Origin of the sequence: Colwellia sp. M166, from assembly GCF_024585285.1 — a bacterium.
Classification (GTDB): Bacteria; Pseudomonadota; Gammaproteobacteria; order Enterobacterales; family Alteromonadaceae; genus Cognaticolwellia.
In genome coordinates this window covers 1,730,141-1,845,483 of sequence record NZ_CP040755.1, presented here as the reverse complement: position 1 = coordinate 1,845,483, position 115,343 = coordinate 1,730,141, and the positions used below count along the sequence as shown (strand labels likewise).

The window sequence follows — 115,343 nt, the reverse complement described above, 5'->3', positions numbered from 1 at the left end:
TTAAATGTTAGCTACAACTGTATTGATCGTCACTTAGTGACTAAAGCTAATGACACTGCCATTATCTGGGAAGGTGATGATCCCAGTGAAGATAAAAAAATTACTTATCAAGAGCTACACGATCATGTTTGTCGCTTTGCAAATTTATTAAAAGCACGTGGCGTAAAAAAAGGTGATCGTGTTTGTATTTATATGCCAATGATCCCTGAAATTGGTTATGCCATGTTAGCCTGTGCTCGCATAGGTGCGGTGCATTCGGTCGTTTTTGGTGGTTTCTCTACTGAAGCTATTCGTTCACGAATTATAGATGCTGACTGCCAAGTTGTGATCACCTCGGATGAAAGTCTTCGTGGTGGACGCGTTATTCCAATTAAATCTAATGTTGATGCTGCGATTGTTGATTGCCCAAATGTTCACTCGGTAATTGTTGTGGAAAGAACCGCGGGTGATATTGCTTGGAATGATAAAGTTGATGTCAATTATCAACAAGAAGTTGCTAAGCTTCCTGCCGCTTGTGACCCTGAAGTGATGGACGCTGAAGACCCATTATTTATTTTATATACCTCGGGTTCAACAGGCACACCTAAAGGTGTACTTCATACTTGTGGTGGCTATTTACTTTATGCTGCTATGACCCATAAATATGTCTTTGATTATAAAGATGGCGAAATTTATTGGTGTACAGCTGATGCCGGTTGGATCACTGGACACTCTTATATTTTTTACGGACCATTAGCCAATGGCGCGACCACCTTAGTTTTTGAAGGAGTGCCAACTTACCCAGATGCTGGCCGTTTTTGGGAAGTATGTGATAAGCATCAGGTTAATATTTTCTATACTGCCCCAACGGCTATTCGCGCATTAATGAGTGTTGGCGATAGCTTTGTTGAAAAAGCTGATTTATCGTCACTACGTATTTTAGGTACCGTTGGCGAGCCCATTAACCCTGAAGCATGGCATTGGTACTATGAAGTTGTGGGTAAAAATAATTGCCCTATCGTTGACACGTGGTGGCAAACTGAAACTGGTGGTATTTTAATAACTTCACTGCCCGGTGCTGTTGATATGAAACCAGGTGCTGCAGGTAAACCATTTTTCGGTGTTAAACCGGCACTGTTTGATAAAGACGGCAATACTCTAGAAGGCGAAAACCAAGGCTTGCTAATGATGACGGGCAGCTGGCCAGGCCAATTACGTAGTGTTTATGGCGATCACGAGCGCTTTTATCAAACCTATTTAAGTCAATACCCAGGAAATTACTTTACTGGTGATGGTGCAAAACGGGATGAAGATGGCTTTTACTGGATCACTGGCCGTGTTGATGATGTCTTAAATGTTTCTGGTCACCGACTAGGCACTGCAGAAATCGAAAGTGCACTTGTACTACATCCTGCAGTTGCTGAAGCGGCTGTTGTAGGTTACCCACATGAAATCAAAGGCCAAGGGGTATATGCCTATGTGACCTTGATGAGTAATGCAACAGAATCAGATGCCTTGTTAGCAGAGTTAACTGAATTTGTTGCCAAAGAGTTAGGTCGTTTTGCTAAGCCTGATTATATTCAATATGCTCCAGGCTTACCTAAAACACGTTCGGGTAAAATTATGCGCCGTATTTTACGTAAAATTGCTGAAAACGATCTTGATACCTTAGGTGATACATCAACGTTAGCTGAGCCTGCTGTTGTTGAGCACTTAGTTAGTAACCGGATTGTTCATAGTTAAATGATTAATAGATAATCTTTATTAATTATATTGAGATAAAAGCGCCAATAGGCGCTTTTTTTAACTAAAAAATTTATTAATAAGGCTGTACCTAAGTAAATTATAGTGTAATATAATCAATACAAATAAAGTAAACTTTAATTTACACCGAGATTTTCAATAAAATGTATAATCCGCACTATCGATATTATTACCTCCCATACTTTAGCTAGTCATACATCTAGCGTCATAGTTAATTGCTAAATTAACTAGAAATACTTTACTTAACCCTATATTTATTGCTCTATATTCAGGAAAGTCCTATGTCAGAATCTACTTCTACTACGTCTGCCGCAAGCACAATGCCGAAAAGCAGATTAAATGATATACATGTTAATGCCGAAGATGTCTTAATTACTCCTAATGCCTTACGAGAAGAGTTGCCACTGCCAGAAGCTGGTCGTGTGTTTGTTAAAAATGCTCGTCAAATCATTGCGAATATTATCCATAAACAAGATCATCGCTTATTAGTGATCACTGGGCCTTGTTCGGTGCATGATGTCGATGCGGCGAAAGCTTATGCCAGAAAACTAAAAGTACTACATGATAAATACCAAGATAGTTTATATATTGTTATGCGGGTTTACTTTGAAAAACCCCGTACAACCGTGGGCTGGAAAGGCTTAATTAATGATCCGCATATGGATGGTTCATTTGATGTTGAAAGTGGCCTGCGCAAAGCACGTGAATTATTAATTTACTTAACGGAATTAGGTTTACCTTTAGCTACCGAAGCGCTTGATCCTATTAGCCCACAATATTTAGCTGAGCTATTTAGTTGGTCTGCGATTGGCGCACGTACCACAGAATCGCAAACCCATCGTGAAATGGCCAGTGGTTTGTCTATGCCTATCGGCTTTAAAAATGGCACTAATGGTGGCCTTGGCGTGGCAATTAATGCTTTGCAGTCAGCAGCGCATTCGCACCGTTTTATGGGCATTAATCGTCAAGGACAAGTTGCACTAATTAAAACCTCAGGTAACCCCGACGGCCATGTTATTTTACGTGGTGGCAAACAACCGAATTATGATTCAGTGAATGTCCAGTTATGTGAGCAAGAGTTGGCTAAACAGGATTTAGAGCCAGGCATTGTGGTTGATTGTTCGCATGGCAATTCTAATAAAGATTACCGCCGTCAACCGTTAGTGGCAGAGAATGTTTTTAATCAAATTTGTGACGGCAATAAGTCGATCATTGGTATTATGTTAGAGAGTAATATCAATCCAGGTAATCAGAGTTCAGATCTACCATTTAAAGCACTTGAATACGGTGTCTCTGTTACTGATGCTTGCATTGATTTTACTACCACAGAACAGCTTATTTTAGGTGCTAGTACCAAGCTTGAAACCATTTTAAAGCAAAGAATTAATGCTACGAGTTAAAAAAGGATTAAAGGTTAGCAATGAGTAACACAGCTACATTTGAGCAGCAACTGACTGCACTGCGCGATGAAATTGATGATATCGATGGTCAACTGGTTGCGTTATTGGCTAAGCGACGCGCTGTAACGACAAAAGTTGGTTTATTAAAAAGTGAAGTCGGTATGCCTATTTTTGCTCCTGAACGTGAAGCGAGCTTATTAAAAGCTCGGCGCCAACAAGCGATAGCCGCCGGAATTTCTCCGGAATTAATCGAAGATATTTTGCGTCGCTTGATGCAAGACTCTTATATTAGCCAAGATGCCAGCGGCTATCGCTGTGTTAATCCGGATTGCAAAAAAATCGTTATTATTGGTGGTGATGGTCAATTAGGGCGAATTTTTGGCGACTTATTTACCCGCTCTCATTATCAAGTGCAAACTTTGGAACAAGCCGATTGGCCCAATAGTACTGACATTTTAGCGGATGCGAATTTAGTGATTGTAGCTGTGCCGATCAGATTGACCGCTATGATTATTCAAAAACTAAGTAGCTTGCCTGAAAGTTGTATTTTAGCGGATGTTACCAGTATTAAAGAAGCACCGCTGTACGAAATGATGAAAGTACATAATGGTCCTGTTATCGGTTTGCATCCTATGTTTGGTCCTGATGTTACCGGTTTAGTTAAACAAACCATTATTGCTTGTGAAGGGCGCTTGCCAGAACAATATCATTGGTTATTGGAGCAGTTTCAAGTTTGGGGAGCAAAAGTTTACCCAGTTGAAGCACACGCTCATGACCAAGCAATGTCGATGGTGCAAGTGATGCGACATTTTTCCACTATTGCTTATGGTTATCATTTAATGACTGAAGGCGCTGATATCGCACAATTAGTAGAGATGAGCTCGCCCATTTATCGTTTAGAGCTGATTATGGTCGGACGCTTATTTGCTCAAGATCCCGTGCTATACACAGATATTATTTTTGCCAACCAAGATAATATTGCTATGATGAAGCGCTTTGCCTATCGATTTTTAGAATTACTTGAAGATGTGCAGTTAGATGACAAACAAGCTTTTACCGCTATGTTTTCACAAGTTGCGGATTGGTTTGGAGATTATGCTAATATTTTCTTACAGGAAAGTAAGGCGATGTTGATAAAAGCCGATCAACTCAAGAAACATTAAATCGCAAGGCGACTATACCAACAAGGAATGAAATGAAAACAGTTTCCAGTATTTTACTAATTATCACGATTTTTTTTACCATAACCGCCTGCGCTAACGGTGATGTAGAAAAAAACACTATGGCCATTGGTGAGATTAGTCAACAGCAATTAATCCGTGATCATAACTCTTTTCAACAAAGTTATCAGGCCTTTGAATTATCTGAACGGGAAGTTACAGCGATTAAACGTTGGCCAAGTAATTTACATATAGATGTTTATTTTGGCTCTTGGTGTCATGATAGCCAACGTGAAGTCCCTCGGTTTTTGAAAGTATTGGCAGAAAATAACACACTTTCTTACCGCTTAATTGGCCTTGATTATGATAAATCAGAGCCGAATGGCTTAGCAAAAAGTCATGATATTCATTACACGCCAACTTTTATAGTTTATCAAAATAGTAAGGAATTAGGACGTATTATTGAGCGACCACAAGTGTCATTAACCGCTGATATATCGGCAATGTTATAGTTTCTTATTAAAAATCACCGAATAGCTTTAAAAGTCGCACAGCAATAATAGGCTATGCGACTTTTTTAATTTCGATAAACGCTAAAGGTGTATGGCTTTAGCTTAGCCACATTTTGAATCGCCACAGTTTAAACAGGTAGCGCAACCGTCAAGTAAAACCACCGATTTTTGGTGACACTTTTTACAGCTACTTGCGGTGGCTGGAAAATTAAGTTGATTTTCACCGTCAGTCTGGTTTGTATTCTCTGCCATAACGGCTTGCTGTTTTTGCTTTAAATAAGCTTGTTGGTGAGCATCTATTTCACTTTTAGGTAACATATCTAAGGTTTTTAAATGAGTTTCAATAACATGACCAATGTCAGCAACAACCGACGGCATAAAAATTCCTGTGCCAGGTTGATAGTAACCGCCTTTCGGATCAAATACAGCTTTGAGTTCTTCAACTAAAAATGTGCAATCACCGCCTTTACGAAATACTGCAGAAATCACCCGTGTCAAAGCAACCACCCATGAATAAAATTCCATATTTTTTGAATTAACAAATATTTCAAATGGCCGTCTAACTTCTTGCGCAGTCCCTTGGTTCAATAAAATGTCATTGACGGTGATATATAAGGCATGGTCTGAAATAGGTGGCTTTATTTTGTAGGTTGAACCGACTAACATTTCAGGTCGTTTGGTCTTCTCGGTTAAGTTTACCATTGCCTTATTTTTATCATTTTCTGTTGCTAACGTAACGTCTGTGTCAGGCAGCTTTACCTTGGCAGCGCAGATATTCTGTGTAATTTCTTTCATCATTATCACTCTGGTTATTATTTATACCCATGACACTGCAATAGGCAGAATTTCAGCTTGAAGTATTATGGGTATATAAGCTTAAAGTTTGCCGTAATAGCCTTCTTTTAAAGCATCATGTAAATTGGCTGCAGTATGAACTTCACCGTCGTAGCGGATTTCTTCATTACCTTTTGCTGTTATTTTTGCGCCATCAGCTAGGGTGAATTCATATTCGACTTTTTCTAGATCAGTTTCTTTCACGAGTACACCTTGATGAACTTCAGGATTAAATCGGAAGGTAGTACAACCTTTTAATCCTTTATCATAGGCATAGAGATAAATATTCTTAAACTGCTCGTAAGCAAAATCAGTTGGAATATTAATGGTTTTTGAAATTGAAGAGTCTATCCAATATTGGGCTGCTGCTTGAATATCAACATGCGCTTCTGGGCTAATGCTGTCACTCGCCGTGAAATAATTTGGTAGTTGCTCATCACCTTGAGTAGCATAGGCTTGTGCATTAGGGTTAATCATTGCTCGATAGGCTAAAAGTTCGTAGCTTGATACCGCTACGGATTCTTTCGACTTTTTACCTTGGCGAATAATATTTCGATGATATTCATGGGCAAAACTTGGCTCTATGCCGTTTGAAACATTATTACCTAAGCTGAGTGCGAGTGTGCCGGTTGGGGCAATAGAAGTATGGTGAGTAAAGCGTGCGCCTACTTCAGCAAGTTGTGCGATTAGTTCGGGCTGCTCCTGAGCAATTCTTTGCATATAACGACTATATTTAGCATGTAATACTGCTCCGGTAATACGATCGCCAACTTTAATACCATCTTTTATCATTTCGGGACGTTTATTCAGCATAGCTTGGTCAACGGTAAAGCTTTGTTTGAGGATCGGGGCAGGGCCTTTCTCTTTTGCAAGTTTAAGCGCTTCTTGCCAACCCGTAATGGCGAGAATTTTTGATACCTCTTCGGTAAATGCAACGGCTTCTGGGCTATTATAAGGTATTTTAAGTAAGGTTAAAGCTGAGCCTAACCCGAGATAACCCATGCCATGTCGGCGTTTGCTTTCAATCTCTAGTCGTTGCTCAGCCAGTGGCAAACCATTTATTTCTACAACATTATCTAGCATACGAGTAAATATGCGGATGACTTTTTTAAATTTCTGCCAATTAAATTCTGCCTTATTAGAAAATGCTTGCTCGACAAACTTCACTAAATTGATTGAACCAAGCAAACATGCTCCATGTGGTGGTAATATTTGTTCACCGCAAGGATTACTCGCACGCAGTTGTTCACAAAACCAGTTGTTATTCATCTCATTGGCATGGTCAATTAGGATAAAGCCGGGCTCAGCATAATCAAAAGTATTACTCATGATCATATCCCACAGACGTTGTGCTGGAATATGTTGATAAATTCGACAGGCAATTTGCCCTTGTTCGTTTAGAATGTAATCGTGCTGTTTAATAAAGTCGGCATGATAGTGATTTTCTTTAAAAAGCACGGTTGAGCTATCATTGAGCTCTATATTATCTGCGAGGACTTCTTTATAAGTTAATGGAAAGTTTAATGGCCAATCGCTATTATTTTTTACCGCACTGATAAAATCATCACTGATCAATAAAGATAAGTTAAATTGGCGTAAACGGCCATCTTCGCGTTTGGCGAGAATAAAGTCTTTGACATCAGGGTGAGAGATATCAAATACACCCATTTGAGCACCGCGCCTGCCGCCAGCTGAGCTTACGGTGAAACACATTTTGTCGTATATATCCATAAACGACAAAGGACCGGATGTTGTTGCACCAGCACCTGCGACATAAGCGCCACTAGGTCTTAAAGTCGAGAATTCATACCCGATACCACAACCGGCTTTTAGCGTTAAACCCGCCTGATGTACTTGTTGTAAAATACCAGTCATTGAATCTTCGATGGTGCCCGATACCGTACAATTGATGGTAGATGTTGCGGGTTTAAATTTTGCTGCACCGGCATTAGAAATAATACGACCTGCTGGGTAAGCGCCAGATTGCATAGCCCAAAGAAATTTTTCTTGCCATTGTGTTTGATCTTTAACTTCGATATCAGCTAAAGCTTTGGCAATGCGTATGAATGTTTCATTTACGCAGGCTTCTTGGTTGTTACCGTGTTTATCTTTTAGTCGATACTTTTTATCCCATATATCGAGTGAAGCCGCTTGTAGTTCAGGTTGTTTGTCAGCTTTATCTTGTGATGAATTTGCTTTAGCTGCAATTTTTTTATCGCTATCAGTTTTAGGTACAATCATGGCTAATAATTTTTATTATCGAGTTACTTGGTTTATTTATGATAAATAAAATTATGTTACGCACAAGTTAGAAATACATATATGTGCATCTTGATCAATGTTTAGCACAATATGTAGTGTTTTTGTATTTTATAACTTGTAAGTGATCTTGATCAAATACAGTGACTAAAATTGCTTCTTGATAGGTGGGAGACGTAAAGTAAAGTTACTTAAGTCGGTATTTAAATGTCTTTTAAATGATTTTTGATAGTGATTTTATAAGTGCTTTATATTGCGCTAATGAATTTTAATCTGGTTATTATATCGGTGTGAAATATGAACAGGAGTCAACAACGGTTGCTCAATGTACGGTAAATTAATCTCGTAAAAGATGACATTGAACGCGACAGCTTGTGCATTTAAAGTTTTAATGCTTACCCGTAATCACCTCAACTTGCGGCTCGCAAGTTGAGGTGATTAAACAATCTGCTTGCATAGCACAGCTTATTTGTGCATTTTTACTATTTACTTGGCGGAACAAAGGTGCTGGCAACATTAGTAATATTGTCAACGCTAGCTGATAGCATGAGCATTTCATCGGTAACAATATCGGTTTGCTGCCAAGTGCGCTCGATGGCTTGTTGCACGTCGATAACATATTCATTGATAGTAACTGAGGTAACGCTTTGTTGTTCAGTTGCTGTTGCTATTTGATTCGCAACATCAGCAACTTTTTGCACACGGTCAACAACATCAGCAATTTTTTGATTGGAGCCTTCAGCTATTTCAACGCATAACTGTGCTTCCTCTTTATTTTTCAGCATCAATGCCACCCATTGCTCTATGGTTTCTAGCATGACAGATAAACGTTGATGGATCTTCATTGCTGAATCTTGCGTTCGTGATGATAAATTTCGAACCTCGTCAGCAACAACGGCAAAGCCTCGACCATGCTCGCCGGCACGTGCTGCTTCAATAGCAGCATTTAAGGCTAATAAATTGGTTTGGTCGGCAATAGATTGTATTTCTTCCATTAAACCACCAACGTTGTTGGCTGATTGCGTTAAACTGTCGGCTGAAGAGGAGGCTTGATCAATATCATTGGCAAGTGACTTAATTTTGTCTGTGGTAGAGAAAATACCTTGTTGCGCTTGCTCACAATGCCGAAAAGTTTCATCTAAATCACTGGCTGCTGTGGCAACATTTGCTGATATTTCTGTAGTTGCGGTTTGCATTTCGAGCATGGCTTGGCTTAACTGTTCAATGGTGCCTTGCTGCGTCGTTAAGTTTTCACGGGTTTGGCTAATGCCAGCACTGACATTATTCATCACCGCATTCATTGGTTTTGCCGTATCTAAGGTACGCTCAATAATAGCTCGAAGTTTTGCTTTTAACATCGAGAAATTAAATTCAAATATACTTGCAGTACCGGTGCCGAAATAAACCTTACGTGAAGGTGAATCAAACATTGATTGCATCCGTTGCGCGTTGATTGCGGTCGGAATGATATCTTGCCAAAATATGGCAATAGGTGTTGCAGCACATAAGGCCGCAAAAATAGAGTGATATAAGCCAAAGTGGCTGAAAATAAAATATTGGGCAATAGCACTAACAAGCAATAAAAAAGCGAATTTATGATTTTTTGAAATTTCTAAATTAGCCCACTTATTACGTTTGTTAATTGCTGAATATACACGAATTGCACGTTCAATTAATGCCGGTTTTGCTAAGGTTGCAATGGATTGATAGCCAATAATTTTGCCATCATGGTATTGTGGAGTCATAAAAGTATCGAGCCAAACATCTTGATTACTTTTGTTTTTGTACCTAATAACCCCTTGCCATGAAAAGCCTTTTTCTAAGGTTTTGGCAATTTCATCAAGAATACACTTAGGCATCTGTTGATGAAAATAATTACCTTGGATTTCTTCAGATTCCAGTGTCGATTCTAATCCTAATGCCGCAGCAAAAGCTGGATTAACGTAGTTATATTTACCTTTAATATCAGTAATACAAATAAGTTGTTGTCCTGACGAAGCCATAACTTTCCTCGATTTAACATGTTGAGCAGAATGTTATCCTCCAAGCTTGCCCTAAACTAATACTGGAGGATGAATTAAGTGTACGGTGAGCTAATATTTAATTGCGATACCGACAGTAATAGAGCTATCCATCCAAAGTGAATTATCAAAGTTAGCACTGCAACTCTCTTGTTGGCAAAATATGGCGTCATCCTTATCAATGAGTGTTGCATAAGCACGCAGCTCTGTCACCATTGCTATGTTGTTAGATAACTCATAGCGAGTACCAAAGGCAATACTTACCGAAGGATAAAGCTCTTTATTGCCGGCTTTAGCATCTACATATGCACCGCCTACGCCTAGACTCATGGTAGTGACGTAGTTTTGTTGGCGAAATAGTGCCACACCATTAAAGTGTGCGTAAACAATATTTAGTGAATTATTGACGTTATTTTCATTACTAAAATTATGATTCACACGATTTAAGAGTATTTGACCTTGACCATTGACACTTTCTTGCCAAGCGATACCAATCGCAATATTACTAGCAGAGTCGACATCGATATTACTACCACTTGCTGCCGTTAGATCTGAACTGTACATTTGACCAAACATAGCACTGACTTCGAGTTGTTCTGCTAAAACGCTACCTGATAATAAGGTGCAGATAATGATCAAGGAGCTCAACTTTTTCTTCATTACTATAGGTCCTTCGCTAATTGGCAGCATTTTAGAAAGCCTGAAATTAACCAAATAAATCAGTTAATTTTTTCTTGGCTTTTTCTTTTAATTTATCTTTCGCATTATCGATTAGTTTTTTCTTCTGTGTTGCTTTGGCTTGCTGCCAAATAGTAGATAATGCTTGCTTGACAATTTCACTGCCTAATTGACTAGCGGGTAAGCCGGCATCACCACCAACATTATTTAATGTGATATCAGGCAATGTTGCATTGTGTTCTTTATTGCCAAAAGCACTTAAATCAAGTGTTAATGCAGTACCCGCAAGGATGATTTTACTCACTTTGACTTTTGGCTCTTTACTATCACTTGCTGGTGCTTCTACGGTAGTCTCAGTTTTTGGCGTGTTACGCTCTATAGCGTCTAAAATATCCTGAATATTAGAGCCACCTGTTTGAGTAAACTGTACAAAAGCCTCTGGCGATTTAATGACAATGGCATCAATAATAATGGGTGATGAGGTTAAGCTTTCTAAATTAATGTCGAGTGTCATTTCAGCTAAAGAAAAGGCATTAGGTTGGCTATAGGTTTCTGGGTTTGCAAGATTGATCCCTAAAATACTGCCAGCACCACTGGTGAGTTTAATATCAACAGCTTTTACGGTCACAGCCTGTTCAGTAACTTGTGTACCGACAGTTTCTATTTGGCTTTTAATATATTCATTGAGTGAGCCATTAGCCAAAAACCAAAGAGCACCACCACTGAGTAATAATAAAACGACAATAATTGAGGCTATAATTTTCACGAATTCAATCCTTAAAATGTAATGTATAAAGTAATACCGAACAGCTAGTCTGTATCATTTGGTATGTGTATAAATAAATTATATCTTAATAATCACAAAGTTAATTTTTTTTCTAATTTGCGACCAAAGCCTTGGATTCTACGCTAAGTTGTATCGAGCGCTTTCAGTATCTAAGATATAGTTATAGTATTATAATTTTTATAAAATTTAGAGAGTTTTTATGTCTGCTGTTAGTCGTCGCCTCCCTTTGTTATTACTTGTTACCATGTTAGTCGCGTTAGCGGTTTATTTACAATGGCCTAAAACTACGATCACACAAGAAAAACATCAGCGTGTAGTTTCAGTAAAAACGGTGAACATAGCTTTAGCTGATTTTAAAGATGCGGTAGAAGCTATCGGTACTTCAAGAGCAAATGAGCAGGTATTAATTACCAGTAAATATTCAGATTTGGTTGATGATATTTCATTCCAAGACGGTGATACGGTAAGTAAGGGCGATATTTTGGTGCGTCTTAATAGTCAAGAAGAAGCCGCGAAGGTTAAAGAACTAGAAGCTAATCTGGCTGAGTCTGTTGCCCAGCTTAATCGCTTTCAAGACTTGTTTGCTAAAAAAGCGACCTCGAAGTCTTTGGTTGATCAGCAAGAAGCAAAAACTAAAGCGATTGCTGCTCAACTACTTAGTGCTAAAATTAAGCTCGATGATTTAACCATAAAAGCACCATTTTCAGGCATCTTGGGCTTTCGAGAAATTAGCCTTGGTGCTTTAGTTGATGTGGGTGATGTTATCACTAGCTTAGATGATTTAAGTATTATTAAAGTTGATTTTTCAATTCCTGAACGTTACTTAAATACCGTTGCTGTTGGTCAACGTATTGAAGCGACTAATACGGCTTATCAATCACAAGTATTTATTGGTAAAGTTACCTCATTAGATTCTCGTATCGATCCCGTTACGCGTACTTTAAAAGTACGTGCTGAAATTTCCAATGCCGATCAGAAATTACGTGCTGGTATGTTGTTAAATTTACAAGTGGTCCGTAAAGTTGAAAAAGTACTGCAATTACCTGAAAGTGCTGTTATTCCTATTGAAGATGAACATTTTGTTTTTGTGGTTGAAGACGGTAAAGCGATAAAAAAATCATTCCAAATTGGTCGCCGCTATCTTGGTTTTGTTGAAGTGCTTAATGGGCTAGATAATAACTCAGAAGTGGTGATTGAAGGCGCTTTAAAGTTAAGTGATGGTACAGCGGTTAATGTTTTAGGGAGTAAATCGTGATTTTATCTGACCTCTCGGTTAAACGTCCGGTTTTTGCCACCGTCATCAATTTATTGTTAATTACCTTTGGTATTGTGGCATTTTTAACTTTGCCGCTGCGTGAATACCCTGATATTGATCCTCCAGTGGTCAGTATAAACACTTCATATCCTGGCGCATCGGCAGCAATCGTTGAAAGTAAAGTCACGCAACTTCTCGAAGATAGAATTAGTGGTATTGAAGGTGTTAAATCAATTAACTCGAATAGCCGCGTCGGTCGTTCGAATATCTCTATTGAGTTTGAACTTGATCGAGATATCGATGCTGCGACCAATGATGTTCGTGATAGGGTTTCACGGGCATTAAATAATTTGCCTGAGCAAGCAGATCCACCCGAAGTTTTTAAGGCTAATGATGATGAAAGCGCCATAGTTTGGTTTGTTTTACAAAGTGAAACTATGAGTACTCTTCAGTTAACCGATTATGCCGAGCGTTATATTGTTGACCGATTCTCTGTCGTTGATGGTGTGGCGCGAGTACGTGTTGGTGGTGGCAGAACTTATGCTATGAAAGTGCTGTTAAATCGCAAAGCCATGGCCGCTAGAGGTGTTACTGTCAATGATATTGAACAAACGTTACGAGCGGAAAATGTTGAGTTGCCTGCTGGTAAAGTTGAATCAATAGATCGTGATTTTTCGATTCGTGTTGAGCGTAGTTATTTAACCGAAAATGATTTTGCTACTATGGTTGTGGCACGCAATGATGATAAATCATTAGTTTATCTTGGTGATGTCGCAAAAATAGGTATGGCAGCAGAAGATGAAGAAAACTTGTTTCGAGGTAATGGTAAAAATATGGTTGGCTTAGGCATCATTAAGCAATCAAAAGCTAATACCTTGGAAGTGGTTAAGTCGGCTCGAAAAGAGATGATGTTGATCCGAGGTGGTTTGCCACAAGGAACAACGATCACCAATAGTTATGACTCATCAGTGTTTATTCAAGGCTCTATTGATGAGGTCTATAGTACCCTCGGCATTGCTATGTTAATGGTAGTGTTAGTGATATTTTTATTTTTAGGTAATGTTAGAGCAACCCTTATCCCAGCGGTTACCGTTCCTGTCGCGCTAATTGGTTCAATGATGGTGTTGTCTTGGTTTGGTTTTTCCATCAACTTATTGACTTTACTAGCCTTAGTTTTGGCCATTGGTTTGGTTGTCGATGATGCGATTGTGGTATTGGAAAATATTTATCGCCGTATTGAAGGCGGACAAACACCCTTACTCGCGGCCTATGAAGGAGGACGAGAAGTTGCCTTTGCGGTTATTGCCACAACATTAGTTTTAGTTGCCGTGTTTGTCCCCTTAATTTTCTTATCGGGTAATGTTGGGCGATTATTCACCGAGTTCGCTATTGCCATAGCAGCAGCGGTGATTTTCTCGAGTTTAACTGCATTATCGCTAACGCCAATGATGTGCTCAAAAATGTTAAAACATAAAGAGCGTAGTTCGTCTTTTGGTCAAAAACTGGATAACGGTTTTGCTAAACTTGAAGCCGCTTATGCTCGTGCCCTAAAAAATAGTGTTCATCAGCCAATGATGATACTTTTTGTCATCATTTTGTCGTTGTTTTCTGTTTATAGTTTATTCTATCAATTACCTTCGGAATATACCCCAAAAGAAGATCGAGGAAATTTTTTCGTGATGATGAATGGTGCTGAAGGGGCAAGTTATGAAAATAACGTCAAAAATATGCAAGCAATAGAAAGCAAATTGTTGGTTCATCAAGACAGTGGCGAGCTCGATCGTGTGCTTGTGCGTGTGCCTGGTTTTGGTGGTGCTGGCGGTATTGCTATTGTCGGTATGCCGGCTTGGAAAGACCGGGTAATTGATACTTTTGACTTTATTGATAAAATTAATGGCGATCTGGCTAAAGTTACTGATGTTAGAGCGTTTGCCATGATGAGAAGAGGCTTGAGTGGTGGAGGTTCTACATCGCCTGTCGCTTTTGTATTACAAGGGAATACTTATGCCGAATTAGCTAAATGGCGCGATATTATTATTGAAAAAGCACAAGAAAACCCGAATCTGCACAGTATTGATAGCGACTATAAAGAAACCTACCCACAATTATTGGTGAAAATAGATCACACCAGAGCCTTTGATTTAGGCGTTTCTGTGGGGGATATTGGTCGAACACTTGAAACTATGCTAGGGCAGCGTCGAGTTACCAACTTTGTTGAGCGTGGTGAAGAGTACTATGTGGTTATTCGAGGCGAAAAAACTGACTTCTCAAACCCTAAAGATATCGACAATATTTTTGTTCGCTCTACGGTCAGTGAGCAATTAATACCGCTGTCAAACTTGATCACCATTGAAGAGAATGCCACATCATCACAATTAAATCGCTTTAATCGCTTACGCAGTGTCACTATTAGTGCCAGCTTAGCTAATGGTTATGCGCTAGGTGATGCTTTAGATTTTTTAAACAATGCTGTGGCTGAAAGCTTACCTGAAGAAGCGCAGGTGGCTTATAAAGGCCAGTCGCAATTATTGCAAGAGTCAGGTAACTCTATCGCTTTTATTTTTGTCTTAGCCTTAGTGATCACTTATTTAGTGCTGTCAGCACAATTTGAAAGTTTTATTCATCCTTTCGTTATTATGTTGACTGTACCATTAGCACTAGTAGGTGCCTTAGCCGGTCTTAAATTAATGGGCATGAGTCTGAATATCTATAGCCAAATAGGTATTGTTATGTTGATAGGCTTGGCAGCGAAAAATGGTATTTTGATTGTTGAGTTTGCCAACCAGTTGCGCGACAAAGGCATTGCTTTTGAGGAAGCATTAATTTCTGCCGCGACACAACGTTTAAGACCTATTGTGATGACAACATTTACCACGGTAACAAGTGCTATTCCATTAGTATTAGCCGTGGGTCCAGGCGCAGAAAGTAGAATGGTCATCGGTGTAGTGATCTTCGCGGGGGTTTCATTAGCGAGTATTTTTACCTTGTTTGTTGTGCCAGGAGCTTATTATTGGTTATGTCGAAATACCGGTTCACCGCTAGAGATAAGCCAAGAAATTGCAAGGCAGCAAGCAGAGGTTAAGCTAGATAAAGCTTAACTACACATGCAATATCTGCAGGGAAAGGTCCATATGGCAGCCATGCTATATGGGCCTTTTTATCTTTAAGTCTTCAATTTTAATGAAGCTGTCGAAAGTTGATTTTTAAAGGCTTACAGGCCGTGTTATTGATTTCGATAAGGTTCTCACAGGGATGTAGTCATTAGAACAAGGCAGGAGCAGTTGTCGAGAATAACCATTATCTTCAATCAATACCTTGCCTGCATGGATGTAGGTACTTAGGTTCAGTCTGGAACTATGAACCTGTGCCGCTAAAGCTTTTAAATTTCACTGAGTGGGAAGAAACTTAGTAGAATTGGTATAACTAAAAGCACTAACTTGCTAGTTTAGGTTGATATTTGTACATCTTGATTAAAAAGCACCCTTGCGCTATAAGGGAGAGAAATAATAATAATAAGTTTGATAAATACTATGTTTAACGTGAACAAAAAGCTATGGTCGTTCAATTTTGGTTGTTTACTCGCAGGTTCATTAGTTTGGTTGGTGCATCTTGGCAATTTAGCTTCTGTACCGAGGATATTACACCCTCATACTGATTTTATTCTTGATTATTATCCCGGCTCAATTACAGCGATAACGGCAAGTATCTTCAGTTTTTGTCTGTTAGCTTTTATGCATAAAGCTTTTAAACTTTGCGTGAGCGAACATACATTTTGGCTCTTATTACCTATGCTGTGTTTTATCGGCTTAACATTGTTGATAGCCCCTCTTAGGGTTTTAACTTTGATGTTTGCTGCTATGCCTATTTTCGTGGTTTTAACATTAAGCGCAGTTATATTTCGCTTAAAAAATCAAAAATTATCGGCTATTTCAAATTGAGCATTTTAAAATTTAGTTAACCAAGAGTAATAGTTTAAATGATGATCTGAAATAAGGCGCAACGTGGCTGAATTTGTTTTACTTGTTATATACAGCATTTTTACACTCATTTGGATTTAAAGTGGTATGAATAAATACACTAAAATTATTTCATTAGCATTCGCGTGTTTATTTTTATTTATCGGTATCAAGAGTACGATAGATACTAAACCTTACGCAGAATTAAACGATATACAAACTTTTGATGGCATGATTTTAAAATTACATTGTCCACATAAAGGCGCTGCCGCCTTATCGTTAGAAAACTCAGATTTCACCTTTAATCTCAGTGTTAGGTTTCGTGCTGATTATTGTCAAGATGATGAGTCACAGACGCTTTTAGGCAAGGTGGTTAGTTTAAAGGCGCGACAAGTTAATGGTGACTTTTATCAAGCTTACGAAATAAAAACGCCAGAGCAGGTTATTTTAACCCCTGAAGAAATTGAAGCAGATCAAGGCAGTTCAACCTTTGGTATGTTCTTCTTAGCTTTCTTAATCTTGGCATTCGTTGGATATAAAAGTCGCAAGAAAAAGTAATTATTGGCACAAGTATTCATAACGAACAAGGGCAGTATATCTGCCCTTGTTCACATCTGGTATTACATAAAGTATTGTGCCTATATCAAAGCACTACTTGGCACATTGGTTGGGCTAATATGTTCGATTGGGTAGCAACCCAAAATCTTAATGAAGTTTGTTTGTTCGGTAATTTCACTGATTGCTTCTTGTAAAGTCAAATGCTTTAAATTTGCCTCTACATCGATATAAAACATTTCTTCCCAAGGCCTTCCTTGAATTGGCCGTGATTCAAGTTTACACATGTTAATACCTTTGTTTTTCAGCACCATTAAACATTCAACCAGTGCCCCCGGTTTTTGTCCTGTAGCAATTACTAGTGTTGTTTTTGCTGGAATTTGCTCGGCAACATCAATAGGTTTGCGAGCAACTAAAATAAAACGACTGTGATTTTCTGCTTGGTTGGCAATAGATTTTTCTAAGGCCTGCAATTGGTATAAGTTACCGCCTTCTTCACTACCAATAACCGCGACACTGTCGTCCTGCAATTGATAGACTTTCGCCATAGCATCGGCGGTGCTTTCACAATATTCAATGCGAATATTGCTTTGCTTGTCAAGAAAGTTACTGCACTGGGCGAAAGGCTGACCATGTGCATAAATAGTTCTAATATTAGCTAGTTGGCTATTAACTGCCGTGAGTAAACAATGTTCAATCGGCTGGGTGATTTCGCCAACAATGGATAAGTTTGTATGTTGTAGTACGTCATAAACTTCGTTAATACTACCGGAGCTAGTGTTTTCTATCGGTAGCATACCGTAATCAACCATGCCAGATTCTACTTGTTGCATGATCTCGGCAAAACTTTGACAGCCGTGTTCGATAATTTTTTCTGCCCGGCGAGAAAAGTAACGATGACTGGCTAAATAACTATATGAGCCTTTATCGCCGAGAAACGCTACGCTTACCGCCGGCTCTTGCATATTGGGATTAGCTAATGTTTGTAAATAAGCTTGCTGATTGAGTACTGAGTCTTCAATAATTGTTTGAAAAATGCTGGTCACGTAATGGGCGTCTAAGCCGAGTTCCTTGCCTTTGATGATCAAGCGGATAAGTAACTCCTGCTCGCGCTGCTGGTCTCGTACCGGACGTACTTGATGAGCTTTGCTTTTCGCAACATTTAAAGTTAGGGCGCGACGCTCAGCGAATAATGTTAATAGTTGCTGATCAAGGTGAGTAATTTTTTCACGTATTTTATTTAAATCTAATGTTTCGTTCACCACGTTTTCCTAATAAGTTGTTATGAGTTTATGCGTTGCATTTATCGTGTTTGAGTCCAATCGTTATTCATTGTATTTTTCGTTGGTACTAAAACTAAAAAACCCCCATTAAGGAGGTTTTTTATTGATGCCAAAACCTAAAGCACGCTCAGAAAACTGAGAGAAAAAAAGCGTTAAAGAAAAAAGTCGGTTTGGTCATTTGCATAGCTTTACTTTAGCTAGCCTCAGGCAAGACTTCAACTGTTTCTTTAGCTCTATTTTTAGCTAAGCTAAAAGAAAATGCTTATAGAACGAGTTTCTTGGCAACGTTAGATACAGAGAAAGATAATTGTTAGTGCGCTGAACATTCCAATAGCCCATATGATTGAACGAATAGTTGATATATTCATTAAGTAGGCAAGATTATAAAATATCCGTGCGACAACATGTGCAATGGCGAGTTGCTCGATAACAGCGCCAGTGTTTTTTGTCGTTATCGCCAATAAGACTGCTGGAGCAAATATAATAAGTGCTTCAAAGGCATTTTGATGTGCTGCCAAGGCACGGGCGCCAAAGCCAGTTAATTCTGCTTGCTGTGCTCGCGGATGATTATTATTGTAACGTCCCAATTTATGCATTGCAAAAGCTACGGGGATTTTTGCAATTAGGGGTAACAGTGCTGCGATAAATAAACAAATGATTAACGTGGTCATATTTTTCCTAATAACTGAGGAGTGTGAGTTTGTATTTACTTGGGCCCGGTAAGAAATTTGTAGCTTGACCTTTTACCCAACTTTCATGTCCGGCGCCATAATATGGGCTCCAAGGGTGTCCTGATTGGCTGGTCGGCATATGAAAAATGCCGCTTGCTTCGTGTCCAGGAGAAACCACCATACGTTGTGATGCGCCAAATGACCTACCTTGTACTCTTGGCATATAACTATCGCCAGGCAATTCGACTTCAGGCATATCTAACCATCGGCCAATAAAAGGAATGGCACGGCTTAAAGGATGTTGCACTTTACTGAGGTTCTGTTTACCCCAAGTAGCGTTGGCAAGTGTCGTTGATTCAGTCATTTGGATTAATGTCTTTTCAAGGCTGGCTTCAAATAATGCTTGCCAACTTTCGTGTTGACGCCAAAGAAAGTTTTCCGGTTGTTGGTTCACTAACTGCCATAACGGCGTTTCTATTTGATGGCGAATGGTATCGAAACTATAAGCTTTATCAAGTTTTGTCATATTTTCATTAAAAATTTCGAAGACTTGCTCTCTAACGTTTAAACGAAAATTTCTCACCAAACGATAGGCAACAGAATCGGTACTAGCAGATAAGTTGTCAATATCAATGATGCTTTTTACTTCCTGCCAATCGCTGTGTTTAGCTAACATTTTTTCAGTGAGTACCTCAGATAAAATAAAAGCTTGCCAAGGCAATAAAAACTTGGCGCTGTCATCTAAGGCTATATTGAGTAATGCTTGTTCATCAAATGAATCTTTAGCGGCAAGGTTTTGCTTGATCTGTGATGAGCGTGCGCCAATGGCATAACCACCGTTACCTATTTTATTTAGCATATTACCACCAATAACCCGTGAATTTGCGGTCCATAAACGAGCATTTTTAGGATTGATAAGTTTAGGGTAATCTTCAGGCGGTAGTAGTCGCACCCATTTGTTTTCACCATTAGCCCAAGAAGTAGGTGTTTCACCAAACGAAGTGCTACGTTGTGGTATAGGTCCGATAATTGTCCAACCAATATTACCTTGTTCGTCTCCAACTATTAAGTTTTGTGCAGGCATTCCCGTTCGAGCTGCTATAGCAATAGCTTGCTCTACATTATTGGCAGTTTCTAAGTCAGTAATTGCTAGGTTTACGGCCGCGTTGTCATGTGCGATCCAACGATACGCCAATAAGTCTCCTTTGGCGGTTTCACCTATCACTGGTCCCCAAATGGTATCTGTTACTGTGATGTTCACCGCTTCTTGGCCTTTTACGGCGATAATTTGTTTATGTTTGATAAAGTCTTGGTAGCCATCAGGCGTCAAATATTGGCTTTTGTCAGCGGTTGTTTCAAGTACGATAATATCGCTCCAATCACCGTAACTGTTGGTAAAGCCCCAAGCAATATGACCATTACTTCCAATAATCATGTTTGGGGTGCCTGGTAATGTTGCGCCGGTTACTTGCACTGAACTATTATCGGCAGCTTTATATTCAAAAGAAGCTCTAAACCAAATATTAGGTACTCTAATACTCAAGTGCATATCGTTAGCAACAATGGCACTGCCAGTTGCACTTATAGCACCGCCAACCGCCCAGTTATTTGAACCTGGGAATTCTTCATTTTGAAGGTTTTTTTCTCTGGCAAGCTTCGCAGGTAGCGGGGGAGCTAAAGGAGCCTTTAGCTGTTGATGTTCGAGTAAATTGGCTATGTCTTCGCTAGATGCGGAAGGCCAAGGTGCTGTCGGTAGTGGTGATGAAGGCAATTTAGTGCCATCTATCGCGGCATCCCAACGGCTGCCTTTAGGATTAAGAAAGGCAAATACCTCAGGACTTAATATCGAATGTAATAAACCTAACGTTCTTTCACGTTTACCGTCTTGATATTGTAAGTCAATGTACATGCTGAGTACGGTTAAAATAGTATCTTCTTCTTGCCACTCTACGGGCTCTTGGCGCAGCAATAGGTATTCAAAGGGGACAGCTTTAAGGTATTTTAAACCTTGATTTACCCCACGGGTATAAGCTTTGAGTAGTGCTAAATCAGCGGTGGATAATTGTGCTACTATCGCGCTAGCACGCTCTCGAAAGCGATGACGGCGAATGTCACTATCATAGGCGATTGCTGCCTCGCCAAATAAACTTGACAGTTCGCCGGCTGAATTTCTACGTAATAAGTCCATTTGAAAAAAGCGCTCTTGGGCATGGATAAACCCCGTTGCTACTGCCAAATCTAGGCGGTTGTTGGCTTTAATCGTCGCGATACCATGCTTGTCTCGTTCTATGGTCGCGCTAGTTGATAAACCATAGAGTGTTCGTTTTCCGTCTAATTGTGGTAATGCACTGTCGATTTGGCTATATAGCCAAGTACTTAAAGTGGCAAAGATTAAAAGCAGAATAAAAAATATGCCGAGTAGGGTGTTTTTTAAATGTTTCATCAATTGTTAGTAAAGTGACAGTAGCGATAGCGTAGAGTACCTGAAACTTATTAAGGTTTGAATCACGCTGTGCAGATTAATTTGGCTTAACTATTCATTTTTATTTACATTTATCTCGTTGAAATTTAAAAGTGCTCTGCTTAACTTGGCTTGATATTCGTGGCAATATTAGTAACTATGCAGTCATTAGATTGCCGGCAATGAGAATATGGAGTCGATAGTGTTTATTTATGAACTAGTTCAATTGTTGCCTATAGAGGGTATTGAGTGACGGTACTCGTAAAGTCACCAAGTGACTGTTTTGCCGTTATAGTGCTAGCGGCAGGGCAATCTACTCGTTTAGGTCAGATGAAGCAATTGCTGCCTATTAATGATAAAAGTTTACTTGAAATTCAACTAGAGCAGGCGCTAGCAGTATCGAATGATGTTTATTGTGTCTTAGGTTTTAATGCTGTGCATGTGCAATCACATATTGATCATTTACCAATCAATACTATTATTAATAGCCAATGGTCGGACGGTATGGCGTCATCAATTGCTGCGGGGGTGAAAGCGCTAACGCCTGAGATTAAAGCGGTTATGATAGTCTTAGTAGATCAATGGCAATTAACATCTGCTGATTTGATGCGACACAAAGGCTATTGGCAAAAGCAGCATCATGCTATCGTTGTTGCACAATCGGTTAGTTCTGAAGAAGCAAAGGTCAATGAAAATCTTGGCCCGCCAGTCGTATTTCCACAAAGTTATTTTGCCGAATTGATTCAATTAGTTGGGCAGCAAGGTGCAAAGCCATTATTAAAAAAATACCAAAAGCAATTATTAAAGGTACCGCTAGCTCATGCCTTTGTTGATCTAGACACACCTGAGCAATTAGCTCATATGAAGATAAAAATTGGCGTTAAACCATAGCGTCGCTAAAAATTACGTCTAACAAAATTGCGTTAAATAAACTAAGAAGGAAGCGATTGCATGATCACTTTGACTATCAATGGTAAAGAGCATCAATTTAATGATGATGGCGATATGCCGTTGTTATGGGCATTAAGAGATATTTTAAAATATACCGGCACTAAATATGGTTGCGGGAAAGGCTTATGTGGTGCTTGTACTGTCCATGTTGATGGCCAACCTGTTCGTTCCTGCATAACGCCGGTCTCGGCTATTGCGAAGCAAAAAATCACCACCATTGAGGGCCTTTCCGAGCAAGGTCAACATGTAGTACAACAAGCATGGCAAGCGTTAAATGTACCACAATGTGGTTATTGCCAATCAGGACAAATTATGTCGGCTGTGGCATTACTTGAGCGTAATGCAAAACCTAATGATCAAGATATTGAGCTTGCCATGAGTGGCAATATTTGTCGCTGCGGAACTTACCAACGTATCAAACAAGCGATCTATCATGCTGCAGATTTAGCCACCGAAGTGAAAGGAAGCTAGCGATGAAACAGATTGAAAATGTTAGCCGTCGAGGCTTCTTAAAAAAACTTGGCATTAGCTCTACAGCCTTAGTGTTAGGTGTACAGCTGCCGGCAATGCTCACTATTCCAAAAGCACTGGCTGGTGTTAATGCTACTGATAAGTTTTCCCCTAGTGTTTATGTACAAATTGGCGCTGATAACATCGTCAGCATAGTGGTTCATCGCTCAGAAATGGGTCAGGGTATCAGAACCAGTATTCCGATGATAGTCGCTGATGAACTGGGTGCTGATTGGCAAAAAATAGCGGTTGTTCAAGGCTTAGGTGATAAAAAATACGGTAGTCAAAACACCGACGGTTCTCGTTCGGTTAGACGTTTTTATCAACCGCTGCGTGAAGCTGGAGCTTCTGCTCGTATGATGTTACAGCAAGCGGCCGCCAATCAATGGCAAGTTGATGTCAGTGAAACCTCAGCGGTAAACAATACGATTGTTCATGAAAAAACTGGCCGAGAGTTAACTTTTGGTAGTTTAGTTGCCGCGGCAAGTGTGTTGACATTACCTGAGCCGTCGGCATTGAAATTAAAAGCTAAAAAAGATTTTAATTTCATTGGTAAATCTGATGTAGCACTTGTTGATGGTGAAAAAATCGTTACCGGTACCGCGACTTACGGGTTTGATGTTGAACTAGCCAATATGCAGTACGCGGTTATCGCGAGACCTCCAGTATTAGGTTCGAAAGTTAAATCATTTAATGCTAAAGCGGCAAAAGCTATTGCGGGCGTTATTGACGTTGTGCAACTACCTGACTTAGAAGAGCCAGCGGTATTTAAACCTTTAGGCGGTGTTGCGGTTATTGCTAAAAATACTTGGGCGGCGATTAAAGGTCGAGAAGCGTTAGCAATGCAATGGCATGAAAGCGAGCATAAAAGTTATAACAGTGATGAGTATAAAAAAGCCTTAGCAAAAAGTTGTGATAACCCGGCAAAAATTTTGCGCAGTAAAGGCGATACGATTAAAGCGTTAGCGACTGCAAAAAAAGTGATTGAAGCATCATATTATGTGCCAGAGTTAATCCATGTACCGATGGAGCCACCTGCGGCAACCGCGCATTATCATGATGGTATTTTTGACATTTGGGCCTGTTCACAAACACCACAATCAGCACAAGCTACGGTTGCACAAATTACCGGTGTGGCCCCTGAAAAAGTCAATATCAATGTGACGTTACTCGGTGGTGGCTTTGGTCGTAAATCTAAACCAGACTTTGTCGTTGAAGCTGCTATATTGTCGAAACAGCTTAATGTCCCCATTAAAGTATTGTGGACTCGCGAAGATGAGATCCAAAATGGTTATTATCATGCCGTAAGCTATCAAAAACTTGCTGCCGGTATCGATGCTCAAGGTAATGTTAGTGCTTGGCAACATCATGTGGCAGAGCCACCAATTGGCTCTACATTCAGTAAAGGGGCGGATTTAATTGGTACAGAAGCTAACTTAGGTTTGATTGACATGCCATTTGATATTGCTAATGTTAGTTGTGCTGCCGGCAAAGCGCCTGCGCATACTCGTATAGGTTGGATGCGCTCGGTTACTAATATCAACCATGCCTTTGCTATAGGCTCATTTGTTGATGAACTTGCGCATGCGAAAGGGCTAGATAGCAAAGATCATTTATTAGCCATGTTAGGTAAAGATCGAAAAATAGATTTTGCTCTTGAAAATGCCGAGTATGGAAATTACGGCGAAACACTTGAAAAATTCCCTGTTGATACTGCGCGTATGAAAGCGGTGATTGAAAAAGTTAGTGCTATGGCAAAGTGGGGCAGAAAATTACCTAAAGGGCATGGTTTAGGTATTGCTATGCACCGCAGTTTCGTCAGTTATGTCGCTTGTATTGTTGAAGTATCAGAAAACAGTGATGGAAAAATTAGCGTTATTGATGTTTGGATGGCGGTTGACTGTGGTTTAGCAGTAAACCCTGAGCGTATTCGTTCGCAAATGGAAGGCGCTGCTATTTTTGCCTTATCGTATAGTTTTTATAGTGAACTCACCGCGAAAAATGGTGTGATTGAACAAAGTAACTTTGATAATTATCAAATTGCGCGACTTGCCGATGCGCCAACCACACATGTTGAAATTATCGACAGTGATGCGCCTCCGGGTGGTGTTGGAGAGCCAGGTGTGCCACCAATAGCTCCCGCTATTTGTAATGCTATTTTTAATGCCACAGGTAAGCGCTATAGAGAATTACCATTAAAACAATATGGCATTGTTTAATCAGTAGCGTGTAACTGGTATCTTTTACCTATACCATGAGTAGCGGCGTAAATTTTAAGGAAAGCAGCAATTTATGCTGCTTTTTTATTGAATGCTGTAATATCGCAAATGACCTGATAAAATAGCACAATATAGAACCTCATCCCATAGGATAAAAGATGGCATCGTTACAAGAGCAGTTGCTAAAAGCAGGTTTAACCACCAAGCAAAAAGCACGACAAGCAAATAGTGATAAGCGTAAAAAAGGCAAGCAAAAACGTAGTGGCGTTAACGTTGAAAGCAGTTTACAAGAACAAGTAAAGCAAGATCTTGAACTAGCAAGAAAAGAAAAGTTAGCGCGTGATATCGCTTTAAACAATGAAAAGAAACAAGTGCTTTTGGCCAAAGAGCAACAGTTAAGAATTTTACAGATTTTGCAACATCATCAAGTCACAAATGTTAATGGCGAAGCAGAGTATAATTATACTTTTAACAATAAAATTAAAAAATTATTTGTTGATGCCATCACACATAAAGCTTTGGTTAATGGCCGATTAGCTTTGTGTGGTGTTGAAGACAACACTTATATTGTGACAAGCGAAACCGCTGAAAAAGTTGCCAGTTTAGACAAAGACGTTATTTTGGTACAAAACACTAAAGTTATTGATGAAATGGTTTCTGATGATGACCCTTATGCAGAGTTTCAAATTCCTGATGATTTAATGTGGTAACGTCCGCATTATATTTTAATTTATTTACCTAACAGTGAGCACAAGTATTACTATGTTTTTAATCCGTTGGCCGATTGGCCGTTTAATATTGTTATTAAATTTTATCTTTTCTCCAAGTGCGCCAAAGCGCTCATCGCAACAGCAGAAAGATATTGATGCTAGCACCGCACATTTAAGTTTATATCAATTGCCTGCGTGCCCATTTTGTGTGAAAACTCGTCGTGCAATAAAGCGATTTGGTTTAAATATTGAATTACGTAATATAAATCAACATGAAGAATACCGAGAAGAATTGCTTCGTGAGGGAGGTAAAAGAACCGTGCCTTGCTTGAGAATTATCAATGAAGATCAGTCGGTTACTTGGTTATATGAATCTGGTGATATTATTCAGTATTTAGAAAAGTTTGCCGATTAGTTACTGCTGTTTATTAACTCAGCAGCTTTTATTAAGAATTTTTTTGCCTCTTCTTGGGTCTATTTATCAAAGGTAATTAGCTCGATTAGAGGTAAAATGTTAATTAAAACTAAAAATAGTTATCAACTATCAGAACAACAAGTCACCGATGAAGCGGTTTATCATGCTAGACGTAAAGTTTTAAAGCAGCTTGGTTTCTTAGGTGCGGGTAGTTTACTAGCCCAATCAGCTAACGCAAGCCCTTTAGATTTTTTCAGCAGTAAAAGTAAAGAGGTATTTCAACGCCAAGCTTTAAACTTTCAACATGCTGAAAAATCTACAGAAATATTAACCCCTGAAGCTAAAGTGACTTCTCATAACAATTTTTATGAATTTGGCACAGCTAAGGGGGATCCTGTTGAAAATGCACAAAACTTTAAAGTTGATCCTTGGCAATTAAGTATTTCTGGCGAAGTTGATAAACCCTATAGCTTAGGCTACGACGATTTATTTAAAAGTTTCTCACTCGAAGAGCGTATTTATCGCCTACGCTGTGTTGAGGCGTGGTCGATGGTGGTGCCTTGGATTGGCTTTTCATTAGCTGACTTAATTAAAAAGGCGGCGCCCAATTCGCGAGCAAAATATGTTGCTTTTGAAACCTTATATGATCCACAGCAGATGCCGGGTCAAAAGAGTCGTCGTATTGGTGGCGGTGTACAATACCCTTATGTCGAAGGTTTACGTATTGATGAAGCAATGAATCCGTTGACCTTAATGAGTGTTGGTTTGTATGGTAAGACATTACCGGCACAAAACGGTGCACCTATTCGGTTAGTTGTACCGTGGAAATATGGTTTTAAGAGTATTAAATCTATTGTTAGTATCAAGTTAGTTGAGCAGCAACCACCAACAACCTGGAATAGACTCGCTGATAATGAATATGGTTTTTATGCCAATGTTAACCCTGCTGTTGATCATCCGCGTTGGAGCCAAGCGAGTGAAAGGCGTATTACTACCGGTGGCTTGTTTGCCCGTAATCGTATTGAAACTCTGCCATTTAATGGTTATGGCGAAGAAGTGGCTGATATGTATAAAAATATGGATTTAAGGAAGTATTATTAGTGCAAGCAAATGTTTTGGCGGTCAATAAAGTGTCTTTGAAAACAGTATTTTTAGTTAATCGAGTGTTGTTACTTAAGATAACTATTCACCTGATGTCTTTTTTACCTTTATTAGCACTTTATGTTTTGGCCTTTAGTGATCAGCTTGGTGCTGATCCCGTTAAAGAAGTTATTCACTTTACTGGCATTGGTGCCTTTAATTTATTGCTGCTTTCTTTGGTGGTAATGCCTTTGGCAAAAAAATATCGCCAAGCATATTTTTTACAAGTAAGGCGTCTACTTGGCTTATACAGTTTTACTTATGCATTATTTCATTTACTGAGCTTTCTAGCTTTTGAAGTGCAGTTTGATCTAACATTATTTTTTAATGAAATTATTGATAGACCTTATATTACCGTGGGTATGGCAGCCTTAATTATACTACTTTCTTTGACGGTTACATCACTCAGTTCATTGAAGCGTAAAATGGGCAAAAATTGGCAAAAGTTACACAATGGGGTTTATCTTGCCTTGTTATTAATAACGCTGCATTTTTTTTGGTCAGTAAAGTCTGACATTGTTGAGCCAGTGATATATTTTATTATCGCATTATTCTTGTTAAGCCAACGAAAAGATAAATTTAAGCGTTGGTTTAAATAATAGCAATGCTACTAAGTTTCTTCCCACTCAGTGAAATTTAGAAGGTCTAGCGGCACAGGTTCATAGTTCCAGACTGAACCTAAGTACCTACATGCAGGCAAGGCATTGCTTGAAGATAATGGTTATTCTCGACAACTGCTCCTGCCTTGTTCTAATGACTCACATCCCTGTGAGAACCTTATAGAAGTCAATAATACGGCCTAAAAGCCTTTTAAAATCACCCTTCAGAGTTGGTATAACCCATATTGGGCTAGGCAACAATACAGAAACAAAAAAGCGAAGGCAGAAGCCTTCGCTTTTTGCTCATTATAAGCAATATTTTGTAGTTACTTAGCGGCAAAACCTAGCTTTTATTCGCTGCGAGCTGTTACTTCTAATAAATGGTAGCCAAACTGAGTTTTAACTGGGCCTTGTACTTGGTTTAATGCAGCAGAAAAAACAACTTCATCAAACTCTTGTACCATTTGTCCGCGACCAAAAGAGCCTAGTGCGCCACCTTGTGCTTTAGAAGGGCAGTTTGAATGCTCTTTTGCTACGGTTGAGAAATCTTCACCGGCTTCTATTTGTTGCTTTAATGTTAGACATTGCTCTTCAGTGTCTACCAAGATATGGCGTGCAGATGCTGTTACCATTATATTTCCTATTCGCTGTTAGATTTAATGAGGACTGTAGCGTATTTTTTTTAATAATAAAATAGTCTGAAAGTAAATTATGTTACTGAAAATTTCATTACTAGAAGTGAATCGGAAATATCAGCCAGTAAGAAGTGCAATATTGAGGCTATATTGCTCTAGGTTACTCAATCTTAACGTCAACAACGCGCCTTAATAAGCCTTTATTTTGGCTAAGCTCAATTGTGAATTGAGCAATGTGCCCTAAATATTCGCGATATAGTTAACCTATAAGGCTAAGTTTTATAATAGTTACGGCTCGAGTGCTTCAAAATTTTCGAGTATGAATCTGCTTATAAAAAATAATTTAAAATTTTAAAACTTTTTTCAAACCCAACACTACTTTTAATATATAAGAGTAAGTTAACTTAATAAAATAGGATGCCGAGTGTTTGAACGAAGCGATGAAACGCTAGTAAAGCAAGCGCTGAAAGGGAAAAAATCAGCTTGGGTTACCTTAGTGAAACGATATGAAAAAAACTTGTATAACTATACCTTGCGTATGGTGAGTAACCCTGATGATGCTTTAGATTTAATGCAAGATGTATTTATGGCTGTTTTTCGTAATTTGGCCTCATTTCGTGGCGATAGTCCTTTTAAAGGTTGGCTATTTAAAATTGCACATTATCGTTGTATTGAGTTTTATCGTCGAAAAAAGCCAACCCAGTCATTAGATGATGTACCCGAACAAGAAGAGTACACGAATGATGGTTGCCCAGAGGCTCAGCTATTTTCTGGCCAACAAGCGAATATATTAGTTCAAGCGTTGCAGATATTACCTATTAATCAAAAGTTAGTCGTGGAGTTAAAATTTTTTCAGCATTGCACTTTTGATGACATAGCACAGCAATTGGGGATTTCAGTAAATACAGTAAAATCTCGTTTGTATAGCGCTTTAGATAAATTAAAAGATCATTTGGAGTTAGACCATGTCAAATAAAGATGAGCTCAGCCAAGAGCAAGCATTTGCTAACTGGCTTGATGGCAAGTCAGATGATTGCCAATTCGATGATGGCGATTTAGCACATGAAACCCTATGGCAACAGCGTAAAAACACTGTTAATGCCATTGAACAGCAAGTGAGTATGTCAGGTGAACAATCGGTACCCGCATGGGATCGTGCGAGTGCTTTTAGCAATGACAAAGTCACTTTCTGGCAATGGCGTGGTTTGCCTGTATTGTCAATGGCATTTTCCATCCTTGCAGTTGCATTAGTGTTATTTAACGTTGAATTAGTGATACAGGATAAAGCTATTGTATTAAGTTTTGCCGGGGCTAATAGCCAGTTGCAAGATGAAGAAATAGCGAAGTTGGTTGATATGAAGTTACAAGGTTTTGCGCTACAGCAACAAGTGTTGTTAGCCAACTATGCCGCTGATATCAAGGTAAAGCAGCAAGATAATAACTTACAACTGGCCAGTTATATTATGGGGGTTTCTCGGCAAGAGCGTAAAGAAGATATTAGCGACTTTATTCAATATATTAATGCTGAACGAAAAGATGAGCTACTTGAGCAAAAGATTAAATATCAAGCGCTTGAACAAGCGATTAAGTACCATAAAACCTATCAACGAAATGATGTTAAAGGTTATGGATTAAAACCGGGTGATATAAAAAGTACACCTGCTGATTGGACTGCTGAGGAGTAGAGTATGAAAAAATTAAGCTTATTATCATCAACGCTAGCTATACCTTGTTTACTGATGTCAGGGGCTATGTTTGCTGTTGAGCAGAATACAGAGCAGAATACAGAGCAGAATACAGAGCAGAATACAGAGCAGTATGCAGGTATACATAAGCAACTATCCATTATGAGTGATATTATTAAATCGTCAGTAAAGGATAAGTCATCACGTCAGTCTTCTAAAATTAATAGTATTCAAAGCACATATTTACGTGGTCAAGGTGTGGTGTTTACTATTAGTTCGGCAGCAAGTGATCGCCAATGGGGACATTATAACTTTAACTTTTCTATGCCTGAGCTGCCTGAAATGCCGGTAGCTCCGATTGCTCCTGAAGTGAATCAAGACTTCCATGAAAAATATGATATTGATGTTAATAAAACGGTAACGCAAGCACTAGAGTCTGCTGCAGTTGGCTATGAAAGAGTAGTGGAAGTTTTTGAAAGTAATCGCGATAAAACCCGTGAATTAAGGGAAGAGCAGCGAGAACTCGCTTATAACTTGAGAGATATTGAGCGCGAAAAGCGTGATGTAAATTATCAACTATCAAGAGCGAGTGATGAACGTAAAGTTGAGCTGAAACAGGAACTAAGCAAACTAGCAGAGCAAGAAAAAAAGTTACAAGCCAATCAGCGTAAAGTGACGCAATTAACCAATGAAGTTGTTGCCAAGCAGCAGGCTGAGCAGGCGCAGAGAAGTAAAGAGCGCTCGCAGTACTATCAGCAATTAGCCGTCACATTGACAGAAACTTTATGTTTATATGGTAATGGATTGAAAGCGTTACCTAAAAATGAACATGTTAGCCTTATTTTACAGTCAGCAGGTGCCAAGTCAGCCGGCCGATATAAAGACAGTATTTTAGTCTTTAGTAAAGAAGATATTGCTGACTGTTCTGCTGATAAAATGACTGCTGAAAGGTTGATGAATAAAGGCCAAGCTTATCAGTTCTAATATTTATACTTAACCCGACTAGAGGGTATTTAGAAAGAAAAGCCGCAGCAAGCGGCTTTTCTTATGAGAAAAAATACCCGTCCAGCACTTAGCTTTTACGAGTGTTACAGTCTTGCTTTAATGGCATTTGCAACTGCAAAATACTGTTTTCATTACTTAAGTGAATTTTTCTTTTGGCTTGTTCAGTATTGATTGCTTCACTATCTCGTACAGCACTTTGGGCTGTAAAATCAAAATAAGCTAAAATTTGCTGTAATTTGTCGTTAAATTTAGCGGCAAACTCAAAGAAAGTATTTTTCTTTTCAAACTTATTAGGTACTAAGTTTGTAAAGTCAGCAACTTGAATGCCAAGTAATGGTTGTTGTGAGCTTGGTGCAAATGAATGCTGGTTAAGTTTATTGTTTTTGTTGAATATTTTACCGTTCAAGCTGGTGGGGTTATAGCTGACGTTAATATTCTTTGCCATAACACTTATGTGGTTTACAGCACTATGTATAACTAAAGTATATTGTGGCTTTGCTTTTACTGCCGCATTGGCGTGGGTAATTGAGCTAACTAAGCTCAAGATAACAAAAATAGAGCCAACTAAGTTGAGTTTAGTAGGTCCGGTCATTTTGTATTCCTCATCAAATATCCAGATTATATCATTCCATGATATAGCTATTGTATCATTGTGTTACAAAGCAATATAGGTTGGAATTTGACTTTACGCGACTGCAATAAGACCAGCGGTGTATTTTATCAGATAAATAACGATATTATGGTCAGAACTCGTCTTAATTCAAGAGTATTTAATGAGCGGAAGGTGGATTTTACATTATATATTGGCTGTAAATCTTGCTGCGGAAACACCAGCAAATTATTGCGAGTTTTACTATTTGAAATAAGGCGAAAGTACGACCAGCAAATATGTCTATACTCATAAAAATTTATGAGTATAGACATTTACTTTGTTATTTAGCTTGTGCTTTAAATAGAAGTCTATTCTTGTGCAGTAAAGGCTCAGTGTAACCGTTAGGTTGCTGGTGGCCTTGAAACACTAAGGCTAATGCGGTTTGAAAAGCGATATTATTATCAAAGTTATCAGACATCGCATGATATTGGGCATCATTTTGGTTTTGTTGATCAACAATGCTTGCCATTTTTTTCATGCTCGCTAGTACTTGCTCTGCAGTACAGATATTATGTTGTAACCAGTTCGCCATATGCTGACTTGATATCCGCAGCGTTGCACGATCTTCCATTAAGCCGACATCGTTAATATCAGGTACTTTTGAGCAACCAACTCCCTGATCAATCCAACGTACCACATAACCTAAAATACCTTGTGAATTATTGTCTAACTCATCAGAAATTTCTTGCTCAGACCATTGGGTATGTTCTGCTAGTGGTATTGTGAGAATATCATCGACATTTGCGGGGATACGGTTTTTAAGTTGCTGCTGCAATTGCAAAACATTAACTTTATGATAATGTAACGCGTGCAGTGTTGCGGCGGTAGGTGATGGTACCCATGCGGTATTTGCGCCAGCTTCTACATGGTTAATTTTTGTCGCCAACATATTAGCCATTTGATCAGGTATTGGCCACATGCCTTTACCTATCTGTGCCTTTCCACTGAAGCCACAAGCGAGTCCGATATCAACGTTATTATCTTCATAAGCAGAGATCCACTTAGTTAACTTGATATCTGCTTTTCTTGCCATAACGCCGGCAGACATTGAGGTATGAATCTCGTCACCTGTTCTATCAAGAAAACCGGTGTTGATAAATACTACACGCTCTTTTGCTGCATAAATACAGGCTTTTAAGTTAACACTGGTGCGACGCTCTTCATCCATTATGCCCATTTTTAGGGTGTTACGTGGTAATGATAATAGCTCCTCGACACGATCAAATAATTCATTGGCGAAAGCAACTTCTTCAGGGCCATGCATTTTAGGTTTGACAATATAGACCGAACCCGTATCACTGTTGCGCAAGGTATTGTGCTGATTGACATCATATGTTGATATTAATGAGGTGATGACAGCATCCATAATACCTTCAGGCACTTCATTGTTGTGCTGGTCAAGAATAGCGTTATTGGTCATTAGGTGACCAACATTACGCACGAACATTAAGCTACGACCTTTAAGCTTGCCTGCTGTACCATCAAGTTTTTGATAGTTTTTATCTTGATGCATCAAGCGTGTTTGTTGTTTACCTGATTTTTCAAAGGTTTCTGATAAAGTGCCTTGGTTTAACCCTAACCAGTTTTGATAAGCAATTATTTTATCTTCTGCGTCAACAGCGGCAACGGAGTCTTCACAATCCATGATGGTGGTTAGTGCTGATTCCATCGCGATATCACTAATACCGGCCATATCACTCTGGGCAATTGGGTTACTTGCATCAAATTGCACGATAAAATGCAAGTCGTTATGTTTAAAAACAAGTTCACTTGGTTTAGCTGCTTCGCCATTAAAGCCAATAAAGGATGCTGATTCTGCCAAGCCCGTGCTGTCGCCATTATCTAGCTTAATCACAAGCGCGTTATCTAGAATTTGATAGGATTGAGCATTTTGGTGTGAGCCAACAATTAACGGAATGGCTTGATCTAAAAAGTCACGAGAAAATGCGACAACCTTAGCACCGCGAGCAGGGTTATAGGCTGTGGTTTTTTCTGCACCGTCGGTCTCAGAAATAACATCTGAGCCATATAAGGCATCATATAAACTGCCCCAGCGCGCGTTGACAGCATTTAAAGCAAAGCGAGCATTCATTACTGGAACTACTAGCTGCGGTCCGGCCATAGTGGCTAATTCAGCGTCAACATTTTCTGTTGATATGGCAAAATCAGCAACTGGTGCTGCCAGGTAACCGATATCGGTTAAAAAGCGTTTATAATCACTAAATTCAAAGCTTTCAGCTTGATGGGCTTGATGATAAGCAGTAATTTTTTGCTGTAATACCGTACGCTTTAGCAATAGCGCTTTATTTTTAGGACTTAAATCGGTAATTAATTTTGCAAAACCTGCCCAAAATGCTTCCACAGCTAGGCTTGTGCCAGGAAGGACTTGCTTATTAACAAAGTTATATAATGTTTCCGCAACCTGTAAATTTGCGATTGAAATTCTTTTTGTCATGTGGCACCTATTTTAAAAGTTGGGAACAGCGTTTGCTTGATTTTATATCTTATCGAAAAGCTAATACCTGCAATGTAAAAATATTGGCTGCCAGATGCAATAGCCGTGATTGGGCAATCAATATTATTTTAATATAATCACTAATGCGATAAATTTCCTTTGCAATTTAACCTATTGTTAATTAAGCTTTAATTTTTTATTTTATTTACATTATCCTACTTTTATTCATGTTATTGTTTGTTTTTATCTTTGGTATTCATCTTGTGAATTTTATTGTCTGATATCTTTCAAATTGACTGATATTGAAAAAGTTATCTTTTATTTTCTGGGGCTATTTCATTTACTATAACAATGCAGCCAAAAAGCTAATGATAAACGGGCTGGTGAGCGCTGTTATTACCGCTGAAACAATTAAGGCTAAAGAGCCAAAAGCGGCATGTTCGTAGCTAATGTTACTAACAGTAGCAGTACCAATAGCGTGGCTTGCTGCGCCAATAGCTAAACCTTGGGCTTTTGGCGATCTAACCTTGATATATGTTAGCCACCGTGGTCCTATTAAAGCACCAAAAATACCAGCAAGCATAACTGCAAAAGCAGTAATGGCGGTATTGCCATCTAATTGACCTGCAATAGCAATGGCGATTGGTGTGGTAATAGATTTAAGTGATAGTGCTACGGCAATGGTATAATCACCGATGATTAACATGGTAATTATAAAGCTGCTGATAATGGCAATAAGTGCACCTATTGATAAAATTAACAGAATACTTTTCCACTGCTTAGTAATGGTTTCTAAATGTTGATAAAGTGGAAAACCTAAGATAACAACGGCTGGTTCAAGTAGGGCATTGAGCAACCAAGAGCTTGAGAAGTAGCTATCGAAACTAATGTCTTGCCATAGGATGAGAGCAATAATGACTAAAATACTAAGCAGCATGGGCTGCAGCCAAATAACATTGAATTTTCGTTGCAGCATCGTAATAAACTGAAACAGTACAACGGTGGCAACAACAGCAATGATAGAAGAAAGTAGGTGGGAGCCTAATAGTTCGGTTAGTATCATTTTATTCACTCCTCGCCAGCGAGACAATGCTGATAATATAGCCCAACCAGGGTAAGGAGTATAAAGGTTGTTGCAAAGGTAATGAGGATGATTGCGATGCCAAATTGTTTGATCAAATCAAAGTGATTGATAATACCAACACCAGCAGGAACAAAGCATACACCCATATGCTTTAAGCACCAAACAACGGTACTTTTTATATGCTCAGCATCGAAAATGCGAAAATGCAATGATAAAGTAAAGAACATTAGTCCGTATAAACTACTGGGTAATGCTGGAGCAACATACGAACACAGTTTCCCCAGTGCAAGGCAACTAAAAATTGCAAAAACACTATACAGCACATTAAATGCCTTTTTATTAAATGCTATCGGCACGGCTAAACTTTCCTTACGGACCTTCGTTGGCAGCTTCAATCACTAGCTGTCTAAACCAAATATGACTGGCATCATGATGTAACAGTGGGCTCCAAATCATTTTCAGTTCAATATCAGGAATATCAAATGGCGGTTTAAGTATGGTGTAGTTACTGTCATTTTTATGAATTAACGCTGCTCGAGTCGGTAATGTTGCGACAAGTTCATCTTCAAATGCTAGTTGCATAGCAACATGATAATTACGGGTGAAAACCTTAATATCACGCTTTTTACCTAAGCGTGCTAACGCTTCATCAACCCAACCTAGCTTTTGAACATCTTGCGGGTCCATACCAACACCAACACCAAAGCCGGTTTTAGATACCCAAACATGTTTGGCACTAAGGTAAGTGTTAAGGTTGAATTTTGAAACCACGGAGTTATCGGCGCTCAATAAGCAGGAAAATGAATCTCGCCAAATGGTTTTTTGATGAAAAGATTGTGGCAACTCGTCAAAACGATTGATAGCCATATCAATTTTTCCGGCCTCAACATCATGAAAAGTGACATCACTAGGCGTCATAATATCTATGGTGACGTTAGGGGCTATTTGATTAATACGTTTTAATAACTTTGGTAATAAAGTTGACGCGGCATAGTCACTGGCCATCAGGCGAAAAACACGGTGACTGTTTTTTTCATTAAATTCTTCTTCACCTTGTAACGCTTCTTCAAGTTCTAGCAAAATTTTACGAATAGCAGGAGCTAAGGCCCTAGCACGTTCGGTTGGCACCATACCATCAGAAGTGCGAACAAGTATTGGGTCATTAAATAATGTCCGTAAGCGCTTTAAGCCATTGCTCATGGCAGGTTGAGTAATATTTAGTTGGCCTGCAGCACGGGTAACATTTTTCTCTCTAAGTAAAACATCAAGATAAATCAGCAGGTTTAAATCGATTTTTGAGATATTCATAAAATTAATAATCTTGAACAAAAATATAACCTAGATATATGTCATGGCTTATAGTGATAATCAAGTAAATTTAACAAATAAATAAAAAAATTAGACTAATATTATAATAAGTTTTTAAAACAAAAAATTATTAACTACTGAATTAGCTTAATAATTCCCTTAACTTGTTTAGAGTTAATACACCATTATTTTTCTGGTGAATGGTAAGGATATTGATTATATATTTTATTTATTTGTAGCTACTGGTTTAGTATTTGTGTTGCTCGGTGTGACAGCTTTCATAAGCAGTTACATCACCAAAATTATAAATACTGTCAGTTAAGACTTTTGGAGAAAGTAATATGTCTAATTATCAAAGTGCAATAGAAGCGGTTAAAGCAATTAAAGAGAAAGCTGGCAGTTCATGGGATGTGATTAATCCTGAATCAGTAGCCCGTATGCGAGTGCAAAACAAATTCAAAACTGGATTAGAAATTGCTCAATATACCGCAGACATTATGCGTAAAGATATGGCGGCTTTTGACGCAGATAAAACCAAATATACTCAATCTTTAGGTTGTTGGCATGGTTTTGTTGGTCAACAAAAAATGATCTCTATTAAGAAACATTTTAATGGTCAAACTGATCGTCGCTATTTATACCTTTCTGGTTGGATGGTAGCAGCACTGCGCAGTGAATTTGGTCCACTTCCTGATCAATCTATGCATGAAAAAACTAGTGTAGCCTCTTTAGTTGCAGAGCTTTATACTTTCCTTCGCCAAGCGGATGCTCGTGAATTAGGTGGCCTTTTCCGTGAATTAGATGCAGCAACTACAGAGCGTGAAAAAGCAGCAATTCAAGAGCAAATTGATAACCATGTAACACATGTTGTACCTATTGTTGCTGATATCGATGCCGGTTTTGGTAATGCAGAAGCAACTTACATCATGGCTAAGCAAATGATTGAAGCCGGTGCTTGTGCTCTGCAAATCGAAAACCAAGTAGCGGATGAAAAACAATGTGGTCACCAAGATGGTAAAGTAACCGTACCTCACGCAGACTTCCATGCGAAAATTCGTGCTTTACGCCATGCTTTCCTCGAATTAGGTATTGATAACGGTTTAATCGTGGCACGTACTGACTCTGAAGGTGCAGGTCTAACGAAAGAAATCGCGGTTGTTAAAGAGCCTGGTGATTCTGGCGATATCTATAACTCTTATTTAGACGTTGAAGAAATTGACGTAACAGACATGGCTGAAGGTGATGTATGTTTCAACCGTGATGGTAAACTGGTTCGTCCTAAGCGTTTACCTTCTGGTTTATATCAATTCCGCCAAGGCACTGGTCATGAGCGTTGTGTATTTGATTGTATCGGTGCACTTAATGCGGGTGCAGATCTACTTTGGATTGAAACTGCAGTTCCTACCGTACACGAAATCGCTGGCATGATGAACGACGTTCGTAAAGTTCATCCAGACGCTAAACTTGTTTATAACAACTCACCATCTTTTAACTGGACGTTAAACTTCCGTCAACAAGTGTTTGATGCCATGGTTGAAGAGGGGAAAGATGTTTCGGCCTATGATCGCGATAACTTAATGAGTGCAGAGTATGACGAAACAGAACTATCTGCTGTAGCGGATGAACGTACGCGTACTTTCCAAGCTGATACTGCACGTGAAGCAAACGTATTCCATCACTTGATTACACTGCCTACTTACCATACTACGGCATTGTCGGTAGATAATTTAGCGAAAGAATACTTCGGTGAACAAGGCATGCTTGGTTACGTTAAAAATGTTCAACGTGAAGAGATTCGTCAAGGTATTGCCTGTGTTAAGCATCAAAACATGTCAGGCTCTGATATGGGTGATGATCATAAAGAGTACTTTGCCGGTGAAAATGCACTTAAAGCGGGTGGTGCGAAAAACACGTCTAACCAGTTTGGCTAAAAATTTATGATAAATTTATAATTTATCAGTAAATCCCAACCAAAGTAAAAGGCTCTACTTCTAAAGTAGGGCTTTTTTATAGTTCTAGGATAAGTCACTTTGTACTGTTAATGCTTTAATTGCATATCAACTATGCTTGGTTGGGTATTTAATTTAGCGCGAGTGTTCGTGATATATTCACTTTTCTAAACTATACAATAACAGATTATTTTCATGATATTACGCGTAGAAGTGCGATGCAATGTAATCTAATACTAAACTTAATAAACTTGGTCTTAGTTAACCCCAGTTCGGGTTAAGCTACTTTACCCAACAATGCTATTTAAACGCCCAATAGCTCGCTATTGGTTTGTAAAAATTCCTTGCTAAGCGCCTAAATTCCATTATTGCGCTTTTTTTAATCTTTTACTTAAAAGATATCGTGTATAATTTAGCCAATAACACTATGAATTAACAGGTTATAAAGTCCATTAACCCGAACTGAGATTAGTTAAATTTTAGCGAGGATTATGCTGTGATATAAAGTATTTCTAGATAAGAACTCAAGCTATTCTTATTGTCGACTTAGTCTTAATCGTTAGTACTATGATTTTATAATGATAATCACTGGCACTATTGACATCAATAGTGCCAGTGATTTTGTCATATGAATTATTTAAAAGGTAAATAGTTCAACGGTATTTTTTTCTTTCCAAAGTTTTTTTGCTTTTAAATCGTTATTTAACTTTGTAGCAGTGTATTGCCAATGTTTACTAGCTTTTGCTACTTTGTCGTCGTCTCGTTCGTTCCAAGCGTTTTTTGCATTGTTATCAAGAAAGAAATATAAGTTTCCTTGATCAACTACATATACAGATGGGTTACCAGCTATCATTTTTTGGTGTGATGCTGAATGTGCACAAAGACCGTCAAATTTAGGTAAATATTTTTCAGGATTTTTTGCAAATAAAAGTTGGTTTTCTTTCTTTGTAAATATATACCTTTTTCCTTTATAGATTGCTTGAAAGTTATTGTTGCCTTTCTGAACAATATCATTATTATAATAACTAATAATATCATGGCCATGAATAGCTAATGGAACTGCTTCAATATTACTTCTAGTTATTGTCTCTTGAGCTGATACAAAAAATGTAGCAGCTAAATAAATAAAAATAACAGATATATTTTGAAGCCAAAAATTTGATTTTGTTTTCATTATTCTTCCTTTCAATTCATTCGTTTTAGTAAAGATATGCATTATGCCCACTCAGCAATGCTACTACTGATATTAGAGAAATCACATCGTATTTAAAAGCTGTAAACCAAAGTCATTGCGGTTTCGGTATTTAAGTTCTCTTTATCTTCATCAACTTCTGTATTGTAGTCTAAGGTAATACTAAACTTAAGTTGTAGTGTTTCAATCAACTTAGTTGAAATTGAGGTTTGAGCTTTGTAGGTGCTATTTTCATCACTTTTTGGCGAGTATTTTGCAACTAATAACTGTTTAAACAACACATGTTCATTAATTTGACGTGTGTACAATGCTTGTGCCTGCACGATAAAAGCTGATTTAGTTTCTTCATCTTGGGTATCTGTTTGACGAATCACATCGCGCTTAAAGCCTGGACCAATATCAGCATCTAAGGTTGCTTTTTCAGTTTCGAACCAACGACGACCCCAACCTGTTGATATTGAGCTCTGATTTTCAAAGCTGCTAAAGCGGTTATCTTCATATGAAACATTAGCATAAATGTAGTTTGGACTGGCTTTATCAAGTGTATAGTTAGTTTGACCTACGAGTGTAAATTTTTGATCACTGGTATTAAAATGCTCTTCACCGTCTTCATCTTCTTCTTCACTTTTCTTGATCAACAGATCTAGCCGCACGGTTGATTTCCAAGCCGCCTTTTCGTGAGCAAAATCAAAGCCTGCTTTAACATCTGCGCTGTTGGTATCACCGGTTTTGAAAAGCATACCTAATTCTGCAGAAGCAGTATAAGGTGATTTTTCTTTTGGTGTGGTTGCTTCTTCTGCTACCGTTGTTAGTGAAACACAACATAACGCGGTGGATATTAACTTAAGACTCATTTTTTTCCTCTTTATTCATATGAACAGATAATTGTGGGAATGGGATTTCGATACCTTCGTTGTCCAATTCAGTTTTAATTTTTTCCAGTAAATCGAAGTAAGTTGGCCAGTAATCTGAAGATTTAACCCAAGGTCTTACCACGAAATTAACACTGCTATCAGCTAGTTCAGAAACACCAACAGTGATTGCTTGATCTTTTAATACACGCTGATCGGCACTGACTAACTTAAGCAAAAGTGCTTTGGTTTTCGCGAGGTCGGCATCATAACTCACGCCGATAATCAAATCTATTCTTCTTGTTGGTTTTGTTGAGTAATTGGTGATAGTGCCACTGGTAATAGAGCCATTTGGAATAATGACGGTCTTATTATCACCGGTTCTTAATTCAGTTGAAAAAATTAAAATTTTCTCAACAATTCCAGCGACACCCGATACTTCAATAAAGTCACCGGACTTGAATGGCTTGAAAACAATCAGCAATACCCCTGATGCAAAGTTCGATAATGAACCTTGTAGCGCTAAGCCTATAGCTAAGCCAGCAGCACCAACGATTGCCACTAACGAAGTGGTGTTAAAACCTAAATGCGATATTGCAGCAACAATAACGATAAAAAATAACATGCCATATAATAGGCTACTGATGAATGAAATGATCGCATCATCCATGCCCTTATGACGCATTACTTTTACTACGCCTCGACGTACCATGTTAGCTATAAATTTACCGATGAAAACTATCGCTATAGCAACGATTAATTTAATTGCGAAATCTATTAACATTTGCTGATTATCTACAAGCCAGTTTTGAGCTATATCCATTATTTACCTTAAAAGCTGTTACAAAGCCCGAATTATAATCAACATGAAAATAAATGACATTAAATTGTTAATAGCTTAATTAAATTATTAACATATGTTGCAGAATAGCGTTGGTAGGGATTTTGAAAATAAAAAGGCAACCTAAGGTCGCCTGGTAAATATGCTCGTTTACTATCTAAGTTAAATAGTTATAAGTAACTGTTAATTAATATTACTTAATTATCGCGTCTAACTTACCGCTAGCATACTGCATAAACATATTATCTAAAGAAATAGGTTTGATTTTTGCTGCTTGACCAACAGTACCAAAAGCTTCGTAGCGAGCCTTACAAATATCAGACATTGCTTGAGTTGATGCTTTTAGGAACTTACGGGGATCAAATTCACTCGGATTTTCAGCTAAGAAGCGACGTACAGCCCCCGTTGATGCTAAACGTAAATCGGTGTCGATATTGATTTTACGCACACCATTTTTAATGCCTTCTTGAATTTGCTCAACAGGTACACCGTAAGTTTCAGGGATTTTTCCACCAAACTCGTTAATTATCGCTAACCAGTCTTGTGGTACAGAAGATGAACCATGCATAACCAAGTGTGTGTTAGGAATACGGTTATGAATGGCTTTAATACGATCAATCGCTAATATATCGCCTGTTGGTGGACGAGTAAATTTATAAGCGCCGTGTGAAGTACCACAAGCAATAGCTAGGGCATCAACTTGAGTTTTTTGTACAAAATCAGCCGCTTCTTCTGGATCAGTAAGCATTTGCTCCATAGTTAACTTACCAACAGCGCCAATGCCATCTTCTTCACCGGCTTCACCCGTTTCAAGTGAGCCTAAACAACCTAATTCACCTTCAACTGAAACACCACAAGCATGTGCCATCTCAACGGTACGACGCGTAACATCAACATTATATTCATAGCTTGATGGTGTTTTGCCATCATCCATTAATGAACCGTCCATCATTACTGATGAAAAGCCTAATTGGATTGAGCGCTGACAAACACTCGGTGATGTACCGTGATCTTGATGCATCACTACAGGAATATGAGGAAATTCTTCGATTGCTGCTAAAATTAAGTGACGTAAAAATGGTGCACCTGCATATGCTCTAGCGCCTGCTGAACCCTGAAGTATTACAGGGCTATTAGTCTCGTCAGCAGCAAGCATGATAGCTCTAACTTGTTCTAAATTGTTAACGTTAAAGGCAGGGATACCGTATCCATTTTCGGCGGCATGATCTAACATTTGGCGCATAGAAACTAAAGCCATGAACTAACTCCTGTGATTATAAATAGTAGCAAAATTGATTTGCATAAGTTTCAGTGTGAAACTTAACGCTTTCGTATCGTAATTGTATCAGATGGTTTTAGTAATTTGCACTAGAATAAATACCAAATCGCTCTGACTTACATAATTTTTAAATTAGGCTTTAATTTAGTTTGCCAATTAGGTAAATAATAACAATTTAATCAAAGCCTAAGTGCTATCCAAAACAGTCAGCTAACTGATGTTAATGGTAGCTTCTAGCTCAAACGGTAAATTATCCTTTAGCTCGAGCTTCCAAAATCTCAACTGCAGGTAGCTTTTTGCCTTCTAAAAATTCAAGAAAAGCACCACCACCAGTTGAAATATAAGATACTTTATCGGCAATATTGTATTTATCAACAGCGGCTAATGTGTCACCACCACCGGCGATAGAAAACGCCTTACTATCAGCAATAGCGCGGGCGATGACTTCAGTGCCTTTACCAAACTGATCAAATTCAAATACACCAACAGGGCCATTCCATACTACGGTACCGGCCTTGGCAATAATCTCTGCTAATACCTTCGCGCTTTCTGGCCCAATATCAAAAATCATATCGTCATCAGCAACGTCGTTAACATTTTTAAGTGTAGCCGGTGCCGTTTCAGAAAATTCTTGGCCGACAATGACATCAGTCGGTACTGGAATAGAACCGTTATTATCGTTGGCTTGTTTAGTTAAGCGTTTTGCTTCATCAACTAAATCAGCTTCGAATAACGACTTACCAACATTATGGCCTTGCGAAGCAATAAAGGTATTAGCAATGCCGCCGCCAACAACTAATTGGTCAACAATACCGGCTAGAGAATCTAGTACGGTTAGCTTAGTTGACACTTTAGAGCCACCAACAATCGCAACTAACGGGCGGGCAGGGTTATCAAGTGCTTTTGATAAGGCCGCCAACTCACCGGCTAATAATGGCCCTGCGCAGGCTGTCGGTGCATATTTTGCTACGCCATGGGTACTCGCTTGAGCGCGGTGAGCGGTGCCAAATGCGTCCATAACGAAAATATCACAAAGGGCCGCGAGTTTCTTTGATAAGCCGTCGTTATTATTTTTTTCACCGTCGTTAAAACGAATATTTTCAAATAACACTAACTCGCCAACATTGACTTCTACACCATCTAAGTAGCTTTTCGCTAAACGAACAGGTACGTTCAACGCCGCGGCAAGATAATCAGCTACCGGCTGTAAAGAAAATTCAGGATTATATTCGCCTTCAATTGGACGGCCTAAATGTGACATCACCATGACTTTTGCACCAGCTTCTAAAGCCAATTTAAGTGTTGGTAAAGCTGCTCTTAAACGAGCGTCTGAGGTGATTTTACCAGCTTTAACTGGCACATTTAAGTCTTGACGAATGAGCACACGCTGATTGTTTAATGCTAAATCGGTCATTTTGATTACTGACATGTTTATTCCCTGTTGGTAGAAGTTTAACTGTTAAGTCAATTATTAAATAATATAATAGTTTGACGATATCGTATCGAATTATTTTACCTTCGCCATCGTAAAGGCGGTATCGAGTATACGGTTAGCAAAACCCCATTCGTTATCACACCAAATAAGGAGTTTAACTAAACGCTTGTGACTAACACGCGTTTGATTGCCATCAACAATACACGAGTGTGGGTCATGGTTAAAATCGATAGAAACTAACGGCTCAGTGGTATAGCCTAAAATACCCGCTAGGCCATTGTTTTGTGCATCGACTATTGCTTGATTAATATCAGCAATAGTCGCGTCGCTTGATAAATTTAAGCTTAAGTCCATAGCGGTGACATTGATAGTAGGTACGCGTACGGCTATGGCTTCAAAGCGACCGGCAAATTTTGGTAATATACGCTCAATACCCGCAGCAAGCTTAGTATCAACAGGTATTATCGATTGGCTAGCGGCACGAGAACGGCGTAAATCAGGATGATAGGCATCGATCACCTGTTGATCATGCATGGAAGAGTGAATTGTTGTAATGGCACCACTTTCAACACCAAAGGCTTTATCTAAAACCTCAATAACAGGTACCACACAGTTGGTGGTGCAAGAGCCGTTCGATACTATTTTTTCAGCAGAGGTAAGTCGTTGATGGTTGATACCATAGATAATGGTCGCGTCTAAATCTTGTGAGCCAGGATGGGAAAAAAGCACCTTTTTTGCCCCTTGCTCAATATGCTGTTGGCCATCAGCTTGACTGCCATATTTTCCGGTGCAATCAATGACGATGTCGACATTATGCTGCTGCCAAGGCAGGTTAGTAATATCAGCTTCATGACTGAGTGCTATCTCGTCACCAGCAATAAATAATTTAGCGCCACTTTGTTGCACCGCAAATGAAAAGCGGCCATGTGTAGAGTCATATTTTAATAAGTGAGCTATACCTTCTGGTTCGGCAAGTTCATTAATGGCGACTAAGTTGAATTCGTTGGTTCTGCCATTTTCATAAAGTGCACGAACCACATTTCTGCCGATCCTACCAAAGCCGTTTATTGCAATATTAATTGACATATATTTCTGATTTATAGCGCTCTATGTTGAATACAGTGCGGATTTAATGTGAGTTAAGCGAAATGTACTCGACATGAGTGGTGATTTTATTAATCATTTAATAGCCAGTTAAGTAATACTTAACTGGCTACAACTTCATGATTATTTTATTAAGACTTAAAGGCTATTGACTGTTTTTACAATGTTTTCAACAGTAAAACCAAAGTACTCAAGTAATACGTTACCTGGTGCTGACTCACCAAAAGTCGTCATGCCGACAACTTTGCCGTTCAAGCCAACATACTTATACCAAAAATCAGTATGAGCAGCTTCAATAGCAACACGTTGAGTCACTGATGAAGGTAATACTGACTCTTTGTATTCGCTATCTTGAGCATCAAAAATATTGGTTGATGGCATAGATACAACACGCACACTATCACCTAATGCTTCAGCTGCTTTTAGTGCCAATGACACTTCCGAGCCTGTCGCAATGAGAATAACGGCTGGTGTACCAACACTATCTTTTAAGATGTAACCACCTTTTGCAATATCTGCAACTTGTGCGCTAGTACGGCTTAAAGCAGGTAAACCCTGACGAGAGAAAATTAGCGATGTTGGCGCATTTTGGCGTTCAATAGCATTTTTCCATGATACGGCAGATTCAGTTGCATCTGCTGGACGCCATGTCACCATGTTCGGGGTAGTACGCAGGTTGGTTAATTGCTCAATTGGCTGATGTGTTGGACCATCTTCACCTTGGCCAATTGAATCATGGGTATAAACAAAAACGTTTTGAATACCCATTAATGCTGACATACGTACTGCGTTACGTGCATATTCCATAAACATCATGAACGTCGCGCCGTAGTTAATAAAGCCGCCATGTAACGAAATACCGTTCATGATACCGCTCATACCAAACTCACGTACACCGTAGAAAATATAGTTACCTGCGGCATCTTCTTGAATACCTTTTGAACCAGACCAAAGGGTTAAGTTTGAACCGGCTAAATCAGCTGAGCCACCTAATAATTCAGGTAACATCGCACCAAATACTTCAATGGTATTTTGTGATGCTTTACGTGAGGCAACATTTTCAGCTTTTTCTTGGCATGCTAAAATATAGGCATTAGCTTTATCTTCAAATTCTGCTGGTAAATCACCTTTAATAACACGACGCTCATATTCAGCGGCTAATTCAGGATGTGCTGCTTGGTAAGCGGCAAATTTATCATTCCAGCTGGTTTGCTCTGCAGTGCCTTTTTCTTTTTGATCCCAATCTGCATAAATGTCTGCTGGAATTTCAAAAGGTGCATGTGGCCAATTTAATTTTTCACGTGTCGCTGCAATTTCATCATCGCCTAAAGGTGCGCCATGACAATCGTGCGTGCCTTCTTTGTTTGGAGAACCAAAACCAATAATGGTTTTACAACAAATCATTGAAGGTTTGTCAGTCACTGACTTAGCTTCAACGATAGCGGCAGCGATAGCTTCTGGATCATGACCGTCAACGCTGACTACATGCCAACCGTAAGCAGCAAAACGTGCAGGCGTATCATCAGTAAACCAGCCTTCAACATGGCCATCAATTGAAATACCGTTGTCGTCCCAAAAAGCGACTAATTTACCTAACCCTAAGGTACCGGCTAATGAACAGGCTTCATGAGAAATGCCTTCCATTAAGCAACCATCACCTAAAAATACATAGGTATTGTGATCAACAATGTTATGACCTTCACGGTTAAATTGTGCCGCTAAGGTTTTTTCAGCAATCGCCATACCAACAGCATTTGACACGCCAGCACCTAGCGGACCTGTGGTAGTTTCTACGCCAGGGGTGTAACCGTACTCAGGATGACCTGGTGTTTTAGAGTGCAGCTGGCGGAAATTTTTCAATTCACTGATCGGTAAATCATAACCGGTTAAATGCAATAGTGAGTAAATCAACATTGAACCGTGACCATTAGACAAAATAAAGCGGTCACGATCGGCCCAATTTGGATCAGTTGGGTTATGCTTTAGAAAATCACGCCATAAAACTTCAGCGATATCTGCCATGCCCATTGGGGCTCCAGGGTGTCCTGATTTAGCTTTTTGCACGGCATCCATGCTTAAAGCTCGAATTGCATTGGCCAGTTGTTGACGCGACGGCATAATTGCTCCAATTATTGTAAAGTTTGATAGGATATAAATTGCGCTTATTTTCGCCTAGAGTACCCCTGTACTGCAAATTTAATTGACACTTTTCTGTGATTATTTTTAACTTAAGCTTAACTCTGCACATTTCTGTAATTTTACTGGAATATTATTGCTTTTTTAGCCTGTGAATATGCTAATGATGATTAAACTTTAAATTAAGCATTAAATTGCAAGTAAGCTATTGAAATAAAAATGAAGATCCTATAGGGTGAATTGGTTGTATGTACAAATAATAATAAAAAGATATAACCTGACATAGGATTGAGTAATGAACAGGTCGTCGTCACGCGGAATTAAGCTGACTACAGTAATATTAGCAGTAGCGATATTAGCAGTGTCAGCCCTGTTGAGCAGCGGCTCATCAGCAGACGACAAGGATGTTGTAATAGAGCAAACAAGCACAGAGCTAGTTAAATAGTTCGCTATTAAATAAAAACCTCGCAATTGCGGGGTTTTTTATCGCTTTATGAAAGTAGCGGGGTGACTTTATTTTATTTGCTGGCGTCCTCACCAGGACTCGAACCTGGAGCAGCGGCTTAGGAGGCCGCAGTTTTATCCTGTTAAACTATGAGGACTAATACACACCGGCGCTATTTTATAAACTATCTGTAAAAAATCAATATAAAAGATCATCCTGTGCCTTAGTTTGATGATCTTTTATTGGCAGCGTCGTACTGATATAGTGTTAATGATGTTTATCTTATTTAAATAAAGCTAATTATAATACTTATGGCAAATAGCTTTAGTACCTAACCGCTAAGTCGTTAATTTGGATATTATCTAATATATGTTGCTCTGTTGTCGTTGCGTGTGCGCTGTCTTGGCTAACAGAATTGATAATGATTTTGTAAGGACTGATATGTAAACTAGGATAAGTACGCTTGTCATCACTGATAAAATTATTTAAATGTAGCAGTGAAAATTCGTCACCAACTTTTACACCGTGCCTTTTCCCTAAATTAAGTGTTAGAGAATTCCCTTGAACCTGCACAATCCTGCCTTGGGTTGGTTGACACATCATATTCTCATCAATGTCACTAACGATACTGTCTAATGTCATATTAATTTTTTTGCCATATTCGCTTTGCCAAAAATTTTGACTTGTTACATCAACTTGTGCGCGTTTATCAAAGCCCCAAGGTGCTGAGCTTTGATAGTGTTTATTTAAAATTCGCTCGCCGGTTGTGCCATCATGAACATAAAGTGCAATGTTAAATTGACGTTGATAAATGTTTTTTTGCCAAAACTGCCAATTATTATTTTCATCGTTGGCTATAGAAAGGTCTTGAATCTCTGAGAATAAAACATATTGACTGTTGGTCATATTCGCTAATGACATGGTTAAGTTTTTTAAGTTTTGTATTTGTAGGCTTTGATTTAGGCGTGAAAATTCTGTTTTAGATTTCAAGGCTAATTTTGTATCTAAATAGATACCTTGGCGTTGTATTTTTTTGGCAAGCTGATCAACTAATACTTTATCAAGAGAGTAAATGCTACCGACATTCGCTTGTTCACGGTGCAGTATATTACTACGGGTTAATAACATTGATTTCTTGTAATCCGCAGCAAAACACTTTTTTTCTTGTGAGAAAATATCTGCACGTATGGTAACCGTCACAAGATTATCACTGTAATTCTCGCTGATTAATTCTAAAGAATTAACACTACCACTGGCTCGAATGTTAATTTCGTCTTGAGTCAATAAACCGTTCACTACCTGACGAACACTTGACACTGATGCGCCTGCTACTAATAGGGCTTTTTTTAATGCGTTTTGTATAGCTTGGTGTTTTGCTGTTTTATTATCGTCATTTTTTATAGCCGCTACGCCTTGTGACTCATACCATTGTCCAAAACTTGAGCCGCTATATATCGCAAAGCAAAGGCATAATAAACTTAAGCGCATAAATATCTCTTTTTAAAATAGGTTCGATCTATATTTTCAAATATGCAGTTTCTGTGCCTACTTATTAAGTAACCCCAGTTCGAGTTAAGCTACTTTACGCAACCATGCTATTTACGCCTAATAACTCGCTATTGAATTGTAGAAATGCCTTGCCCAACCCTAAATTTCATCATTGAGGTGTTTGTTACCCTAGGCTCAGGATTACAGCAAATAAAGCAATGATTTTATAAGCTCTGCTAATAAAGCAAGTGTATTATCAATATAGCCAAAGCGTTGTTAACTCGAGTTGTTGAGGTGAGCAATTGACCTAGATATGCATAACACGGTTACCAGTATGAAAGTGAAGCAAGGTTAGTTATTCAAACGTATATTTAACACGATAAAAGTTAGTTGCTTTATTTTAGGGCTGAATAGTGGGCGGATAAAATAGAATTACAGGGTGAATGTTGGCGTGAATCCTGCTTTAGTATTTCCATATGACTTTATGATATTTGCACTAATTGAGGGGAGCTCAATGAAAAATTGGCTTATAGCAATACTAATACCGGTAGTGATGTCTTGCTCTACAGGATCTAATGATGATTTCTATCGCTCTTCTTATGATGACAAGCAAGAAATTGATAGTTTTAAGTTACCTCGTCATGCCATTAATGACGTAGTAAAGGGACTTGCTTATCAAATGTTGGAAAGTAGCTCGTTTGTGAGCCCTAAAACGCCTATCGCGATTGCGTCATTTGTTGATTTAAAAAATTTAGAATCAACCAATTGGTTAGGTAATCAACTTTCTGAAAGCTTTGTTCATGAAATGCAACGTCATGGCCTAGTTGTTATTGACTTTAAAACCACCGGACACATTCGAGTAACGGCAGATGGTGATTATGTTTTTAGCCGTGATTGGAAAGAACTTCCTGAGCGTCAGATAATTGACTATGTCGTTACTGGCACTATGATGCAACAAGAGGAAGGTATTTTAGTTAATGCCCGTATGATTGGTATGCAATCTCGGGTTGTGGTTGCTACTGCACAATCTTTTATCCCTGCCTGGGTTGTTGGCGATGACTTCAATCATCATGAAAATGTTAAAATGAAAGATGGTATGATTTTACGTGATAGTGCGATGTTAGTTGATGACGCTCGTGCTATTGAAATACAGCAATAGTATTACCCATAAGAGTATTGAAAATGAAGATTTTATCTAATTGTATTGGGGTTTTATTCAGTACTATAGTGTTAAGTGCATGTTCTTCAGTATTTGATAAACATGTTGAGTGGCAAACGGTTAAGCCTGAAAGTTTTCCGGTATTAACGGCGATAGGCCAAGCGCCAATTAGCCTGCAAAAATCTGAGCATAAAACTCAACGTATGTTGATGGCGATAAACGCTTCAAAAATTGCTGCCTATGCTGAATTAGCAGAACAGGTTTATGGCCAAAGTATTGATGGTAAAACCACCATGTCTAATTTACTTATCGATAATCAGCAATTAAAGGCAACGGTACAAGGGATAATTCGTGGTGCAAAAGTGGTTAAAAGCTATCCAGTAGGTGATAGTTACACTACCGAGTTGAGCTTGGACTTTAAAGATGTTTATGATATCTATAGTGCGTCTTCAAACCGCCAAGAGATCAAGAAAATTTCATATTACTAAGCTAATTATTATGTGACTAATAAAACCAGCTGTTGCTGGTTTTTTTATGTTCAGGATGAACGGTATGTCATAGTGCCATGGATGGCATAGAGTGACGATGTTCAGGATGAACGGTATGTCATAGTGCCATGGATGGCATAGAGTGACGATGTTCAGGATGAACGGTATGTCATAGTGCTATGGATGACATAGAGTGACGATATTCAGGATGAACGGTGTATCGTTATGTTACCGGTGGAAAACAATGATATGCCTTAACACTTAAGTTAAGCTTTTATGCCTAAACTGCTGAGACCGCCTGAGGTTTTCCCTTTATTATCATAGGTCATTGATGATTTATTATGATTGACTAGTAACGAAGTTTTCATTCTTTCAACAGCTATTTGAGATTGGTGAATAATTAAACCATTAACTTGGTTTTGTTTTTTACTGCGCTCTAAGCTAGCCTTAATTTCCGCTAATTCGTTACTAAAGTTACCCGCTAACTTTTCTTGCTTAAATTCAAAACTTTGGCCAATAGCATTATCAACAGTTTGTATTGCTAAAAGTAAGGTGTTTTTATCTGCGGTGATCTTGATCAGTGCGTCGGGGTTTTGTTGCTGGAGTATTTCTTTTTCCGTGCTTAATAATGCCTCTAATTGCGTCAATTGTGACAATTGCTGAGAAACTAATTGTTGTGGCGTTATTTTTTCAGACATGTATTTACTCCACTATAGCGATAGCGGCAAGTTAGCCGAGTTCAAATTCAAAACTGGCGATACTTGCCGCTAGTTTTTCTGGGTTAATTTTATAATCACCCGAAGTAATAGCACTTTTTAGCTCATCAATTTTTTTCTGATTAAGTGCTGGCGAAGAATCTGTTGCTTTTTTTTGTAGCTCATTCATCTGCTTTGCTTGTGGAGTAATTGATACTGAATCACGAGTTGCAAATTTAGCTTGTTGTGAAGTCTCAGTATTTTGCGTGACTTGCTGTTTTGTTTGCACTTGTTGTTCAAATTTTTGCTTTACTTGATTGACGTTATTCAAGTTATTGATATTTATAGCCATTATCATGTCCTATTTACAACAGTAATTGGTTTCTAACCTTATATCGGCAAAACAGCGGGAAACTTAAGCAAATATTATAGATTAATTACTACTTGGTTAATAGCGCTAACTTGTCCTTGAACCACACGACCAGATTTCTTATTTTCAACAGGAATTAGCTCACCTAAACTACCATCTTTAAGTGCAATACCAAAGGATTTAATTTCAAAACTAGCTGATTTTGCGATGATGTTTACCGGTTGTCCTTTACAAACAAAGCAGGTGTTTCTATTGGTGATAGCACTGCCTTGAGATAAGTTTCGCTTAGTCCTGGCACCAGTAACGATTTTCGGATCAGTTAATACAGTCCCGCGTATCTGGCCGCTATCTTTAAAAATAACTTCAATATTAGAGTTATCGAGTAAGGTACCTTTAGCTATCCGCATCCGAGTTACCAATATCGGCACGATAGTTTGGATCTTTACAGGAATAAATAGTTGCCAAGGTTCCTCGTCTGGGCAAACAATTTTAACATTTACGTTTCTACCGTTATGTTTTTCAGGTATATTTGCCGATAATGGCGATAAGCAAGGCTGTAATGAAATTCTTGGATCTATTGGAGATACTTCAACGTTTAGTTTTCCCTGGGCAGGTATGCTCACATTGCTTTCAACATAAGATTTGATGAAATTATAAAGATAATCGCGATCGAATGTCATGGCTGTACTCGGATTAAGTACCGCTAAGTAAATAACGGTAAACGTTATTAAAATCTTTAATTTACTCATAATTTTTTGATCTGGCTGCTAGGGAAATAAAAATACTCGTCTATGCTTACTGAATACAATTTAACATAAATAACGTCAAAACATTTACGTTATTGCTTAATTGGGAATACAATCAAGAATTGTGCCTTTGTTATATTTTCATTGGCATAGCTAAAGAGGTTTTTATGGCAGGTATATTAGATTCAGTTAATCAGCGTACGCAATTAGTCGGTCAAAATCGATTGGAGTTGCTACTATTTAAGCTTGTTGGTAGACAGCGCTTTGGCATAAACGTCTTTAAAGTACGTGAAGTTATGCCTTGCCCTCGGCTGACATCGTTACCCAAACAAGATAAATTCATTAAGGGTGTGGCCCATATTCGTGGTCAAACTATTTCTGTTATTGATTTAAGTAAAGCTACAGGGGGTCCTGAAATTGTACAAACAGAAAGTAGCTTCGTTATTATTGCGGAGTACAATCGTAGCGTGCAAGGGTTCCTTGTTTCGGGTGTCGAACGCATTGTTACCTTAAGCTGGAAAGATATTATGCCACCGCCAGAAGGAGCCGGTAAATCAAGTTACCTTACCGCCGTTACTGAGATTGACAATGAAATGGTATCGATCCTGGATGTGGAAAAAATTCTTAATGAAATTAGCCCTATTTCAACGGAATTAAGTGAAGGTGTTGCCGATGTCACTGTTGGTGAAGATATTGGTGACCGCGTTATTATGATCGCAGATGACTCAACAGTTGCTCGAAATCAAGTTAAGCGAGCACTTGAGCCACTAGGTCTGAATATGTTGTTAGCTAAAAATGGTCAAGATGCACTGAATCAGTTACAAGATATTGCTGAGGGCTGTCAAAATAGCATCACTGAAAAAGTTGCCTTGTTAATTTCTGATATTGAAATGCCTGAAATGGATGGCTACACCCTGACGGCAGAGATTAAGCAAGATGAACGGATGAAAGATATCCCGGTAATTTTACACACTTCTTTAAGTGGTGTATTTAATAATGCCATGGTAGAGAAAGTGGGTGCAGAAGATTTTATTCCTAAATTTCATCCTGATGAGCTGGCTACGGCCGTTAAGAAGTGGCTAAAGCATGATGAAGTTTCTTAATATTTGTTACGTTAATTAAATAAGGTGGATTATAGCTAGTGTTAACTAAGCAACTTGATGATAAGAGTTATCATCAGTTTAGAACTTTTCTAGAGCAACAATGCGGCATTGTTTTAGGTGAAAGTAAGCAGTATTTGGTGAAAAGTCGTTTAGCGCCATTGATGATAAAATTTGATGTGCCATCATTATCTGATTTAGTTGCGCAAACGCTTAATCCGGTTAAGCGGCAATTACGAGCGGCAGTTATTGATGCCATGACAACAAATGAAACACTATGGTTTCGCGATGAGTATCCATTTGAGCTGTTGAAAAAGCGTTTACTACCTGAGTTTAAGGGCCAGCGAACACCATTAAAAATTTGGTCAGCGGCAAGTTCTTCAGGGCAGGAGCCTTATTCAATTGCTATGGCAATTTATGAGTATCAACAAAGTAATCCTGGCGCATTTGCTGCTGGTGTTCAAATTATTGGCACTGATATCTCTAATACTATGTTGGAGCATTGCAAATATGCGCATTATGACAGTTTATCGTTATCAAGAGGCTTATCTTTAGAGCGCAAAAAAAAGTTTTTCGAAGCGGGTGATAATGGCATGTTAAAAGTCAAAGATGTTATCAAAAAAATGGTCAGTTTCCGACAATTAAACTTACTGAACAGTTACAGTTTAATGGGACGTTTTGATTTGGTATTTTGCCGTAACGTCTTGATTTACTTCTCTCCTGAGATTAAGAAACAAATTATTTCCCAAATTCACGGTACACTAAATAACGATCGCTATTTATTTCTGGGCGCTTCGGAATCTCTGGCCGGAATTAGCCAAGATTTTAATATGATCCGCTGCAATCCTGGCATTGTTTACCAAAAAAAATAACATCCACCTAATACCTCTGGCATAAATCTTGAATAAATACCTTCATTCACTTGGAGGTATTTTTTTATGGCTATTAGTTTTGAAAAAGCATTTGGTATTTATCCACAAGGTTTGCAAATACGTGCTCAGCGCGCAGAGCTTATTGCCAGTAACATTGCTAATGCCGATACGCCAGGCTATAAAGCTCGAGGAATGGACTTCAAAGCTGCACTAGCGCAAGCAAGTTCCAAACAACAAACCGGTATGACTCGTACCAATGAAAAACATTTCGATGTCCGTATGGAGCTGAACAATGGCGTTGGCTTTAGACAATCTGATCAACCTGATACTGGTGACGGTAATAATGTAGATGTACAAGTGGAACGAAACTTGTATCTAAAAAACTCTATGGAATACCAAGCAAGCCTACAATTTCTAAACGGTAGTATTAAGGGCTTGCGAAAAGCCATCACTGGAGGGCAGTAATAATGAGCCTATTTAATGTATTTTCTGTTTCTGGTTCGGGAATGAGCGCGCAATCAGTGCGCTTAAACACAACGGCCAGTAATATAGCTAACGCCGATAGTGTTAGCAGCAGTGTCGATAAAACCTATCGTGCACGCCACCCAGTTTTTGCCGCGGAGATGCAAAAAGCTGCCGGCGGACAAAATGAGTCGGTAGGTGTTCAGGTTTTAGGTGTTGTTGAAAGTGACAAGCCACTTAATGTTGAATATGCGCCGGATCATCCAATGGCAGATGGTGACGGTTATATTTATAAGCCGAATGTTAATGTTATTGAAGAAATGACCAATATGATTTCGGCTTCACGCTCATATCAAACTAATGTGCAAATAGCGGAGTCGGCAAAAAGCATGCTGACTAAAACACTAACACTTGGTCAACGCTAAGGCTATATAGGAATTTAATATGGAAACTGTATCGGGTTCTAATCCATTAGACAATATTCGTTGGCAGCAAGAAACACCAACTCCTGAAGCGGATGCAAATCGCGGCATGCTAACGCAAGAAGATTTTTTCGCGTTACTCACCCAAGAGCTTTCGAATCAAGACCCGACTAAGCCGGTTGAAAATAACGAAATGATCTCTCAAATGACAGCATTTTCGACCACCGATGGCGTGTCAAATTTAAATGATCAATTCACTAACTTTGCCGCTTCTATGTCGTCTAGCCAAGCATTACAAGCATCGTCTTTAGTTGGGCGAAGTGTTTTAGTTGATGATAATGTTTTTGGTATGGAGGAAGGTGAGGAAGTCAAAGGCAAGCTCGTTACTGATAAACCGGCATCAAACGTTAATATTTATGTTGAGAACGTTGCCGGAGAAATTATACAAACCGTTCCTGTCGGTAGTGTTAAGGCAGGAGACTTCACTTTTACTTGGGATGGACAAGGCGCTGACGGTAAACCAGCACCTGAAGGTGCTTATCGTTTTCGAGTTGCCGGACTGGTTGACGGTGAAGCGAATGAATTACAAGCCATGACCTATCGAAAAGTCGATAGCGTCACTCTAGCAGGTGCCGGTGGCAGCATATTATTAAATCTTAATGGTGGCAGTTCGATGAAACTATCGGATGTTATTGAAGTAACACAAGGTTAAATTAACAGAATTTTTTACGAGGTGAACTATGTCATTTAATGTCGCATTAAGCGGTCTAAACGCTGCTCAAAAAGATTTGGATGTTACATCCAATAACATTGCAAACGTAAACACAACTGGCTTTAAAGAGTCGCGCGCAGAGTTTGTAGATGTTTATGCTGCGTCTTTATTATCATCAGGCAAAACCAAAGTCGGTGACGGTGTTTTGACGGCTGATGTTGCTCAACAATTTTCTCAAGGTAGTATTCAGTTTACTAACAACTCCTTAGATTTAGCGATTACCGGTAATGGTTTCTTTGCTACAGTGCCTGAGCTTGGTAGCTTGGAAACTTCTTATACCCGAGCAGGGCAATTTAAATTAAATCAAGATAACTTTATTGTTAACTCACAAGGTGGCCATTTATTAGGCTTTCCGGTTAACCCTGATGGTACGTCTGCTTCAGTAAGTTTAAGTACTGCGGAACCGATTCGTATTCCAACGGCTTCTGGTGCGCCTCAGGAGTCTTCAGAGGTTGATATTCGGATGAACTTACCGGCGGGAGATTCCTATATATCTAGTGCTCCTGATAATTTTGATCCAACAGATCCATTAACTTTTAACCACTCGACCTCTATTACGATTTTTGATTCTTTAGGCGATAGTCATATTATGACTTATTACTTTGTGAAAGATGACCCAACAACCGCGCCTAATCAGTGGATGATGTTCGCCGCAGTTGACGGTAAAGTAATTGACTTAGACGATGATCCAGCTGTTCAAGCTACGGCTGATGCTAATGAAGCAACAGCAAGAACAAATGCCACTAACGCTCAAACAACTTATGATGCAATAGTCTCACCGACTTCCGCTGATTTAGCAACCTTAAATGCAGCAAAAACAGCGCATGCTAATGCTATTGCTGCGACAACACCTGAAGGTGGTACTGGTAGTGGTGGTTTAGCACCGGGCGGAGTAAAAGGAGCTAGATTAACTTACAATTCTTCGGGTGACTTTATTAGTCAATCTCCATCTCCAAGTAATGGTGGTATTAGAACCGTAGCATTTACCGATCACTTACCTAACGGCGCAGATCCAGATCAAGTGGTAAAAATAAATTTCAATTTAGATCCCCTAGCACCAAACCCTAATGAACCAACACAATTTGCTTCTAATTTTGAAGTAACATCATTACAACAAGATGGTTTAGCGGTTGGTCGATTAACTGGCATTGATATCGGTACTGATGGTTTAGTGCGGGCAACATACAGTAATGGTACCTCAGAGCCATTATCACGTATTGCTATGGTAAATTTTGCTAATGAGCAAGGTTTAACACAAGTGGGCAGTACCGGCTGGAAAGAGAGTATCACTTCAGGGGAAGCACTTGCAGGCGAAGGCGGATCGGGTACCTTTGGTACCATCAACTCATCGGCCTTAGAGCAATCTAATGTTAACTTAACTACAGAGTTGATTGATTTAATTTCAGCTCAACGTAACTTCCAGGCTAACTCTAGGGCGTTAGAGGTTGATAATCAGTTGAACCAGACTATTTTACAAATTCGTTAATTTAATTGACGAATAACCACTAAAAAACCAGATTCTCAACCAGAGATATCTGGTTTTTTTTTAATTTTATTATCTCGCCCACTGTTCATCATACGGTTAATTTTTCTGCTTGATTTTTTTGGCATCGTACTTGCAGTAGTTCAACTATGACTTATTTTATTGGGGAAGTTCATTATGGATAAGATGCTTTATATCGCTATGAGCGGTGCCAAGCAAAACATGCAAGCCTTATCAGTGAATGCTAATAACCTCGCTAACGCCAAAACTACTGGCTTTAAGGCTGATCTAGCGAATGCTAGAGCAATGCAAGCTTTTGGTGAAGGCTTACCTACTCGGGTGTTCTCTATGACCGAGCGAGCAGGCCAAAATTTTGACAGTGGCGCTTTACTTACAACTGGACGCGATCTGGATATTGCGATTCAAGGTCAGGGTTGGTTAACCGTGCAGACTGAAGATGGTAGTGAAGCTTTCACTCGTAATGGTCAGTTAAAGTTAAGTGATAATGGTGCCCTTGAAACGTCAAGTGGTGACTTAGTTATCGGTGAAAATGGTCCTATCTTTTTACCATTACCGGTTAATAATATTAATATTTCTGCTGATGGCACCATTATGGTACAGCCAGAAGGAGCGCCAAGTTCAGTACAAGAAGAAGTTGGACGTATTAAGTTTGTTAACCCAGATAATCGCTTTTTAGAGAAAGGTAACGACGGCTTATTTCGTCGTAAAGATGGCAATATTGAACCGGCTGATGTCTCGGTACAAGTGGCAAGTGGTGCTTTAGAGTCAAGTAATGTCAATCCTATCGGTGAGATGACTGATATGATCGCGCTGCAGCGACAATTTGAAATGCAGCTAAAAATGATGAAAACCGCAGAAGAAATTGATTCAAGTGCATCTTCATTATTACGTGCGTTCTAAATAAATTATTTCGAGGTGATATATGAACCCAGCATTATGGATCAGTAAAACAGGCTTAGATGCGCAAACGAAAGAGATTGCGGTTATTTCTAACAATTTAGCCAATGCGAGTACCGTTGGCTTTAAGAAAAGTCGTGCGGTATTTGAAGATTTACTTTATCAAACAATTAACCAGCCTGGTGGGCGCTCAGCACAAGATACTGAAATGCCATCGGGCTTAATGCTCGGTGCTGGTACTAAAGTGGTGGCAACGCAAAAAATTCATACGCAAGGTGACATGCTTAATACTGATAATGCCTTGGATTTGATGATTCAAGGTGAAGGCATGTTTGAAATTTTAATGCCTGATGGTTCATCTGCTTATTCCCGTAATGGTCAATTTACCATGGACGACGAAGGCAATATAGTAACGCCAGGTGCTGGCTATTTGATGCAGCCACAAATAACCATACCAGAAGACGCTTTAAGCATTATTGTTTCTCAAGATGGTGAAGTTTCTGTGACCTTACAGGGGCAAGCAGAGCCCGCTGTTGTTGGACAAATAAATACCATCAACTTTGTTAACCCGACAGGTTTGCAGCCAATAGGGCAGAACTTATATGTTGAGACCGCAGTCAGTGGTGCGCCACAAGAGGGCGTACCAGGGCTAGAAGGTTATGGCATGATAGTGCAAGGAGCGCTAGAAACGTCGAATGTGAATACCACTGAAGAGCTAGTTAACTTAATTGAAAGTCAGCGGGTGTATGAAATGAATTCAAAAGTTATTTCAGCTGTCGATCAAATGCTTAGCTATATCAATCAACAATTATAAGATTGAGGAGCATATCATGAAAGGCCAACAATCTTCGCTAATATCGACCCTCGTTACTTTGAGCATTGTTACTATGCTGTTCACTGGCTGTGCGAGTGTCGAACAAGCTAAAACATTACCCAATGATCCTGATTTTGCGCCAATTTTACCTGAAATGGAAGATGAACCTTTAGTGCCTACGGGCTCGCTATTTAAAGTAAATTACATTAATAACATTTATTCAGACTCTAAAGCTCATCGCGTCGGCGATATTATCTCCGTCATTTTAAGTGAAAGTACTCAAGCGCAAAAAAATGCTAAAACTGAATTAACGAAAGAAAATAGTGCCACGCTTAGCCCCGTTACTGGTTTTGGTGGTGACACACTGAATTTTAAAAATAAAGCACTGCAATTTGGCTACGACCAATCGTCAGACTTTTCAGGTGACTCAAAGGCTAACCAAGGTAATAGTTTGTCGGGCAATATTTCTGTTCATGTTTTAAGAGTACTACCTAATGGTAACTTGATGATCCGTGGTGAGAAGTGGATGTCATTAAATAATGGTGACGAATATATTCGTTTAACCGGTATTGTACGCTCACAAGATATTAGTTCAGAAAATACCGTCACCTCAAGCAAAGTGGCAAATGCACGCATTCAATATGCGGGTACTGGTACCTTTGCCGATGTACAAGAACAAGGCTGGTTATCTAAATTTTTCAGTAGTTCATGGTGGCCTCTTTAGCGGAATAATATGATGAAAAAATACTTATATAGCTTTTTATGTTTAATGACTTTAGCCGTTATGCCAGAAGTAAATGCACAACGTATTAAAGATTTAGCGGATGTTGCTGGTGTTCGCAGTAACCAGTTAATTGGCTACGGTTTAGTGGTGGGTTTACCGGGCACGGGTGAGCAAAGTCCTTTCACTGAGCAAAGCTTTAAAACCATGCTGAGTAATTTTGGTATCCAAATGCCGGCAAACTTAAAGCCTAAAATTAAAAATGTTGCCGCCGTTGCTGTCCATGCAGAATTGCCCGCGTTTTCAAAACCAGGACAAAAAATTGATGTGACGGTTTCTTCTATGGGCAGTGCACAAAGTTTACGTGGTGGTACCTTAATCCAAACGATATTAATGGGGCTTGATGGTAATGCTTATGCCGTTGCCCAAGGTAGTTTAATTGTCAGTGGTTTAGGTGCAGAAGGATTAGATGGCTCAAAAGTAATTGCTAATACGCCAACGGTTGGTCGGATCGCTAATGGCGCTATGGTGGAACGGGAAGTATTGTCGCCATTTACTTCTGGTGACCATATTACTTTTAATTTACATAATGCCGACTTTACCACGGCAAAGCGCCTGTCAGATACCATTAACAATTTGATTGCCGGATCTGCACGTGCCATTGATGCTGCATCGGTGAAAGTGACAGCACCGAGAGATGCTGCAGATCGTGTTAGCTTTTTATCAACCTTAGAAAATCTAGAGTTTGAACCCGGCTCTCCGGCAGCAAAAATTATTGTTAACTCTCGTACTGGCACTATTGTTATCGGTGCTGATGTTCGTTTACTGCCGGCGGCAATTACCCATGGTGGTATTACGGTAACAATTAATGAACTTGAAAATGTTTCTCAGCCTAATGCCTTCGCAGAAGGAGAGACTGTAGCGACTAACCAATCGATTATTGATGTTAAACAAGATGATTCGCGGATGTTTGTTTTTGATCCCGGAGTTACTTTAGATGCGTTAGTGCGGGCGATTAATCAAGTCGGCGCAGGTCCAGGCGATGTGATGGCGATTTTAGAAGCGCTAGATCAAGCCGGAGCATTACGTGGAGATTTGATCATTATTTAATGATCCTATACTGCTTATGACCACACGTATTGCTGACGCACAAAACTTTTTAGATATTAACGGCTTAAACTCAATTCGCCAAGATGCGAAGTCGGGTGATAAGGCCAGTAAAGAAGCCGCACTAGACCAAGCTGCAAAGCAGTTTGAGGCTATCTTTGTACAAATGTTAATGAAAAGTATGCGTAAAGCACAAGATGTGTTGGAGTCTGATAGTCCGCTAAACTCAGAATCGACAAAATTTTATCGTGATATGCACGATCAGCAAATGTCGCTAGAGCTTTCTAATAATGGCGCACTAGGTCTTTCTGAGCTTATTGTTCGTCAACTTGGTGGTGATAGCGAAAATTTCACCCCTCATTCTATTTTGCGTTCAGATGGTAACCTTGATAGCCGAGCAAATGTTCGTGTTAGTGACTCACCAGCAATTAACAATATTAGTTTAGCCAATAATTCGACAGCAGAGCAGGATGCTAACAACGATCGTCAAACAAATGGCTCAATTGTCGCTCAAACGGCGGCAAACTTGCTCCAAGCCCCCGTTTTTGAACAACCTAAAGATTTTGTGACTGCCTTAATACCAGAGGCAAAACGTGTGCAAGATAAAATTAATGTGCCATTTGAAGTGGTTATTGCTCAAGCAGCATTGGAAACCGGCTGGGGTCAAAAAATTATTAAAACCGATAGCGGTGAAAGCTCTAATAATTTATTTAACATCAAAGCTGATAGTCGCTGGGATGGTGAGCAAACACATAAAGAAACGCTTGAGTTTGAAAATGGCGCAATGGTCAAGAAGCGCGAACCTTTCAGGGTCTATGAATCACTGTCAGAAAGTGTCAATGACTACTTAAAATTATTAACCGGTAGTGAAAGATATCAAGGAGCTTTAGAAAAGTCGACAGATGTGGAGCAATTTTTGCATAACCTACAAAGTGCTGGTTATGCAACCGATCCCAATTACGCTAAAAAGATAATGGGAACCCTTCGGACAGTAACCAGTTTAATAAATAAATAAATTTATCGGTAATTTCACCGTTGAAATTAAGGTTACTGCGGGAGTTTAGGTCATGTCGATTAGTCTATATCAAACTGGTGTTAGTGGTTTATTAGCCGCACAGCAGCAGTTAGCGACAGTTGGTAACAATATAGCCAATGTAAACACTGAAGGTTACAATCGCCAGAGAGCAGAGCAAGGTGCTTCTCAAGGGCTTGTAAATGGTGGCAACTATATTGGCGGAGGAACCTATGTTCAAGATATTACTCGCATTTATGATCAATTCTCTCATAAAGAACAGCTACTGAGCCAAAGTAACCTCGGTAATTCTGACGCCCTTAGTATTAATTTAAACCAGCTCAATGAAATCATGACCTTTTCCGGTGATGCCATCGGTGGTTCAATTGATCGATTTTATCAGGCAATGAATGGCATTGCTGATAATCCAAGTGATTTAGGCTTGCGTAATATCGCGTTAAGTCAAGCTGAAATTCTTGCCAGTGACTTCAATACGTTGAATGCTAATTTTGATCAGTTAGAGAAATCTACTAACGGTGAAATTGAGCAAATGGCCAGTAAAATTTCACAAATATCGCAAGAAATAGCGAAAATCAACGAACAAATTCTACAAAATAGTGATTTAACGGTAGCGGGCCAACCAAACGACTTATTAGATAAGCGCGATCAGCTTGTTGGCCAGCTTGGTGAATACACTTCTGTTAATACCATTCAAGATACCAATGGTGTTATGACAGTGATGATAGGTAATGGTGCCACGCTTGTTGCTGGTATTACTCCTTTAACCATCAGTGTGCAAGCGGGTAATCCAGATCCGCTGCAAACACAATTACAGATAAATAGCCGTAATGGTAGCGTTGCTATTGACGGCGGCAAGCTTGGTGGCGCTATTGCTGCGAAAATGGAATATCGTGATGAACATTTACTCGATACACGTAACGAAATCAATCGCTTGGCTATGGTTATTTCAGAAACATTGAACCAAGCGCAGTCGCAAGGCCTTGACTTAGAGGCACAGCAAGGGCGTGAGATATTTACCGATATAAATAGTGCAGGCTTACAAGCTGGACGAGTGTTAAACCATACCACAAACTCGGGAGGTCTAAGTGCGGCTGTTAATATTACCGATGTTTCTTTAGTGCCAGCAGATGAATTTGAAATTAAGTTTGATGGTAGCGACTACCTTATGACTAATAAAACGAGTGGCTCGGTAACTAACTTAGGTGCTGCCGGATCTGGTACTTATAGTACGGGCTTAGGTTTTGAATTTAATGAAGTATCAGGGGCACCAGCTACCGACGATAAATTTACTATTCGTCCGACGGAAAATAGTGCTGCATTAATGAAGGTGACATTAACTGATGGTAAAGGGCTTGCGGCAAGCTCAGCGGTAGGTGCCAATCCCGATGCTAATAATGTTAGTGATGGTGCTGTTAGCATCATCAATGTTACCGATCCGGTAACGGCAAGAGCATACACCGAAGGCAGCAATGCTAAGTTAACTGTTGATGTTTATAAAAATTCATCGGGCACATTCGACTATCGTGTTTATGATGCTGCTAACCCACCACCAGCACCGGTAATAACTTCAGGAAACTTCGCAGCTGGAGCTTCTGTGATAATTGATATGCCACCAGCACCTGCTAGTGCTGCTTTTCAAATTGAAATTTCAGGTGCGCCAGTGGGACAAGGTTCATTAGCTCGTGAAAAATTTACTATTTCCGATGTTTTTGGTCCAGGTAATGGCAGCAATGCTAGTTTTATTTCTGCCACACAAGAACAAGCAATTGTGGGTAACAGTACACAAACATTTAGCCAGAGTTTAGCGATAACCACTGCAGATATTGGCTCTAAAGCCAGTTCAGCAGAGCTTGTTGCTAATACTGCGCAAGCGTTATTTACTCAAGCCTATAACCGCAATCAATCTACTTCAGGGGTCAATTTAGATGAAGAAGCAGCAAATATGATTAAGTTTCAACAAGCTTATCAAGCTTCATCTCGAATTATATCGGTAGCCAATACCATTTTTGATACCTTATTAGCCGCGGTTTAAGAGGAAATATTATGAGAGTTTCAACAGCACAGTTTTATTTCCAGAATAGCCAGCAGTTGACTAATAAGCAATCTAGTGTCAATGAACAAGTCAATTATTTGTCTAGTGGCAAAAGGGTACTTACTGCTAAAGATGACGCTGTAGCTTACGGCACACTTGCCGGTTATAAAAATGAATTGGCCAATATTGATAAATATCAACGCAACATAACCCAAGCAGAAAACCGTAACTCGTTACAAGACATCTCATTTGCAAATGCTGAAGATCTGATGCAAGAGTTAAAACAAGTTTTTATTCAAGCAAATAACGGTACTTTGTCTGATGCTGATCTATCCTCTTTGGCAGATCAAGCAACAAATACTTTGTCGCAATTACTCGATATCGCCAATAGTAAAGATGAAACTGGTGGTTATATTTTTGCTGGTTATCAAACCAATATCGAACCTTTTGCACTTCAAGCTGATAAGAGTGTTAATTATCTGGGAGACAGTGGTGTTAGAGAGCTACAAATAGCAAAAAATGTTTCTGTTGCAACCAATCAACCAGGTGATGTGGCATTTTTTAATATTCCAAATGAAATTGGCGACTTTAGTACCAAGTATGTGACTAACCTTTCAGGATTTAGCGTCAATAATGCGACGATTACCGATCCTAGTAATTATGATCCGGCAACGAACCCTCCCGATTATAAATTTGCTTTTAGCCTACCTAATGATTTAACCGTCACTGATGGTAACGGCACTGTTGTAGTACCAACAACTCCTTATACCGCAGGGCAAACCATTGCCTTTAATGGAATAGAAGTTCAATTAAGTGGCAACCCATTGCCGGGCGATGAGGTTGATATCACACCAGAGCAAAATATTAGTATTTTTGAAAGCATTAAAAATGCTATTAACTGGATGGAAGTCGGCACTGCCCCAACGGATGCAGTTAAACACGGGGTAGAATATGCCGATACGCTAGCGCAGCTTGATCAAGCACTCAATCATATGACTACACGCCGCAGTGATGCTGGCATTCGGTTACAACTGATCGATAGCCAAGAAAGTAATCATGCGGATGCCCAGTTGAACCTCGCGTCTGGAAAATCAAATATTGAAGATTTAGACTTTTCCAAAGCAGTAGCGACCTTTGAACAATCTAAAGTTGCATTACAAGCGGCTCAACAAAGTTTTATTCAAGTAAAAGACTTGAGTTTATTCAATTATATTTAATTAATTTAAAATAAAATAACTTTTGGCACGAGATATGCTTTTATTTGTATGTGTCAAAAAATTTGAATTGTGGTTCCGAAGAAGTGTTGTTATCAGCAATAGAGCCACACCCTAACCTTAGGAGATGATAGCAATGGCTTTAGTCGTAAATAGTAATATCGCATCTTTAAACTCTCAGCGCCAATTGACCCGAGCAACTGACGATCTGAGTACATCATATCAACGCCTGTCCTCAGGTAAACGTATCAATAGTGCAAAAGATGATGCTGCTGGCTTGCAAATTTCAAGTCGACTGACATCACAAGTTAACGGTCTAAATCAAGCGGCACGAAATGCCAATGATGGTATATCATTAGCGCAAACTGCTGAAGGTTCGTTAGATGAATATACTAATATTCTCCAGCGTATGCGAACATTGGCTGTACAATCGTCAAATGGATCAAATACCACTGCAGATAGAGCAGCATTGAATGCTGAAGTAACTGAACTCACTGATGAGCTAGATAGGATAGCAACTGACTCATCTTTTGGTGGCGTATCATTATTAGATGGTAGCTATGCTGTTGGCTTTCAAGTGGGAGCTGATGCCGGTCAAGTTATTTCTATGACCATATCGCAAAACTTTTCATCTACCGTTATTGGCGCAGACGTCACAGTAAGTACTTTTGCCAACGCACAAACAGCAATCACTAATTTAGACTCAGTATTGTCGACGGTGAATAGTACCCGTGCCGATCTCGGTGCGAAACAAAACCGCTTTAGTTCGGTTATTCGAAGTAATACTAATACTGCGGAAAATGTTTCAGCATCGCGCTCACGCATTGAAGATACCGACTATGCTGCTGAATCTGCAAAACTAGCGCGTAGTAGTGTTTTACAACAAGCAGCGAGCTCTATGCTCTCACAGGCGAATCAGCAACCGCAAATAGCTTTATCGTTATTACAATAATCGCGGTAATAAATGCTTATCCTTTAAAAGCCTCTTCGGAGGTTTTTTTTATATGAAAATATAACCATGAGATGATAAAAAACATTTAATGGTATTTTTATATTAATTACATGTACTTATGTGTTTTTTGGGTTGAATTAAGAAAAAAAGTAAAAAAAGATTAAAGTAAATAACCAAGCTACCGATAAAGTTTACAAGAAGCACTTATCGAAACTGAATAATCGCTTCGTAAATTAATAACTTTGACGGGCAATTTGACCCAGGAGCATTATCATGGCTTTAGTCGTAAATAGTAATATCGCATCATTGAATTCACAACGTCAACTTAGTCGTTCTACTGAAGAACTTTCGACTAGTTACCAAAGACTTTCATCTGGTAAACGTATTAACAGCGCGAAAGATGATGCTGCTGGTCTACAAATATCGAGTCGTTTAGCTTCACAAATAAACGGTCTAAATCAAGCAAGTCGTAACTCTAACGATGCTATCTCGCTGGCACAAACTGCTGAGGGTGCGTTAGACGAGTATACTAACACTTTACAACGTATGCGTACCTTAGCGGTACAATCATCAAACGGCTCTAACACTACAGCTGATAGAACGGCACTAAATACTGAGGTTCTTGAATTAACGGATGAATTAACGCGTATTTCTGAGCAAACCTCATTTGGTGGTGTAAACTTACTTGATGGTGATTACAGTGAGCGATTCCAAGTAGGCGCTGATGCTACACAAGTAATTTCTATCACCATTGGTACAAGCTTCTCTGCGACCGATATTGGAGCGGATGTAACAGTAAGTACGTTTGCTAATGCACAATCGGCAATCACAGACTTAGATTCAGTATTAAAAACAGTGAATACAACCCGTGCTGATTTAGGTGCAAAACAAAACCGTTTTAGTTCAGTTATTCGCAGTAACGATAATACGGTAGAAAACTTGTCAGCGTCACGCTCACGTATTGAAGATACTGACTTTGCTTCTGAGTCTGCAAAATTAGCTCGAAACAGTGTATTGCAACAAGCATCAAGCTCTATGTTGGCACAAGCTAACCAACAACCACAAATAGCGTTGTCATTATTATAAGATCTACTATCATTGGTTGAGTTAATACTATAAATAATGAGCGCTCAGTATTGAGGGCTCATTTTTTATTAACACATTTGAAATGTGGTGACTTTAAGGAGAGTTAAGATGTCGTCAAATATGTTCTCATCTGCGAGTATATCATCCGGCTTTGATATTGAACGAACACGCCAAATTAGTAATGATAATACTACCGAAGTTAAGAAAAAAATTGAAAATAATCAATCGTCTTCCGTCGACAATGACGGTGCCTCGGTGCTGTCGCAAGATATCTTACTGAAAAAAATTGAAGAAAGTGCAGAGACAGCAAAAAACGAAAATGCCCCTGAAAGTGCCGAGCAATTAGAGCAAGCGATTGCAATAGTTTCTGATTTTATTAATCAACCACCACGCAATGTTAATTTTACCAAAGATAATGATTCAGGAAAAACTGTCATTAAAGTGATTGATAACGAAAGCAAAGAACTTATTAAGCAGTTTCCATCGGAAGAGTTAATATCTATTGCGCAGAAAATACAAGCATTGCATCAGGAAGTGGGTGAAAAGGCTGGCATACTTCTTGATAAAAGAGTTTAAGCAGTAACGTACAACGTCTCAACAAAAATCTTAGCATTTACCGTGTAAAATACAGTATATTGCTGTTATTAGTTATTAATTATTGGGGAATATTATGAATCTTACATCGTTAGGAGTAGGGTCAGGAATAGATTTAGAGTCTATCGTTACGGCTTTTATCGATGCTGAGGCAGTTCCTCGAGAAATACGTCTGCAAACTAAAGAAGAAGAACTAACCCTGGAGTTATCCGGTGTCGGTAGTTTTAAATCGGCTTTATCCTCTTTCGATAGTATTTTAAATAAACTTGCTAATGCGGACGCATTTAACAAACAAATCCTTTCCAGCAGTACGGAAGCGATTGAGCTAACCAGTAATGGTTTTGCCAGTAACGGTAGTTTTTCTGTTGAAGTAGAAGCCTTAGCGTTGGGAACGCGTCTACAATCGGAAACTTTTACAAGTTCTGCCGATACCGTGGGCACAGGTACCCTAACTTTTGGTGCAGGTGTCGATAGCTTTGATGTTACGGTTGACGCTGCTGACGATCTTTCAGCCATCCGCGATAAAATTAATGAGCAAAGTACTAACTTTGGTGTAACTGCTAATATTATTAATGGTGATAGTGGTTCTTTTTTGGTGTTTAATTCTCAAGTTACTGGCCTAGCCAATAATTTGACAGTAACAACATCGGATGCATCACTGGACGCCATTTCAACAAACAACAGCGTTGAACAGGTAGCACAAGATGCGGTTATTTACATTGACGGCAATAAGGCAACCAGTAGTAGTAATGAATTTAAAAATGTTATCGAAGACGTTACCATTACCGCTAAAACCGTAAATTTAGGTACACCAGCAACGATTAACATCGCGCAAGATGAAGAAAATGGTACGACATTAATTAATGAATTTGTAGATGGTTTTAATGCGCTAATGACCAATATTACGGGTCTAGGTGCACCACAGCAAGGGCGTTTAGCTTTTGACCCAAACTTACGCCAGGTAAAGCAACAATTAACCGATATGGTGATTAATAATGTTGCTGGCTTAACGGGTGGTATTGATTCTTTAAGTGATATTGGTATAGATATTACTAAATATGGTACGTTGGAAATTTCTGCCTCTAGCGGTAACTCATTACCAAGCGGCCAAGAACGCTTAGCTAGCGCCTTAGAGAGTAATTTGGCAGAGGTTGGCGCGATATTTGCTTCTACTAATGGTGTTGCGACGAAAATGTCAGAATCTATCAATAATTATATTGGTACTAATGGCACTTTAATTGAGCGCGAAAAATCATTAAACGAGCAACTTAGCGGTATTGAAGGTGAGTACGAAGCGTTAGAGGATTATCTAAGAAATTATGAAGAGACCTTGAGAAAGCGCTTTACCTTTTTAGACAATACCGTAGCGCAATATAATGCAACAGGTTCATTCCTAGATTCAGCTTTAGCGGGGTTAAGCAAAAGTAGTGACTAGCTAGTCATTATTCCCGCTTTTAATCATAGGTAATATTATTAATTGTAACTGGGGGTTAGCCCGATGAGAAAAAATTTACAAACTTATAGAAAAGTTAACATTGAAAGTGGCGTTTTATCTTCAGATCCACATCAACTTATTTTAATGATGTTTGACGGCGCATTAAGGGCAATTGCTGAAGCAAAAGGTGCGATTGAACGAAAAGATTTGGCCAGTAAATCGATCGCTATCACCAAAGCTATTAATATTTTTAGCGCCTTGCGAGAATCTTTGGATAAAGAGTCTGAGCCAAAAATATCGGAAAATTTTGATAATTTATATACCTACTGTATTACGAAGCTAATTGATTTAAGTATTTCTCTAAAAGTAGAGGGTTTAGATGAAATATCAGCCTTTATTAGACCTATCAGAGATGCCTGGTCTCAAATGCCAGAATCGTCTAAGCAAGAAGGTATTAGCTTAATTAAAAATAAAGAGCACAGCCAAGCGCAGTTAGCTGCAGGACGTTAGTGTGCAATATCTGGCACTTTTTCAGTCGATATACGCTTTAACTAAGCAAGCCAGTTTACTGGCTAAGCAAGAAAAGTTAGCATTATGTTTTGAAAAAATAACAGAGCGGCAAGCTTTGTTAGAGAAGTTACAGCGTGTTTTAGAGCAAGAAGGGCTGCTGCTTAGCGACGGTGAGATAAAAAATAACTATATTGAATTAATTAACTTTATTCAATTAGAAGATAATCAGGCCGTGGCCGCATTAGCTGTTCAGCGCAATGAATTAATGGGGCGTGTTAAAAAGCAATCGACGATAAAAAAAGCCATGAATGCCTATCATAATGTCTTGCTTTCCAAATAGAACAGCCGCTTTAGCCTTAGTATTTATTACCTGGCAGTAGAGGCGGTGTATAAATCGGCTGAGTAATGCTAAAGTCGTATTAATTTAGTTATTGGAGCTTATTTTGCCTAATAGTAACGAAGAAAGTAATGATTTATCACATCATGTCAATAGTCTGAAGCAACAACAAGACTTCCTACAAAAAAAACTTGATGCTAAGCAAGCAGTAGAAAATAAACTCCAAGCAATTGCTGATAATTTATCACTGCTAGTCGATGATGAAACAGCCCTAAAATCACGATTTAGCAGTAATATGCAGGCATTTCAAACGCATTTTCCTGATATTTATCAATTTTTCAGTAATTATTCTGTAAAGAAAATTGAAGTTGCTATTCATGAAGGTTTTGCTAATTTGCTCGATACTGAATCTGGCGATGTGATGTATGAATATCCCGCTTATCTTATGACATTAGCGCAAGTACAGGCATATCAAAAATCACCATTATCCTCGAGCTCTAAATTTTATCAGCATGATGAAAAGTTAGGTGACTTCCTGCATTCAAGAAAATTGAACCCTATCGTTGAATTATTACAAAGCCGTGTTGATAGTGATGTTGATAAAACTCAGGAATTACCTAAACACTTAAATGCTTTAGTTATGTTTGGTGTCGGCTTAGGTTATCAACTAGAGCTATTGTTTGACCAACATAGCGTGGGCTCAGTCTATTTGATTGAACCTTGTTTAGATACTTTTTATGCTTCATTACATACCGCAAATTGGCAATATATTCTTGATAGTATGGCTGTTAAAGACGTTAATCTTCATATTTCTCTAGGGCCACAGGAAGAAGAGTTTTTTGATCAACTGTTAAAAGAAACCTATATCAATGGTCGCTATGAAGTAGCGAAGACGCATTTATATATTCATCAAAATTCGGCGGAAATTACGGCCCTGGTTGGACAATACAAAGCGCGATTTTTTGAACTCATTCAAGGTTGGGGATTTTTTGATGATGGCATCATGGCGATGTCTCATTTTCTGAAAAGTTTAGAGAATGGTATTCCAGTACTTAAAAAGAAAGTGCCTTTTGATGTTGATATTGCAACAACACCGGTGATCATTGTCGGTAATGGCCCATCGCTTGACCAACATATTGATTTTATTAAAAAATATAGTGACAAGGCGGTTATTATTAGCTGTGCTTCAGCATTAAGCGCGCTTTATAAGTGCGGTATAGATGTTGATATTCACTGCGAGCAAGAAAGAATTTTCGCGGTGGCAGAAAAAGTTGAGTACTATGCCCCTGCAGACTATATCAAACAATTGACTTTACTGGCTCCGGCTACTCTCCACCCAGCAGTACATGATAAATTCGCACGTAGTATCATGGCACCAAAAGCGAGCGAGCCATCAACATCACTGTTGTTACAAGATCCAATCGCCTGTGAGTTATTTGAAGAAGCCAAACATATAACGCCAACCGTGGCCAATACCGCCCTTGTCATGGCGACCAAGCTTGGCTTTCGACAGTTTTATTTTGTTGGTGTCGACTTAGGCCGAAAAAAAGCCGGTGCGCATCATAGTCAACATAGTTTTTACTATGATGACGAAGGTAAGGATATAAATTTATATCCTGAAATGAATAACGAGTTTATCAATCCCGGTAATTTTTCTGGTGAATTTATTTCAGATCCAATCTTTAACATGTCTAAGTTGAGCTTAGAGCGTTTTATTGCTGAAAATGAGCAGATACGATGTTTTAATCTCAGTGATGGTGTCTTAGTTAACGGAAGTATACCAACGCTACAAAATACGCTTGCTGAAAAGTTAACTATAGCTGCAAATTTAGATAAAAAGTTATTAGTAGATAGAGCCTATAACTTAGCGTCATATCATGATGATGGTGAGCTATATCAACGTTTAGTCGCTGCAGCAGATCTAGATGACTTTGAAGAGCTTTGTCATTGGCTTATTGATGATATCAGTGATGATATTAGTACTATGGCTGAGGCTATTGCGAAAGTGAGAGCGCAATCCCATATTGTTAGAGAAGTGGAAATATCAGGTAAGCGGCACTTGTCATTATTGATCAATGGCAGTATTTTGCATATGCAGGCGACGCTAACTCGCTTATTGTATGAGGCAAAAAGTGAAGATATTGCTTTAAGTGACTTTAACGCAGCATTACAATACTACTTGGAGTTTCTCAATGAAGCTCCTGAGGTGTATCGTCAGCATTATAAAGAGCCGCTTAGCCGTGAAACAGAGCACATGAAAGCCTTACGAAAAGCAAAATAATTGTCTGATAAAGCCCCTCATTAAGGGGCTTTTTATTTAAAGGTAATACAATGAAAGAAACAGTTTTAGTCACAGGTGCTGATGGTTTTATTGGTTCGCATCTAGTCGAAATGCTGGTAAAAAAAGGTTACAAGGTTAAGGCCTTATCACTTTATAACTCGTTTAATTATTGGGGCTGGCTTGAAGATATAAACTGTTTAGATGATATTGAAGTGCTCAATGGTGATATTCGTGACCCTTATTTTTGTCGTCATATCACAAAAAATATCGATACTATTTATCATTTAGCCGCTTTGATCGCCATACCTTATTCATATGTGGCTCCTGAAAGTTATGTTGCCACTAATGTTACCGGCACCTTAAATATCTGTCAGGCGGCAAGAGATAATGGTGTTAGCCGAGTTATTCATACCTCAACCAGTGAGGTTTATGGCACCGCGCAATATGTGCCGATTGATGAAAAGCATCCGTTGCAAGCGCAGTCACCCTATAGCGCATCTAAAATAGGTGCTGATGCAATGGCGATGAGCTATTACAATGCCTTTGAATTACCCTTATCAATTGCTCGACCTTTTAATACTTATGGACCACGTCAATCGGCTCGCGCTATTATTCCAACGATAATTAGTCAAATTGCTAATGGTGAAAAACAAATTAAGTTAGGCGATTTATCACCAACGCGCGATTTCAATTATGTCAGCGATACTTGTGAAGGTTTTATTGCGATAGCAAACTGTAAACAGGCTTTTGGTGAAGTCATCAATATTGGTTCTAATTATGAAATTAGCATGGCTGACACCTTAAATTTAATAAAAAATATTATGGCTAGCGATGTTGAGTTTATCAGCGACCAACAACGTCTCCGACCAGAAAAATCTGAAGTATTTCGACTTTGGTGTGACAATAAAAAAATGACTCGCTTAACAAATTTCACGCCAAAATTATCTCTTGAAGAAGGCTTAAGTAAAACGGTGCAATGGTTTACGCAACCAGAAAATTTAAGTAAATATAAACACAATATTTACAACGTATAACAAGGCTAGGCTGATGAAAAAAATTGCTGTATTTACCGGCACTAGAGCAGAGTACGGTATACTTTTCCCATTGCTAAAAGCCATTAAGGCGCATAGCGAACTTAATTTACAGTTAATGGTAGCTGGCATGCATTTGTCGCCAGAATTTGGTAATTCGGTGACAGACATTGTTAATGATGGTTTTGTCGTTGATGAAAAAATTGAAATGCTGTTATCGTCCAATACCCCGGTTGGTTGCGCGAAAAGCGTCGGCATAGGCATTATTGGTTTCGCTGATAGTTTACAACGATTAACCCCGGATGTTTTAGTGGTGCTAGGTGACCGTTTTGAGGCCCTAGCCGTAGTGCAAACTGCTATGTTACTCAATATACCCGTTGCTCATATTCATGGCGGTGAAATTACTCAGGGAGCAAAAGATGATGCCATTCGTCATGCTATAACAAAACTCTCTACTGTGCATTTTACGGCGAATCAAGCGTATCGTCAGCGTGTTATTCAATTAGGTGAAGCGCCTGACACTGTGCATTGTGTTGGCTCGTTAGGGTTAGAAAATATTACCAAGCACCATACCTTTTTATCAAAAACTGAGCTGCAAGCACAACTAGGTTTTGACCTAGGGGAAAAATATTTTCTGTTAACTTATCACAGTGCGACGTTAGCCGATGAACCGCCCTTAGCTAGCTTTAACGCAATTATTGCGGCGCTCGAAAAATATCCGCATCATCAACTTATTATTACCTATCCAAATGCTGATGATGGTGGCCGTGAAATTATTAAGCAAATTGAGTGTTTAGCAGGACAATTTCCTGAGCGCATTTTAGCCATTCCGACGTTAGGTTTTTTGAAATATTTCTCGGCTGTTAAATATGCAGCGGCCGTCATCGGCAATTCTTCAAGCGGCATTATTGAAGTGCCAGCTTTTAATGTTCCGTCAATTAATATCGGCCAAAGGCAAGCCGGACGTATGGCAGCTAACTCTATTATTCATTGTACTGTACAGCAAAGTGACATTGAACAGGCACTAAAGCGCGTTGATCAAGGGCAAGTTAACTTAAGTGGCGATAACCCTTATGCATTAACAGGTAATAATAACCAACCAGAGCTAACGACTAGCGAGCGCATTGTGCAAGTGCTTGTCGAAGGCACATTCTCGACTCAGAAGTCATTTTACGATTTAGCGCCGTATACCGACAATGCATAGTGAACTATTAAGGTAAACCATGGATAACAAAGTCTTAATTATTGCTGAAGCAGGGGTTAATCATAATGGCGACGAGAGTAAAGCCTTAGCTTTGGTTGATGCTGCAGTATTGGCCGGTGTAGATGTAGTTAAGTTTCAAACGTTTAAAGCTGAGAACTTAGTTACTGCTACCGCAAAGCAGGCAAGCTATCAAAGCAAAAATATCGGTAAAGTTGAATCGCAGTTGCAGATGCTTAAGCGGCTAGAGTTAAGCTTTGGGGCTCATCAGCGAGTTAAAGCCTATTGTGATGCTTGCGGTATCGCTTACCTATCGACGGCATTTGACGATGAAAGCTTAGCTTTCTTGGTTGAAGAATTGAACTTAAAGCAGTTAAAAATACCGTCCGGCGAGCTGACTAATGCGCCTTTTGTCTTGGCGCATGCACTGACCGGATGTCAGCTAATTTTATCCACTGGCATGGCGACATTGAGCGAAGTAAAAAAAGCCCTTGAGGTGATTGCCTTTGGTTTATTACAGTCTCGAGGGAAAATGCTAGCAAGCGCACCAAACAGTGCCGCTTTTAGTCAGGCATTTCATTCTGAACTAGGTCAAAGGTTGCTGCAAGAACAGGTAACTTTACTCCATTGTAGTACGGAATATCCGACTCCAGCGCATCATGTCAATATGCTCGCAATGGATAGTCTCAAAAACGAATTTTTATTAGCGGTGGGGTACTCTGATCATAGTCAAGGGATTACTATTCCTATAGCGACCGTAGCTCGTGGTGCAAAAGTGATTGAAAAACATTTTACTTTAGATCGAAATTTGCCTGGGCCTGATCATCGTGCTTCATTAGAGCCAGATGAACTAAGCGCTATGGTTAAGGCTATTCGAGAGGTAGAAAGTGCCTTTGGCGATGGTATTAAGCAACCAACAGCAACAGAGTGCCAGAACATGGTCGCGGCACGAAAAAGTTTAGTGGCAGCAAGTGATATTAAACAAGGAGACGTGTTTACGAAAGAAAATTTAGCGATAAAACGGCCGGGTAATGGCATGTCGCCGGATAAATACTGGGCTTTGTTGGGCAAGTCGTCAGTAAGGGATTATCAAGCAGGAGATTTACTAACCGAGTGATTGACACTTTTTTTGATTGTCATTTACTCGATAACACTATAAATAGCGCGATAATATGATCATTATCTCGCTATTTCCGTCGTTGAAAGCAGTATGTATAAACGTTAATAGCGCAACTTTAGGCCGCTATTTTACGAAGATTTCTTCAAACATTTTCACTACTCTTTCTACTACATCAGTTTTGACATGTCGATGATCATCACACCATGCGTCTTCTGCACACTGTGTCACCAGTTCATAGCTAGGTAAATAATACATATCGTCATTGTTTTCCACTAGCTGATGAGCTGCAACGAGTAATACCGCTTTTGAATGACTATTAGCGGTGATGATATGATGCTCATCAGCTCGACCCGTGGCTAAAAATGGCACAGGTGAAACGCTGATAATCAGTTTAAAGTCAGGATTATGTTGTTTGATAATGTCAAAAAATGCTTGAATGTTTGCGACATTTTCTTCAACACTGAGTACTTTATGTTGAACGAGCTGAAACATATTCTCTCGTGGATTTCGTGACATAACCGTTCCGTCGTGAAGCTGCCAACATTCGTTTAAGCCTAAGGTCACGACAAAAATTTTACAGCTTAAAAACGATTGTTTAACCGCATCGAGATGTGATTGATAATCGTTTAAATAGGCCTGCTGAGAGCGAAAAAAAACATTTTCTCTATAAGGGTCTAGATAGATTCCATGCTCCGATTCAATCAAAATTTTATCAAAGCTTTTAACGGCGAAAGCTTTTTCAGCCAATTGCTTGAAACTTGGACTATTGAATAAAATGCCATAATTTGCACAAAACTTAGCAATGGAGTCGCCTGGTGTATAACCATCAATCACTAAACCAGACTCAGGGTTATCATTTCTCTCGGTGATGACATAGTTATATCCGTGCTGTTGAAAGTATTTCGATATTTCAAAGGCAAAACAGCTACCGGCCGAGCCGATGGGGGTTTGCATATCCATAATGGGATATTTCTTAACAAATGGCGCTTGTTGGAATCGGCTGCTAGGGTGTTTTTCGTGTATTGGATTTGGCCAAAAAATAGCATGTGGATTCGGTTTGTTTACCGGACTATATTTATCATAACTGGCGACTAAATTTTCTTGATAATGAGCAAGATCCATTAATGCTTGTACTATATTTTTATTAATTTTTACGCTGGGATCGGGATTAAGCTGCGCTTGAATTATTTTTTTACATAGGTGTAGCAGGTCAGTAGCAGTTGCACAGTTAATTAACTTAGCATCTTTTTGATAAATATAATCGTATAGCGCTTGTACAATATCAGGGTTTGAAAATATGCTATTAAGTAGTAATTTAACATGGGTTAATGATTTTATTTCGTTATTTTTCGGAATTTCAATCAGCTCATTTTCATGCGTGTCGGCCTTGAATTTTAATATCGTATTAGCAAACCCTTGGAATTGTTTTGCACCATAACTGGCGACATAATCATTTTCGGCAACTGTTTGCCAGTTTTGTTCACTTTGTAGTACGCAGAAACTTAGCACATAACGAGGGATTTTATTTTTACTGGGTCTAGCTTGATGTGCTACTTGGTTGGGGTTGAAAATAATACTATCGCCAGTATGGGGCTGAACATATTTTGGCGCAAAACTAATGTCAAAATGTTGGCACAACTCACTGAGGTCGGTTACGCGATTTTCTATATTATTTAATATGTAGCCAACGGTTTTTAACTTATCTGTTGTGGCAACATCTAAATATGCTGTATCGCTGCCGTGCTCATCATAATCATTAAGATAGGTCAGTACCTTTAAATGTTTACGTGGACCACCATCTGCATGCCATCTTGTGGAATAGTCTTGCTCTGTTATTTCATCACCTATTTTATATATTGCCCACCAAAAAACACAATACTCACTGTTAAAATAGGAAATGAGTTGTTGATCTAAATCGTCATTGAAAATTTGTGGTAGCAATACTGATAATACGCTGGGATGTTTGATGCCTTCAGGGTTTTGTTCAAATTCTTCGATTAAGCTCTGGCAAAGTTCTTTTGGTAAATGATTTTCAAGTAGATGTATTTGTTCGCTTTTTAATGGTGTTTTAATACATTGCTGTTGACGGGAAAAACTGGCCATGGCCATTTGATCTAATTTTGCATAGTTGTGCTCAACTTCTAAGTGCTGAGCGATCTCAAGGTAAACATTGGGCTGCAAAATATAAGCATTGTTATTGATTAACGTAGGTTTTATTTGTGAGCTATCAAAAATCGACATAAGCTACCTTAGGTTTTAAAATTAGTACAGAACCAAAAATTAGATTGTTGCTATAGCAAATGAAAGCAACTTCTAAGCCAATTGCAATAAGCGTTGGGCAAAGGGCATTACTTGCGAGTAAAAGTAGACTAATAAGGTGATTAGCTTAGGCTGCGCTATAGTAAAGTCAATTTATCGACAGGAATTTGGCATATTTTGTGCAAATGAATAACACTTGCGGTCTTTCGTGAATAAATACCTCAAGCATTTAAGGTTCTTGCTAGTGTTAATAGTGTCTGCAAGGTATGCTTATTGATGTAAAAGCTAATAAATTCATCGTTGTAAGGGCTGAGTTATGAGTTCGAATTGGAAAAATGTCATTTTAGAGCAATCCGCAACTATGGGCCAGGCCATTGAAGCTATAAATGCTGAAGGCTTACGTGTGGCCCTAGTGGTAGACAAAAACTTCTGCTTAGTGGGGGTGATCACCGACGGTGATGTGCGCCGAGCATTGTTAGCCCATAAAGCATTAGATACGCCAGTCACTGAAATAATGAACGCTTCACCAAAAACCGCGCAAGCCAGCAGCACTCGAGCGCAGTTATTGTCAATTATGAAGCGGGCACAAATATTATCGCTGCCAATTGTCGACGCAAAGGGTGTATTGATAAATTTAGAAACCTTACATCATGTAATTGATACGCGCCGACATCAAACCCCTGTTTTTTTAATGGCAGGCGGTTTTGGCAAACGCTTACAGCCGCTAACCGATGCCTGTCCAAAACCCTTACTTAAAGTGGGCGGTAAACCCATTTTAGAAACTATTTTAGAAAGCTTTATTGCCGCCGGTTTTTATGATTTTTACATTTCTACACACTTTATGCCCGATATGATAAAGCAATATTTTGGAGATGGTAGTCAATGGGATGTAAGTATTCAATACATACATGAAAGCTCTCCACTGGGCACCGGTGGCGCATTAAGTTTACTACCGGATAACTTACCTGATATTCCCATTATTATGATGAATGGTGATATTTTAACCAAGGTCGACTTTGAAAACCTCTTAGCTTACCATCAAAAACAAGATGCCATTTGTACTATGTGCGGCACAGAATATGAATTTCAAGTGCCTTATGGCGTCATTGAAAGTGACGGCGAACGTGTCACGTCTATGGTGGAAAAGCCTTGGCAAAAATACTTCATCAATGCCGGCATTTATGTCATTGAGCCAAAATTGATCAAAACCTTAGTGAAAAATACCCGTGTTGATATGCCTAGCTTATTAGAAGCGCAAATGTCAGCGGGTGAAGATGTTGCCATTTTCCCATTACATGAATACTGGTTAGATATCGGTAAGATGAATGATTTTGAACGCGCGCAAAATGATTATGAGCGGGATTTTTAATGATCGACAACAAGCGTATTCTTGCTGTGATTACGGCGCGTGGCGGCAGTAAAGGCTTAAAAGGCAAAAATATTATGCCGTTTGCAGGCAAACCTTTAATTGCTTGGCCAATCGCGGCGGCGCAAGCCTCACAATATGTCGACGAAATTATTGTTTCGACAGACGACCATGCTATAGCAGAGGTGGCGCGCGAGTATAATGCCAATGTACCGTTTATTCGGCCAGCGTATTTAGCTTCAGATCACGCTAGCTCGTTTGATGTAGTTGCTCATTGTCTTGATTACTATACACAGCGTCAGCAAAATTTCGATTATGTCTTATTACTAGAGCCAACCTCACCATTTACCACTGGCAATGATATAGATAAAGCGATTGAACGTTTAGTTTCTGAACATTCGGCCAGCGCAATTGTGGGTATTTGTAAAAATGAAGATGGCCATCCGTCTTTTAACGTCACTATGGCGAAAAATGGCCTGATTGCCGCTTATGAAGATAAGTTCAGTAGCACTCGTCGTCAAGACTTAGCTACTTGTTATCGCTATGAAGGTTCTTTGTATCTTTCTGAAATACCAACGTTATTAAAAGAAAAAAGTTTTTATCACCAAGCCACACTTGGTTATGTTGTGCCTAAATGGCAAGCCATCGAAATTGATGATTTAACCGACTTTATTTGTGCACAAGCGATTATGCACAATTTAGATAAAATAAAAGCTGTTAGAGAGGAATAAAATGTCAGCTAAAAACTTTACTGAGCGCTTACTTAAGGTGATCCCTGGTGGTGCGCATACTTATTCTCGTGGCTTCGATCAATTCCCCGCTAATGCGCCGCAAATTCTACGGAATGGCCAAGGGGCTTATACTTATGATGAACAAGGTAATAAATTTTTAGATTATGGTATGGCGTTAAGAGCGGTGCATTTAGGTTATGCAAACCCTGATATTAATCAAGCGGCGATAGCGCAAATCAATAATGGTAATAATTTAACTCGTGCGTCGTTAATTGAGCTAGAAGCTGCAGAGATACTGGTAGATTTAATTGATTCGGTTGATATGGTTAAATTTACCAAAAATGGCTCTACCGCTGTATCTGCGGCAATAAAACTGGCACGTGCTTATACTGGACGTGAAATGATTGCTCGTTGCGTAGATCATCCTTTTTTCTCCTATGATGACTGGTTTATAGCGTCTACTCCGATAACACGAGGTATACCGGCTAGTACGATCGAGCAAACAAAAACCTTTGAATATAATAATATTACCTCACTGATTGAGTTGATTGATGAATACCCAGAGCGCTTTGCCTGTGTAGTGTTAGAACCAAGTACCATTACTCACCCTTGTGCCTCTAAAACCCATGCAGGTGAAAACTATTTACATGATGTAAAACGCGTATGCCAAAAGCATGGCATAGTTTTTATCCTCGATGAAATGATCACAGGTTTTCGATGGCACCTAAAGGGCGCGCAACATTATTACAATATTGAGGCTGATTTATCTACTTTTGGCAAAGCGATGGCAAATGGTTTTTCGGTGGCGGCTGTTGGTGGTAAGAAAGACATCATGTCTTTGGGCTCAATTGAAGAAGCGGGTAGCGAACGTTTATTTTTGTTATCGACAACGCATGGCGCTGAAATGTCAGGTCTTGGTGCATTTGTCGCAACCATGAAGTATATGAATCAACATCCCGTTATTGAGCATCTTTGGTCATTTGGTCAACAGCTCATCGATTTATTTAATCAGCTAGCTAAATCGTTTGCTATTAACGATTATATTTACTGTTCAGGTATTGCCTGCTCCCCCAGTTATACGACCCTCGATAGCAAAGGACAGCCTTGTTTAGCCATGCGTACGTTGTTTTCACAAGAGATGATCAAAGGCGGTGTATTAATGCCTTGGATCGCATTATCGTATCAGCATGGTGACACCGAGCTGGCGCTAACTAAACAAGCATTAACTTCAGCTTTTAGTGTTTATAAAAAAGCGCTAGAACAAGGTGTTGATAGCTATTTAATTGGTGATGCTATTAAACCTGTTTTTCGCCGTATCAATTAGTTGAATTAGTAGAAGGAGTAAGTCATTTGTTATCAAATAAAGTCATTGTGATCACCGGCGCATGTGGCTATTTAGGCCAGCATTTTTCCCGTGCTGTTGTTGCCAATAATGGTCATGTCATTTTGGCCGATATTAATGCCGACACAGGTCATGAATTTGCACAAGAACTCAATGATATAGCTAAAGCTAGTGACTTAACAGCAAGTGCCGAATTCCAATCAGTCGATATTACCGATATCGAGTCGTTAAAAGCATTAATAAACACATTAACTGACAAATACCAGCGTATTGATGCGATTGTTAACAATGCTTATCCACGTAATAAAAACTACGGCGCTAAATTCTTTGACGTGCAATATGAAGATTTTTGTCAGAATCTTAACATGAACTTGGGTGGTTATTTTTTAGCTGCCCAGCAATTTGCGCAATACTTTCAAAGCCAAGGTCACGGCAATATTATAAATATAGCGTCAATATACGGCGTAGTTGCCCCCAAGTTTGATATTTATCAAGATACCCAGATGACCATGCCGGTTGAATATGCCGCCATAAAATCAGGTCTTATTCATTTAACTAAATATATGGCGAGTTTACTTAAAGGCAATAATATTCGTGTTAATGCTCTTAGCCCTGGCGGTATTCTCGATGGGCAACCGGCACCATTTCTAAAAAAATATAAAGAAAACAGCTTGAATAAAGGTATGCTGCTACCGGAAGATGTTTGTGGTTCATTGCTATATTTACTTAGCGATGCTTCGGAATTTGTTAATGGCCAAAATATCATCGTTGATGATGGTTTTACGCTTTAATATACAAGGTTAAAACAGCATGAAAATGTCACTAACAGAACAAGAACTCAGTCGCTATGTTGCAATTCAGTTAAGTAATTTCTTCCCTGATCAGCAGCAACACTCGATTGATATTGACGATATTATGAATCAGGCACTACAACGCATAAGTTATTGCTTTGGACATATTCATCGTAAGTATTACCAGTCGTTAGATGATAACGGTAAAAGCCAGACATTGTTTAACCACTTAAACAGTGATCATTATGCAAGTTTTTTGTATGTGCTGAGTAATCAAGCATGGCGTGAAAATAAAATAACGCTTGCTGAAAAGTTGTTTTATTTAAACAAAGCGCTGAACGGTTTTGATTGTTTTTATAGTGTTGAATTACCTGAGATATTTATGCTGGTACATCCGGTAGGCACTGTATTAGGCAATGCAAAATACCAAGACTATTTAGTGGTTTATCAAAATGTCACCGTCGGCTCTACGTTAGCAGGAGTCTATCCTGAGTTTGGTAAAGGCTGTATTTTGTATTCAAAAGCGTCAGTGATTGGTAACTGTAATATTGGTGAAAATGTGGTATTTGGGGCTAATTCATTACTGATAAATAGCACTGTTTTACTAAATCAATCCGTTGTAGGACAATACCCCAGACATCGACTTATGGCATCCCAAGTTAATGTCATTAGTGATATCTTTAATGAAGGTAATAGCAGTGAATAAAAATTCTGAAAATATTATCGAAGCTATTAATGAGACTGTTACTTTCATCAGACAAGGGCAGACTGGTTATACTGGCGCAACGTTAAACAAGACTTTTAGGTTATTAGAAGCATTAGCTCAATCATTGCCACAAGGTAAAATTGCAGAATTGGCACCGATACTTGCAGTGATGCATGACGCTCAGCAACGTAAAGACATGGTTTATATTGCAGATATTTTACAATACGAAATAGTTAAAATTATAACGGTTTAGTTTTTTTAATAGAGATACAAATGACAAATGAAGTTTTATCCAAAAATCTGACTATAGTAGGGCGGCGCTTTCCAAAAGTTCGAAAAAAAATAGCAAGTGCAAACCTTGCTTCTATCAATGTGGAAGTTGAGCAAAATACCATCCTAGTCAACGGTATTCAACTCACCAGTAATTACGATCGAATTGATGAGGCAAATTTACAAGCAGAACTTATACCAGAAGAGAGTGCAACGGCGTTTGTTTATGGTGTAGGTTTAGGTGATTTATGTGATGTATTGCTGAAAAGAAAGCAGTTGGGGAAGCTGTATGTCTGTATATTAAATATTGATTTATTTGTTCATGTACTTAACGTCATCGACCATACGCATTGGTTGTCGGATGAACGGGTTATATTACTGTTATCAGAACAGTTGAAAGAGGTATATCAACCGTTTGCTGCCGTGCCTGCTGAACTAGTGCTTGCTGATGAAGAGTCGGCACAAATTAGAGACAGAGTCATTTTAGAGTTAGATCGCGATTTTGTTGGTCGGTTACATCGTAATGACCATCTATGGTTTAAAGAAAGCATCGAAGAAAACAGCGAATATATAGAGAAAGATCCTAGTCTTGATGAATTATCGGTTCCTGTGATTAATGGGGTTTACATAGCAGCAGCAGGTCCAACACTTTCAGAGCATTTTGAATTGTTGCAGAAAAATCAACTTTCAAACACACGTAAAACTTTAATTGCTGTCGACGCTGCTGTTAAACCATTACTAAATAATAATATTATTCCTGATATTGTCGTTAGTGCCGATCGTTCTTCGCGATTAACATTGACAGACGTTGATTTCACGAAATTGAAGCAAACGTCGTTAGTATACTTTCCTCGGATTTCGTTGGAGCTAATAGAGAATTGGCCAAGTGATCGTTATTGCGTATATTCTTTTGGGGAGTTATATAATAATTTGGATAAAAAATATCCTAAAGAAAAGCTTTATATTTCAGGTAGTGTTATCCATCCAGCAATAGATTTAGCTGTTCAAAAGGGGGCAGAAGAAATCATATTATTGGGAGCTGATTTCGGCTTTCCTGATAACCAAACCTATGCCTCGGGACAAGGAATCCAAAACACAGAGCATTATAGCACTTCTTCTGACTGGGTGCTAAACGGTAAAGGTGAGCGAATAGCCACTATGCTAAATTATCGCGGTTACTTAAGAGATTTAGAGCGATATATTATGTCAAAACCGGACGTTAAGTTTGTAAATGGTAGTTTAAAAGGTGCAAAAATAGCGGGAACGGCTTCACTATCAATACCTTAGTCGCAACATTATTAAATACATTTTAAGAGATATGGATTAAGCAATATGATAAATCGAGAGTATTTAAGATCAACTAAACCTGTTTATATATCAAAGTATATCTATCGATTTTTTGTTTTTCAATGGCAGTTACTTGCAACGAACTATAGTGATTGGAAAGAGCGCCGTTCTACCAATTATGTCATTGCTCCACCGGCAAGATTAAGACATCGTGTTCATGGTGGTTTAGACAAAAACTCCTTTTTAGCGTTAGGTCATATCCTTGCTAGCGATATAAAAGAGCTATGTCGTTTAAGTGGTCGTGATCTTTATGATTTTGATCATGTTTTAGATTTTGGCTGCGGTTCTGGTCGAGTTATTAGAAATTTTCAAGATGCTCCTTTTTCATGTAGGTTATATGGAACAGACATAGATAAAGAACTTGTCACCTGGTGTGCAAATAATTTATCTAATATTCAGTGGCAAGTTAATGGCTATCAACCTCCTATGAATTATGCTGATAACTCGTTTGACTTAATTTATGGCATTTCTGTATTTACCCATTTAGACGAAGAATATCAAGATTCTTGGCTTAAAGAGTTAAGACGAATAGCAAAACCCGAAGCGACTATTATTCTATCAGTTCATGGTGATTTTTGTATAAATAGGCTACCTGAAAGTCGTCAAAAAGAAGTAAGAAGTAAAGGCTTCGGTTATATGGAAGGAGCTACTGGTTGGTTAAAGCTAGACAAACTTCCTGACTTTTATCAAACCAGCTTTCATACAGAAGACTATGTTCGTCAGCACTGGACAAAGTACTTTGATATTACTGACTATGTAGTTCGAGGAATAAATAACCATCAAGATGCTGTTATATTAAAAGTTAAAGAGTAATCAACACTTTGAAGTTGTTATTATAATTTAATCTATAGTAAGTCACATAAGGTTTTAATGACAAACTGTTGCTTTTTTAGAGCAGGAAAAATAGGAATGGAAATACAGTTTTGGTAAAACTGTTCGGCGATTGGAAAATCACCCCAAGCAAAACCAAGTTCTTGATAATATGGATGAGTATGTACAGGTATGTAATGTACCTGACAACCTATGCCTGCATCTATTAATAATTGATATAGCTTTGATCTATTGATAGCTTGGTTAGGGTCTATGCGAATAACAAACAAATGCCAAGATGAATAGGTTCGTTCAGGTACTTGTAATAATTTCACAGGTAAATGTGCGAGTGCATCTTTATATTGTTGAGCTTGCTGGTTTCTGATGTGCACTGATGTTTTTAACTTTCTTAACTGACTTAATCCTAGCGCCGCATGAATATCACTCATACGGTAATTAAACCCTAAACTTTGTTGTTCGTAAAACCAAGGTTCAGGATTTTTATTACACATTGATTTGATGTTTTTGTGTATTCCGTGAGATCTAAGGAGTTGACATTTCTCTGCTAGAGGGGCGTTATTAGTGGTGATCATCCCTCCTTCACCACTAGTAATTATTTTTACGGGATGAAAACTAAAAATAGTACAATCACTATACTCACAACAACCAACGGGTTTATTTTTATAACTCCCGCCAATAGCATGTGAAGCATCTTCAATAATTTTAATTTGATAAGGGTGGCAGAGTTCTGCTATAGCCTTCATATCACAACTAATTCCGCTGTAATGAACAACTATGAGTAGCTTAGGTAATTTTTCACTTTCTTTAGCTTCCTGTAGCTTTTTAGCTAAAGCATCGATACAAATGCAACCGGTATCTAGGTTAATATCTACAAAATCAATTGTAGCTCCGCAATATCTTATCGCATTTGCTGAAGCTACAAAGGTTAGAGGTACTGTCCAAGCAATGTCTGTTTCAGAAAGCTCAAGAGCTAAGCAGGCAATATGCAATGCTGCTGTTGCGCTACTTAAAGCAACGGCGTGATTAGCTGTTACATAGTTTGCAATCGCTAATTCAAATGCAGGAATTTTGGAGCCTTGGGTTAAAAAATCGGATTTCAGCGTATCCACAACTGCATTGATATCATCGTCATCTAAAGACTGCCTACCGTATGGGATCATATGTATCTTATTTAAAACGTATATTACCTAATGTAAAACAGATAATACCGATATGAAAAGAATAAATCATGGATTTATATGGATTTATCGCATTATTACTTTTATCATTCTAATAATTAAAGAATTAAATTGAGTAGGTTATATGTTTGATGATAAGAGTATTCTCGTTACTGGTGGCACCGGCTCCTTTGGTCGTCAGTTTATTCAAACATTATTAAAATTATACAAGCCTTCTAGAGTTATTGTTTTTTCTCGGGATGAGTTAAAACAATATGAAATGGCACAAGAATTTACTCACAGCGCTATGCGGTTTTTTATTGGCGATGTACGTGACAAGTCCCGTTTAATTACCGCAATGGTTGATGTTGATTATGTTGTTCATGCTGCAGCACTTAAACATGTACCGGCAGCAGAATACAATCCTATGGAATGCATTAAAACTAATATTATTGGTGGTCAAAATGTAATTGAAGCCGCTATTCAGCAAAAAATTAAACAAGTAGTCGCTCTATCTACTGACAAAGCGGCAAACCCCATCAACCTCTATGGAGCTAGTAAGTTGGCTTCTGATAAGTTATTTGTTGCGGCCAATAATATGGCTGGAAAAAACGGCTCCCGCTTTTCTGTGGTTCGTTATGGCAATGTAGCTGGCTCACGCGGCTCTGTTTTACAATTATTTTCTAAGTTAGCCCAAAAAGGGGAAAATTCTTTTCCAATCACCGATATTCGCATGACCCGATTTTGGCTACCTTTATCTCAAGGTGTCGACTTTGTTTTCAAGGCATTTCAACGTATGCAAGGTGGTGAGATATTTGTGCCTAAGATTCCGTCAATATTTATGACAGACTTGGCAAAATCAATGACCGATAGTGCTGAAATAGATATTATTGGCATAAGACCGGGCGAAAAACTGCATGAACTTATGGTCACTGAAGAAGATAGTCGCCAAACCCTAGAGTTTCATGACCATTTTGTTATCACCCCGGCAATAAAATTTTTTGAATCGGTAAATTATAAGCAAAATAAACTGCATGAAACCGGCCAGGCCGTAGCAGAAGAGTTTGAATATCACTCAGGTAATAACCCTGAATTTCTCACCGTTGAAGAAATTAAAAAACTTAATAAACAAATACTTTAGCGGGAGGTTTTGTGGCTAAAGTTAGTGTTATTGTTCCCAACTATAATCACCAAGCGTTTCTAGAAAAAAGAATAGCGTCTATTCTCGAACAAAGTTATCAAGATTTTGAACTTATATTACTTGATGACTGTAGTAGTGATAACAGCACTGAAATCCTTAGTAAATATGCTAATCATCCGAAAGTAACCCAACTAGAGGTCAATGCAAGTAACAGCGGTTCTACATTTTTACAGTGGCAAAAAGGTGTTAATTACGCACAAGGAGAATATATTTGGCTTGCGGAATCAGATGACTTTGCCGATCCAACATTTCTAGCAAATCTCGTTGAGTCATTAGCCTTGAACCCAAAAGCCATAATGGCTTATAGCCAATCTTACGAGGTTGATGTTCAAGATAATATTATTGGCAGTTATTATCGACATACAGAAGATCTAGATGCGAATTTATGGGCAGATAACTTTTGTTATGCCGGTGACGAGTTTGTACTACGATTTTTATCACAACGTAACTGCATACCTAATGTCAGCGCAATTTTATTCAGGCGAGAAGCCTTCTCCTTATTGGATGAAAATGTTTGCTCATGTCGATATCTCGGTGACTGGCTGTTTTATATTAAGCTGTTACAAGCAAAAGATATTGCCTTTGTAGCGCAACCACTCAATTATTTTAGAACACATATTAATACCACACGTTCTGGAAAGTCGATTGACGATTGGCGCATAACTAAAAATGAATTTGCCAAGGTATACTTAGCCGTTTACCAGCACTTTGCTCTGCCTAAACGACAATATGAACAATTAACCAATAGTACAGCTACAATGGTTGATAATATTATTGCCATTATCCCTACGCTCAATGCCATTTGTCGAAAGGGACAAACCACTGAAATTGCCATTTATGCATCTGGCGCATTAGGGGTTTTTGCTCTGAAAATGATCAATGAGTCGTTTGCAAAACATAAACTAGTGGTGCATTGTTTTATTGATAAAAAAGCCGAAGAAAAACAGTATTTAATTGAAGGTACTCCGGTATTAAGTTTACAGCAGTTTATTGACGATAATATCAACATCCCTATTTTCATTGCCTCAATTAGCTATTATCAAGATATTTTGCTCCAACTTGTGAAAAAAAATCAACAGCATTTAGTTATTAGTCCTTATCAAGGTTACCCCTGATGAAAGCATTTATTGATAAAGTTATTAACACCGAAAAAACACTGCTTTTATTTGATCATGATCTTGGCGGCGGAACAACTAAATATCGCGAAGAAAAAATAGCCACTTTTTTACAACAGGGCTTTGCTGTTTTATTGGTTATATCGACACATCGCTTGCAAGTGCATAGCGTTGTGATGAAGTTTTATCAATGCCAGGCAAAAAAATCAATAATCAGTGAGTCAGAAAAAATTGACGCTTTAGCGCTTTTTGCTGTGTTAGAAAATATAAATTTTCAACAGGTTATCGTTAATTCCTTAGTCAGTTTTAAACCCGCGACGCTATTCGTCAGTGCCGTTGCTAAATATCTACAAGCGCTAGCCAAGGTTAATATTAGTATTGCTTTTCATGACTATTATGCGCTTTGTCCGAGCTTTAATTTATTGAATTATCAATGGCAATATTGTGATGTGCCTGATGAAAAAACATGTAACCATTGTCAAAAGCTTCACCCTATTAACACGCTTAGGGAGCCAAATGCGGAAAATTGGCGAAAAATTTGGGCCGAGCTTTTAGCGCTGGCTGATCAAGTATTAGCATTTTCTCATGCAAGTGAGCGCCTTATCGTTAAAGCCTATCCGAGCTTGAAAAATAAAATTACCGTCGAGCCACATAATATGGCTTATTTTGTCAAAGATAAGATAGATATAACGCCACACAAAGCATGTAATATCGGTGTTGTTGGCAATATGGCACTGCATAAAGGTTCGGGAAAAATATTAGCATTGAGTGACCATATAGCCGTAATAAAGTCATTACATAATATTGTCGTTTTTGGTGAGTTTGAGGCAGGGAAATCACGTGAAAACATTAAGCTGCTAGGTGCATATAGCACCGCAGAGTTATCGTCTTTGATTGAACAAAATAGCATAGATGTTTTTTTCTTCCCCTCTATTTGTCCAGAAACATTTTCCTATGTTGTCGAAGAGTTAATGATATTAGACCTGACAATTGTTTGTTTTGATTTAGGCGCGCAAGCAGAGAAAGTAGCAAGTTATGCAAAAGGCACGGTAATTGAGCTTGATACAAGTATTGATAAAATATTGCAATCGCTAAGCGCCTTTAAGTTAAAAAATGTTTAGCATACTATATTTATGGCACTGATTTTGAATGTATTTAATCAGCGCTATTTGTATCCCTTTTATCTCAAGCAGCAGTGTATAGAAAGACGAAGGATTAGGTATCTGCAAAATGGGTAATATAATTTCATATTTAAAAAGAGAATAAAAATAAATGAAAGCCGTTATATTAGCAGGTGGTTTAGGTACGCGTATTAGCGAAGAATCACATTTAAAACCAAAACCTATGATTGAAATAGGGGGTAAACCTATTCTTTGGCACATTATGAAAACTTACTCCTTGCATGGCATTAATGACTTCATTATTTGCTGTGGTTATAAGGGCTATGTAGTGAAAGAATATTTTGCTAATTATTTTTTGCATATGTCAGACGTAACTTTTGATATGCAAAAAAATAAAATGGAAATTCATTCTAATCATGCTGAGCCTTGGCGAGTAACATTGGTCGATACGGGGTTGGAAACTGGTACCGGCGGACGCTTAAAAAAAATAGAGCATTACCTCGCTGAAGATGAGCATTTTTGCTTTACCTATGGTGATGGCGTAACTGACGCAAATATTAACGACATCATTGCGCACCACTTGTCATCACAACAACTCGCGACTGTTACTGCTATTCAACCGCCGGGCCGATTTGGCGCCCTTAATATTGAGGGTAACAAAATTAGTAACTTTCAAGAAAAACCCCCAGGTGATGATACTTGGGTTAACGGTGGTTATTTCGTTTTGTCAAAAAAAGTATTTAAATATATTGATGATTTTTCAACTATGTGGGAACAGGAGCCTTTGCAAAAATTAGCTGAGGAAGGGGAGTTATCTTGTTTTAAGCATCATGGTTTTTGGTTACCTATGGATACTTTACGTGATAAAAATCAATTAGAAAAGTTGTGGAACAGTGGCCAAGCACCATGGAAAAAGTGGTAATGCAGCAAAATTTTTGGCAAGGAAAAAAAGTACTGGTAACTGGGCATACTGGTTTTAAAGGCAGCTGGTTATGTTTGTGGCTACAAAAGCTTGGTGCTCACGTTACCGGGTTTTCACTGGCGCCACCTACCTCACCGAGCTTATTTCAGCAAGCAGATGTTGCTGAAAACATGGCCAGTATTATTGGTGATATTCGAGACGCTAAACTGTTAAATACCGCACTTGAAAGTTCACAAGCTGAAATAGTATTTCACCTGGCCGCGCAATCGTTAGTTAGAGCTTCTTATCATGATCCGATTGAGACTTACTCTACGAATGTGATGGGCTCGCTTAATCTTTTAGAAGCGGTTAAAAAAACGCCTGATGTCAAGGCGGTTGTCATGGTTTCAACCGATAAATGCTATGAAAATAACGAATCTGTCGAAGGTTATACCGAAGACGATACGCTAGGGGGCTATGATCCCTACAGCAGTAGTAAAGCCTGTTTAGAATTAATGGTCGCGTCTTATCGTCAATCCTTTTTGGCAGATGAGGCTTGTCAGTTAAAGATAGCAACGGCACGAGCCGGTAATGTTATTGGTGGTGGTGATTATGCTCCAGAGCGTTTGATCCCCGATATTCTCAAATCGATTGTTCATCATAGTGATATTGAACTGAGATACCCCAATGCCATAAGACCATGGCAACATGTGTTAGAACCCCTATCAGGATATATGTTATTGGCCCAGAAGTTATTTCAAGGTGATAATTCATATGCCCAAGCGTGGAATTTTGCTCCCAATGATAGCAGTAATCAATCAGTACAATGGGTGGCTAAATATTTATTAACTAAATTAAAAAGTGATGTAAAGTTAACTGTTCATGCCAATAAGCAACCTCATGAAACCACTTGCTTAACGTTAAATTACCAAAAAGCTTATCATCGACTTGGGTGGCAGCCTGCTTGGAATATTAATCAAGCTTTAGATAATGTGGCTTCATGGCATGAAAATCAAATAGATAAAAATCATAGCTCACAGCAATATTGTCTTACGCAAATACAGCAATATTGTCTTGATATGGCGAAAATATCATGAATATTATCACCACCCCGATTAAAGACCTATTAGTGGTTGAAACGGATGCTATTCAAGATAGCAGAGGCAGTTTTTCTCGATTTTTTTGCCCTAAACCATTCTCTGTACTGTTAAAAAATAAGCAAATAGCGCAAGTGAACTGCTCAATAACCAATGAAATTGGTGCGATCAGAGGCCTACATTTTCAACGCTTTCCCGCATTAGAAACTAAATTTGTCCGTTGTATTAAAGGTAAAGTTTTTGATGTAGCTGTCGATTTAAGAAAAAACTCGAGCACATTCTTACATTGGTATGGGCTTGAACTGTCTTCACAGAGTCGAAAAATGATGGTGATACCTGAGGGCTTTGCCCATGGCTTTCAAGTTATTGAAGAAAAAAGTGAAATGCTATATTTACATACTGAATTCTATCAACCAGAGCATGAGGCTGGCCTTTTGTATAATGACCCGACACTGGCGATTAACTGGCCGTTGAGCTGCACCGAGCTTTCAGAGAAAGATAAAAGTTATCCATTAATCGATCAACATTATAGTGGGGCAGGTTAATGAAGTGTCGATATTGCGAACAACAATTGATTCATGTCTTTGTCGATTTAGGTGAAATGCCCCCCTCTAACGCTTATATTTTGCCAGAAAATAGTGATGCACTTGAAGAAAAATATCCGCTCAAGGTCTTCGTTTGTAATAATTGTTGGTTAGTACAGACTCAAGACTTTATTGATGCGGATAAACTGTTTAGCGCAGATTATGCCTACTTTTCATCTGTTTCTACAGGTTGGTTAAAGCACGCTAAAGATTACGTCACGATGATTACGCAACGTTTGTCATTATCAACGAATAGTTTTGTTTTAGAAATAGCATCTAACGATGGTTATTTATTAAGAAACTTTGTTGATGCCGGTATTCCTTGTCTTGGTATTGAACCGACTATTGCCACATCTGAAGCTGCCAGAGCATTAAATATACCTGTAATAAATGACTTCTTTTCTGTGGTAAGCGCTAAGTTATTAACCAAGGAATATCCCAAGGCTGACCTTATTATTGCTAATAATGTATTGGCACACGTGCCTGATATTAAAGATTTTATTAAAGCTTTAGTATTGTCATTGTCGCGTCAAGGCACCATTACCTTAGAGTTTCCACATTTGTTGCAATTGATAGAAAATAATCAGTTTGATACCATTTATCATGAGCACTTCTCATATTTGTCGCTATCAACAGTACATCATATTTGCGCAGCGTTAGGTTTGGCTGTGTATGATGTTGAGCCACTAGAAACCCACGGTGGAAGCTTACGACTTTATCTTAGTCATCAACAAGCTGACTTTAAGGTAACAGATGCCGTGCTTAACATGATGAATGATGAGAAAGAAAAAGGTCTGCAATGTCTTCATTATTATTTAGCCTTTCAACCAAGAATTGAAAAAATTAAACAAGATGTTATCGCTTTTCTTACTGAGCAAAAAAAACGTGGTAAAAGCGTCATGGGTTATGGCGCCGCCGCTAAAGGTAATACGCTATTAAACTATGCGGGAATTACTACTGATCTTTTACCTGTGATATGTGACGCTGCGCCCTCAAAGCAAAATAGGCTAATGCCAGGTAGTCATATTCCTATAAAATCACCTAAGTATTTAGAGCATCGTCAACCGGATTATATTTTTATTTTACCGTGGAATATTAAAGAGGAAGTGACAAGACAACTTTCTTATTTAAATAATGTGAAATTCTTGACGGTGATTCCAGAGCTAAACGTGTTATGACAAAAACAGTACTTGTTACAGGAGCAAACGGCTTTGTCGGCAATCAGGTTGTTAAATCGCTGGTAGAAAAAAACTGTCATGTGAAAGCGGTCGTGCGAAATAATAAAAAAACTATTTTTGCACACACTTCAGTTGAGATTATTTTAACGAATGATTTGTTTCAAGAGTCTGAATTACGGTTATTAAACATACTGAGTGGCGTCGATGTTGTTATCCATTGTGCTTGGTATGTAGAACCCGGAAAGTATTTGTATTCAGAAGAAAATTTCGCTTGTGTCACTGGAACTATTGCGATGGCAAAGGCTGCAATTAAAGCAGGAGTAACTCGTTTTATCGGTTTAGGTACATGTTTTGAATATGATGTTTCTCAAAAATTACTTTCTGTTAAAACGCCTTTGAAACCAAATAGTATTTATGCTGAAGCTAAAGTTGAAACATTTCATCAGCTATCGAAACTTTTTAATGAAACAGCCGTCGACTTTCTATGGTGCCGTCTTTTTTATCTGTTTGGTGAAGGAGAAGACGAACGTCGTTTAGCCGCTTATGTTCATAGTCAGCTGCACAATAATCAAGAAGTAGAATTGAGTGATGGTAAACAAATCCGAGATTTTATTGATGTAAAAGAGGCGGCGATTATGATTGTAGATTTTGCTTTAAGTCATATTTCAGGGGCTAAAAATATTTGCTCAGGTAAAGGCATTACAGTTAGGGCGTTTGTTGAGAAAATTGCTGATGAATATGGAAAAAAAGACTTGCTAAAGTTTGGAGCTAGATTAACTCAAAAGGATGAGCCCCTTTTTATTGTTGGAGTTAATTAGTATGACTCAACGAGAGAACGTTAAAGTTTTATATCAGCTTAATAGTTTACCAGTATTACAAAATAGGGTTTATGACACAAACGCTGAGGCTGTTAATTGTGTCGTTGGAAATATGTGTTTAGTGCAAAACTTAAATACAGGCCTAATTTATAATAATGCTTTTGATAATAAGTTAATACAGTATGATGAACATTACCAAAATGAACAGGCATTGAGTAATGTATTCAGATCTCATCTTGAAGATGTTGCCTCTATTATTATTAATACAATAGGTAAATATGCTTTACTTGAAATAGGTTGTGGTAAAGGCTATTTCTTAGAACATTTATTGAACCAAGGTTTTGATATTATTGGTGTTGACCCTAGTTATCAAGGAAATAACGAGAACATCATCAAACAATATTACTCTAAAGCTTTAAATTTAAGTGCTAAGCATATAATTTTACGTCATGTGCTGGAACATATTCCACATCCCTTTGATTTTTTACAGCAATTAAAGCTTGAAAATGGAGGTGAAGGGAAAATTTATATTGAAGTACCTTGTTTTGATTGGATCATTAAAAATAATGCTTGGTTTGATATTTATTATGAACATGTTAATTATTTCCGTCTAGCGGATTTTTTTCAGCTTTTTGGCTGGATTTATGAGAGTGGAACTTTATTCAAAGGACAATATATTTACGTGGTTGCAGAACTTTCAAGCTTACAAGAGCCTAAGTTTTTAGAAAAAAATGTAGTTAATTATTTAAAATTTAGTCTAAATTTAATGAATACTTCAGATCCTAAACTTTCAATTGATGCAGTCTGGGGTGCATCATCTAAAGGTGTTATTTATTGCTTAATTCAACAAAATAATGACCGAATAGTGGACGTTGTAGTCGATATTAATCCAATGAAGCAAAACAAACACTTGCCGCGAACAGGAATTAAAGTGTCTTCACCAGAGCAAACAATGAAAATGTTAGATGAAAATTCTATTATTTATGTGATGAATTCAAACTATGTTGATGAAATCAAAAATATAACAAAAAACAGATATACGTATGTGAGCATTGAGAATGGATAAGTTTCAAGAAGAAAAATCAAAGAGAATTGAAGAAAATAAAAATAATCATCAATTAATCGCATCAAGCCATCAGTTTATGCTTAGTTCTATTCAGAGTCATTATTCTTATAATTTTTCTTGGTTGGGATTGCCCATAATTCAATATCCACAAGATATGGTAGCTATACAAGAGTTAATATGGGAAATAAAACCTGATTTGATTATTGAAACAGGTATTGCAAGAGGGGGATCTTTAGTTTTAAGTGCATCTATGCTGGCCATGCTTGATTATTGTGATGCAATAAAAACAGGTTGTACTTTTCATCCCAAAGAGTCAAAAAGAAAAGTGGTAGGTATTGATATTGATATTCGTTCACACAATAGAAGCAATATCGATGAACACCCCTTACGGCACCTCATTGAAATGATTGAAGGTTCAAGTATTTCTTCTACAGTAATAGATAGAATTAAGGCATTTTCGGCAGATTATCAGCGCATTTTAGTTTGTTTAGATTCTAATCATACACATGAACATGTATTGGCCGAATTAGAGGCTTATGCGCCGTTGGTTAGTTACAATAGCTATTGTGTTGTCTTTGATGGCATCGTAGATGATTTGCCAGATGAAATATCTGAAAATCGTCCTTGGGGGGTTGGTAACAATCCTAAGACAGCAGTACATCAATACTTAAAGCATCACCCTGAATTTATTATTGATGATAAAATTGACAATAAATTACAAATAACTGTTGCACCAAGTGGTTATCTTAAAAGAGTTAAGTGATGTTAATAATTAGCCCATTTATTTCTATTGTAATACCGACAAGAGATAGGCCTGAATTTGTTAGATATAGTCTGTATTATTTGGCGCAGCAAAGTTTTAAAAATTTTGAAGTCATTGTTGCAGATAACTTTATTAATGCGTCATGTAAAAACGAGTTTGAAGCTTATAAAAATGATAAACGATTTCATTATTTTCAGCCTGAAACTCCTTTGCCAATGGCAGATAATTGGGAGTTTGCGGTTTCTAAAGCAAATGGGCAATATGTTACTGTCATCAGTGAAAAGTATTTGTTTCGAAGTGATGCTTTGGAAGTTTTACATGCCATATTGTTAGACAAACCTGCGGATTTAGTTTCTTGGTGGAATGAAACTGTTACTGTTACTAAGTCAGGTGAAGCAAAGCTCTTAGGGAAATATATACCTAAATTTAAACCTAGAAAAGCAACGTACTTTTCGCCAATAGAAGTATTATCTAAACGCTTTTCTTTTAATAAAACACCGTACTCGAGAAATTTAGGCCCAAAAGAATGTTTAGGGAAAATATATTCCGGTTGTTTTAGTCGGAATCTATTAGACAAAATGAAAGTAAGTTACGGGCGAATATTTCAACCTTTAATGCCTGATATTACTTCTATGACAGCAGCTTTATCATTATTACCAAGGTGCTTAGATTTGGGGCAACCTTTGATGTTGGTTTGTGCTTCACCTGAAATATCAAATGGATTTCAAGCCGTTACAAACACTAAGAAGTTTAAAGATTTTTTTTCAGATTATAATCTCCTAAAATTCCAGCAGAATAAATTACCTCTTGAAGGAATAGGTGTTGCACTTAATAATTTTATAGCGCATGACTTTTTATATTTCCAAAAGCTTAGTGATAATAACGAATTTAAAAAACTATCCATTAACACGAGTAACCTCTTGGTCAGAGTTAAAGAGGATATTGATAGAATAGAATACTGGGATAGTGAGGAAGAAAAATCTGCTACTTACACTGCTTGGCAAGTATTAGTCGATAAATGTAGTAAAAAAAAGCAAAAATATATTTATTATAAACTTAAAAAAAATGATTCAGCTCAACCATCATTAGATGAGATTTCATTTGCTGGTGGACAAGATATTGGTACATATATCGGCTATGTGTCAGCTAAAGAACGAGCTGAGATTAATTGGCTCAAACATCAAGTTTTTAGAATTCAAGGCGAGTATTTGAATTATAATTTACTTGAAGACGCGATGAATTATTATGCTGAATATTATCAGGAAAGTGCTAAGTTACTAAAAATATAATGAATTTTAGTGTTTATTTTAAAAATAGTGATATTAATAAATGAAGTTTATAAATTTATGTGGATTTGGCCTTTCTGGCTGCACTTCTCAAGTTGATTTTTTATTAAATTATCAATCTGTAAAAGGTGTTCTGTCTCCGTCTGAGAGAGATTTAGATATGTTATGTGCGCCATGTAATGAATTTGGTTTACTCAAATGTAATCATTCTTTTGGTGGTCTATTAATAAAAAAATTAAAAGGTGATGTTGATAATTTTGACAAAAAAGTACTCTGTGAATCAATAAAGGGGCTTTTAAGTACTAAATTTGAAGGTTTGAGCTATGGTGAAATATTACACCTTAACAATCGAGTCCTATTGGCTAAAGAGTATGGAGGAGAATATTATCATGCTGTTGATAAATCAGTAGGATCACTTCCTGATAATCTGCTTAATTTACCTTTATTGGAAATCATTGAGTACTTAAAAGAAGCTGTTGCGATTTGGTGCAAAGAAGTTGCTATTATTCAAAACAGTCTAGACTCAACTATTGATGTTCTTGTTTTTAAAAATGATCCCCCTGGGGTGTTTCCATTACTATCCACATTGATTCCTGATGGTCTAACTTCAGCAATATTGAGAGATCCTCGCGATGTCACATTTGATTTTAATCGTTGTTATCAAAAAGAAAATACAATTGAAAATGTTGAATGGCATTGTAGGCACTTTAACTGGCACATAGATAACGCAAGACAACAAATAGAAAAGTACTTTGATTTAATTGTTAATCATTATTTTGTACATGACTTTGAGAGTTTTGTTCAATCACCAAGTCATAGAGATAAATACCTTGGTAAAATGTGTGGTCGTCGCGATAAGGTGCATGAATATTTTAATCCTGAAAAATCAATTAAAAATATCGGAATTTACAAAGAACAGCCTAAAGAATTAGTAGATATTATTGAGAAGCAATCAATGCAAAAGTATCTTGGTTTTAGAATGTTTTTAGAAGATCGAGGTTTATTTTTATCTTAAAAAATATCAGTTGTTCATACAGGCACACATTGTGCGTAATTATATTTATTTAGAGTAGTGACGAAAAGTATGCAGTGTTTAGTAAAAAGTTATATTGATAATTTGATAGCTTTATTAACAAAAGTTGATACAACGTATATTTATCAAATAATTGACGCTTTAGATAAGTGTCATGATAAACAGGCAACGGTTTATATCATGGGTAATGGAGGTAGTGCCGCTACGGCGTCTCATATGGCCAATGATTTGTCTGTAGGTCTTAAGTTAAGAGAAATTAGAAATTTTAATGTACAAAGTTTGTCTGATAATACTCCTGTATGCACGGCCATAGCTAATGATATTGGTTATGAAAATGTTTTCTATGCGCAACTTAAAAATAAGTTGCAACCGGATGATTTAGTTATTGCATTATCTTGCAGTGGCAATTCTGAAAATATTGTAAAAGCCTCACAATACACAAAAAAAATAGGGGCAACTTTAGTTGGAATGACGGGTTTTGACGGCGGGGAATTGAAAAAAATAAGCGATATTAGCTTTCATGTTAATACTGACAATGGTGAATATGGTCTAGTTGAAGATGTGCACATGATCTTAGATCATATTATCTACAGCTATTATATTGCGCAAAAACCTGAGAATAAAACCAATTATACAATGAGGTAACATGATTAAATTTGCTATTGCCGGCTTTGGAAAAATGGGAAAAATTCGAGAAGCTTCAATTATAGAAAATGCAAACACTTGTCTTGTTGCCGCTTATGAAAGTGGTGAATATGACCCTGTCACTAAAGCCGTTATCAAATGCTCATCGTTTGATGAATTACTAGAGCAAGATATTGATGCACTATTTGTATGTGCCTTTAATAATGTCGCTGCGCAATATACGATCAAAGCGCTTAATAAAGGTATTCATGTTTTTTGTGAAAAGCCACCAGCACGAGATTGTCAGGAACTTGCGTTAGTACTCAAAGCTGAAGAGGAAAGTGGCTTAACCTTAAAATATGGCTTTAATCATCGTCTGCATTACAGTGTCCAACAAGCTAAAAAAATTATAGATTCCGGTGAAATGGGGAAACCACTATGGATAAGAGGAGTATATGGCAAAGCAGGAAGTATTGATTATCATAAAAATTGGCGTAATTATAAGCAATACTCTTCAGGTGGGATCTTGATGGATCAAGGTATCCACATGCTTGATTTATTTCATTTTTTGTTAGATAGAAAGTTTGACGTTATTTCTAGTCAACTATCAACGTCCTTTTGGGATATCGAGGTTGAGGATAATGCTTTTGTTACGCTGCAGAGTGATCAATTAATTGCTACGCTACATTCAAGTGCAACGCAATGGCGTCATAAATTTTTACTTGAGATGTGCTTTGAAAATGGTTTTATTAATTTGGATGGTATCCTCTCTGACTCAAGGAGTTACGCGCCTGAAACTTTAGTGCTAGCAAAGCGTGAATTTGAAGATATTACCTTTGCGATGGGCAAACCCGTGGAAAATGTAATTTGGTTTGAAAATGATGATAGTTGGAAGCTCGAGCTAGAGGAGTTTATTACAGCATTACAAAGTGGTAAGCCTGTAGTAAACGGCACTAGCCAAGATGCTTTTAATGTACTGAGTCTTGTCGAAAACATTTACCAACAAAGTGGTTTTTATCATGAAGCGTAATAAAAGGGTGTTGCTGACAGGCGCCAGCAGAGGAATTGGCAAAGCCACTTATGAATTACTTACTCAGCAATACGACGTTATTGCGCCAACTCGCTCGATGTTAGACCTTGCAAGACCTGAAAGTATTGCTGATTTCTTTGGTCAAGACGCAGCCTATGACGTTGTGATCAATTGTGCGGGAATTAACATCATTAAACCGACAAAAGATATTGTTTACGAAGATATTAAACTACTTAACGCGGTAAATCTTGAAAGTCCACTGTTGATTATTCAGCAATGCTTGCCACACATGCAAGGCCAACAATGGGGACGAGTTATTAATATTAGTTCAATTTGGGGACAAATATCGAAGGCACAAAGAACCTTATATAGCGGTAGCAAATTTGGCCTTATTGGTTATACCAAAGCTTTGGCTAAAGAGTTTGCCAGCCAAAATATTTTGGTTAATGCTATTTGCCCAGGCTTTACTAATACTGAATTAACAGCACAAAGTTTAAGTCAAGATGAATTAACAGAAATAGTTGCTACTATTCCTGCTAATCGCCTTGCTGAACCAAATGAAATAGCAAAGCTAGTCAAATTTATGATTTCAGATGATAACTCATATATGACCGGTGAAGCCGTTACGATTGATGGCGGGTTTTTATCATGAAATCATTGGCAATAGCATCAAAAATTCATGATTATAACGTGAGTTTTATTGATGATTTGACGCCTTTAATTAATTTAATAAAAGATGAAAAAACGGTGTTTGTTTGTGACAAAAACTTGCAACAACATTTCGTTGAATTAAATAATATTCCTGCAGAGCGTTGTTACTTTATTGACGCAATTGAGGAAAACAAAAATATAGACTCCGTTTTGGAGCTTTATCGTTTTTTACTCGGATTTCCGTTTAAGCGAAATCTGCATCTGGTTAGCATTGGGGGAGGGATCATCCAAGATATTTCTGGATTTGTCGCGTCAACCTTATATCGTGGCATTCATTGGAGTTTTTTTCCTACGACATTATTAGCTCAAGCTGATAGCTGTGTAGGTAGTAAAACATCACTGAATTTTGATCACTACAAAAATATACTGGGTAGCTTTTATCCACCTCATCAAATTTTTATTTGTGGAAATTTTTTAGCAACGTTAGCTGAAGATGACATTAATAGCGGTATTGGCGAAATCGTCAAATTTTTGATGTTGGATGATATTAATACTGTCTCAGTGGATAGAATTGCTCAATTAGCGGAAGAGTTAAAGCATAATAAGCAATATTTGCCCGCAATATATCAATCACTGGCCGTAAAACAGTCTTATATAAAACAAGATGAATTTGATTTAGGTAAACGCAATTTATTTAATTATGGTCATTGTTTTGGTCATGCTCTTGAGGCAAGCTCGCACTATAAAGTTCCTCACGGTATCGCAGTTATCATCGGCATGGTGTTTGCTAATACCGTTAGCTTGTTGCGTGGAAGTATTTCTAAAGAATTTTATCAGCATATTAACCAAAGGCTTTACTTTCCTTATATTTCGGTTAATTTATTAGTGTCATACTTTGACCAGGAAGCGCTGCTGCTGGCACTGAAAAGTGATAAGAAGCGCATCGGTGATGATTTGGTCATGATAATGTTGAATAACGAACAATTTGGAGCGGAAAAAGTAACTAACTTAACCGTCCTCGAATTTGAAAGAGCTCATCATTATTTCCTTACACAAATGCAAAAATTTATATCAAAATGAAAATTGCTGTCACTTCAAAAGCCTTCGCAAAAAACGAAGCGTTAATTAGTTTATTATCCACCCACTTTCCAAGCTATAAATTGAATCATGCCGGTAAATTATTATCCGAAAACGAATTTATTGAATTTCTTGCCGATTGTGACGGAGTAATATTGGCAATGGAGCAGTTATCAGAACAAGTCATATCTAGGGTACCTCATATCAAAGCGGTGGCTAAGTTTGGTGTGGGAACCGATAATATTGACTTTGCTGCATGTGAAAAAGCCCGATTACCTGTATTTTTATCTCAAGGAGTAAATAAGCAGTCTGTGGCTGAAATGGTTATTGGCTTTGCTCTCATGTTATTGAGAAACCTTTATTTAACGAGTTGTAATCTCTCGCAAGGTAAATGGCAAAAAGAAGGCGGTGTTAGCCTCTATCATAAAACCATTGGCATCATTGGTTTTGGACATATAGGTTCAGAAGTTGCGAGATTACTTAAGCCTTTTTCATGTCGTATTCTAGTGCACGATATCGTAGATAAATCTGATCTATGTGCAAGGCTAAATGCCGAACAAGTGCCGTTAGAGCAATTGATCGAACAAGCGGATGTAATTTCGTTGCATACCCCGCTTACAGTCACAACCAATAATTTAGTGAATTCTCTCTTTTTACAAAAAATGAAACGCAGTGCTATTTTGATCAATACTGCTCGCGGAGAAGTTGTTGATTTAGAAGCTTTAAAGTTAGCATTACAAAATAAAACAATTGCAGGAGCGGCAATCGATGTATATCGCGAGGAGCCACCGCAAGATCTTGAATTGCTGTCTTTACCAACATTAATTCCAACACCACATATTGGAGGTAACTCAGCAGAAGCAACCTATGCGATGGGAGAGGCAGCCATATTGGCATTGGTAAATTTTTTTGGAGCCGTTGATGATAAATAATCAAACCAAGGTTGCGCTAATCACAGGCGCGGAACAAGGTATTGGTAAAGCTATTCGAGATAAATTCCTTGCTGAAGGGTTTATTGTTTATGGCACAACAAGAAAAAGTACATCGCAACGGATAGAGCGATATCATCCGTTGGTTTTAGATTTAACCGATGCGCTTTCGATAACTGAGTTTACTCGTAATATTGATCAATTAGCACGGCTTGATGTTTTTATAAATAATGCTGGTGTTTATCAACCTGAGCATTCGACAAAGCTTACAGCACAAGCAATTGAAAACACGTTGGCAATCAACTTAACCGCGCCAATGAAAATTTTGCCAACAATATTAAATAAAATGGCTAAAAGCGAGCAAGGTAAAATATTATTGATAAGTTCTATTGCAGCAACGGTATCAAAAGAAAATGCTAGTGCATATGGCGCAAGCAAGGCGGGCTTGTTAGCTTTATCTCGTACATTAGCATTGGAACATGCCGCAGCAGGGATTTTAGTGAATACATTGTCACCAGGGCCAACGCATACCCCTATGGTCGACAGGTTATTGGATGAGAATGCTAGGTTTGAAATCGCACAAAACATTCCATTAGGACGCTTAGCCAACACTGACGAAATTGCCGAAGTAGCATATTTTTTATGTTCTAACAAAAATTCATATATCACAGGTCAAAACATCATTGCTGATGGTGGGTTTACTTGTAAGTAGTATTTAATAGGTTAAATAATGAAAAGAAAAATAATAGCGATGATCCCTGCCAGGCTAGGTAGTAAACGTATTCACCAGAAAAATTTACGTTTAATAGGGGATAGACCTTTAATTAGTTATGTCACGGAAACAGTCGTCAATTCTGCTGCTTTTGATGAAGTATATATTAACTCTGAAGCTGACATTTTTGCTGAAATAGCAGAAGAATATGGCGCTAAGTTTTTTAAAAGGCCGGAAAACTTAGCGCAAGACTCAACAAATAATGATGAATTCTTACAACAATTTTGCCAATCAATTGATGGTGACATTGTCGTTCAAATATTACCGACCTCACCATTTATCACGACCGAAGAAATTCAGGCATTTGTTACAAAAATGCTCGAAGACGAATTAGATACACTTGTTTCTACGGTTGAGCACCAAATAGCTTGTGTAAAAGACGGTCATCCGCTGAATTTTAGTAAATTAGAGCCTCATATATCGTCACAAGATATGCAGCCCGTTGCCTCTTATGCCACAGCATTAATGGCGTGGCGTAAAGCTAGTTTTATTGAACATATGGAACGCTTAGGTTTTGGTTACCATGGTGCGGACGGAAAAACTGCTTATTTTCCGTTGAAGGGGTTTTCTACGATAGATATTGATAATGAAGTAGATTTTCGTTTAGCTGAATCAGTAGCTTTTCATCTTAAAAATAAACAACAAGACTCACCTGCTCGCTTTTATCAAACGAAAGTTGATAAATTTGACGAAGCTGATGTGCCTTCTATTTTAAAAATTGATGGTATTGATATAAGTGATTTTGAACATGAAAATCTACCATTAACTAATCTTAAAAATATAATCTCAAGTATGGATAATAGCCGGTCGTGGTGCTACCGGTTAGTCAATTCCGAAAGTAATAGTGCAACATTGATATCGCAATTACCAGGTGAGGGCAATCGACGTCATTACCACCCTGATTGGAATGAATGGTGGTATATTGTTGATGGTGAATGGCAATGGGATATAGAAGACATAAAGCTCGTAGTAAAAAAAGGTGATATTGTGTATATCGAAAAGAATAAATGGCACAAAATTACTGCAATCGGTGATAAACCGGCTATCAGGTTGGCGGTTAGTCGGGCTGATGTGATTCATAGTTATGAGAATAAGGGTTAACTATTTTTCATTTTAAGTGGTTTAATTGTGAAAATTAGCCGCTTAAATGGCTCTGTTTCATTGATGAATTATACAGCTGAAATAGAGCAGCTCCTTAAGGGCATTTTTGGGCAGAAGAATATAATCACGTAGTATTAGCAATAAGCTTGCTTTATAAATACTAAATTATGAATGACTATTTCTTTTGCTATTGATGAAAATATTTTATATTTTATATTTTATATTTTATATTTTTAAATAAATAATTAACTATGTTTCGTCATTTTTTCTAATAAATTAATACCATCCCAAAGATGATTAAATGTCAGTGCCTGTCCTAAGTTAACTACCCGTTTACACTGTTTATTATTTAACGCTAACAACTCATTTTCGCAAATACCATAAGTACTGACCGTTTGTAGTTTTTCATCAAATGGTAATTCGCTTAAGTCACTTATATTTTGCATTAATAACAGGCCATTCCCATTATGATTGGCTATTAATACAGGTGTGATAGTGTCGAATTCAATAGTTGCTATTTGTTTATGTGAGTGATTGCTAACTATCGATTTATCATTTTCTAATAGTAGCTCTTGTAAGTTTATTTGCCGCTCAGATTGCTCTGTTAAGGTAAATTTTTGTTGGTGTTGCTCTAGCTGACTTATGAGTTCATTCTTAAATTGCTGCTGTATAGCGGTGTTGGTGTTCAGCCAAAACAAGGCTTTTGGTGATGAACAGGCTTGTTGGTGAAATGGTAAAAAGTCGGCGATAAATTGTTTAGCTAAATTATTTAAGTCGTCTGCTGCGACTAAGTGCATGACAGCAATTGAAAATCGAGTGGGAAAACAAACTTGCTGCTCTACAGGGGCTATTTTATTTATTGTTTCGATGGCTAAGTCACCGCCCCATATAATGCGAAAATCACTCCATTGGCTTAAGGATTTAGTTAATGCCAGGTTATTAGCGTTGTACTCAACAATTGAGATCATTTGAGAAAATAGCGGTGAGTTGTTTTTTGCTATAAAGGTTTTTAATAGCGTGATCAGTAAGCGACAAATGTCGCCACTGCGCTCACTAATACGGACAACATTAGTATTACCCGACAATACCGAGAGCAGTAATGAGTAAAAAAATACTGTATCAACATTGGCGGGCGCAATATGAAAAACATTACCTATGGCATGGCGTTTATTGTCAGGTGATAAGCTTATGTAATCTTGCTTAATTTTCTCTAAATTAGCTTTACGACACCAAAAGGCGAGGGCGACTAACTCAGGTTGCTGTTTGCTTTGCCTATTATTTAATAAAAATGTTGAAAATAAGCTTACTTCGTCAATTAACGCACTATGCCATGGCACAGGTAAGTTTGCTTTTTGCTCAGCGGCTTTGATATGCCATTGGGGATTGTCGACTGAATCTAGCGTATTTGCATGGTTAATATTAATATCTGTATTATTACTCGTGCTTGGTAAGGTGTCACTACAACCTCTTATTTGTGCTTTGGGTACACGGCCATGAACATGAAAATATTTACCTTTTCGGCCACATGGGCAAGTATCTTCACCAATAATTATGCCTAAGTCTTCGGTGAGCAAAGCATGCCCAGGATAACTTTGGGCAATAATTGAATTTACCTGAATGAGCCCTTGCTCGCCATGGTCAGCAATAGTTAAATCGCTGGCTCTGCGTGTAATAACATCGGCCCAAATAGGCGTATGTAAATAGCCATGCTCACATTCTATATGAATAGTGCCGGTTTGTTCGACCATACCATAATAGTCGTGAATACTTACCTGACCGAGCTGTTGTGTTATTTGTGCTTTAAAGACCTTATTGCTAACGGCCTGTGCTTGTAGCTTTTTCCAACCGCCACCATGAAATAAGCTAGCATGTGAAAACTGAGCAGTAATATTTTTTTGTTTTAGCACATCAATAAAGTATTGCCAAACAATATAGGTAAAACCAAATATGAGTACTGGCGTTTGTTGATATTTATCGAAAAAATCTACGACTGCTTGCGTATTTAGGCTCAAATCTTCGTTCAGTGCATAGCAGTGGTCACGCCCAAACATAGCAAAACCACGAATGCCTGCCGCTCTAGCTGTCATGGCATTAGGTTGTTTTAAGGTGGCTGAAGTATCAATAATTAACATAGGTCTGCGGGCTTTACCTAACCAATGCTGTAATATTTTAACTAATGTCGTACTTTGCAGTTGCGCTGTTTGGGCGTCTAGTACTATTTGGGAGTTTTGTCCACTCGTACCAGAAGAATGCAATGTTCTGAAAATATCTTTTTCTGCAATACTTGCTAATAAATACTCTTTAAAATGACGTGCAGCGAAAGGCGGAATGTCATTGATATGATTAATGGCTAAATTTGGATAATGAGCATTAATAAAGCGTGCGTATAATAGACAGTGTTCACGATGATAGTTGGTTAACGCTAACAGCTTTTCAGCCAATATTGTTTGCTTATCGCTATGTGAATATTGATAAATCGCTAGGTCTGTCAAGGCAGTGTTTTTTTCTGTTGGCGCATTCATATTATTGACTCAGTGCCATATAGTCGACTTTACCATTAGATTTTCTCGGCAATAGCGCTCGACAGTTAAGGTTTATATATCGGCGATTAATATGACAAAAATCAGCGATGTCTTGTTGCAACTTTTCAATATTTAGTGATTGCTTAGTATCTGGTTCAGCGTCAGAGTCAACATAGTACAAGGTCAACATATCATCAGTATTGCTGATGGCGAAGTCAATAGACGTAGTCGCCCTGATATGTCTTTCAACTTCATCTAAACTAATACGCTTGCCCATGATTTTAACTATCCGTTTAATACGGCCGACTAACTTATAATCTCCGTCATTATCAACAACGGCTAAGTCACCGGTGTGTAACCAATCAATTTCCTCATACGTTGCTAAGCTATTAACATTTTCGGCATAACCGATAAATACATTGCCACCTCGATAACAAAGTTCGCCAACGGTATTGCTCAGGGTCACGTGCTGATTCTGTTTATTGATGATAGCCAACTCGCCATGTGGTATAACTTGACCTATATAACCACTTTTTGTCGCAACTTTTTTCGGCGGTAAGTAAGCAATACGGGCACATGCTTCGGTTTGCCCGTACATTAAAAATAACGCTTTATTATTCTCTTGGCACCAATTATTGACGCTTTGACAAGTGGCTTCTGATAACTGTCCGCCAGCTTGTGCCATATATTGCACTGAAGCTAGTGGTAAGCGCTTAAGCTGTAACTTAGTTAATAACTCAAAACTAAAAGGTACACCATAAAATGAGCTAGGTTGGTGGTCTTTATAGATTTGCCACAAGCTTTTATCTATCGGTGAGGCTTGGGTTAATACGATTTTCGCCCCAACAGCTAAGTGGGTGTGTAATATCGATAAACCAAAACTGTAGTGTAACGGTAGGGTGGTTACTACACAGTCGGTTGATTTTATTGGTAAGTATTGGCATATCGACTGGGTGTTTACGGTTAAATTATGATAACTCAGTTTCACTAATTTAGCCGATCCCGTTGAGCCACTGGTGGATAATAATAGTGCTAATGAAGCGTGCAGGGCTACAGGTTTTTCGTTAAGTAGAGTGATCTCTTGTTGCTCAATGAGGTAGTTAACTTGGTATTGATTCAGTATTTTTTGATGACGGTTCTGTACCGTGTTATTTGCTTGATCGGTGTTTTTTTCTATCAGTAAAACTACATGTTTTGCCCGCAGTAAAGCAAGGTAGCTGATCAGAAAATTGAGATTATTATGAGCCACCAATGCAACGAGTTGGCGTGTTGCTGGTAAACGCTCAATTAAAGCGTCAATACGTTGATTTAGCTCACTATAAGTGATTTCTAGCTTATTGTCGGCATCAATAATACTATTGGTGTGTGTGGCCAGATTGGCTGACCAAAATACAGCCGTTAAGTCGCTCACTTGATTAATACCTTGTACTTGCGTATTTATAACCATGGCTTATAAAGTTAAACCGGCATCAACAGCGAGAATATGCCCGGTAATATAACTTGCTTGCTCGCTCGCTAAAAATCCGATGGCTTTTGCGACATCGTTTGAACAGCCTAAGCGCTTTAATGATGTAGCTTGTACTAACGTTTCCCGCTGTTCTGGCGTATAACTGGCAACAAGGTCTGTATCAATAAAACCGGGGGCAACGGCATTTACGCGAATATTATGGACACCAAGTTCTTTGGACATACTTTTTACCATACCATGTAAGCCAGATTTCGCCGCGCTATAGAGTATTTGGCCTATCGCACCTTGATCTGCAACAACCGAGCTAACAAACACCATTGCGCATTCATTGTTGCTTTGTTTATTGCGTAGCATTAATCGACTACTCAGCTGTGCCAATAACAAGCTTGATTTTAAATGTAAGTTAAATTGTTGATCGATATCTGATGCTCTTAAGGTGGTTAGTGAGCCTTGAGTAAGAGAGCCGGCACAATGTATTAGGCAAGTCAGCTGTGAGAGTGATTTATTAACTTGTTGCATAAGGGGTTTAATGCTTGTGCTGTCGGTTAAGTCGGCGCAGTAATAATAACAGTCTATCTGATAATTGGCTTTTAATTCATCATGCAAAGAGATAAGTCGTGTTTCATCGCGACCGTGTAAAAACACTTGCCAGCCACGTTCGGCAAACCAGTGAGCACAGGCTTGTCCTATACCGCCACTTGCGCCCGTTATTAATACACCTTTTGCCATAATTTCTCTTATTGTTGTTAGATTAAAGTCATCAGCAGGGTTGTTATTAGCGGTGACTTTTTAAGTGTGACCGTTACTTACTGTTCGTTAAATGATATATCATACTTTGCTAAAATTTCTTGCGCTTTGCTATAAGAGCTCATGTCAATAATATCATCGGTATCAAGCATAACATCGAAACTATTCTCTAATTCAGCAATCAATATCATATGACCTGTAGAGTCCCATTTCGGGTGCTTGGCATAATTAAGTGATGTATTTATCTCATGTTCAGGAATTTCTAATGCCGTCGCAAATGCTTGTTTAAGTTTATTAATTGACACGTTTTTTTCCTCTGGCTAAAAATTGCTTTAATGATTGGCTTTTTGTTTCATAGTCTTTAGCAGACAATGAAATAGCTAAAAATTCATTTTCGCTCTGATGGCGGTTTTGCTGCGAATTTTTAGACGTTAAAGTGTAGCCAAGTTGTTGATTATATTTAAGTGCAGCACTATTGTCTGCTTTTACTTTTGAGCTAAGCTTTTTAATACCGAGCTGCTCAAAAGCATAATCATTGATAGCCAAAGATGGCGCAAAAGCGAGAATGTTCTGACGATATTTCTCTTCGCCAATATATAAACCAACTTCGCCATGTTGAGATCTTTCTAGAGCTAAGCCATCGTGGCAGCTGATATTAATGGCTCCTATTGGCAGCTCTCGATAATAAATGACAAAATGTTGTTGATCTTGTCGTTTGGCTAATCCCGAAAACCAGCGTTGATGTTCAGCGCGGCTAATGACTTGCTGATTGATCATATACTGACGAACGTTGGCTTGGTTGCGCCATTGATATAATAGCACCTGATTATCAGCATTAACCGGCACTAGTTTGACGCTATAGCCGTTGATAATTGGTGCTGTAGATAATAATTTACTCGCTGCTAAAGTATTAACCGTAGGATCAGTGAAAGTTAGTCTCTTAGTTTTATTCTTCATATCCTAATGACTCTTTTGTACTACCTGTTGATTGATTTTTGCAATATCGGCGTGTTGGTGTAAAAAATCAATAATTTCAGCCGCTGTTGCATCAATAATTGCTTCTGGATATTGCGCCATGAGTGCTTCAATCAGCGCCAAATCGTCAGCTTCATCTACACAGAGGCGCAATGCGCTAGTATTCGATGTTTCGGTGGAACTTTCTGTCAATTCACTGGCGTTCAGTTTTATTGATAAGAGTGGATATTGTTCAGCGTTTTGATAAAGAAAAGGCGTTACGTGCTCAAGCTGATAGCTGGTTTCGGCCATTTGAGCGGCTTGGCTAAGCGCGGACATAGAAAAAACCTCTGCGTCAAAACCTCGAGCACAACTTGTAATGTCAATGTTACTGATACCGTTTATATTTTCTTTAATATGGCGGATGATTAATTGATCAATTAAGGTCGGATCAATGAGTGGGCAGTCACTGGTCAAACGCACGATTAAATCATCGGGCTGGGCATTAAATGCCTTAGCGGCATCGAAATATCTTTTTAAAACATTATGCTCGTCACCGTAATAACACTCCAACGACTTTTCTCGTGCGGGGTTAACAAAAGCCAGCTGAAAAAAGTGTTTAAAGGCCGCGATTAATATTTTATCTTGTGGCGCTGTGGTGGTGGCAATAATGTGCAGGTGTATTTTTTTGGATTGCTGTACGCGTTCACAGTGCCATTGCAGTAATGATTTACCTTGCACCACTTTCAGTATTTTACCTGGCAGTCGTGTTGAGCCCATGCGTGCTTGGCTAATACAAAAAACCTTCATTACAATGTCCCTTGTACGCGGTTCGCAGGGCTAAAGTCGGTAATATATTCTGTTTTTAAGGCACTTCCTGCATTTAAATCACAGCTTGCCGTGCGAGTAAGTACGTGGTCTAAATAGCGAGGATGTAGCCCTAATCCTGGACGCACTGATTTAATGTTTTGCGTGGTAAATTTTTCGCCTGCTTTTATATCTTGCGCAATATAAAGCGAGCGTCTGAAGGCATGATTGCTTTGTTCACTCTGTTTCAGTTTGTAATCAACCCGTCCTAATACCGACCAGGTGTCTTTTATATCCGTCACGAGTTGTGAAAATTGGGCCGGCGACAGTGAAAATTTTGCGTCGACACTATTATCATTCTCGTGCAAGGTAAAGTGTTTCTCGATAATACGCGCACCCAACGCAACGGCTGTGATGGCGGTTGTATTAGTAAGTGAGTGATCACTTAACCCTATAGGTAAATTATATTGCCGTGTTAAATCTGCAATGGTTTGTAAATTACAATCCGTTAATGGCGCAGGATAGCCACTGACACAATGTAAGATCGCTAAATCTCTGCCACCACCGTCATAGATTGCTTGTGCCGCTTCTGCAATTTCAGCTGCTGTGGCCATACCTGTCGACATAATAATCGGTTTACCTGTCGATGCAGCATATTTTAAAAGTGCAATGTCGGTAATTTCAAAAGAGGCAATTTTGTAAGCAGGGCAGCCTAAATCTTCTAATAGATCGATAGCGGTAGGGTCAAAAGGTGATGAAAATAAGGTGATATTATGCTGCTGTGCACGTTTAAATAACTCACTATGCCATTCCCATGGCGTATGGGCTTCTTGGTAAAGCTCGAATAACGTTCGGCCCTGCCAAAGGCCATCCGTTAAACAAAACTCGGGACCATTATGATCAAGCGTAATGGTATCAGGGCGATATGTTTGAATCTTAATTGCGTCAACACCGCTAGCTGCTGCCGCATCAATTAATTGTAGTGCGCGTTGAATGTCACCTTGATGATTGCCTGATAGCTCAGCAATCACGTAAGGGGAATGATTTGAACCAATGGTTCTTTTGTTAATAGAGAACTCAGCGTTAAATAAGTTGTTTGGCATTTTAGCGTCTTAATTTGTTGATTATTGAAACAATACGGTCTGCACCTTGTCCATCAAAATGATTGAATAGATTGTCAGCCATGTCTTGGCGTTGTTCAGTTGCTAGCCATAACGTTGTAGCAGCCTGCAATATAGATACCAGAGGTTTATTACTGCTGGGCTCAGCACAATCAAAGGCTAAAAAACCGAGATTAAACATCGGGGAGTTCATTGCAGATAGTTGATTTTTACTGACGCAAAGACCAACACTTGGTGTGCCTAAGGTGGCAAGTTCATATAAGGTGCCGCCGGCGGCAGTAATCGCCATTTTAGCCTCTGCCATTAACGGCGCCATGTTGGTGACGTTTTTATGCAAACGACAATTTTTATGCTGTTTGATTAATGCTAGCAAAGCTACCTCATCGGCATGATTCATATTGGCAATAACAATGTCTAATGGCAACCTTGGGTCATAACTCAGTAAAGCTTGTGTAATAGGATAGGTAAAATTAGCGACATCAGAGCCTCCCATCGTAATCATCAACCGTGTTCTTGCTTGCTTGTTTTTTAATAAATGGCGCTGCGTTTGAAATTCAGCACGAATGAGCCTGAATTTAGCACCCAGTAAAAGTGTTGGCTGACTTGAACGAGCATGATAGTCCTGCGCTGTTGCATCATCAGCAGCATTAATAATGATATCAGCAACAATTAATTCATTATCAGTATTGTCATCGAAAACAACAATATCGGCAGTACAGTTTGTTAGGTTATGCTTTTCAGTGAGGGTTAAATGGTAGTCATCAATGACCAGTAATGATGCATTATAAGCTTGCACATAATGGTTGATTGAACGGGTACCAAGTTGTTGACAGGCAAAATTGCTATTCAATAATTGCTGCTTAATATTTACCGTCATTTGCTGATAAATAAAGCTCACATGATAAGAATTTTTCTTTAATGCTTGTGCTAAGGCAAGCTGACGTAAAACATGACCATTACCTATGCTAGGCGAACTGTTTGCATAAATTAATACTACTGAGTGAGGTTGAATAGAAGCGCTGTTTTTCATAGTGTTAGAAAGTAACATAGATGACGGCTAGAGTTAATAAACTTAGAGATATTGTTTAACTCAATTATCTATGATGCTTTGTTAGTAAGTCAATAATATGACGTGCAAGTGTCAATTTTTTGTTGATTAATCACAATAGCAAGTTAATATAGCTAATATATATGATTTTAAGTGGTTTATCAGGACATTAAGTTGTTAGGGCAAAAAATGCAAGGGCAAAAACATATTTTAGTCGTCGATAATGACGCGGCAAGACGCCAACAAATAGAAACTGTTTTAGCCTTTGTTGGCGAGCATTATCATGTTTTTTCTGAAGTTGACATTGATAAGAATTTAGCTGAAATACCGAATATTCTGATGATAATTTTATGTGGTGATATTTCATCCAAGTTACAAGGAATTATTAAAGCACGGCCAACCTATCCATTTGTTTATCACGATATACTTGATAAAAAACAAATTAATGGTTATGTCAATGTCATTGGTGAACTAACCCGACCTTTAAATTATGCGCAATTAACTGAACTCGTGCATCATAGTCACCAATATCACAATAATTTGCCTACTAAGCGTGATGTTAATCGTCCAAACTCATTATTTCGTTCTTTAGTGGGCATCAGTGCTCCGATGCAACAAGTGCGCTTTTTAATTGAACAAGTAGCAAGTACGGCAGCGAGTGTATTGATCTTAGGTGAGTCTGGTACAGGTAAAGAGGTGGTTGCACGTAATATTCATAACCACTCTGATCGACATAAAGGGCCATTTGTACCGGTCAACTGTGGCGCTATTCCTGCTGAGCTGCTAGAAAGTGAGTTGTTTGGTCATGAGAAAGGTGCTTTTACCGGGGCTATTTCTACCCGTAAAGGTCGCTTTGAAATGGCGGAAGGCGGCACACTGTTTCTCGATGAGATTGGTGATATGCCGCAACC

Annotated in this window: 106 protein-coding genes and 1 tRNA gene (2 of these 107 running past the window's edge); 71 read left to right on the top strand and 36 right to left on the bottom strand. The window is 38.4% G+C overall.

Translation table 11 applies throughout. The features are described from left to right. The 4 genes from acs to FGD67_RS08340 all read left to right on the top strand — a co-directional run. Positions 1-1,722, top strand: partial view of an acetate--CoA ligase gene (acs, locus tag FGD67_RS08355; RefSeq protein ID WP_257174579.1) — the 3' portion only. The gene continues 222 nt to the left of window position 1, outside the view; only the last 1,722 of its 1,944 coding nucleotides appear in the window; the start codon falls outside the window, past its left edge; its stop codon occupies positions 1,720-1,722. A gap of 341 nt (positions 1,723-2,063) precedes the next feature. After that, entirely contained in the window at positions 2,064-3,143 is a 1,080-nt protein-coding gene (locus FGD67_RS08350; RefSeq protein ID WP_257175092.1) for a 3-deoxy-7-phosphoheptulonate synthase, read from the top strand. A 20-nt stretch (positions 3,144-3,163) separates the two neighbouring features. Then, positions 3,164-4,306: a bifunctional chorismate mutase/prephenate dehydrogenase gene (gene tyrA, locus FGD67_RS08345; RefSeq protein ID WP_257174578.1), complete on the top strand. Its 1,143-nt coding sequence runs from the start codon at positions 3,164-3,166 to the stop codon at positions 4,304-4,306. 32 nt (positions 4,307-4,338) lie between these two features. Further along, positions 4,339-4,815, top strand: coding sequence for a thioredoxin family protein (locus FGD67_RS08340; RefSeq protein ID WP_257174577.1), 477 nt, complete (start codon positions 4,339-4,341; stop codon positions 4,813-4,815). Positions 4,816-4,917: 102 nt separating this feature from the next. On the opposite strand, the gene FGD67_RS08335 is transcribed toward FGD67_RS08340, so the two are convergent. The 5 genes from FGD67_RS08335 to FGD67_RS08315 form a co-directional block, all read right to left on the bottom strand. After that, positions 4,918-5,613 (bottom strand): hypothetical protein, encoded by a 696-nt coding sequence (locus FGD67_RS08335; protein ID WP_257174576.1) that lies wholly within the window; start codon positions 5,611-5,613, stop codon positions 4,918-4,920. Between the two features lie 78 nt (positions 5,614-5,691). Further along, positions 5,692-7,890, bottom strand: a complete 2,199-nt coding sequence (locus FGD67_RS08330; RefSeq protein ID WP_257174575.1) for an adenosylcobalamin-dependent ribonucleoside-diphosphate reductase — start codon at positions 7,888-7,890, stop codon at positions 5,692-5,694. A gap of 500 nt (positions 7,891-8,390) precedes the next feature. Continuing rightward, positions 8,391-9,911, bottom strand: a complete 1,521-nt coding sequence (locus FGD67_RS08325) for a methyl-accepting chemotaxis protein (RefSeq protein WP_257174574.1) — start codon at positions 9,909-9,911, stop codon at positions 8,391-8,393. 90 nt (positions 9,912-10,001) lie between these two features. Then, positions 10,002-10,589 carry a hypothetical protein gene (locus tag FGD67_RS08320; RefSeq protein WP_257174573.1) on the bottom strand — a complete coding sequence of 196 codons (588 nt, stop codon included), beginning with the start codon at positions 10,587-10,589 and terminating at the stop codon, positions 10,002-10,004. A 46-nt stretch (positions 10,590-10,635) separates the two neighbouring features. Beyond that, positions 10,636-11,373: an AsmA family protein gene (locus FGD67_RS08315; protein WP_257174572.1), complete on the bottom strand. Its 738-nt coding sequence runs from the start codon at positions 11,371-11,373 to the stop codon at positions 10,636-10,638. Between the two features lie 220 nt (positions 11,374-11,593). Here FGD67_RS08315 and FGD67_RS08310 point away from each other — a divergent pair, with 220 nt between their 5' ends. The 3 genes from FGD67_RS08310 to FGD67_RS08300 all read left to right on the top strand — a co-directional run bounded on the left by FGD67_RS08310 (position 11,594) and on the right by FGD67_RS08300 (position 17,163). After that, the gene (locus tag FGD67_RS08310; RefSeq protein ID WP_257174571.1) at positions 11,594-12,649 is read left to right on the top strand and encodes an efflux RND transporter periplasmic adaptor subunit; all 1,056 of its coding nucleotides are present in this window, start codon (positions 11,594-11,596) and stop codon (positions 12,647-12,649) included. Then, positions 12,646-15,747 carry an efflux RND transporter permease subunit gene (locus FGD67_RS08305; protein ID WP_257174570.1) on the top strand — a complete coding sequence of 1,034 codons (3,102 nt, stop codon included), beginning with the start codon at positions 12,646-12,648 and terminating at the stop codon, positions 15,745-15,747. The genes FGD67_RS08310 and FGD67_RS08305 overlap by 4 nt, the downstream gene beginning before the upstream one ends. A gap of 966 nt (positions 15,748-16,713) precedes the next feature. Beyond that, positions 16,714-17,163: a hypothetical protein gene (locus tag FGD67_RS08300; RefSeq protein WP_257174569.1), complete on the top strand. Its 450-nt coding sequence runs from the start codon at positions 16,714-16,716 to the stop codon at positions 17,161-17,163. 80 nt (positions 17,164-17,243) lie between these two features. Here FGD67_RS08300 and pheA read toward each other — a convergent pair whose 3' ends face one another. From pheA to FGD67_RS08285, 3 genes are all read right to left on the bottom strand, one after another. After that, on the bottom strand, positions 17,244-18,422 hold the full coding sequence (gene pheA, locus FGD67_RS08295) for a prephenate dehydratase (RefSeq protein ID WP_257174568.1): 1,179 nt from the start codon (positions 18,420-18,422) through the stop codon (positions 17,244-17,246). Positions 18,423-18,730: 308 nt separating this feature from the next. After that, on the bottom strand, positions 18,731-19,114 hold the full coding sequence (locus tag FGD67_RS08290; protein ID WP_257174567.1) for an MAPEG family protein: 384 nt from the start codon (positions 19,112-19,114) through the stop codon (positions 18,731-18,733). Between the two features lie 7 nt (positions 19,115-19,121). Beyond that, the gene (locus tag FGD67_RS08285; protein ID WP_257174566.1) at positions 19,122-21,557 is read right to left on the bottom strand and encodes a penicillin acylase family protein; all 2,436 of its coding nucleotides are present in this window, start codon (positions 21,555-21,557) and stop codon (positions 19,122-19,124) included. Positions 21,558-21,824: 267 nt separating this feature from the next. Between FGD67_RS08285 and FGD67_RS08280 the strand changes: the two genes are divergently transcribed. The 7 genes from FGD67_RS08280 (at position 21,825) to msrQ (ending at position 28,119) form a co-directional block, all read left to right on the top strand. Beyond that, complete coding sequence (locus FGD67_RS08280) at positions 21,825-22,466, top strand: NTP transferase domain-containing protein (protein ID WP_257174565.1); 642 nt, start codon at positions 21,825-21,827, stop codon at positions 22,464-22,466. A 60-nt stretch (positions 22,467-22,526) separates the two neighbouring features. Beyond that, complete coding sequence (locus FGD67_RS08275; protein WP_257174564.1) at positions 22,527-22,997, top strand: (2Fe-2S)-binding protein; 471 nt, start codon at positions 22,527-22,529, stop codon at positions 22,995-22,997. Positions 22,998-22,999: 2 nt separating this feature from the next. Continuing rightward, positions 23,000-25,255: a xanthine dehydrogenase family protein molybdopterin-binding subunit gene (locus FGD67_RS08270; RefSeq protein ID WP_257174563.1), complete on the top strand. Its 2,256-nt coding sequence runs from the start codon at positions 23,000-23,002 to the stop codon at positions 25,253-25,255. A 158-nt stretch (positions 25,256-25,413) separates the two neighbouring features. Next, positions 25,414-25,965: a DUF2058 domain-containing protein gene (locus tag FGD67_RS08265; protein ID WP_257174562.1), complete on the top strand. Its 552-nt coding sequence runs from the start codon at positions 25,414-25,416 to the stop codon at positions 25,963-25,965. Between the two features lie 52 nt (positions 25,966-26,017). After that, positions 26,018-26,380, top strand: a complete 363-nt coding sequence (locus FGD67_RS08260) for a glutaredoxin (protein ID WP_257174561.1) — start codon at positions 26,018-26,020, stop codon at positions 26,378-26,380. A gap of 96 nt (positions 26,381-26,476) precedes the next feature. Continuing rightward, the gene (gene msrP, locus FGD67_RS08255) at positions 26,477-27,481 is read left to right on the top strand and encodes a protein-methionine-sulfoxide reductase catalytic subunit MsrP (protein WP_257174560.1); all 1,005 of its coding nucleotides are present in this window, start codon (positions 26,477-26,479) and stop codon (positions 27,479-27,481) included. Beyond that, the gene (msrQ, locus tag FGD67_RS08250) at positions 27,481-28,119 is read left to right on the top strand and encodes a protein-methionine-sulfoxide reductase heme-binding subunit MsrQ (protein WP_257174559.1); all 639 of its coding nucleotides are present in this window, start codon (positions 27,481-27,483) and stop codon (positions 28,117-28,119) included. The genes msrP and msrQ overlap by 1 nt, the downstream gene beginning before the upstream one ends. A 350-nt stretch (positions 28,120-28,469) precedes the next feature. On the opposite strand, the gene FGD67_RS08245 is transcribed toward msrQ, so the two are convergent. Further along, positions 28,470-28,751: a peptidylprolyl isomerase gene (locus FGD67_RS08245; RefSeq protein WP_077286284.1), complete on the bottom strand. Its 282-nt coding sequence runs from the start codon at positions 28,749-28,751 to the stop codon at positions 28,470-28,472. A gap of 427 nt (positions 28,752-29,178) precedes the next feature. On the opposite strand from FGD67_RS08245, the gene FGD67_RS08240 reads away from it, so the two are divergent. From FGD67_RS08240 to FGD67_RS08230, 3 genes are read left to right on the top strand one after another with little or no spacing between them, the layout of a single operon-like run. Beyond that, on the top strand, positions 29,179-29,730 hold the full coding sequence (locus FGD67_RS08240; protein WP_077286285.1) for an RNA polymerase sigma factor: 552 nt from the start codon (positions 29,179-29,181) through the stop codon (positions 29,728-29,730). Then, positions 29,720-30,439, top strand: a complete 720-nt coding sequence (locus tag FGD67_RS08235; RefSeq protein WP_257174558.1) for a hypothetical protein — start codon at positions 29,720-29,722, stop codon at positions 30,437-30,439. Before FGD67_RS08240 ends, FGD67_RS08235 begins: the two co-directional genes overlap by 11 nt. A gap of 3 nt (positions 30,440-30,442) precedes the next feature. Continuing rightward, the gene (locus FGD67_RS08230) at positions 30,443-31,423 is read left to right on the top strand and encodes a hypothetical protein (RefSeq protein WP_257174557.1); all 981 of its coding nucleotides are present in this window, start codon (positions 30,443-30,445) and stop codon (positions 31,421-31,423) included. An 88-nt stretch (positions 31,424-31,511) separates the two neighbouring features. Here FGD67_RS08230 and FGD67_RS08225 read toward each other — a convergent pair whose 3' ends face one another. From FGD67_RS08225 to FGD67_RS08205, 5 genes are all read right to left on the bottom strand, one after another. Next, entirely contained in the window at positions 31,512-32,036 is a 525-nt protein-coding gene (locus FGD67_RS08225; protein ID WP_257174556.1) for a hypothetical protein, read from the bottom strand. Positions 32,037-32,376: 340 nt separating this feature from the next. Beyond that, entirely contained in the window at positions 32,377-34,551 is a 2,175-nt protein-coding gene (locus FGD67_RS08220) for a malate synthase G (RefSeq protein WP_257174555.1), read from the bottom strand. Positions 34,552-34,894: 343 nt separating this feature from the next. Further along, positions 34,895-35,614, bottom strand: coding sequence for an LrgB family protein (locus FGD67_RS08215; protein WP_257174554.1), 720 nt, complete (start codon positions 35,612-35,614; stop codon positions 34,895-34,897). A 5-nt stretch (positions 35,615-35,619) separates the two neighbouring features. Then, positions 35,620-35,991, bottom strand: a complete 372-nt coding sequence (locus tag FGD67_RS08210; protein WP_257174553.1) for a CidA/LrgA family protein — start codon at positions 35,989-35,991, stop codon at positions 35,620-35,622. Positions 35,992-36,004: 13 nt separating this feature from the next. Beyond that, a complete protein-coding gene (locus tag FGD67_RS08205; protein WP_257174552.1) occupies positions 36,005-36,943 on the bottom strand; it encodes a LysR family transcriptional regulator in 939 nt (312 codons plus the stop codon). A gap of 341 nt (positions 36,944-37,284) precedes the next feature. Here FGD67_RS08205 and FGD67_RS08200 point away from each other — a divergent pair, with 341 nt between their 5' ends. After that, positions 37,285-38,874 (top strand): isocitrate lyase, encoded by a 1,590-nt coding sequence (locus tag FGD67_RS08200; protein WP_257174551.1) that lies wholly within the window; start codon positions 37,285-37,287, stop codon positions 38,872-38,874. A gap of 655 nt (positions 38,875-39,529) precedes the next feature. On the opposite strand, the gene FGD67_RS08195 is transcribed toward FGD67_RS08200, so the two are convergent. From FGD67_RS08195 to FGD67_RS08155, 9 genes are all read right to left on the bottom strand, one after another. Beyond that, complete coding sequence (locus FGD67_RS08195) at positions 39,530-40,066, bottom strand: YHS domain-containing (seleno)protein (protein WP_257174550.1); 537 nt, start codon at positions 40,064-40,066, stop codon at positions 39,530-39,532. 92 nt (positions 40,067-40,158) lie between these two features. Next, on the bottom strand, positions 40,159-40,938 hold the full coding sequence (locus FGD67_RS08190) for a YdiY family protein (protein ID WP_257174549.1): 780 nt from the start codon (positions 40,936-40,938) through the stop codon (positions 40,159-40,161). Further along, the gene (locus FGD67_RS08185) at positions 40,928-41,758 is read right to left on the bottom strand and encodes a mechanosensitive ion channel domain-containing protein (protein ID WP_257174548.1); all 831 of its coding nucleotides are present in this window, start codon (positions 41,756-41,758) and stop codon (positions 40,928-40,930) included. Before FGD67_RS08185 ends, FGD67_RS08190 begins: the two co-directional genes overlap by 11 nt. Positions 41,759-41,969: 211 nt before the next feature. Beyond that, positions 41,970-43,034: a class II fructose-bisphosphate aldolase gene (fba, locus tag FGD67_RS08180; RefSeq protein ID WP_257174547.1), complete on the bottom strand. Its 1,065-nt coding sequence runs from the start codon at positions 43,032-43,034 to the stop codon at positions 41,970-41,972. Between the two features lie 271 nt (positions 43,035-43,305). Beyond that, positions 43,306-44,484 carry a phosphoglycerate kinase gene (locus tag FGD67_RS08175; protein WP_257174546.1) on the bottom strand — a complete coding sequence of 393 codons (1,179 nt, stop codon included), beginning with the start codon at positions 44,482-44,484 and terminating at the stop codon, positions 43,306-43,308. Positions 44,485-44,562: 78 nt separating this feature from the next. After that, the gene (epd, locus tag FGD67_RS08170; RefSeq protein WP_257174545.1) at positions 44,563-45,576 is read right to left on the bottom strand and encodes an erythrose-4-phosphate dehydrogenase; all 1,014 of its coding nucleotides are present in this window, start codon (positions 45,574-45,576) and stop codon (positions 44,563-44,565) included. A gap of 156 nt (positions 45,577-45,732) precedes the next feature. Further along, positions 45,733-47,712 carry a transketolase gene (tkt, locus tag FGD67_RS08165; protein WP_257174544.1) on the bottom strand — a complete coding sequence of 660 codons (1,980 nt, stop codon included), beginning with the start codon at positions 47,710-47,712 and terminating at the stop codon, positions 45,733-45,735. A gap of 544 nt (positions 47,713-48,256) precedes the next feature. Next, positions 48,257-48,332: transfer RNA gene (locus FGD67_RS08160), tRNA-Arg, on the bottom strand. A 167-nt stretch (positions 48,333-48,499) separates the two neighbouring features. Further along, the gene (locus FGD67_RS08155; protein ID WP_257174543.1) at positions 48,500-49,663 is read right to left on the bottom strand and encodes a flagella assembly protein FlgT; all 1,164 of its coding nucleotides are present in this window, start codon (positions 49,661-49,663) and stop codon (positions 48,500-48,502) included. Positions 49,664-50,177: 514 nt separating this feature from the next. Between FGD67_RS08155 and FGD67_RS08150 the strand changes: the two genes are divergently transcribed. Both FGD67_RS08150 and FGD67_RS08145 read left to right on the top strand, forming a co-directional pair. Further along, positions 50,178-50,822, top strand: a complete 645-nt coding sequence (locus FGD67_RS08150) for a FlgO family outer membrane protein (protein WP_257174542.1) — start codon at positions 50,178-50,180, stop codon at positions 50,820-50,822. Between the two features lie 23 nt (positions 50,823-50,845). Continuing rightward, positions 50,846-51,310: an LPP20 family lipoprotein gene (locus FGD67_RS08145; RefSeq protein WP_257174541.1), complete on the top strand. Its 465-nt coding sequence runs from the start codon at positions 50,846-50,848 to the stop codon at positions 51,308-51,310. Between the two features lie 266 nt (positions 51,311-51,576). Here the strand turns inward: FGD67_RS08145 and FGD67_RS08140 are convergent, their stop codons facing one another. The 3 genes from FGD67_RS08140 to flgA form a co-directional block, all read right to left on the bottom strand. Further along, on the bottom strand, positions 51,577-52,008 hold the full coding sequence (locus FGD67_RS08140) for a flagellar protein FlgN (protein ID WP_257174540.1): 432 nt from the start codon (positions 52,006-52,008) through the stop codon (positions 51,577-51,579). Positions 52,009-52,039: 31 nt separating this feature from the next. Continuing rightward, positions 52,040-52,357 carry a flagellar biosynthesis anti-sigma factor FlgM gene (gene flgM / locus FGD67_RS08135; protein ID WP_257174539.1) on the bottom strand — a complete coding sequence of 106 codons (318 nt, stop codon included), beginning with the start codon at positions 52,355-52,357 and terminating at the stop codon, positions 52,040-52,042. 74 nt (positions 52,358-52,431) lie between these two features. After that, positions 52,432-53,124 carry a flagellar basal body P-ring formation chaperone FlgA gene (flgA, locus tag FGD67_RS08130; protein ID WP_257174538.1) on the bottom strand — a complete coding sequence of 231 codons (693 nt, stop codon included), beginning with the start codon at positions 53,122-53,124 and terminating at the stop codon, positions 52,432-52,434. Between the two features lie 164 nt (positions 53,125-53,288). Between flgA and FGD67_RS08125 the strand changes: the two genes are divergently transcribed. The 23 genes from FGD67_RS08125 to neuB all read left to right on the top strand — a co-directional run bounded on the left by FGD67_RS08125 (position 53,289) and on the right by neuB (position 76,615). Continuing rightward, a complete protein-coding gene (locus tag FGD67_RS08125; RefSeq protein ID WP_257174537.1) occupies positions 53,289-54,224 on the top strand; it encodes a chemotaxis protein in 936 nt (311 codons plus the stop codon). Positions 54,225-54,262: 38 nt separating this feature from the next. After that, complete coding sequence (locus tag FGD67_RS08120) at positions 54,263-55,093, top strand: protein-glutamate O-methyltransferase CheR (RefSeq protein ID WP_257174536.1); 831 nt, start codon at positions 54,263-54,265, stop codon at positions 55,091-55,093. Positions 55,094-55,159: 66 nt separating this feature from the next. Then, positions 55,160-55,558, top strand: coding sequence for a flagellar basal body rod protein FlgB (flgB, locus tag FGD67_RS08115; RefSeq protein WP_257174535.1), 399 nt, complete (start codon positions 55,160-55,162; stop codon positions 55,556-55,558). 2 nt (positions 55,559-55,560) lie between these two features. Beyond that, entirely contained in the window at positions 55,561-55,980 is a 420-nt protein-coding gene (flgC, locus tag FGD67_RS08110; protein ID WP_257174534.1) for a flagellar basal body rod protein FlgC, read from the top strand. Between the two features lie 19 nt (positions 55,981-55,999). After that, positions 56,000-56,689: a flagellar hook assembly protein FlgD gene (locus FGD67_RS08105; protein WP_257174533.1), complete on the top strand. Its 690-nt coding sequence runs from the start codon at positions 56,000-56,002 to the stop codon at positions 56,687-56,689. Positions 56,690-56,717: 28 nt separating this feature from the next. Beyond that, the gene (locus FGD67_RS08100) at positions 56,718-58,235 is read left to right on the top strand and encodes a flagellar hook protein FlgE (RefSeq protein WP_257174532.1); all 1,518 of its coding nucleotides are present in this window, start codon (positions 56,718-56,720) and stop codon (positions 58,233-58,235) included. 174 nt (positions 58,236-58,409) lie between these two features. After that, the gene (gene flgF, locus FGD67_RS08095) at positions 58,410-59,153 is read left to right on the top strand and encodes a flagellar basal-body rod protein FlgF (RefSeq protein WP_257174531.1); all 744 of its coding nucleotides are present in this window, start codon (positions 58,410-58,412) and stop codon (positions 59,151-59,153) included. Positions 59,154-59,175: 22 nt separating this feature from the next. Beyond that, positions 59,176-59,964, top strand: a complete 789-nt coding sequence (gene flgG, locus FGD67_RS08090; protein ID WP_257174530.1) for a flagellar basal-body rod protein FlgG — start codon at positions 59,176-59,178, stop codon at positions 59,962-59,964. A gap of 16 nt (positions 59,965-59,980) precedes the next feature. Further along, the gene (gene flgH, locus FGD67_RS08085) at positions 59,981-60,688 is read left to right on the top strand and encodes a flagellar basal body L-ring protein FlgH (protein WP_257174529.1); all 708 of its coding nucleotides are present in this window, start codon (positions 59,981-59,983) and stop codon (positions 60,686-60,688) included. A gap of 12 nt (positions 60,689-60,700) precedes the next feature. Beyond that, a complete protein-coding gene (locus FGD67_RS08080; RefSeq protein WP_257175091.1) occupies positions 60,701-61,795 on the top strand; it encodes a flagellar basal body P-ring protein FlgI in 1,095 nt (364 codons plus the stop codon). A 16-nt stretch (positions 61,796-61,811) separates the two neighbouring features. Continuing rightward, positions 61,812-62,807, top strand: coding sequence for a flagellar assembly peptidoglycan hydrolase FlgJ (gene flgJ, locus FGD67_RS08075; RefSeq protein ID WP_257174528.1), 996 nt, complete (start codon positions 61,812-61,814; stop codon positions 62,805-62,807). A gap of 52 nt (positions 62,808-62,859) precedes the next feature. Further along, a complete protein-coding gene (gene flgK, locus FGD67_RS08070) occupies positions 62,860-64,857 on the top strand; it encodes a flagellar hook-associated protein FlgK (RefSeq protein WP_257174527.1) in 1,998 nt (665 codons plus the stop codon). Between the two features lie 11 nt (positions 64,858-64,868). Next, positions 64,869-66,074: a flagellar hook-associated protein FlgL gene (gene flgL, locus FGD67_RS08065; protein ID WP_257174526.1), complete on the top strand. Its 1,206-nt coding sequence runs from the start codon at positions 64,869-64,871 to the stop codon at positions 66,072-66,074. Between the two features lie 133 nt (positions 66,075-66,207). Further along, the gene (locus tag FGD67_RS08060; protein ID WP_257174525.1) at positions 66,208-67,023 is read left to right on the top strand and encodes a flagellin; all 816 of its coding nucleotides are present in this window, start codon (positions 66,208-66,210) and stop codon (positions 67,021-67,023) included. Positions 67,024-67,296: 273 nt separating this feature from the next. After that, a complete protein-coding gene (locus FGD67_RS08055) occupies positions 67,297-68,109 on the top strand; it encodes a flagellin (RefSeq protein ID WP_257174524.1) in 813 nt (270 codons plus the stop codon). Positions 68,110-68,217: 108 nt separating this feature from the next. Beyond that, positions 68,218-68,685, top strand: coding sequence for a flagellar protein FlaG (locus FGD67_RS08050; protein WP_257174523.1), 468 nt, complete (start codon positions 68,218-68,220; stop codon positions 68,683-68,685). 94 nt (positions 68,686-68,779) lie between these two features. After that, complete coding sequence (gene fliD, locus FGD67_RS08045) at positions 68,780-70,138, top strand: flagellar filament capping protein FliD (RefSeq protein WP_257174522.1); 1,359 nt, start codon at positions 68,780-68,782, stop codon at positions 70,136-70,138. A 63-nt stretch (positions 70,139-70,201) separates the two neighbouring features. Next, a complete protein-coding gene (fliS, locus tag FGD67_RS08040; protein ID WP_257174521.1) occupies positions 70,202-70,648 on the top strand; it encodes a flagellar export chaperone FliS in 447 nt (148 codons plus the stop codon). 1 nt (position 70,649) lies between these two features. Further along, positions 70,650-70,988 (top strand): hypothetical protein, encoded by a 339-nt coding sequence (locus tag FGD67_RS08035; protein ID WP_257174520.1) that lies wholly within the window; start codon positions 70,650-70,652, stop codon positions 70,986-70,988. Between the two features lie 103 nt (positions 70,989-71,091). Then, positions 71,092-73,266 carry a 6-hydroxymethylpterin diphosphokinase MptE-like protein gene (locus FGD67_RS08030; RefSeq protein ID WP_257174519.1) on the top strand — a complete coding sequence of 725 codons (2,175 nt, stop codon included), beginning with the start codon at positions 71,092-71,094 and terminating at the stop codon, positions 73,264-73,266. Positions 73,267-73,316: 50 nt separating this feature from the next. Next, positions 73,317-74,300: an NAD-dependent 4,6-dehydratase LegB gene (locus FGD67_RS08025; protein ID WP_257174518.1), complete on the top strand. Its 984-nt coding sequence runs from the start codon at positions 73,317-73,319 to the stop codon at positions 74,298-74,300. 13 nt (positions 74,301-74,313) lie between these two features. Beyond that, complete coding sequence (gene neuC / locus FGD67_RS08020) at positions 74,314-75,501, top strand: UDP-N-acetylglucosamine 2-epimerase (protein WP_257174517.1); 1,188 nt, start codon at positions 74,314-74,316, stop codon at positions 75,499-75,501. Between the two features lie 19 nt (positions 75,502-75,520). Then, the gene (gene neuB / locus FGD67_RS08015; RefSeq protein WP_257174516.1) at positions 75,521-76,615 is read left to right on the top strand and encodes an N-acetylneuraminate synthase; all 1,095 of its coding nucleotides are present in this window, start codon (positions 75,521-75,523) and stop codon (positions 76,613-76,615) included. Between the two features lie 126 nt (positions 76,616-76,741). Here the strand turns inward: neuB and FGD67_RS08010 are convergent, their stop codons facing one another. Beyond that, positions 76,742-78,859, bottom strand: a complete 2,118-nt coding sequence (locus FGD67_RS08010) for a GSCFA domain-containing protein (RefSeq protein ID WP_257174515.1) — start codon at positions 78,857-78,859, stop codon at positions 76,742-76,744. A 334-nt stretch (positions 78,860-79,193) separates the two neighbouring features. On the opposite strand from FGD67_RS08010, the gene FGD67_RS08005 reads away from it, so the two are divergent. From FGD67_RS08005 to FGD67_RS07970, 8 genes are read left to right on the top strand one after another with little or no spacing between them, the layout of a single operon-like run. Continuing rightward, entirely contained in the window at positions 79,194-80,246 is a 1,053-nt protein-coding gene (locus FGD67_RS08005) for a nucleotidyltransferase family protein (RefSeq protein WP_257174514.1), read from the top strand. Beyond that, positions 80,246-80,974 carry a cytidylyltransferase domain-containing protein gene (locus tag FGD67_RS08000; protein ID WP_257174513.1) on the top strand — a complete coding sequence of 243 codons (729 nt, stop codon included), beginning with the start codon at positions 80,246-80,248 and terminating at the stop codon, positions 80,972-80,974. The genes FGD67_RS08005 and FGD67_RS08000 overlap by 1 nt, the downstream gene beginning before the upstream one ends. 1 nt (position 80,975) lies before the next feature. Further along, on the top strand, positions 80,976-82,298 hold the full coding sequence (locus tag FGD67_RS07995; protein ID WP_257174512.1) for a glutamate-1-semialdehyde 2,1-aminomutase: 1,323 nt from the start codon (positions 80,976-80,978) through the stop codon (positions 82,296-82,298). A gap of 26 nt (positions 82,299-82,324) precedes the next feature. Next, positions 82,325-83,107 carry an oxidoreductase gene (locus FGD67_RS07990; RefSeq protein ID WP_257174511.1) on the top strand — a complete coding sequence of 261 codons (783 nt, stop codon included), beginning with the start codon at positions 82,325-82,327 and terminating at the stop codon, positions 83,105-83,107. Positions 83,108-83,126: 19 nt separating this feature from the next. Then, entirely contained in the window at positions 83,127-83,813 is a 687-nt protein-coding gene (locus FGD67_RS07985) for a hypothetical protein (RefSeq protein ID WP_257174510.1), read from the top strand. Next, a complete protein-coding gene (locus tag FGD67_RS07980; RefSeq protein ID WP_257174509.1) occupies positions 83,806-84,066 on the top strand; it encodes a hypothetical protein in 261 nt (86 codons plus the stop codon). Before FGD67_RS07985 ends, FGD67_RS07980 begins: the two co-directional genes overlap by 8 nt. A 20-nt stretch (positions 84,067-84,086) precedes the next feature. Further along, a complete protein-coding gene (locus FGD67_RS07975; RefSeq protein ID WP_257174508.1) occupies positions 84,087-85,370 on the top strand; it encodes a motility associated factor glycosyltransferase family protein in 1,284 nt (427 codons plus the stop codon). A gap of 45 nt (positions 85,371-85,415) precedes the next feature. Then, positions 85,416-86,243 carry a class I SAM-dependent methyltransferase gene (locus tag FGD67_RS07970; protein WP_257174507.1) on the top strand — a complete coding sequence of 276 codons (828 nt, stop codon included), beginning with the start codon at positions 85,416-85,418 and terminating at the stop codon, positions 86,241-86,243. Between the two features lie 32 nt (positions 86,244-86,275). Here FGD67_RS07970 and pseC read toward each other — a convergent pair whose 3' ends face one another. Continuing rightward, on the bottom strand, positions 86,276-87,421 hold the full coding sequence (gene pseC / locus FGD67_RS07965) for a UDP-4-amino-4,6-dideoxy-N-acetyl-beta-L-altrosamine transaminase (protein WP_257174506.1): 1,146 nt from the start codon (positions 87,419-87,421) through the stop codon (positions 86,276-86,278). A gap of 142 nt (positions 87,422-87,563) precedes the next feature. On the opposite strand from pseC, the gene pseB reads away from it, so the two are divergent. From pseB to FGD67_RS07870, 19 genes are all read left to right on the top strand, one after another. After that, positions 87,564-88,559, top strand: coding sequence for a UDP-N-acetylglucosamine 4,6-dehydratase (inverting) (gene pseB, locus FGD67_RS07960; RefSeq protein ID WP_257174505.1), 996 nt, complete (start codon positions 87,564-87,566; stop codon positions 88,557-88,559). Between the two features lie 11 nt (positions 88,560-88,570). After that, entirely contained in the window at positions 88,571-89,734 is a 1,164-nt protein-coding gene (locus FGD67_RS07955) for a glycosyltransferase (protein ID WP_257174504.1), read from the top strand. Continuing rightward, positions 89,734-90,855 (top strand): hypothetical protein, encoded by a 1,122-nt coding sequence (locus FGD67_RS07950; protein ID WP_257174503.1) that lies wholly within the window; start codon positions 89,734-89,736, stop codon positions 90,853-90,855. Before FGD67_RS07955 ends, FGD67_RS07950 begins: the two co-directional genes overlap by 1 nt. A gap of 151 nt (positions 90,856-91,006) precedes the next feature. Continuing rightward, positions 91,007-91,777: a glucose-1-phosphate cytidylyltransferase gene (gene rfbF / locus FGD67_RS07945; RefSeq protein ID WP_257174502.1), complete on the top strand. Its 771-nt coding sequence runs from the start codon at positions 91,007-91,009 to the stop codon at positions 91,775-91,777. Further along, on the top strand, positions 91,777-92,853 hold the full coding sequence (gene rfbG, locus FGD67_RS07940) for a CDP-glucose 4,6-dehydratase (protein WP_257174501.1): 1,077 nt from the start codon (positions 91,777-91,779) through the stop codon (positions 92,851-92,853). Before rfbF ends, rfbG begins: the two co-directional genes overlap by 1 nt. Then, positions 92,850-93,398, top strand: a complete 549-nt coding sequence (rfbC, locus tag FGD67_RS07935) for a dTDP-4-dehydrorhamnose 3,5-epimerase (protein WP_257174500.1) — start codon at positions 92,850-92,852, stop codon at positions 93,396-93,398. Before rfbG ends, rfbC begins: the two co-directional genes overlap by 4 nt. Then, positions 93,398-94,615: a class I SAM-dependent methyltransferase gene (locus tag FGD67_RS07930; RefSeq protein ID WP_257174499.1), complete on the top strand. Its 1,218-nt coding sequence runs from the start codon at positions 93,398-93,400 to the stop codon at positions 94,613-94,615. Before rfbC ends, FGD67_RS07930 begins: the two co-directional genes overlap by 1 nt. Then, positions 94,612-95,433 carry an NAD(P)-dependent oxidoreductase gene (locus FGD67_RS07925; RefSeq protein ID WP_257174498.1) on the top strand — a complete coding sequence of 274 codons (822 nt, stop codon included), beginning with the start codon at positions 94,612-94,614 and terminating at the stop codon, positions 95,431-95,433. Before FGD67_RS07930 ends, FGD67_RS07925 begins: the two co-directional genes overlap by 4 nt. Before the next feature lies 1 nt (position 95,434). Next, positions 95,435-96,499, top strand: coding sequence for a class I SAM-dependent methyltransferase (locus FGD67_RS07920; RefSeq protein WP_257174497.1), 1,065 nt, complete (start codon positions 95,435-95,437; stop codon positions 96,497-96,499). Continuing rightward, positions 96,492-97,262, top strand: a complete 771-nt coding sequence (locus tag FGD67_RS07915) for a cephalosporin hydroxylase family protein (RefSeq protein ID WP_257174496.1) — start codon at positions 96,492-96,494, stop codon at positions 97,260-97,262. Before FGD67_RS07920 ends, FGD67_RS07915 begins: the two co-directional genes overlap by 8 nt. After that, complete coding sequence (locus FGD67_RS07910; RefSeq protein ID WP_257174495.1) at positions 97,262-98,551, top strand: glycosyltransferase family A protein; 1,290 nt, start codon at positions 97,262-97,264, stop codon at positions 98,549-98,551. The genes FGD67_RS07915 and FGD67_RS07910 overlap by 1 nt, the downstream gene beginning before the upstream one ends. A 40-nt stretch (positions 98,552-98,591) precedes the next feature. Next, a complete protein-coding gene (locus FGD67_RS07905; RefSeq protein ID WP_257174494.1) occupies positions 98,592-99,563 on the top strand; it encodes a hypothetical protein in 972 nt (323 codons plus the stop codon). Positions 99,564-99,632: 69 nt separating this feature from the next. Further along, positions 99,633-100,226: an SIS domain-containing protein gene (locus FGD67_RS07900; RefSeq protein ID WP_257174493.1), complete on the top strand. Its 594-nt coding sequence runs from the start codon at positions 99,633-99,635 to the stop codon at positions 100,224-100,226. Between the two features lies 1 nt (position 100,227). Further along, positions 100,228-101,235: a Gfo/Idh/MocA family protein gene (locus FGD67_RS07895; protein WP_257174492.1), complete on the top strand. Its 1,008-nt coding sequence runs from the start codon at positions 100,228-100,230 to the stop codon at positions 101,233-101,235. After that, positions 101,225-101,887, top strand: coding sequence for an SDR family NAD(P)-dependent oxidoreductase (locus FGD67_RS07890; protein WP_257174491.1), 663 nt, complete (start codon positions 101,225-101,227; stop codon positions 101,885-101,887). Before FGD67_RS07895 ends, FGD67_RS07890 begins: the two co-directional genes overlap by 11 nt. Continuing rightward, on the top strand, positions 101,884-102,966 hold the full coding sequence (locus FGD67_RS07885) for an AroB-related putative sugar phosphate phospholyase (cyclizing) (protein ID WP_257174490.1): 1,083 nt from the start codon (positions 101,884-101,886) through the stop codon (positions 102,964-102,966). Before FGD67_RS07890 ends, FGD67_RS07885 begins: the two co-directional genes overlap by 4 nt. Continuing rightward, complete coding sequence (locus FGD67_RS07880) at positions 102,963-103,895, top strand: NAD(P)-dependent oxidoreductase (RefSeq protein ID WP_257174489.1); 933 nt, start codon at positions 102,963-102,965, stop codon at positions 103,893-103,895. Before FGD67_RS07885 ends, FGD67_RS07880 begins: the two co-directional genes overlap by 4 nt. After that, positions 103,885-104,604 carry an SDR family NAD(P)-dependent oxidoreductase gene (locus FGD67_RS07875; RefSeq protein ID WP_257174488.1) on the top strand — a complete coding sequence of 240 codons (720 nt, stop codon included), beginning with the start codon at positions 103,885-103,887 and terminating at the stop codon, positions 104,602-104,604. The genes FGD67_RS07880 and FGD67_RS07875 overlap by 11 nt, the downstream gene beginning before the upstream one ends. A gap of 18 nt (positions 104,605-104,622) precedes the next feature. Further along, positions 104,623-105,765 (top strand): cytidylyltransferase domain-containing protein, encoded by a 1,143-nt coding sequence (locus FGD67_RS07870; protein ID WP_257174487.1) that lies wholly within the window; start codon positions 104,623-104,625, stop codon positions 105,763-105,765. A gap of 245 nt (positions 105,766-106,010) precedes the next feature. On the opposite strand, the gene FGD67_RS07865 is transcribed toward FGD67_RS07870, so the two are convergent. From FGD67_RS07865 to pseG, 8 genes are all read right to left on the bottom strand, one after another. Next, positions 106,011-108,287 carry an acyl-CoA reductase gene (locus FGD67_RS07865; RefSeq protein WP_257174486.1) on the bottom strand — a complete coding sequence of 759 codons (2,277 nt, stop codon included), beginning with the start codon at positions 108,285-108,287 and terminating at the stop codon, positions 106,011-106,013. Position 108,288: 1 nt separating this feature from the next. Continuing rightward, on the bottom strand, positions 108,289-109,734 hold the full coding sequence (locus FGD67_RS07860; protein WP_257174485.1) for an AMP-binding protein: 1,446 nt from the start codon (positions 109,732-109,734) through the stop codon (positions 108,289-108,291). A gap of 3 nt (positions 109,735-109,737) precedes the next feature. After that, complete coding sequence (locus FGD67_RS07855; protein WP_257174484.1) at positions 109,738-110,484, bottom strand: SDR family NAD(P)-dependent oxidoreductase; 747 nt, start codon at positions 110,482-110,484, stop codon at positions 109,738-109,740. Positions 110,485-110,561: 77 nt separating this feature from the next. After that, positions 110,562-110,807, bottom strand: coding sequence for an acyl carrier protein (locus FGD67_RS07850; protein ID WP_257174483.1), 246 nt, complete (start codon positions 110,805-110,807; stop codon positions 110,562-110,564). Next, positions 110,797-111,459, bottom strand: coding sequence for a GNAT family N-acetyltransferase (locus tag FGD67_RS07845; RefSeq protein ID WP_257174482.1), 663 nt, complete (start codon positions 111,457-111,459; stop codon positions 110,797-110,799). The genes FGD67_RS07850 and FGD67_RS07845 overlap by 11 nt, the downstream gene beginning before the upstream one ends. A 3-nt stretch (positions 111,460-111,462) precedes the next feature. After that, positions 111,463-112,266 (bottom strand): glycosyltransferase family protein, encoded by an 804-nt coding sequence (locus FGD67_RS07840; protein WP_257174481.1) that lies wholly within the window; start codon positions 112,264-112,266, stop codon positions 111,463-111,465. Beyond that, positions 112,266-113,366, bottom strand: a complete 1,101-nt coding sequence (pseI, locus tag FGD67_RS07835; protein WP_257174480.1) for a pseudaminic acid synthase — start codon at positions 113,364-113,366, stop codon at positions 112,266-112,268. The genes FGD67_RS07840 and pseI overlap by 1 nt, the downstream gene beginning before the upstream one ends. A gap of 1 nt (position 113,367) precedes the next feature. After that, the gene (gene pseG / locus FGD67_RS07830; protein WP_257174479.1) at positions 113,368-114,432 is read right to left on the bottom strand and encodes a UDP-2,4-diacetamido-2,4,6-trideoxy-beta-L-altropyranose hydrolase; all 1,065 of its coding nucleotides are present in this window, start codon (positions 114,430-114,432) and stop codon (positions 113,368-113,370) included. Between the two features lie 189 nt (positions 114,433-114,621). On the opposite strand from pseG, the gene FGD67_RS07825 reads away from it, so the two are divergent. Then, positions 114,622-115,343, top strand: the start of a protein-coding gene (locus FGD67_RS07825; protein ID WP_257174478.1) for a sigma-54-dependent Fis family transcriptional regulator. 754 nt of this gene lie beyond the right edge of the window; the window shows 722 of its 1,476 coding nt (coding positions 1-722); the start codon lies at positions 114,622-114,624; its stop codon lies off the right edge, out of view.

What these genes read in the sequence shown, in the direction of transcription:
- FGD67_RS07925 (WP_257174498.1), top strand. Translation starts at nt 94,612, where the DNA reads ATGACAAAAACAGTACTTGTTACAGGAGCAAACGGCTTTGTCGGCAAT.
- flgJ (WP_257174528.1), top strand. Translation starts at nt 61,812, where the DNA reads ATGACCACACGTATTGCTGACGCACAAAACTTTTTAGATATTAACGGC.
- msrP (WP_257174560.1), top strand. Translation starts at nt 26,477, where the DNA reads ATGTTAATTAAAACTAAAAATAGTTATCAACTATCAGAACAACAAGTC.
- FGD67_RS08080 (WP_257175091.1), top strand. Translation starts at nt 60,701, where the DNA reads ATGAAAAAATACTTATATAGCTTTTTATGTTTAATGACTTTAGCCGTT.
- FGD67_RS08005 (WP_257174514.1), top strand. Translation starts at nt 79,194, where the DNA reads ATGAGTTCGAATTGGAAAAATGTCATTTTAGAGCAATCCGCAACTATG.
- FGD67_RS07865 (WP_257174486.1), bottom strand. Translation starts at nt 108,287, where the DNA reads ATGAATGCGCCAACAGAAAAAAACACTGCCTTGACAGACCTAGCGATT.
- flgG (WP_257174530.1), top strand. Translation starts at nt 59,176, where the DNA reads ATGAACCCAGCATTATGGATCAGTAAAACAGGCTTAGATGCGCAAACG.
- FGD67_RS08190 (WP_257174549.1), bottom strand. Translation starts at nt 40,938, where the DNA reads ATGAGTCTTAAGTTAATATCCACCGCGTTATGTTGTGTTTCACTAACA.
- FGD67_RS08235 (WP_257174558.1), top strand. Translation starts at nt 29,720, where the DNA reads ATGTCAAATAAAGATGAGCTCAGCCAAGAGCAAGCATTTGCTAACTGG.
- FGD67_RS08260 (WP_257174561.1), top strand. Translation starts at nt 26,018, where the DNA reads ATGTTTTTAATCCGTTGGCCGATTGGCCGTTTAATATTGTTATTAAAT.
- FGD67_RS07840 (WP_257174481.1), bottom strand. Translation starts at nt 112,266, where the DNA reads ATGAAGGTTTTTTGTATTAGCCAAGCACGCATGGGCTCAACACGACTG.
- FGD67_RS08350 (WP_257175092.1), top strand. Translation starts at nt 2,064, where the DNA reads ATGCCGAAAAGCAGATTAAATGATATACATGTTAATGCCGAAGATGTC.
- rfbF (WP_257174502.1), top strand. Translation starts at nt 91,007, where the DNA reads ATGAAAGCCGTTATATTAGCAGGTGGTTTAGGTACGCGTATTAGCGAA.
- FGD67_RS08265 (WP_257174562.1), top strand. Translation starts at nt 25,414, where the DNA reads ATGGCATCGTTACAAGAGCAGTTGCTAAAAGCAGGTTTAACCACCAAG.
- FGD67_RS07920 (WP_257174497.1), top strand. Translation starts at nt 95,435, where the DNA reads ATGACTCAACGAGAGAACGTTAAAGTTTTATATCAGCTTAATAGTTTA.
- FGD67_RS08050 (WP_257174523.1), top strand. Translation starts at nt 68,218, where the DNA reads ATGTCGTCAAATATGTTCTCATCTGCGAGTATATCATCCGGCTTTGAT.
- FGD67_RS07875 (WP_257174488.1), top strand. Translation starts at nt 103,885, where the DNA reads ATGATAAATAATCAAACCAAGGTTGCGCTAATCACAGGCGCGGAACAA.
- tkt (WP_257174544.1), bottom strand. Translation starts at nt 47,712, where the DNA reads ATGCCGTCGCGTCAACAACTGGCCAATGCAATTCGAGCTTTAAGCATG.
- FGD67_RS08270 (WP_257174563.1), top strand. Translation starts at nt 23,000, where the DNA reads ATGAAACAGATTGAAAATGTTAGCCGTCGAGGCTTCTTAAAAAAACTT.
- FGD67_RS08285 (WP_257174566.1), bottom strand. Translation starts at nt 21,557, where the DNA reads ATGAAACATTTAAAAAACACCCTACTCGGCATATTTTTTATTCTGCTT.
- flgM (WP_257174539.1), bottom strand. Translation starts at nt 52,357, where the DNA reads ATGGCTATAAATATCAATAACTTGAATAACGTCAATCAAGTAAAGCAA.
- FGD67_RS07970 (WP_257174507.1), top strand. Translation starts at nt 85,416, where the DNA reads ATGATAAATCGAGAGTATTTAAGATCAACTAAACCTGTTTATATATCA.
- fliS (WP_257174521.1), top strand. Translation starts at nt 70,202, where the DNA reads ATGAGAAAAAATTTACAAACTTATAGAAAAGTTAACATTGAAAGTGGC.
- FGD67_RS07930 (WP_257174499.1), top strand. Translation starts at nt 93,398, where the DNA reads ATGAAGTGTCGATATTGCGAACAACAATTGATTCATGTCTTTGTCGAT.
- fba (WP_257174547.1), bottom strand. Translation starts at nt 43,034, where the DNA reads ATGGCTTTAGTTTCTATGCGCCAAATGTTAGATCATGCCGCCGAAAAT.
- FGD67_RS08340 (WP_257174577.1), top strand. Translation starts at nt 4,339, where the DNA reads ATGAAAACAGTTTCCAGTATTTTACTAATTATCACGATTTTTTTTACC.
- rfbC (WP_257174500.1), top strand. Translation starts at nt 92,850, where the DNA reads ATGAATATTATCACCACCCCGATTAAAGACCTATTAGTGGTTGAAACG.
- pseI (WP_257174480.1), bottom strand. Translation starts at nt 113,366, where the DNA reads ATGCCAAACAACTTATTTAACGCTGAGTTCTCTATTAACAAAAGAACC.
- FGD67_RS07975 (WP_257174508.1), top strand. Translation starts at nt 84,087, where the DNA reads ATGACAAATGAAGTTTTATCCAAAAATCTGACTATAGTAGGGCGGCGC.
- FGD67_RS07915 (WP_257174496.1), top strand. Translation starts at nt 96,492, where the DNA reads ATGGATAAGTTTCAAGAAGAAAAATCAAAGAGAATTGAAGAAAATAAA.
- flgC (WP_257174534.1), top strand. Translation starts at nt 55,561, where the DNA reads ATGAGCCTATTTAATGTATTTTCTGTTTCTGGTTCGGGAATGAGCGCG.
- rfbG (WP_257174501.1), top strand. Translation starts at nt 91,777, where the DNA reads ATGCAGCAAAATTTTTGGCAAGGAAAAAAAGTACTGGTAACTGGGCAT.
- flgB (WP_257174535.1), top strand. Translation starts at nt 55,160, where the DNA reads ATGGCTATTAGTTTTGAAAAAGCATTTGGTATTTATCCACAAGGTTTG.
- FGD67_RS08320 (WP_257174573.1), bottom strand. Translation starts at nt 10,589, where the DNA reads ATGAAGAAAAAGTTGAGCTCCTTGATCATTATCTGCACCTTATTATCA.
- FGD67_RS07985 (WP_257174510.1), top strand. Translation starts at nt 83,127, where the DNA reads ATGAAAATGTCACTAACAGAACAAGAACTCAGTCGCTATGTTGCAATT.
- pseG (WP_257174479.1), bottom strand. Translation starts at nt 114,432, where the DNA reads ATGTTACTTTCTAACACTATGAAAAACAGCGCTTCTATTCAACCTCAC.
- FGD67_RS08125 (WP_257174537.1), top strand. Translation starts at nt 53,289, where the DNA reads ATGGCAGGTATATTAGATTCAGTTAATCAGCGTACGCAATTAGTCGGT.
- FGD67_RS08100 (WP_257174532.1), top strand. Translation starts at nt 56,718, where the DNA reads ATGTCATTTAATGTCGCATTAAGCGGTCTAAACGCTGCTCAAAAAGAT.
- FGD67_RS08060 (WP_257174525.1), top strand. Translation starts at nt 66,208, where the DNA reads ATGGCTTTAGTCGTAAATAGTAATATCGCATCTTTAAACTCTCAGCGC.
- FGD67_RS08275 (WP_257174564.1), top strand. Translation starts at nt 22,527, where the DNA reads ATGATCACTTTGACTATCAATGGTAAAGAGCATCAATTTAATGATGAT.
- FGD67_RS08140 (WP_257174540.1), bottom strand. Translation starts at nt 52,008, where the DNA reads ATGTCTGAAAAAATAACGCCACAACAATTAGTTTCTCAGCAATTGTCA.
- FGD67_RS08145 (WP_257174541.1), top strand. Translation starts at nt 50,846, where the DNA reads ATGAAGATTTTATCTAATTGTATTGGGGTTTTATTCAGTACTATAGTG.
- FGD67_RS07885 (WP_257174490.1), top strand. Translation starts at nt 101,884, where the DNA reads ATGAAATCATTGGCAATAGCATCAAAAATTCATGATTATAACGTGAGT.
- FGD67_RS07905 (WP_257174494.1), top strand. Translation starts at nt 98,592, where the DNA reads ATGAAGTTTATAAATTTATGTGGATTTGGCCTTTCTGGCTGCACTTCT.
- pseB (WP_257174505.1), top strand. Translation starts at nt 87,564, where the DNA reads ATGTTTGATGATAAGAGTATTCTCGTTACTGGTGGCACCGGCTCCTTT.
- epd (WP_257174545.1), bottom strand. Translation starts at nt 45,576, where the DNA reads ATGTCAATTAATATTGCAATAAACGGCTTTGGTAGGATCGGCAGAAAT.
- FGD67_RS08330 (WP_257174575.1), bottom strand. Translation starts at nt 7,890, where the DNA reads ATGATTGTACCTAAAACTGATAGCGATAAAAAAATTGCAGCTAAAGCA.
- FGD67_RS07845 (WP_257174482.1), bottom strand. Translation starts at nt 111,459, where the DNA reads ATGAAGAATAAAACTAAGAGACTAACTTTCACTGATCCTACGGTTAAT.
- FGD67_RS07870 (WP_257174487.1), top strand. Translation starts at nt 104,623, where the DNA reads ATGAAAAGAAAAATAATAGCGATGATCCCTGCCAGGCTAGGTAGTAAA.
- flgF (WP_257174531.1), top strand. Translation starts at nt 58,410, where the DNA reads ATGGATAAGATGCTTTATATCGCTATGAGCGGTGCCAAGCAAAACATG.
- neuB (WP_257174516.1), top strand. Translation starts at nt 75,521, where the DNA reads ATGGATAACAAAGTCTTAATTATTGCTGAAGCAGGGGTTAATCATAAT.
- FGD67_RS07855 (WP_257174484.1), bottom strand. Translation starts at nt 110,484, where the DNA reads ATGGCAAAAGGTGTATTAATAACGGGCGCAAGTGGCGGTATAGGACAA.
- FGD67_RS08205 (WP_257174552.1), bottom strand. Translation starts at nt 36,943, where the DNA reads ATGAATATCTCAAAAATCGATTTAAACCTGCTGATTTATCTTGATGTT.
- FGD67_RS08055 (WP_257174524.1), top strand. Translation starts at nt 67,297, where the DNA reads ATGGCTTTAGTCGTAAATAGTAATATCGCATCATTGAATTCACAACGT.
- flgK (WP_257174527.1), top strand. Translation starts at nt 62,860, where the DNA reads ATGTCGATTAGTCTATATCAAACTGGTGTTAGTGGTTTATTAGCCGCA.
- FGD67_RS07880 (WP_257174489.1), top strand. Translation starts at nt 102,963, where the DNA reads ATGAAAATTGCTGTCACTTCAAAAGCCTTCGCAAAAAACGAAGCGTTA.
- FGD67_RS07910 (WP_257174495.1), top strand. Translation starts at nt 97,262, where the DNA reads ATGTTAATAATTAGCCCATTTATTTCTATTGTAATACCGACAAGAGAT.
- FGD67_RS08300 (WP_257174569.1), top strand. Translation starts at nt 16,714, where the DNA reads ATGAATAAATACACTAAAATTATTTCATTAGCATTCGCGTGTTTATTT.
- FGD67_RS08155 (WP_257174543.1), bottom strand. Translation starts at nt 49,663, where the DNA reads ATGCGCTTAAGTTTATTATGCCTTTGCTTTGCGATATATAGCGGCTCA.
- FGD67_RS08000 (WP_257174513.1), top strand. Translation starts at nt 80,246, where the DNA reads ATGATCGACAACAAGCGTATTCTTGCTGTGATTACGGCGCGTGGCGGC.
- FGD67_RS07860 (WP_257174485.1), bottom strand. Translation starts at nt 109,734, where the DNA reads ATGGTTATAAATACGCAAGTACAAGGTATTAATCAAGTGAGCGACTTA.
- fliD (WP_257174522.1), top strand. Translation starts at nt 68,780, where the DNA reads ATGAATCTTACATCGTTAGGAGTAGGGTCAGGAATAGATTTAGAGTCT.
- FGD67_RS07895 (WP_257174492.1), top strand. Translation starts at nt 100,228, where the DNA reads ATGATTAAATTTGCTATTGCCGGCTTTGGAAAAATGGGAAAAATTCGA.
- tyrA (WP_257174578.1), top strand. Translation starts at nt 3,164, where the DNA reads ATGAGTAACACAGCTACATTTGAGCAGCAACTGACTGCACTGCGCGAT.
- FGD67_RS08310 (WP_257174571.1), top strand. Translation starts at nt 11,594, where the DNA reads ATGTCTGCTGTTAGTCGTCGCCTCCCTTTGTTATTACTTGTTACCATG.
- FGD67_RS08200 (WP_257174551.1), top strand. Translation starts at nt 37,285, where the DNA reads ATGTCTAATTATCAAAGTGCAATAGAAGCGGTTAAAGCAATTAAAGAG.
- pseC (WP_257174506.1), bottom strand. Translation starts at nt 87,421, where the DNA reads ATGATCCCATACGGTAGGCAGTCTTTAGATGACGATGATATCAATGCA.
- FGD67_RS07900 (WP_257174493.1), top strand. Translation starts at nt 99,633, where the DNA reads ATGCAGTGTTTAGTAAAAAGTTATATTGATAATTTGATAGCTTTATTA.
- flgL (WP_257174526.1), top strand. Translation starts at nt 64,869, where the DNA reads ATGAGAGTTTCAACAGCACAGTTTTATTTCCAGAATAGCCAGCAGTTG.
- neuC (WP_257174517.1), top strand. Translation starts at nt 74,314, where the DNA reads ATGAAAAAAATTGCTGTATTTACCGGCACTAGAGCAGAGTACGGTATA.
- FGD67_RS07995 (WP_257174512.1), top strand. Translation starts at nt 80,976, where the DNA reads ATGTCAGCTAAAAACTTTACTGAGCGCTTACTTAAGGTGATCCCTGGT.
- FGD67_RS08230 (WP_257174557.1), top strand. Translation starts at nt 30,443, where the DNA reads ATGAAAAAATTAAGCTTATTATCATCAACGCTAGCTATACCTTGTTTA.
- FGD67_RS08325 (WP_257174574.1), bottom strand. Translation starts at nt 9,911, where the DNA reads ATGGCTTCGTCAGGACAACAACTTATTTGTATTACTGATATTAAAGGT.
- FGD67_RS08195 (WP_257174550.1), bottom strand. Translation starts at nt 40,066, where the DNA reads ATGAAAACAAAATCAAATTTTTGGCTTCAAAATATATCTGTTATTTTT.
- FGD67_RS08025 (WP_257174518.1), top strand. Translation starts at nt 73,317, where the DNA reads ATGAAAGAAACAGTTTTAGTCACAGGTGCTGATGGTTTTATTGGTTCG.
- FGD67_RS07890 (WP_257174491.1), top strand. Translation starts at nt 101,225, where the DNA reads ATGAAGCGTAATAAAAGGGTGTTGCTGACAGGCGCCAGCAGAGGAATT.
- FGD67_RS08225 (WP_257174556.1), bottom strand. Translation starts at nt 32,036, where the DNA reads ATGACCGGACCTACTAAACTCAACTTAGTTGGCTCTATTTTTGTTATC.
- FGD67_RS08220 (WP_257174555.1), bottom strand. Translation starts at nt 34,551, where the DNA reads ATGACAAAAAGAATTTCAATCGCAAATTTACAGGTTGCGGAAACATTA.
- FGD67_RS08245 (WP_077286284.1), bottom strand. Translation starts at nt 28,751, where the DNA reads ATGGTAACAGCATCTGCACGCCATATCTTGGTAGACACTGAAGAGCAA.
- FGD67_RS08175 (WP_257174546.1), bottom strand. Translation starts at nt 44,484, where the DNA reads ATGTCAGTAATCAAAATGACCGATTTAGCATTAAACAATCAGCGTGTG.
- FGD67_RS08010 (WP_257174515.1), bottom strand. Translation starts at nt 78,859, where the DNA reads ATGTCGATTTTTGATAGCTCACAAATAAAACCTACGTTAATCAATAAC.
- FGD67_RS08150 (WP_257174542.1), top strand. Translation starts at nt 50,178, where the DNA reads ATGAAAAATTGGCTTATAGCAATACTAATACCGGTAGTGATGTCTTGC.
- FGD67_RS08335 (WP_257174576.1), bottom strand. Translation starts at nt 5,613, where the DNA reads ATGATGAAAGAAATTACACAGAATATCTGCGCTGCCAAGGTAAAGCTG.
- flgH (WP_257174529.1), top strand. Translation starts at nt 59,981, where the DNA reads ATGAAAGGCCAACAATCTTCGCTAATATCGACCCTCGTTACTTTGAGC.
- FGD67_RS07950 (WP_257174503.1), top strand. Translation starts at nt 89,734, where the DNA reads ATGAAAGCATTTATTGATAAAGTTATTAACACCGAAAAAACACTGCTT.
- FGD67_RS08290 (WP_257174567.1), bottom strand. Translation starts at nt 19,114, where the DNA reads ATGACCACGTTAATCATTTGTTTATTTATCGCAGCACTGTTACCCCTA.
- flgA (WP_257174538.1), bottom strand. Translation starts at nt 53,124, where the DNA reads ATGAGTAAATTAAAGATTTTAATAACGTTTACCGTTATTTACTTAGCG.
- FGD67_RS08215 (WP_257174554.1), bottom strand. Translation starts at nt 35,614, where the DNA reads ATGATACTAACCGAACTATTAGGCTCCCACCTACTTTCTTCTATCATT.
- FGD67_RS08185 (WP_257174548.1), bottom strand. Translation starts at nt 41,758, where the DNA reads ATGGATATAGCTCAAAACTGGCTTGTAGATAATCAGCAAATGTTAATA.
- FGD67_RS08105 (WP_257174533.1), top strand. Translation starts at nt 56,000, where the DNA reads ATGGAAACTGTATCGGGTTCTAATCCATTAGACAATATTCGTTGGCAG.